The organism is Microbacterium sp. Se5.02b, from assembly GCF_019464375.1.
In the GTDB taxonomy this organism is placed as follows: domain Bacteria; phylum Actinomycetota; class Actinomycetes; order Actinomycetales; family Microbacteriaceae; genus Microbacterium.
Genome location: NZ_CP080491.1, coordinates 2,738,235 through 2,853,577, shown reverse-complemented (window position 1 = coordinate 2,853,577; position 115,343 = coordinate 2,738,235). Strand labels below are relative to the sequence as shown.

General features: G+C 69.6%; 96 protein-coding genes, 1 tRNA gene and 10 pseudogenes (2 of these 107 cut by a window edge). 66 read left to right on the top strand and 41 right to left on the bottom strand.

The window, feature by feature from the left end; translation table 11 throughout:
- Positions 1-21 carry the beginning of a TetR/AcrR family transcriptional regulator gene (locus K1X59_RS14045; RefSeq protein ID WP_183150530.1) on the bottom strand. Its footprint begins 627 nt before the window's first position, so the window shows 21 of its 648 coding nt (coding positions 1-21); its start codon is at positions 19-21; its stop codon lies beyond the left edge, outside the window.
- Between the two features lie 108 nt (positions 22-129).
- Between K1X59_RS14045 and K1X59_RS14040 the strand changes: the two genes are divergently transcribed.
- Positions 130-936, top strand: a complete 807-nt coding sequence (locus K1X59_RS14040) for a sugar phosphate isomerase/epimerase (RefSeq protein WP_183150529.1) — start codon at positions 130-132, stop codon at positions 934-936.
- Complete coding sequence (locus tag K1X59_RS14035; RefSeq protein ID WP_183150528.1) at positions 936-2,075, top strand: Gfo/Idh/MocA family protein; 1,140 nt, start codon at positions 936-938, stop codon at positions 2,073-2,075. The genes K1X59_RS14040 and K1X59_RS14035 overlap by 1 nt, the downstream gene beginning before the upstream one ends.
- A gap of 31 nt (positions 2,076-2,106) precedes the next feature.
- Here K1X59_RS14035 and K1X59_RS14030 read toward each other — a convergent pair.
- Positions 2,107-3,299: pseudogene (locus K1X59_RS14030) on the bottom strand (ROK family protein).
- A gap of 114 nt (positions 3,300-3,413) precedes the next feature.
- On the opposite strand from K1X59_RS14030, the gene K1X59_RS14025 reads away from it, so the two are divergent.
- The 9 genes from K1X59_RS14025 (at position 3,414) to K1X59_RS13990 (ending at position 11,766) form a co-directional block, all read left to right on the top strand.
- Positions 3,414-4,523, top strand: a complete 1,110-nt coding sequence (locus K1X59_RS14025; protein WP_183150527.1) for a Gfo/Idh/MocA family protein — start codon at positions 3,414-3,416, stop codon at positions 4,521-4,523.
- Complete coding sequence (locus K1X59_RS22505; RefSeq protein ID WP_309491583.1) at positions 4,520-5,356, top strand: ATP-binding cassette domain-containing protein; 837 nt, start codon at positions 4,520-4,522, stop codon at positions 5,354-5,356. Before K1X59_RS14025 ends, K1X59_RS22505 begins: the two co-directional genes overlap by 4 nt.
- Positions 5,344-6,045 carry an ATP-binding cassette domain-containing protein gene (locus K1X59_RS22500; protein WP_309491582.1) on the top strand — a complete coding sequence of 234 codons (702 nt, stop codon included), beginning with the start codon at positions 5,344-5,346 and terminating at the stop codon, positions 6,043-6,045. Before K1X59_RS22505 ends, K1X59_RS22500 begins: the two co-directional genes overlap by 13 nt.
- Positions 6,042-7,166, top strand: coding sequence for an ABC transporter permease (locus K1X59_RS14015; protein WP_183150526.1), 1,125 nt, complete (start codon positions 6,042-6,044; stop codon positions 7,164-7,166). The genes K1X59_RS22500 and K1X59_RS14015 overlap by 4 nt, the downstream gene beginning before the upstream one ends.
- Positions 7,163-8,266, top strand: coding sequence for an ABC transporter permease (locus K1X59_RS14010; protein ID WP_244632041.1), 1,104 nt, complete (start codon positions 7,163-7,165; stop codon positions 8,264-8,266). The genes K1X59_RS14015 and K1X59_RS14010 overlap by 4 nt, the downstream gene beginning before the upstream one ends.
- A 14-nt stretch (positions 8,267-8,280) precedes the next feature.
- Positions 8,281-9,477 (top strand): substrate-binding domain-containing protein, encoded by a 1,197-nt coding sequence (locus tag K1X59_RS14005; protein ID WP_396652548.1) that lies wholly within the window; start codon positions 8,281-8,283, stop codon positions 9,475-9,477.
- A 76-nt stretch (positions 9,478-9,553) separates the two neighbouring features.
- Positions 9,554-10,405, top strand: coding sequence for a sugar phosphate isomerase/epimerase (locus K1X59_RS14000; RefSeq protein WP_183150524.1), 852 nt, complete (start codon positions 9,554-9,556; stop codon positions 10,403-10,405).
- 42 nt (positions 10,406-10,447) lie between these two features.
- Entirely contained in the window at positions 10,448-11,455 is a 1,008-nt protein-coding gene (locus K1X59_RS13995) for a sugar phosphate isomerase/epimerase (protein WP_183150523.1), read from the top strand.
- Positions 11,456-11,475: 20 nt separating this feature from the next.
- Positions 11,476-11,766, top strand: a complete 291-nt coding sequence (locus tag K1X59_RS13990) for a Dabb family protein (RefSeq protein WP_183150522.1) — start codon at positions 11,476-11,478, stop codon at positions 11,764-11,766.
- Positions 11,767-11,793: 27 nt separating this feature from the next.
- Here the strand turns inward: K1X59_RS13990 and K1X59_RS13985 are convergent, their stop codons facing one another.
- A complete protein-coding gene (locus K1X59_RS13985) occupies positions 11,794-12,762 on the bottom strand; it encodes an NYN domain-containing protein (RefSeq protein WP_220173510.1) in 969 nt (322 codons plus the stop codon).
- Between the two features lie 2 nt (positions 12,763-12,764).
- Positions 12,765-13,751 (bottom strand): Gfo/Idh/MocA family protein, encoded by a 987-nt coding sequence (locus K1X59_RS13980; RefSeq protein ID WP_183150521.1) that lies wholly within the window; start codon positions 13,749-13,751, stop codon positions 12,765-12,767.
- A 165-nt stretch (positions 13,752-13,916) separates the two neighbouring features.
- On the opposite strand from K1X59_RS13980, the gene K1X59_RS13975 reads away from it, so the two are divergent.
- The 8 genes and pseudogenes from K1X59_RS13975 to K1X59_RS13940 all read left to right on the top strand — a co-directional run bounded on the left by K1X59_RS13975 (position 13,917) and on the right by K1X59_RS13940 (position 22,917).
- The gene (locus K1X59_RS13975) at positions 13,917-15,290 is read left to right on the top strand and encodes an LLM class flavin-dependent oxidoreductase (protein ID WP_309491657.1); all 1,374 of its coding nucleotides are present in this window, start codon (positions 13,917-13,919) and stop codon (positions 15,288-15,290) included.
- 119 nt (positions 15,291-15,409) lie between these two features.
- Positions 15,410-17,044, top strand: a complete 1,635-nt coding sequence (locus K1X59_RS13970; protein WP_183150520.1) for a TIGR04028 family ABC transporter substrate-binding protein — start codon at positions 15,410-15,412, stop codon at positions 17,042-17,044.
- Between the two features lie 16 nt (positions 17,045-17,060).
- Positions 17,061-18,041 (top strand): ABC transporter permease, encoded by a 981-nt coding sequence (locus K1X59_RS13965; RefSeq protein WP_220173509.1) that lies wholly within the window; start codon positions 17,061-17,063, stop codon positions 18,039-18,041.
- 109 nt (positions 18,042-18,150) lie between these two features.
- Positions 18,151-18,933, top strand: coding sequence for an ABC transporter permease (locus K1X59_RS13960; RefSeq protein ID WP_258566854.1), 783 nt, complete (start codon positions 18,151-18,153; stop codon positions 18,931-18,933).
- 52 nt (positions 18,934-18,985) lie between these two features.
- Positions 18,986-20,638, top strand: a pseudogene (locus K1X59_RS13955) (dipeptide ABC transporter ATP-binding protein).
- Positions 20,635-21,686, top strand: a pseudogene (locus tag K1X59_RS13950) (putative FMN-dependent luciferase-like monooxygenase). The pseudogenes K1X59_RS13955 and K1X59_RS13950 overlap by 4 nt, the downstream one beginning before the upstream one ends.
- Complete coding sequence (locus K1X59_RS13945) at positions 21,683-22,312, top strand: CMD domain protein (protein WP_183150518.1); 630 nt, start codon at positions 21,683-21,685, stop codon at positions 22,310-22,312. The pseudogene K1X59_RS13950 and the gene K1X59_RS13945 overlap by 4 nt, the downstream one beginning before the upstream one ends.
- On the top strand, positions 22,309-22,917 hold the full coding sequence (locus tag K1X59_RS13940) for an alkylhydroperoxidase domain protein (protein WP_220173508.1): 609 nt from the start codon (positions 22,309-22,311) through the stop codon (positions 22,915-22,917). Before K1X59_RS13945 ends, K1X59_RS13940 begins: the two co-directional genes overlap by 4 nt.
- A 19-nt stretch (positions 22,918-22,936) precedes the next feature.
- Here the strand turns inward: K1X59_RS13940 and K1X59_RS21630 are convergent.
- From K1X59_RS21630 to hrpA, 4 genes and pseudogenes are all read right to left on the bottom strand, one after another.
- Positions 22,937-22,987: pseudogene (locus K1X59_RS21630) on the bottom strand (hypothetical protein); the annotation flags it as partial.
- Positions 22,986-23,828 carry an NADP-dependent oxidoreductase gene (locus K1X59_RS13935; protein WP_258567227.1) on the bottom strand — a complete coding sequence of 281 codons (843 nt, stop codon included), beginning with the start codon at positions 23,826-23,828 and terminating at the stop codon, positions 22,986-22,988. The pseudogene K1X59_RS21630 and the gene K1X59_RS13935, both read right to left, overlap by 2 nt.
- 92 nt (positions 23,829-23,920) lie before the next feature.
- Positions 23,921-25,963, bottom strand: coding sequence for a DUF3418 domain-containing protein (locus K1X59_RS22925; RefSeq protein ID WP_396652591.1), 2,043 nt, complete (start codon positions 25,961-25,963; stop codon positions 23,921-23,923).
- Complete coding sequence (gene hrpA, locus K1X59_RS22920; RefSeq protein WP_396652547.1) at positions 25,918-27,846, bottom strand: ATP-dependent RNA helicase HrpA; 1,929 nt, start codon at positions 27,844-27,846, stop codon at positions 25,918-25,920. Before hrpA ends, K1X59_RS22925 begins: the two co-directional genes overlap by 46 nt.
- A 33-nt stretch (positions 27,847-27,879) precedes the next feature.
- On the opposite strand from hrpA, the gene K1X59_RS13925 reads away from it, so the two are divergent.
- The 9 genes from K1X59_RS13925 (at position 27,880) to K1X59_RS13895 (ending at position 35,592) form a co-directional block, all read left to right on the top strand.
- A complete protein-coding gene (locus K1X59_RS13925) occupies positions 27,880-28,788 on the top strand; it encodes a heparan-alpha-glucosaminide N-acetyltransferase domain-containing protein (protein ID WP_244632036.1) in 909 nt (302 codons plus the stop codon).
- Positions 28,755-29,066, top strand: coding sequence for a hypothetical protein (locus K1X59_RS21625; protein WP_244632035.1), 312 nt, complete (start codon positions 28,755-28,757; stop codon positions 29,064-29,066). Before K1X59_RS13925 ends, K1X59_RS21625 begins: the two co-directional genes overlap by 34 nt.
- Before the next feature lie 61 nt (positions 29,067-29,127).
- Entirely contained in the window at positions 29,128-29,964 is an 837-nt protein-coding gene (locus K1X59_RS13920; protein ID WP_220173507.1) for an aldo/keto reductase, read from the top strand.
- A gap of 76 nt (positions 29,965-30,040) precedes the next feature.
- Positions 30,041-30,610: an FMN reductase gene (msuE, locus tag K1X59_RS13915; protein ID WP_183150517.1), complete on the top strand. Its 570-nt coding sequence runs from the start codon at positions 30,041-30,043 to the stop codon at positions 30,608-30,610.
- A gap of 49 nt (positions 30,611-30,659) precedes the next feature.
- Complete coding sequence (locus tag K1X59_RS13910; protein ID WP_309491581.1) at positions 30,660-32,144, top strand: DUF255 domain-containing protein; 1,485 nt, start codon at positions 30,660-30,662, stop codon at positions 32,142-32,144.
- Entirely contained in the window at positions 32,141-32,461 is a 321-nt protein-coding gene (locus K1X59_RS22495) for a hypothetical protein (RefSeq protein ID WP_309491580.1), read from the top strand. Before K1X59_RS13910 ends, K1X59_RS22495 begins: the two co-directional genes overlap by 4 nt.
- Positions 32,462-32,638: 177 nt before the next feature.
- Positions 32,639-33,706, top strand: a complete 1,068-nt coding sequence (gene hisC, locus K1X59_RS13905) for a histidinol-phosphate transaminase (RefSeq protein ID WP_183150516.1) — start codon at positions 32,639-32,641, stop codon at positions 33,704-33,706.
- Complete coding sequence (locus K1X59_RS13900; protein WP_220173506.1) at positions 33,703-35,106, top strand: amino acid permease; 1,404 nt, start codon at positions 33,703-33,705, stop codon at positions 35,104-35,106. The genes hisC and K1X59_RS13900 overlap by 4 nt, the downstream gene beginning before the upstream one ends.
- 3 nt (positions 35,107-35,109) lie before the next feature.
- Positions 35,110-35,592, top strand: coding sequence for an Lrp/AsnC family transcriptional regulator (locus K1X59_RS13895; protein WP_183150515.1), 483 nt, complete (start codon positions 35,110-35,112; stop codon positions 35,590-35,592).
- A gap of 18 nt (positions 35,593-35,610) precedes the next feature.
- Here the strand turns inward: K1X59_RS13895 and K1X59_RS13890 are convergent, their stop codons facing one another.
- Together K1X59_RS13890 and K1X59_RS21620 are read right to left on the bottom strand one after the other, a co-directional pair.
- Entirely contained in the window at positions 35,611-36,804 is a 1,194-nt protein-coding gene (locus tag K1X59_RS13890; protein ID WP_244632033.1) for a dolichyl-phosphate-mannose--protein mannosyltransferase, read from the bottom strand.
- Complete coding sequence (locus tag K1X59_RS21620) at positions 36,717-37,163, bottom strand: hypothetical protein (RefSeq protein WP_258566853.1); 447 nt, start codon at positions 37,161-37,163, stop codon at positions 36,717-36,719. The genes K1X59_RS13890 and K1X59_RS21620 overlap by 88 nt, the downstream gene beginning before the upstream one ends.
- A 62-nt stretch (positions 37,164-37,225) precedes the next feature.
- On the opposite strand from K1X59_RS21620, the pseudogene rsmI reads away from it, so the two are divergent.
- The 10 genes and pseudogenes from rsmI to K1X59_RS13845 form a co-directional block, all read left to right on the top strand.
- A pseudogene (gene rsmI, locus K1X59_RS13885) lies at positions 37,226-38,037 on the top strand (16S rRNA (cytidine(1402)-2'-O)-methyltransferase); the annotation flags it as partial.
- A gap of 19 nt (positions 38,038-38,056) precedes the next feature.
- Positions 38,057-38,629 (top strand): LacI family DNA-binding transcriptional regulator, encoded by a 573-nt coding sequence (locus K1X59_RS21615; protein WP_258566852.1) that lies wholly within the window; start codon positions 38,057-38,059, stop codon positions 38,627-38,629.
- Positions 38,626-39,162: a LacI family DNA-binding transcriptional regulator gene (locus tag K1X59_RS21610; RefSeq protein ID WP_258566851.1), complete on the top strand. Its 537-nt coding sequence runs from the start codon at positions 38,626-38,628 to the stop codon at positions 39,160-39,162. The genes K1X59_RS21615 and K1X59_RS21610 overlap by 4 nt, the downstream gene beginning before the upstream one ends.
- A gap of 179 nt (positions 39,163-39,341) precedes the next feature.
- A complete protein-coding gene (locus tag K1X59_RS13875) occupies positions 39,342-40,961 on the top strand; it encodes an ABC transporter substrate-binding protein (RefSeq protein WP_244632029.1) in 1,620 nt (539 codons plus the stop codon).
- The gene (locus K1X59_RS13870; RefSeq protein WP_183150513.1) at positions 40,958-41,938 is read left to right on the top strand and encodes an ABC transporter permease; all 981 of its coding nucleotides are present in this window, start codon (positions 40,958-40,960) and stop codon (positions 41,936-41,938) included. Before K1X59_RS13875 ends, K1X59_RS13870 begins: the two co-directional genes overlap by 4 nt.
- Positions 41,935-42,849 (top strand): ABC transporter permease, encoded by a 915-nt coding sequence (locus K1X59_RS13865; protein ID WP_183150512.1) that lies wholly within the window; start codon positions 41,935-41,937, stop codon positions 42,847-42,849. The genes K1X59_RS13870 and K1X59_RS13865 overlap by 4 nt, the downstream gene beginning before the upstream one ends.
- Positions 42,850-42,854: 5 nt before the next feature.
- Complete coding sequence (locus tag K1X59_RS13860) at positions 42,855-44,555, top strand: ABC transporter ATP-binding protein (RefSeq protein WP_183152845.1); 1,701 nt, start codon at positions 42,855-42,857, stop codon at positions 44,553-44,555.
- 42 nt (positions 44,556-44,597) lie between these two features.
- Positions 44,598-45,767 carry a glycoside hydrolase family 1 protein gene (locus K1X59_RS13855; RefSeq protein ID WP_183150511.1) on the top strand — a complete coding sequence of 390 codons (1,170 nt, stop codon included), beginning with the start codon at positions 44,598-44,600 and terminating at the stop codon, positions 45,765-45,767.
- Between the two features lie 40 nt (positions 45,768-45,807).
- Positions 45,808-47,385, top strand: a complete 1,578-nt coding sequence (gene metG / locus K1X59_RS13850; protein ID WP_220173505.1) for a methionine--tRNA ligase — start codon at positions 45,808-45,810, stop codon at positions 47,383-47,385.
- 3 nt (positions 47,386-47,388) lie between these two features.
- Entirely contained in the window at positions 47,389-48,282 is an 894-nt protein-coding gene (locus tag K1X59_RS13845; RefSeq protein WP_220173504.1) for a TatD family hydrolase, read from the top strand.
- Here K1X59_RS13845 and K1X59_RS13840 read toward each other — a convergent pair.
- Complete coding sequence (locus K1X59_RS13840; RefSeq protein ID WP_258566850.1) at positions 48,261-49,547, bottom strand: MFS transporter; 1,287 nt, start codon at positions 49,545-49,547, stop codon at positions 48,261-48,263. The genes K1X59_RS13845 and K1X59_RS13840 overlap by 22 nt on opposite strands.
- Positions 49,548-49,791: 244 nt before the next feature.
- On the opposite strand from K1X59_RS13840, the gene rsmA reads away from it, so the two are divergent.
- The 3 genes and pseudogenes from rsmA to K1X59_RS13825 all read left to right on the top strand — a co-directional run bounded on the left by rsmA (position 49,792) and on the right by K1X59_RS13825 (position 52,676).
- Positions 49,792-50,661: a 16S rRNA (adenine(1518)-N(6)/adenine(1519)-N(6))-dimethyltransferase RsmA gene (gene rsmA, locus K1X59_RS13835; protein WP_183150509.1), complete on the top strand. Its 870-nt coding sequence runs from the start codon at positions 49,792-49,794 to the stop codon at positions 50,659-50,661.
- Between the two features lie 9 nt (positions 50,662-50,670).
- The gene (mgrA, locus tag K1X59_RS13830; protein ID WP_183150508.1) at positions 50,671-51,738 is read left to right on the top strand and encodes an L-glyceraldehyde 3-phosphate reductase; all 1,068 of its coding nucleotides are present in this window, start codon (positions 50,671-50,673) and stop codon (positions 51,736-51,738) included.
- A gap of 7 nt (positions 51,739-51,745) precedes the next feature.
- Positions 51,746-52,676: pseudogene (locus K1X59_RS13825) on the top strand (4-(cytidine 5'-diphospho)-2-C-methyl-D-erythritol kinase).
- Between the two features lie 23 nt (positions 52,677-52,699).
- On the opposite strand, the pseudogene K1X59_RS13820 reads toward K1X59_RS13825, so the two are convergent.
- From K1X59_RS13820 to K1X59_RS13750, 15 genes and pseudogenes are all read right to left on the bottom strand, one after another.
- Positions 52,700-53,160, bottom strand: a pseudogene (locus tag K1X59_RS13820) (Lrp/AsnC family transcriptional regulator).
- A gap of 250 nt (positions 53,161-53,410) precedes the next feature.
- Complete coding sequence (locus K1X59_RS13815) at positions 53,411-55,090, bottom strand: helix-turn-helix domain-containing protein (RefSeq protein ID WP_258567226.1); 1,680 nt, start codon at positions 55,088-55,090, stop codon at positions 53,411-53,413.
- A 113-nt stretch (positions 55,091-55,203) separates the two neighbouring features.
- Complete coding sequence (gene menC / locus K1X59_RS13810) at positions 55,204-56,310, bottom strand: o-succinylbenzoate synthase (protein ID WP_183150507.1); 1,107 nt, start codon at positions 56,308-56,310, stop codon at positions 55,204-55,206.
- Complete coding sequence (locus K1X59_RS13805) at positions 56,307-57,179, bottom strand: GNAT family N-acetyltransferase (protein ID WP_183150506.1); 873 nt, start codon at positions 57,177-57,179, stop codon at positions 56,307-56,309. The genes menC and K1X59_RS13805 overlap by 4 nt, the downstream gene beginning before the upstream one ends.
- Complete coding sequence (locus K1X59_RS13800; protein WP_220173502.1) at positions 57,176-58,291, bottom strand: M20/M25/M40 family metallo-hydrolase; 1,116 nt, start codon at positions 58,289-58,291, stop codon at positions 57,176-57,178. Before K1X59_RS13800 ends, K1X59_RS13805 begins: the two co-directional genes overlap by 4 nt.
- On the bottom strand, positions 58,291-59,667 hold the full coding sequence (locus K1X59_RS13795) for a serine hydrolase (protein ID WP_220173501.1): 1,377 nt from the start codon (positions 59,665-59,667) through the stop codon (positions 58,291-58,293). The genes K1X59_RS13800 and K1X59_RS13795 overlap by 1 nt, the downstream gene beginning before the upstream one ends.
- A 40-nt stretch (positions 59,668-59,707) precedes the next feature.
- Positions 59,708-61,486, bottom strand: a complete 1,779-nt coding sequence (locus tag K1X59_RS13790; protein WP_220173500.1) for a S9 family peptidase — start codon at positions 61,484-61,486, stop codon at positions 59,708-59,710.
- Positions 61,487-61,639: 153 nt separating this feature from the next.
- Positions 61,640-62,683, bottom strand: coding sequence for an ABC transporter ATP-binding protein (locus tag K1X59_RS13785; RefSeq protein ID WP_220173499.1), 1,044 nt, complete (start codon positions 62,681-62,683; stop codon positions 61,640-61,642).
- The gene (locus tag K1X59_RS13780) at positions 62,680-64,617 is read right to left on the bottom strand and encodes a dipeptide/oligopeptide/nickel ABC transporter permease/ATP-binding protein (RefSeq protein WP_183150503.1); all 1,938 of its coding nucleotides are present in this window, start codon (positions 64,615-64,617) and stop codon (positions 62,680-62,682) included. The genes K1X59_RS13785 and K1X59_RS13780 overlap by 4 nt, the downstream gene beginning before the upstream one ends.
- Entirely contained in the window at positions 64,614-65,612 is a 999-nt protein-coding gene (locus K1X59_RS13775) for an ABC transporter permease (protein WP_220173498.1), read from the bottom strand. The genes K1X59_RS13780 and K1X59_RS13775 overlap by 4 nt, the downstream gene beginning before the upstream one ends.
- A 20-nt stretch (positions 65,613-65,632) precedes the next feature.
- Positions 65,633-67,093 carry an ABC transporter substrate-binding protein gene (locus K1X59_RS13770; RefSeq protein WP_202045265.1) on the bottom strand — a complete coding sequence of 487 codons (1,461 nt, stop codon included), beginning with the start codon at positions 67,091-67,093 and terminating at the stop codon, positions 65,633-65,635.
- Positions 67,094-67,226: 133 nt separating this feature from the next.
- On the bottom strand, positions 67,227-68,246 hold the full coding sequence (locus K1X59_RS13765) for a serine hydrolase (protein WP_220173497.1): 1,020 nt from the start codon (positions 68,244-68,246) through the stop codon (positions 67,227-67,229).
- On the bottom strand, positions 68,243-69,631 hold the full coding sequence (locus tag K1X59_RS13760; RefSeq protein WP_183150502.1) for a serine hydrolase: 1,389 nt from the start codon (positions 69,629-69,631) through the stop codon (positions 68,243-68,245). The genes K1X59_RS13765 and K1X59_RS13760 overlap by 4 nt, the downstream gene beginning before the upstream one ends.
- 151 nt (positions 69,632-69,782) lie before the next feature.
- Positions 69,783-71,117 (bottom strand): serine hydrolase, encoded by a 1,335-nt coding sequence (locus tag K1X59_RS13755; protein WP_220173496.1) that lies wholly within the window; start codon positions 71,115-71,117, stop codon positions 69,783-69,785.
- On the bottom strand, positions 71,114-72,595 hold the full coding sequence (locus tag K1X59_RS13750) for an amidohydrolase family protein (RefSeq protein WP_220173495.1): 1,482 nt from the start codon (positions 72,593-72,595) through the stop codon (positions 71,114-71,116). The genes K1X59_RS13755 and K1X59_RS13750 overlap by 4 nt, the downstream gene beginning before the upstream one ends.
- Before the next feature lie 178 nt (positions 72,596-72,773).
- On the opposite strand from K1X59_RS13750, the pseudogene K1X59_RS22915 reads away from it, so the two are divergent.
- From K1X59_RS22915 to K1X59_RS13730, 4 genes and pseudogenes are all read left to right on the top strand, one after another.
- Positions 72,774-73,786 (top strand): annotated as a pseudogene (locus tag K1X59_RS22915) (LacI family DNA-binding transcriptional regulator).
- A gap of 258 nt (positions 73,787-74,044) precedes the next feature.
- Entirely contained in the window at positions 74,045-75,565 is a 1,521-nt protein-coding gene (mmsA, locus tag K1X59_RS13740) for a multiple monosaccharide ABC transporter ATP-binding protein (RefSeq protein ID WP_274601244.1), read from the top strand.
- Entirely contained in the window at positions 75,562-76,935 is a 1,374-nt protein-coding gene (gene mmsB / locus K1X59_RS13735; RefSeq protein WP_183150498.1) for a multiple monosaccharide ABC transporter permease, read from the top strand. Before mmsA ends, mmsB begins: the two co-directional genes overlap by 4 nt.
- Positions 76,936-76,994: 59 nt before the next feature.
- Positions 76,995-78,113 carry a sugar-binding protein gene (locus K1X59_RS13730; RefSeq protein ID WP_183150497.1) on the top strand — a complete coding sequence of 373 codons (1,119 nt, stop codon included), beginning with the start codon at positions 76,995-76,997 and terminating at the stop codon, positions 78,111-78,113.
- A gap of 136 nt (positions 78,114-78,249) precedes the next feature.
- Here K1X59_RS13730 and K1X59_RS13725 read toward each other — a convergent pair whose 3' ends face one another.
- Positions 78,250-79,641: an HNH endonuclease signature motif containing protein gene (locus tag K1X59_RS13725; protein ID WP_220173494.1), complete on the bottom strand. Its 1,392-nt coding sequence runs from the start codon at positions 79,639-79,641 to the stop codon at positions 78,250-78,252.
- A 103-nt stretch (positions 79,642-79,744) separates the two neighbouring features.
- On the opposite strand from K1X59_RS13725, the gene K1X59_RS13720 reads away from it, so the two are divergent.
- On the top strand, positions 79,745-80,464 hold the full coding sequence (locus tag K1X59_RS13720) for an alpha/beta fold hydrolase (protein ID WP_220173493.1): 720 nt from the start codon (positions 79,745-79,747) through the stop codon (positions 80,462-80,464).
- A 20-nt stretch (positions 80,465-80,484) separates the two neighbouring features.
- Here the strand turns inward: K1X59_RS13720 and K1X59_RS13715 are convergent, their stop codons facing one another.
- Positions 80,485-81,393 (bottom strand): spermine synthase, encoded by a 909-nt coding sequence (locus tag K1X59_RS13715; RefSeq protein ID WP_183150494.1) that lies wholly within the window; start codon positions 81,391-81,393, stop codon positions 80,485-80,487.
- A gap of 110 nt (positions 81,394-81,503) precedes the next feature.
- On the opposite strand from K1X59_RS13715, the gene K1X59_RS13710 reads away from it, so the two are divergent.
- The gene (locus K1X59_RS13710) at positions 81,504-83,342 is read left to right on the top strand and encodes an ABC-F family ATP-binding cassette domain-containing protein (protein WP_183150493.1); all 1,839 of its coding nucleotides are present in this window, start codon (positions 81,504-81,506) and stop codon (positions 83,340-83,342) included.
- Here K1X59_RS13710 and K1X59_RS13705 read toward each other — a convergent pair.
- Genes K1X59_RS13705 through K1X59_RS13695 form a run of 3 tightly spaced genes read right to left on the bottom strand, consistent with a single transcriptional unit; the run spans position 83,323 to position 84,785 of the window.
- Positions 83,323-83,949, bottom strand: coding sequence for a dihydrofolate reductase family protein (locus K1X59_RS13705; RefSeq protein WP_183150492.1), 627 nt, complete (start codon positions 83,947-83,949; stop codon positions 83,323-83,325). The genes K1X59_RS13710 and K1X59_RS13705 overlap by 20 nt on opposite strands.
- Positions 83,949-84,443 carry an SRPBCC family protein gene (locus K1X59_RS13700; protein ID WP_183150491.1) on the bottom strand — a complete coding sequence of 165 codons (495 nt, stop codon included), beginning with the start codon at positions 84,441-84,443 and terminating at the stop codon, positions 83,949-83,951. The genes K1X59_RS13705 and K1X59_RS13700 overlap by 1 nt, the downstream gene beginning before the upstream one ends.
- Positions 84,444-84,446: 3 nt before the next feature.
- Entirely contained in the window at positions 84,447-84,785 is a 339-nt protein-coding gene (locus tag K1X59_RS13695; RefSeq protein ID WP_183150490.1) for a helix-turn-helix transcriptional regulator, read from the bottom strand.
- Positions 84,786-84,899: 114 nt separating this feature from the next.
- Between K1X59_RS13695 and K1X59_RS13690 the strand changes: the two genes are divergently transcribed.
- From K1X59_RS13690 to K1X59_RS13675, 4 genes are all read left to right on the top strand, one after another.
- Complete coding sequence (locus K1X59_RS13690) at positions 84,900-86,636, top strand: Na+/H+ antiporter (RefSeq protein WP_183150489.1); 1,737 nt, start codon at positions 84,900-84,902, stop codon at positions 86,634-86,636.
- Between the two features lie 110 nt (positions 86,637-86,746).
- Positions 86,747-87,658 carry a MetQ/NlpA family ABC transporter substrate-binding protein gene (locus tag K1X59_RS13685; RefSeq protein WP_183150488.1) on the top strand — a complete coding sequence of 304 codons (912 nt, stop codon included), beginning with the start codon at positions 86,747-86,749 and terminating at the stop codon, positions 87,656-87,658.
- Between the two features lie 99 nt (positions 87,659-87,757).
- Positions 87,758-88,801 carry a methionine ABC transporter ATP-binding protein gene (locus K1X59_RS13680; RefSeq protein ID WP_183150487.1) on the top strand — a complete coding sequence of 348 codons (1,044 nt, stop codon included), beginning with the start codon at positions 87,758-87,760 and terminating at the stop codon, positions 88,799-88,801.
- The gene (locus K1X59_RS13675; protein ID WP_183150486.1) at positions 88,801-89,460 is read left to right on the top strand and encodes a methionine ABC transporter permease; all 660 of its coding nucleotides are present in this window, start codon (positions 88,801-88,803) and stop codon (positions 89,458-89,460) included. The genes K1X59_RS13680 and K1X59_RS13675 overlap by 1 nt, the downstream gene beginning before the upstream one ends.
- Here the strand turns inward: K1X59_RS13675 and K1X59_RS13670 are convergent.
- The 3 genes and pseudogenes from K1X59_RS13670 to K1X59_RS13660 form a co-directional block, all read right to left on the bottom strand.
- Positions 89,447-90,382 carry a pseudouridine synthase gene (locus tag K1X59_RS13670; protein ID WP_202045255.1) on the bottom strand — a complete coding sequence of 312 codons (936 nt, stop codon included), beginning with the start codon at positions 90,380-90,382 and terminating at the stop codon, positions 89,447-89,449. The genes K1X59_RS13675 and K1X59_RS13670 overlap by 14 nt on opposite strands.
- A 142-nt stretch (positions 90,383-90,524) precedes the next feature.
- A pseudogene (locus tag K1X59_RS13665) lies at positions 90,525-91,018 on the bottom strand (MarR family winged helix-turn-helix transcriptional regulator).
- A 7-nt stretch (positions 91,019-91,025) separates the two neighbouring features.
- Positions 91,026-91,523, bottom strand: coding sequence for a GNAT family N-acetyltransferase (locus K1X59_RS13660; RefSeq protein ID WP_183150483.1), 498 nt, complete (start codon positions 91,521-91,523; stop codon positions 91,026-91,028).
- Between the two features lie 112 nt (positions 91,524-91,635).
- Between K1X59_RS13660 and K1X59_RS13655 the strand changes: the two genes are divergently transcribed.
- The 6 genes from K1X59_RS13655 (at position 91,636) to K1X59_RS13630 (ending at position 97,229) form a co-directional block, all read left to right on the top strand.
- A tRNA-Gln gene (locus K1X59_RS13655) sits at positions 91,636-91,707 on the top strand.
- A gap of 1 nt (position 91,708) precedes the next feature.
- Positions 91,709-93,139, top strand: a complete 1,431-nt coding sequence (glmU, locus tag K1X59_RS13650) for a bifunctional UDP-N-acetylglucosamine diphosphorylase/glucosamine-1-phosphate N-acetyltransferase GlmU (protein ID WP_220173492.1) — start codon at positions 91,709-91,711, stop codon at positions 93,137-93,139.
- Positions 93,140-93,202: 63 nt separating this feature from the next.
- The gene (locus tag K1X59_RS13645; protein WP_183152842.1) at positions 93,203-94,180 is read left to right on the top strand and encodes a ribose-phosphate diphosphokinase; all 978 of its coding nucleotides are present in this window, start codon (positions 93,203-93,205) and stop codon (positions 94,178-94,180) included.
- A gap of 93 nt (positions 94,181-94,273) precedes the next feature.
- Positions 94,274-94,747: an FMN-binding protein gene (locus tag K1X59_RS13640; protein ID WP_183150482.1), complete on the top strand. Its 474-nt coding sequence runs from the start codon at positions 94,274-94,276 to the stop codon at positions 94,745-94,747.
- A 13-nt stretch (positions 94,748-94,760) separates the two neighbouring features.
- Positions 94,761-95,639 (top strand): FAD:protein FMN transferase, encoded by an 879-nt coding sequence (locus tag K1X59_RS13635; RefSeq protein WP_220173491.1) that lies wholly within the window; start codon positions 94,761-94,763, stop codon positions 95,637-95,639.
- Positions 95,640-95,654: 15 nt separating this feature from the next.
- Entirely contained in the window at positions 95,655-97,229 is a 1,575-nt protein-coding gene (locus K1X59_RS13630; protein WP_220173490.1) for a flavodoxin reductase, read from the top strand.
- A gap of 83 nt (positions 97,230-97,312) precedes the next feature.
- Here K1X59_RS13630 and K1X59_RS13625 read toward each other — a convergent pair whose 3' ends face one another.
- From K1X59_RS13625 to K1X59_RS13615, 3 genes are read right to left on the bottom strand one after another with little or no spacing between them, the layout of a single operon-like run.
- Positions 97,313-98,803, bottom strand: a complete 1,491-nt coding sequence (locus K1X59_RS13625) for a cell wall metabolism sensor histidine kinase WalK (protein WP_183150481.1) — start codon at positions 98,801-98,803, stop codon at positions 97,313-97,315.
- A 26-nt stretch (positions 98,804-98,829) separates the two neighbouring features.
- Positions 98,830-99,558, bottom strand: a complete 729-nt coding sequence (locus tag K1X59_RS13620; protein WP_183150480.1) for a response regulator transcription factor — start codon at positions 99,556-99,558, stop codon at positions 98,830-98,832.
- Between the two features lie 4 nt (positions 99,559-99,562).
- Positions 99,563-100,576 carry an acetylxylan esterase gene (locus K1X59_RS13615; RefSeq protein WP_220173489.1) on the bottom strand — a complete coding sequence of 338 codons (1,014 nt, stop codon included), beginning with the start codon at positions 100,574-100,576 and terminating at the stop codon, positions 99,563-99,565.
- 119 nt (positions 100,577-100,695) lie between these two features.
- Here K1X59_RS13615 and K1X59_RS13610 point away from each other — a divergent pair, with 119 nt between their 5' ends.
- Complete coding sequence (locus K1X59_RS13610) at positions 100,696-104,706, top strand: hypothetical protein (RefSeq protein WP_220173488.1); 4,011 nt, start codon at positions 100,696-100,698, stop codon at positions 104,704-104,706.
- Positions 104,707-104,772: 66 nt separating this feature from the next.
- On the opposite strand, the gene K1X59_RS13605 is transcribed toward K1X59_RS13610, so the two are convergent.
- On the bottom strand, positions 104,773-105,933 hold the full coding sequence (locus K1X59_RS13605) for a mandelate racemase/muconate lactonizing enzyme family protein (RefSeq protein ID WP_220173487.1): 1,161 nt from the start codon (positions 105,931-105,933) through the stop codon (positions 104,773-104,775).
- Between the two features lie 85 nt (positions 105,934-106,018).
- On the bottom strand, positions 106,019-106,822 hold the full coding sequence (locus tag K1X59_RS13600; RefSeq protein WP_183150475.1) for an IclR family transcriptional regulator: 804 nt from the start codon (positions 106,820-106,822) through the stop codon (positions 106,019-106,021).
- Positions 106,823-107,157: 335 nt separating this feature from the next.
- Between K1X59_RS13600 and K1X59_RS13595 the strand changes: the two genes are divergently transcribed.
- Genes K1X59_RS13595 through K1X59_RS13585 form a run of 3 tightly spaced genes read left to right on the top strand, consistent with a single transcriptional unit; the run spans position 107,158 to position 110,211 of the window.
- Positions 107,158-107,988, top strand: a complete 831-nt coding sequence (locus K1X59_RS13595; protein WP_231924911.1) for a carbohydrate ABC transporter permease — start codon at positions 107,158-107,160, stop codon at positions 107,986-107,988.
- Positions 107,988-108,845, top strand: coding sequence for a carbohydrate ABC transporter permease (locus tag K1X59_RS13590; RefSeq protein WP_183150474.1), 858 nt, complete (start codon positions 107,988-107,990; stop codon positions 108,843-108,845). The genes K1X59_RS13595 and K1X59_RS13590 overlap by 1 nt, the downstream gene beginning before the upstream one ends.
- Positions 108,846-108,897: 52 nt before the next feature.
- Positions 108,898-110,211 (top strand): ABC transporter substrate-binding protein, encoded by a 1,314-nt coding sequence (locus K1X59_RS13585; RefSeq protein WP_220173486.1) that lies wholly within the window; start codon positions 108,898-108,900, stop codon positions 110,209-110,211.
- A gap of 68 nt (positions 110,212-110,279) precedes the next feature.
- Here K1X59_RS13585 and K1X59_RS13580 read toward each other — a convergent pair whose 3' ends face one another.
- Together K1X59_RS13580 and K1X59_RS13575 are read right to left on the bottom strand one after the other, a co-directional pair.
- Positions 110,280-110,999, bottom strand: a complete 720-nt coding sequence (locus tag K1X59_RS13580; protein ID WP_220173485.1) for an SDR family NAD(P)-dependent oxidoreductase — start codon at positions 110,997-110,999, stop codon at positions 110,280-110,282.
- A complete protein-coding gene (locus tag K1X59_RS13575; RefSeq protein WP_220173484.1) occupies positions 110,996-111,913 on the bottom strand; it encodes a dihydrodipicolinate synthase family protein in 918 nt (305 codons plus the stop codon). The genes K1X59_RS13580 and K1X59_RS13575 overlap by 4 nt, the downstream gene beginning before the upstream one ends.
- A 112-nt stretch (positions 111,914-112,025) precedes the next feature.
- Here K1X59_RS13575 and K1X59_RS13570 point away from each other — a divergent pair, with 112 nt between their 5' ends.
- The 5 genes and pseudogenes from K1X59_RS13570 to K1X59_RS13555 form a co-directional block, all read left to right on the top strand.
- Positions 112,026-112,913, top strand: a complete 888-nt coding sequence (locus K1X59_RS13570; RefSeq protein ID WP_220173483.1) for an SMP-30/gluconolactonase/LRE family protein — start codon at positions 112,026-112,028, stop codon at positions 112,911-112,913.
- A 24-nt stretch (positions 112,914-112,937) separates the two neighbouring features.
- Positions 112,938-113,582: a bifunctional 4-hydroxy-2-oxoglutarate aldolase/2-dehydro-3-deoxy-phosphogluconate aldolase gene (locus tag K1X59_RS13565; protein ID WP_220173482.1), complete on the top strand. Its 645-nt coding sequence runs from the start codon at positions 112,938-112,940 to the stop codon at positions 113,580-113,582.
- A gap of 110 nt (positions 113,583-113,692) precedes the next feature.
- On the top strand, positions 113,693-114,073 hold the full coding sequence (locus tag K1X59_RS22490; RefSeq protein ID WP_309491579.1) for a hypothetical protein: 381 nt from the start codon (positions 113,693-113,695) through the stop codon (positions 114,071-114,073).
- Positions 113,977-114,831: pseudogene (locus K1X59_RS22485) on the top strand (ABC transporter permease); the annotation flags it as partial. The gene K1X59_RS22490 and the pseudogene K1X59_RS22485, both read left to right, overlap by 97 nt.
- 381 nt (positions 114,832-115,212) lie before the next feature.
- Positions 115,213-115,343 carry the start of an ABC transporter ATP-binding protein gene (locus K1X59_RS13555; protein WP_396652590.1) on the top strand. It continues 589 nt past the right edge of the window, so the window shows 131 of its 720 coding nt (coding positions 1-131); its start codon is at positions 115,213-115,215; its stop codon lies beyond the right edge, outside the window.

The following is a 115,343-nucleotide window of genomic DNA, read 5'->3' as shown; positions in this document are numbered from 1 at the left end:
CTCTGGCGTCTCTTCGGGCATGGGGAGAGTCTAGCGAACAAAAACTTCCGCGTGGAGGTATTTGGTGGTAGCGTGCCTCCACGGGACAGGATTCCCGCCACGTCGCCGATGACCGAAGGAGCACGACCGATGACGATTCAGACCTCCCTGCAGCTGTTCACCATCAAGGAGGAGCTGGAGTCCGACCTCGAAGGATCGCTTGCGGCGGTGGCCGCCCGCGGGTTCACGGCCGTCGAGCCCTACGACTTCGTGCGCCGGGCCGAACCTCTCGCCGCCGCGTTGTCGGCTGCGGGACTGCGCGCACCGTCCGGGCATGCCTTCCTGGCGTCGACCTCGTTCGTGAACCCCGACGGCAGCGGCACCACGGTGCCGGTGCCCTCGCCCGCGGAGGTCTTCGCGGCGGCGAAGGTGCTCGGCATGGGAACCGTCATCGACCCGTACACCGCGCCGGCCCGGTGGGAGTCGGTCGCGCAGATCGAGGAGACCGCCCGACTGCTGAACGCGGCAGCCGAGATCGGGGCAGCTCAGGGCGTCCGGGTGGGATACCACAATCACGCGCATGAGCTGGAGGCCGTCTTCGACGGTGTGACCGGCCTCGAGGTCCTCGCGGGCCTCCTCGACGAGCGCGTCGTGCTCGAGGTCGACCTGTACTGGGTGGCCCGTGGCGGCGTCGATCCCGTCGCCCTGCTGGAGCGCCTCGGCAGTCGTGTGATCGCGGTGCATGCCAAGGACGGCACTCTCGACCCCGCGCTCGCCGGCGCGTACCCGCCCGCCGATCAAGTGGCCGCGGGAGAAGGATCCGTCCCGCTGGTCGAGGCGATCGCCGCGGCACCGGCTCTGGAGCTCGCGATCGTGGAGTTCGACCACTACGAGGGCGACCTGTTCGACGCGATCGAGCGCAGCCGCGTCTACCTCGACGAGAAGGTGGCCGGCTGATGGCGATCGGTGCGGGTCCCGTCGGCGTCGGCATCATCGGCGCGGGCAACATCAGCGACCAGTATCTGTCGAACCTCACCACGTTCCCCGACGTCCGCGTCATCGCGGTCGCCGACCTGATCGAGGAGCGTGCCAGGACGCAGGCCGAGAAGTACGGCGTCCCGCGTTCCGGCGGCGTTGACGTCGTCCTCGAGGACCCGGAGATCGACGTGGTCGTGAATCTCACGATCCCGGCCGTGCATGTCGAGGTCTCGGAGGCGATCATCGCGGCAGGCAAGCACGTGTGGACCGAGAAGCCGATCGGGGTGAGCCGCGAGGAGTCGCGCCGACTGCTGGAGAAGGCCGATGCCGCCGGTCTCCGCGTCGGCGTGGCGCCGGACACGGTGCTCGGACCGGGCGTGCAGACGGCGAAGCGGGCTATCGCGAGGGGTGACATCGGTCGTCCCCTCTTCGCCCAGACCACCTTCCAGTGGCAGGGTCCGGAGATCTTCCACCCGAATCCCTCGTTCCTGTACGCGAAGGGTGCGGGGCCGCTGCTGGACATGGGGCCGTACTACGTCTCGGCGCTCGTTCATGTGTTCGGTCCCGTCGCCTCGGTCGCCGCTCTGGGCCTCCAGGGCACGCCCACCCGCCGTGTGCAGGTCGGCGAGCTCGCCGGCCAGGAGTTCCCTGTCGAGATCCCCTCCACGCTCAGCGTGCTGACGGCCTTCGAAGAGGGCGGTCAGGCGCAGAGCCTCTACAGCACGGATTCCCCCATGCTGCGGCAGGGCGTCGTGGAGATCACCGGCACCGAGGGCACGATCGTGATCCCCGATCCGAACACCTTCGGCGGCGCGATCTCGATCACCCGGCCGCTCACGCGTCTGTTCGTCCCGCCGGAGCCGATCCAGCAGGAGATCCTCGACGTGGCGCAGGAGGGTGTGCTCTCCGGGCGTGGGGTGGGACTGCTCGACATGGTCCGTTCGATCGCCGCAGACCGCCCGCACGTGGCCACGGGGGAGTTCGGGTACCACGTGCTCGACACGCTTCTGTCGATCGAGGAGGCCGCCGAGTCGCGCAGCTTCGTCGACGTGCAGAGCAGCCTGGATCAGGTCGGATCGATCGACGCGGACTTCGACCCGTTCGCGGCCACCCTCTGACCGCGGCCGCTCGTGACGGCGGAGGCGCGGATCACCGTGCCTTCGCTGCCACCTGACGGTCGACGTTCGCCGGTGACAGCACCTCGCGCGCGACCATGATCGCCGCTCCGAGGACCGCGGCGCGGTCGCCGGCCTGGGACTGCACGATGGCGAGATGCTGTGTCGCGAGCGGGATCGAGCGGCGATACACGACCTCGCGGACACCGGCCAACAGGTGCTCTCCCGCCCGCGCGATGCTGCCGCCCAGCACGATGATCGACGGGTTCAGCAGGTTGACGACCGTGGCGAGCACCTCGCCCACGTCTCGCCCCGCCTGCCGGGTCGCCTCGATCGCCGCGGCGTTGCCTGCGCGCACGAGGTCGACCACGTCCGATGCGCTGTGGGCTTCGAGTCCCTGTGCACGCAGCGCGACCGCGAGCGCCGAGCCGCTCGCGAGCGCTTCGAGGTCGCGCTCGTCGCCCGGTTCGCGGGCCGATCCGGCCCCGTCGGCACCTGCACGTGGCCCATGTCTCCCGCAGAGCCCTGTGCGCCGCGCTGCAGCTGACCACCGGCGATGATCCCGGCGCCGATGCCGGTGGACACCTTGACGAAGATCAGGTCATCGACATCGGGCCACGTTGTGGCCTGCTCTCCGAGAGCGAGGATGTTGACGTCGTTGTCGACGAGCACGGGCACGTCGAACACCTTCTGCACGTACGCCGGAACGTCGAACCGGTCCCACCCCGGCATGATCGGCGGGTTGGTCGGTCGGCCGGTCGAGTGCTCGACGGGGCCGGGGACGCCGATGCCCACACCGAACAGCGGGAGCTCGTCCGCCGCGATGTGGAGGAGCTCGGCGGCGTCGGCGAGGAGTGTGTCGAGAAGGCTCTCCGGTCCGTCGCCGATGTCGATCGTGCGGGTGCGGGCGTCGAGGATCACCCCGGCGAGGTCGGCGACCGCGACCGTGGCATGGGTCGCGCCGAGGTCGACGGCGAGCACGAGGCCGGCGCGCGGATTGAAGGCGACCCTGGCGGGCGGGCGACCTCCCGTGGACACCGCCTCGCCGGCGGGGCGGAGGAGGCCGACCGCGAGAAGCGCGTCGACGCGGAGCGCGACCGTGGAGCGTGCGAGACCGGTGAGAGCCGCGAGCTCGGCCTTGGTGCGTGCGCGGCCGTCGCGAAGGATCTGGAAGATCTCTCCGCTGCCGGAGGAGATCGCCGGCGCCGGCCTCGGAACGTCAACCATTGCGTCAGTAAACCACAGCACTTCGGCGTCTCGTCGATTGACTTCGGATTCGGAGCCGACAACTTTTGACGAGGGGCTAGCAAAAGTCGAAAGGTCTGTGTCAGAATCGGCGGCATGACAACGGATGTCACTGACACCGGTCTCGGGACGATCCGAGCCGGCATCCTCGGCGGAGGATTCATGGCGCGGGTGCATCGCACCGCGGCCCGCGACGCCGGCGGCGAGCTGCGCGCGGTCGCCACCCGTTCCGCATCGGGAGGACGCGAGGCCGCCGAAGCGCTCGGCGCCGACCGTGCGGAGAACGACGCGGCCGCGCTGCTCGAAGCCGCGGACATCGACGTCGTGCACATCTGCACCCCGAACATCACGCACGCCGACCTCGCCCTGCGCGCGCTGTCGGCGGGCAAGCATGTGATCTGCGAGAAGCCGCTCGCGACGACGGCCCCCGACGCCAGGATCCTCGCGGACGCGGCCGTGGCCCAGGGGCGTGTCGCAGCCGTGCCGTTCATCTACCGCTATCACCCGATGGTGCGTGAGGCCCGCGCACGCATCGCCCGCGGCGAGATCGGCGAGCTCCTCACCCTCGACTGCGCGTACCTGCAGGACTGGATGCTCCTCGAGAGCGACGACGACTGGCGGGTGCGGTCCGACGCAGCCGGCGCCTCACGGGCGTTCGCCGACATCGGATCGCACCTGTGCGACCTCATCGAGTTCGTGATCGGCGAGCGGATCCAGGCGCTGAGCGCGCGCACCCGCCGGGTCTACTCCGAGCGTTCCGGACGTGCCGTGGACACCGAGGACATCGTGGCCGTGCTGGTGGAGACCGTGTCGGGCGCCCTGGGTACGCTGCTCATCTCGCAGATGGCCGCAGGACGCAAGAATGCGCTCACGCTCGAGCTGCACGGCTCGCGGCAGAGTCTGCGGTTCGAGCAGGAACGACCGGAGGAGCTCTGGATCGGCATGCGCGAGGAATCCCGGCTACTGCTGCGCGACCCCGCGACCGCCGATCCCGACTCCGCCCGACTCCAGCGTGTGCCCTCCGGACATGCGATGGGCTACCAGGACGCCTTCAACGGGTTCGTCGGCGACGTGTACGCGGCCATCTCCGGGGCGCACCCCGATGGCCTGCCGACCTTCGCGGACGGCTACCGTTCCGCGGTGCTGACGGAGGCCGTGCTCGCTTCGGCGGCGGACGGCGGACGATGGGTGGAGGTGACGTCATGACGGCGACCACGACGACGCAGCCGGTGCTCGCCGTCGCCGGCATCCGCAAGTCGTTCTTCGGCGTCGAGGTGCTCCACGGCGTCGACTTCGACGTGCACCCCGGCGAGGTGCACGGACTGGTCGGGGAGAACGGCGCGGGCAAGTCGACCCTCATGAAGATCATCGCCGGCGTGCAGCCCGCGGACGAGGGAGTGATCTCGTATCGCGGGGAAGAGGTCCATCACGCGCACCCGCGGCAGGCGATGGACGCCGGCATCGTCACGGTCTTCCAGGAGTTCACCCTCCTGCCGGAGCGCACGGTCGCCCAGAACGTCTATCTCGGCCGTGAACCGCGCCGCCGCGGCTTCGTCGACCAGCGTGCGATGAACACCAGGACCGCGGAACTGCTGGACGACCTCGGCGTCTCGTTCATCGAGCCGCAGGCGCGCGTGGGTTCGCTCACGGTGGCAGAGCAGCAGATCGTCGAGATCGTCAAGGCGCTCTCGTTCGACGCGCGGGTCATCTCGATGGACGAGCCGACCGCCGCGCTCAGCGACCGCGAGGTCGAGCTGCTGTACGCGATCATCCGGCGGCTGACGTCTCGCGGCGTTGCCGTGATCTACGTGTCGCACCGGTTGAAGGAGATCTTCGACCTGTGCGACCGCATCACGATCCTCAAGGACGGCGCGCTCGTGTCGACCGACGACACCAGGGCCCTCACCACGGACGAGCTGGTCCGGCGCATGGTCGGCCGGTCGATCCAGTCGTACTTCCCCGATGCGGTCGGGGGACGACGGTCGGAGCGCCGCGGCTCGAGCTCGAAGGCTGCGGCAACGCCTACGTGGACGACGTGACCCTCGCGCTGCGTGCCGGGGAGATCGTCGGCATCGCGGGGTTGCAGGGCTCCGGTCGCACCGAACTGGTCGAGGGGATCTTCGGCATCCAGGCTTTCACCCGCGGGACGATGCGGATCGACGGGGCACCCGCGCGCATCACGAGCGCCCGCGCGGCCGTGCGGGCAGGACTCGCCCTGGTCTCGGAAGACCGCAAGGCCCAGGGACTCGCACTCGGGCAATCCGTGATGGACAACGCCCTCCTGGTCGTCCGCAGCGTGTTCGCGCGCCGGACCGCCGCATCGCGTCGCGAGGTGCCAGGCGTCCTGAGCTCCCTCGAGGTCAGCTCCCGCGGAGTCGACCAGGAGGTGCGGTTCCTCTCCGGTGGCAATCAACAGAAGGTCGTGCTCGCCAAATGGCTCCTCACCCAGCCGCAGATCGTGCTCTTCGACGAGCCGACGCGCGGCATCGACGTCGGTGCGAAGTACGCGGTCTACCAGCTCATGCGTGACCTGGCCGCGCAGGGCAAGGCCGTGCTGATGGTGTCGAGCGAGCTGCCGGAGGTCATCGGCATGAGCGACCGCATCCTCGTGATGCACGACGGCGAACTCGTCGCCGAGCTCCCCGCGGGGTCGGCTGAGCACGAGATCCTGGGCGCCGCGACGGGCGCCGCGGACACCGGCACGGCAGCGGACGGAGGTGCACGATGAAGCGGCTGAAGATCGACTCGACGGTCATCGTCCTCGGCATCCTCCTCCTCGTGACCATCGTCGGCGCGATCCTCGTCGCGACGGTGGGACGCAACTTCCTGAGTCCAGGCAACATCCGCGACATCCTCACCGGCATGAGCGTGCTCGGACTCGTGGCGATCGGGCAGACGCTCGTGGTCCTCGGCGCATCGCTCGATCTCTCGGTGACCTACGTGATCAGTCTGTCGAGCCTGCTCGCGGCGACCATCATGAACGGCAACGCGGACAACATCCCTGTCGCCGTCGTCGTCACGCTGCTCGTCTGCGCCGGAGTCGGCCTGTTGAACGGCCTCATCGTCACGGTGCTCAAGGTGAACGGCTTCATCGCCACTCTGGGCGTCGGACTCATCCTGCAGGGGATCCTCAACACGAACTTCGAGGGATCGGCGGGCGACGTCCCCTGGGCGTTCCAGCTCATCGGGGCCACCGGCGTGGGTCCGGTACCCGTGTCGACGCTCATCATGATCGTGCTCGCCGTCGTCGTCTGGCTCCTGCTGAACCGCACGCGCACCGGTGCTCACCTGTACGCGGTGGGCGGCGACCCCGAGATCGCGCGGCTGTCGGGCGTCCGCACGCGCATGCCGCTGATCTGGGCGCACGTGCTGTGCTCGGTGTTCGCGGGACTCGCCGGACTCCTCCTCGCCAGCCGGCTCGGGGTCGGCAGCCCGACCGTCGGACAGCAGGGCGGCTACGCGCTGCTCTCGATCGCGGCGGTCGTGCTCGGCGGCACGCTCCTGCTGGGCGGCCGCGGCTCCATCTGGGGCACGATCGGCGGCGTCGCGATCCTCGCCGTCGTCGACAACGTGATGAGCGTCATGCAGGTCAACCCGTTCCTCAAGGACGTCGTTCGCGGCGTGGTGATCGTGGCGGCCGTCGCCGTGTACAGCCGTCGCTCGATCGCCCGGCGTCGACCGCGCTTCGGCGCCGGTGGCACGCGCACCGGTGGCGACGATGCGGCGAAGGCCGCCGATGCCGACATGGCGGACGCCGCGTCGCAACTCGCCGACCCAGGGACCAGCGTCGGCGCGGTCGACGGCGTCGCGCCTGATACCGCTCCCGCGGCGGAAGGAGGGCGCTCATGAACGCGCTGCGCACACTCGTGAGCCCCCGTGGGGCGGTCTTCCTGCTCCTGGTGATCCTGCTCGTCGCCGTCACGATCCTCAACCCGAGCTTCGCGGAGCCCGGCCAGTTCATGCGCTTCATCCAGCGCGTCGCGCCCATCGCGATCGTCGCCATCGGGCAGTACTTCGTGATCATCGCCGGCGAGTTCGATCTCTCGCAGGGATCGCTCATCACGGCGCAGGTCATCGTCGCCGGCAACCTGGTGGGCCAGGACGACGCCCGCACGATTCCCGTGCTGCTCCTGATGGTCGTGTTCGGCGTCGCCGTCGGCCTCGTGAACGGCATCATCACGACACTGCTCAAGGTGCCGTCGTTCATTGTCACGCTCGGCATGATGCTCGCCCTCCTCGGCGGCGTCATGTGGTGGACCGGCGGTGCGGCCACCGGAAACCCGGCAGACAGCTTCCGCGAGATCGGGCGAGGGGGTATCCGTGAGGTGCCGCTGCTCGACTTCATCCCCTGGGCCGTCCTGATCCTGATCGCGTGGCTCGCGCTCGGGATCTGGATCACCAAGCGCCCCCTGGGCAAGACCCTCATGGCGGTGGGCGACAACGCGAGCGCCGTCGACTACGCCGGTGCACGTCGCGCCTGGGTCACCACCCGCGCGTTCATCATCTCGTCGCTGTCGGCCTCACTGTCGGCCGTGCTCCTGGTCGGCTACGCCGGCGTGCACCCCTCGGTCGGTCGCGGCTACGAGTTCACGGCGATCACCGCGGTGGTCCTCGGCGGCGTCGTGCTCGGCGGGGGCCGGGGCTGGATCGTCGGCGCGGTCGCCGGCGCCTTCGCCCTCGAAGCCGTCTTCATGCTGCTGAACATCGCCGGTGTCCCGTCCACGCTCCGCGATGCGGTGCAGGGCGTCATCATCATCGCCGCCGTCGCGTACTCCGCCGTCGCCTTCCGGGCACGGCGGAAGCGCGGCCCGCAGACCCCAGAGCCCATTGCCGCAGAAACCGACAGCACCGACAGCACTGACAGATCCGACAGCACCAACAGATCCGACAGCACCAACAGATCCGACAGATCCACCAGCACCATCCACACAGAAACCAGAGGAGATTAGCAATGCGACGATCAATGAAGATCGCCACCGCGGGGGTGGCTCTCTTCGGCCTCATCGCGCTCGCCGGGTGCACGACCGACCCGTCCGTGGCGCCGGCCGAGTCCGAGAACCCCGACGAGACGGCGGAGACGACCGAGTGGTTCGACCAGGAGCTCTTCGACAAGCAGGACGAGGAACGCGGCGTCGACCCGCAGGGACCGGCTGATGAGCCCTACCTGCAGCACATCAACGCCGAGATGGTCGACACCTCGGAGTTCGCCAGCGAGGGGGCGAAGAAAGCCTGCTTCGCGAACGCCTCGATCTCCAACCCGTGGCGTCAGACGGGCTGGATCACGATGAACGAGCAGTTGAAGGCGCTGCAGGAGGCCGGGGCGATCAGCGAGATGGAGACGCGCGACGCGCAGGACTCCGACGACACGCAGATCGCCGACATCGACTACTTCATCTCCGATGGCGACTGCGATGTCTTCCTCATCTCGCCGAACAGCACGGCGGCCATGACCCCGGCCGTCGACAGGGCGTGCGAGACCGGCAAGCCCGTCATCGTGTTCGACCGCGGCGTCAACACCGACTGCCCTGTCACGTTCATCCACCCGATCGGCGGATTCGCCTGGGGCATCGACACCGCCGAGTTCCTGATCGACAACCTCGAAGAGGGCGACAAGGTCGTGGCGCTCCGCATCCTCCCGGGTGTGGACGTGCTCGAGCACCGCTGGGCCGGCGCGAAGAAGCTGTTCGACGAAGCCGGCATCGACGCCGTGGATCACTTCACGGGCGCCGACCCTGCCGAGATCAAGAGCATCATCAGCGACGAGCTCGCCAAGGGCGACGTCGACGGCATCTGGATGGACGCGGGCGATGGCGCGGTGGCCGCCATCGAGGCGTTCGAGGACGCGGGAGCGGACTACCCCGTGATGACCGGTGAGGACGAGATGAGCTTCCTCCGCAAGTGGAAGGACACGGGGCTCACCGGACTCGCCCCCGTGTACTCGAACTTCCAGTGGCGCACGCCGCTTCTCGCAGCGCAGATGGTCTTCGCCGGCACCGAGGTGCCCAAGGAGTGGGTGCTGCCGCAGAAGCCGATCACGGAACCGGAGCTCGACGACTACCTGGCCGCGAACGAGGGCATGCCGGACGGCCACTACGCGAAGTTCGGCGGGGAGAACCTCCCCGGCTACCCGACCGTGTGGCAGGAACGGCAGATCCCGTAACCCCGATGCTCCCGCCCTTCCGTTCCGCACGCGCGGAGTGGGAGGGTGGGAGCGTCTTCACGATCAAAGGACGATGATGCCCCGCACGATCGCCGTCAACACCTGGGTGTGGACGTCTCCGCTCACGGATGCGACGCTCGAGCCGCTCGCCCGCACGGCCAGGGATCTCGGCTACGACGCGCTGGAGCTGCCACTGGAGAGCATCGGCGACTGGGACGCCGCGCGTGCCCGTGACGTGCTCGACCGACTGGGCCTCGGCGCGATCGTGGTCGGCGCCATGGGGCCCGGGCGCTCGCTTATCGGACGCGTGGGCGATGTCACGGCGACGCAGGAGTATCTGCGTGCCTGTCTCCGCACGGCCGAGGTGCTGGGTGCCACGACGGTCGCCGGTCCCTTCTACAGCCCCACCGGCGTCACCTGGCGGATGGACCGGGAGGAACGGGCCGCGGTCGTCGGAGAGCTGCGCGAGAACCTGGCAGCGCTCGCCGATGACGCGGCGGCCGTGGGGGTGACCCTGGCCGTGGAGCCCCTGAACCGCTACGAGACGAGTGTGCTCAACACGGTCGCGCAGAGCCTCGACGCCCTCGAGCCGTTGCTGGGCGCCGGTGTCGGACTCGCCCTCGACACCTACCACCTCAACATCGAGGAGAAGAGGCCGGCCGATGCGATCCGCGCCGCGGGGTCGGCGATCGCCCACGTGCAGGTGTGCGGCAGCGATCGCGGGGCCGTCGGCGACGACCACACCGACTGGCCCGAGATGCTCCGCGCGCTGGACGACGCCGACTATCACGGCCCGCTCGGCCTGGAGAGCTTCACGGGAGACAACGCCACGATCGCGGTCGCGGCCTCGGTCTGGCGCCCGCTCGCGGCGAGTCAGGACGAGCTCGCGGCCCGGAGCATCGCGGCCCTCCGAGCCCTCGGGGCCTGACCACCGCACCACCCCGCACGAGTCCGAGACGAAGGAGTCCCCATGACGAGCCATCCGGTCACGCTGTTCACCGGTCAATGGGCGGATCTGCCCTTCGAGGAGGTCGCTCGCCTCGCCGCCGCGTGGGGCTACGACGGGCTGGAGGTCGCCGCATCCGGTGATCACCTCGATCTGCGGCGTGCCGACGAAGACGAGAGGTACCTCGCCTCGAGGAAGGAGATCCTCGATCGGCACGGTCTGAAGATCTTCGCGATCTCGAACCATCTCGCCGGTCAGGCCGTGTGCGATGCGCCGATCGACTTCCGCCACCGGGCCATCCTGCGCGAGTACGTGTGGGGCGACGGCGAGGCGGAGGGCGTGCGGCAGCGGGCAGCGGAGGACATGAAGCGTGCGGCGCGCGTCGCCCGCAAGCTCGATATCGACACCGTCGTCGGGTTCACCGGCTCCTCGATCTGGCCGTACCTGGCGATGTTCCCGCCCGTCCCCTCGTCGGTGATCGAGGGCGGGTTCGAGGACTTCGCGCACCGGTGGAACCCGATCCTCGATGTCTTCGATGCCGAGGGGGTGCGGTTCGCGCACGAGGTGCATCCGGGCGAGATCGCCTACGACTACTGGTCGAGCGTGCGCGCCCTCGATGCGATCGATCACCGTGAGGCGTTCGGGTTCAACTGGGATCCCTCGCACATGATGTGGCAGAACATCGACCCCGTCGGCTTCATCGTCGACTTCGCGGACCGGATCTACCACGTGGACTGCAAGGACACCCGGATGCGGCCGCACAACGGACGGGCGGGCGTGCTCGGCTCGCATCTGCCGTGGGGCGACCCTCGCCGCGGCTGGGACTTCGTCTCGACCGGCCACGGCGACGTCCCGTGGGAGGACGCGTTCCGCGCGCTCGACGCGATCGGCTACGACGGCCCGATCTCGATCGAGTGGGAGGACGCCGGGATGGACCGGCTGCACGGCGCCCCGGAAGCGCTGCAGCACGTGCGCTCGCTGCTGTGGGCGAAACCCGAGGCATCCTTCGATGCCGCTTTCAGCAATCAGTGACCACCGGACCAGGAGCCCGCATGATCCAGCACACCGTCGTCTTCCGCCTGCGCCACCCCGCGGGGTCTGCCGAGGAGGCGGAGTTCCTGGCGACCGGGCACGCAGTCCTCACCGCGATTCCGGGGGTCGAGGAGTTCACGATCCGACGCCAGGTGAGCGCGAAGAGCGACCTGACCCACCAGTTCTCCATGCGCTTCGCCGACCAGGAGGCCTACGATGCGTACGACGCGCACCCCGCGCACCGGGCGTTCGTCTCCGAACGGTGGGTGCCCGAGGTCATCGCGTTCCAGGAGTACGACTTCGTCGAGTGAGACCGCGCCGCGGTACGGGATCGGTCGTCAGGCTGCGGGCTCGCGCAGGCGGACGAGCCGCTCGTGCCCCGTCTCCTCGAGCTCGGCGATGTCGTCACGCGACTTGAGGAAGTCGGAGAACGAGCGATAGCCGAGCGCCTTCTCGCTGAACGACGGATCCATGCGGCGCATGTGCGTCTTCACGGCCGAACTGTGCAGCCACTCGTCGGCATCGGCCTTGTCGTGGCCGAGACGCAGCGCACGCTCCAGCAGCTGCGTCGCGACCTCCTGGTCGTCGACCTTGTCCTCGACCCTGGGCTCCTCCGTCTTCGCGGCAGGCCTGGACTTCGCACGCTTCGGGGCGGTCTTGGGCTTCGTCGCGGCCTCGGCGATCGGTGCTGCGGGTTCGACCGGGGGTGCGGCGACGGGGGCGGCGACCACCTTGGTGGGGCGGACGACGCCCGGCAGCGAGTCGTAGGACTCGAACTCATCGCACGCGGCGGCGAGGGACTTGGCGGTCGAGCCGGACACGCCGACGCCGATCACGTACCGACCGAGCCGTTTGCACCGCTGGGCGAGGGGGACGTAGTCGCTGTCGCCCGCCACGATCACGACGTGGGTGAGATCGGGAAGGCGGAACATGTCTTCCACCGCGTCGACGGCGAGTCGGATGTCGGCGCCGTTCTTCGCATACGCGGCGGCGGGGAAGAGCTGGACGAGGTCCACCGCGCGCGCCACGAGCTGCGACCGGTATTCGGCGTTCACGGGCGACGACCAGTCGGCGTAGGCGCGGGTCAGCACCAGCGTGCCGAAGGATGCGGCGTAGTCGATGATCGCGCCGACCTCGATCATCGCGCGGCTCAACCGGTCCGTGACCTCGGGGTCGTTCGGGTTCTCGGTGATCCGCTGACGGTCCTTGCCGTAGGCGTTGCGGCCGTGCACGCGGTCGTACCAGGAGATGACGATGTTGTCGAAGTCGAGGTAGACGGCCACGCGGGCGTCGGTGGTCTCCGCCATGATCAGGCCTCCTCTCGGGGATAGCGGACGCCGATCTGCGCCCTGATCTCATCGAGCGTGCCCATGATCGCCACGCTCTCGGCGATGGGCAGGATGTCGCCCTCGAGGATGCCGTCGCGGACCAGACGCTCCGCCGCGAGCGCCTGATACTGCATACCTCGGCCCTCGACGTCTGACACGTATTCCTCCTGGACCGTGCCGTCGGGGAGCACCACGCGGAATGTGGTCGGGGCGTACCAGACGCGGTCGATGTCGATGCGCGCGGTCGTGCCCATGATGCCGGCGGCGTTGGGTCCGGACGCCCGTGACGACGAGAGGCTCGTCGAGATCGCGCCGCCCTCGTGGACCATGACCGTGGCGACCTCGGAGTCGGCGCCTGTCTCGATGAGTCGGCCGACGGCGCGGATCTCGGTCGGGGCGCCGAGGATGTCCCAGATGAACGAGAGCGGGTAGATGCCGAGGTCGAGCAGCGCGCCGCCTCCCAGCTCCAGGGCGTTGAGCCGGTGCGTCGGGTCGGTGGGGAGCAGCTGCGTGTGATCGGCGCTGACCGCGCGGATCTCGCCGAGAGCACCGGCGGCGATGAGCTCGCGGATGCGGACCATGTGCGGCAGGTACCGCGTCCACATCGCCTCCATGACGAGCAGACCGCGCTCTGCGGCGAGCGCCTGCAGGTCGGCGGCCTCTGCACGGTTCAGCGTGAAGGCCTTCTCGACGAGCACGTGCTTGCCGTGTTCGAGTGCGAGCCGTGCGTTCTCGTGATGCATCGGGTGCGGGGTGGAGACGTAGATGATGTCGACATCGGGATCGGACACGAGCGCTTCGTACGAGGGGTGCGCGTGCGCGATGTCGAAGCGTGCGGCGAAGGCGTCCGCCGACTCCTGGGAGCGTGACCCGACGGCGACGAGGTCGAGCCCCGCCGTGCGCAGATCGGACGCGAACGCACCGGCGATACCGCCGGTCGCAAGGATTCCCCACCGAAGACCAGTCATGCTCTCAGCGTAGGGGGTGTGCCGGGTGTGTCGGTCTGTTACATCCCATGACGCCCGGCTTCGGCGGCATGGCAGCGTCGTCGCGCGCGCTCCTACCGTGTCGGGCATGACCGATCCCCTCATCATCGGTGCGATGGTGCGCACCCTCGGCGCGTACCCCTCCGGCTGGCGGCACCCCGGTGCGCATCGCGACCCTGCCGCCGACGCCGCCATCCTCCGGCACATCGCGCGAGAGGGGAGGGTGCGGGGCTCGACTATCTCTTCTTCGGCGACTGGCTGGCGACGGGGCCCGACCTGGAGTTCCGCGACCCTTATCTCCTCGCCCGCATCGACCCGGTCAGCGCCGTGCTCTTCCTCGCGGGCGTCACCTCGCGGATCGGGCTGATCGCGACCGTGAACACGACCTACGCCGACCCCTACACGACGGCTCGTTCGCTGGCCTCGCTCGACGTGCTGACGCAGGGCCGCGCTGGCGTCAACCTCGTCACGGGAGCCGAGCCGCGCGCCGCGGGCAACCATGGCAGGGACGCGCATGCCGATAACGAGGCGCGTTACGGTCGCGCCGAGGAGTTCGTGGAGGCGTTGCGACGGCTGTGGGACTCGTGGGCCGAGGACGCCTGGGTCGCCGATGCCGATCGAGGGGTGCTGATCGATCCGGAAGGACTCCGCTCCGCCGACCTTCGCGGAGAGCACCTGCGGGTGTCCGGGCCCCTCAACGTCGCCCGACCACCGCAGGGTCGCATCCCGATCGTGCACGCGGGGACGTCGCCGCGGTCGCGCGCGCTCGCGGCGACCGCGGCCGACCTGGCACTCATCGCCGCGCCGACCATCGCCGAGGCGATCGCGACGCGTCGCACGTTGCGTGACATCGCCGTGGAGGCCGGCCGGTCACCGGATGCGCTCAAGGTGATCGCACCGGTCCTGCCCGTGGTCGCCGACACGGATACCGCCGCACATCGCATCGTGGAGCGTCTTCTGGCGCTCGTCCCGCTCGCGGAGGGCCATCAGAGTGCACGGACGGCCTTCCCTCAGAACCGCACGGTGGACGCGCTCGCCGACGCCCTCGAGGTGCCGGCCGACGACCCGTTGCGCACCGCCGCTTTCGACCGGCCGGTGACGCGTGCGGAGGAGGCCCGGCTGGGGGAGCGCGGCGCCGCGCTGATCGAGCGTGTCGCCCGCATCGCGGGACTGCGCATCACCGAGGGAGCCATCGCGGGTGCGGGCATCGTGGGTGCGGGCTCGGCCGGCGAGGCGCTCACGTGGCGACACCTCGTGGCGGCGCACGCCGTGCCCGCCGCGTTCGTGGTCGGCGATGCCGGCACGATCGCCGACCACTTCGAACGCTGGCGCGACGACGAGGCCGCCGACGGCTTCAATGTGCTGTCGGCGTTCCAGCCCTCGCAGTTCGAGGCGTTCACGCGCACGGCCGCTCCGGAGCTGCGTCGTCGCGGACTCCTGCGCGATGAGGGGGACGCGGCGGAGAAGCCGCCAGCGACCCTGCGTGACCGGCTGCGCGTGTCCTCCTATGTCGACGCGTGACGAGAGGTTTCGTCTTGCGACCCGCGGAGTCGTCGGCCTCGCGCCGTCGCATCCCCGCTTCCTACCGTGATCACCATCCCGTCCACCCGAACCACAGCATCCCTCCGAGGAGTCCTCGCATGAATCGCCGTCTCACCCGCGCCGCCGCACTCGCGCTCCCGCTCGTCCTCGCCGGCGGCCTCGCCGCGTGCGCCTCATCGCCCGCCCCGGCGAACGCCCCCGCGGAAGGCGGGGACCCCGTCACGGGCGGCACCCTCACCTATCTCGAGCACCAGGCCTACACGAACCTGTATCCGCCGCAGGCAGGGTTCTACCCGAACGGGGGCATCGTGAACAACATCGCGGCTCGCCTGACGTGGCAGAACCCCGACACGCTCGAGATCGAGCCGTGGGTCGCCTCGGAGTGGACGGTCAACGACGATGCGACCGAGTACACGTTCGACCTGAACCCCGACATCACCTTCTCGGACGGCACCGTGCTCGACGCCGCTGCGGTCGCGAAGAACTTCGACACCTACGGACTTGGCGACGCCGACCGCGGACTCACGGTCTCCGAGGCGATCAACAACTACGCCGGCAGCGAGGTCGTCGACGAGGACACGGTGACGTTCCACTTCAGCGCACCCTCACCCGGATTCCTGCAGGCGACCTCGACGATCAACTCCGGCCTGCTGTCGCCGGAGACCCTCGACGGCACCATCGAGGACTTCGGCGCGGGCAACGCGGCGGAGATCATCGGATCGGGCCCGTTCACCGTGACGGACGAGAAGCTCGGCACCGAGTACACGCTCACCGCCCGCGACGACTACGACTGGGGTCCCGGCACGGTCGACAACGACGGCCGTCCGTACCTCGACGCGGTGCACGTCCTGATCACCCCGGAGGACTCGGTGCGCATCGGTTCGCTGCTCGCGGGGCAGGCGGATTACGTGCGCTATGTGCAGGCGTTCGACGAGGATCGCGTCGAGGGCGCTGGCTTCACCCTCTACGCGCCGCAGACCCGCGGGGTGAACAACTCGATCGCCCTGCGCCCCGAGAACCCGCTGCTCTCCGACATCCGGGTGCGCCAGGCGATCATCGCCGCCGTGAACGCCCAGGAGGTCGTCGACACGCTCTTCACCGAGAACTATCCGGTGGCGACCTCGGTGCTGTCGTCGCAGGCCGTCGGGTACAAGGACGAGTCGGAGCACTATGTCTACGACCCGGACAAGGCCGCGGAACTGCTCGACGAGGCCGGCTGGGAGCCGGGCTCCGACGGCATCCGCGAGAAGGACGGGGAACGGCTCGCCATCACGGTGTACGAGGCCAAGCCGCAGCCCCTGTCGAAGCAGTCGCTCGAGCTCGTCGCGCAGCAGTTGGCGAAGGTCGGTGTCGAGCTCACCGTCAAGCCGGGCGATGCGGGCAGTGCGGCCGAAGACACCCGCGATCCGTTGAAGACCGGCTTCTACCACTCGATGGTCGGTCGTGCTGATCTCGACGTCATCAAGAGCCAGTACTTCACGAAGAACCGCGACGTGCTGATCTCGAAGGACGCGAAGCTCGACGAGCTGCTCCTCGCGGTGGCCTCAGAGCCCGATGCCGACAAGCGGATCGCGGCATCCCAGGCCGTGCAGGACTACATCGCGGAGCAGGCGTACGTGATCCCGCTGTTCGAGGAGCCGCAGGTGTACGGCACCGCGACCTACGTGCACGGTGTCGCCTTCGAGTCGGTGGGGCGCCCCACATTCTCCGGCGTCTGGCTCGCCGAGCACTGATCGGCATGGTGCTTCGATGAGCTTCGTCCTCCGACGAGCCGGGCAGGCCGCGATCGTGCTGATCGCGGCCTTCACGGCCACCTTCTTCCTGCTGCAGCTGCTGCCGGGCGATGCGATCCTGATCAAGTTCTCGGACCCCAGCCTCGGGTTGTCCCCGGATCAGCTCGACAGCATCCGCGCGACCTACGGGGCCGACCTGCCCTGGTGGGAGCAGTACGTGCACGCGGGTCTCGGGTTCCTCGCCGGAGACTTCGGGTTCTCGACGCAGTTCGGCACGCCGGTGCTGACCATGCTCGCCGAAGCCCTGCCGGCGACGCTGCTGCTGGCATCGCTCGGACTCGTGGTCGCGCTGCTGCTCGCGGTCCTGATCGCCGGGCTCTCCTCGCTCGCACCGTTCGCATGGCTGCGCGACGGCCTGCGTCAGGTGCCAGGTCTCTTCGTCGCGGTCCCGGTCTTCTGGCTCGGCATCCTCCTGATCCAGGTGTTCTCGTTCGGGCTCGGCTGGGTGCCGATCGTCGGAGCGGACCCGGTGAGCGGGCTCGTGCTCCCCGTGCTCACGCTCGCGGTGCCGATCTCCGCCCCACTGGCACAGGTGCTGGTCCGCGCGATCGATCAGGTGCAGGCGCAGCCCTTCGTCACGGTGGTCCGTGCCAAGGGCGCTCCGCCGCTGTGGGTGCTGACGCGTTCGGTCGCCCGCAACGCCGCCGTGCCCACCCTCACGATCGCGGGGGTGCTGTTCGGCGAACTGGTCGGCGGGGCGGTCGTGACCGAGACCGTGTTCGGGCGGACGGGCATCGGCCGCCTCACGGAGCAGGCCGTGGCGAACCAGGACATCCCTGTGCTGCAGGGCGTCGTCCTGCTGTCGGCGCTCGGTTTCGTGGTCATCAGCTTCGCGGTCGACCTCGTGACCCCTCTCATCGACCCTCGCCAGCGCAGCGTCGCTCGTACCCCCGCCGCCGTCGGCGGGCGGCTCGCACCTCAGGAGGTGTCCGCATGACCACATCCGTGATCGCCGAGACGGCCGTCGAGGCCGACGGCACACCGGCCTCGACCGCCGCCGGGAGCGTGCCTTCGCCCCGCCGGCGTCGTCGCTTGCGTGGTCGGTCGTGGGGCTGTATCTGGCGTTCGTCGTCGTCGGCGTGGCCGTCCTGTGGGCGATCGTTCCTGGGGTCTTCGCGCCGGGCGACCCGCTCACCGGGGTTCCGGCCGACAAGCTGCTGCCGCCGAGCGCCGCGCACTGGTTCGGGATCGACACGCTCGGTCGTGATCTGTTCGGACGGGTCGTGCACGGCGCCGTGCACTCGCTGTCGGGTGCGCTCATCGCGGTGACGGTCGGGCTGGCGCTCGGCACTCTCATCGGCGCGATCGCCGGCGCCGTCGGCGGTGTGGTCGACGACGTGCTGATGCGCATCGTCGACGTGCTCCTCGCGATCCCGGGGCTGCTGCTGGCGCTCTCGGTGATCATCCTGTTGGGTTTCGGCACCGTGAACGCGGCGATCGCCGTCGGTCTCGGCAGCGTCGCCGCGTTCGCCAGGCTCATGCGTGCCGAGGTCGCGCGCGTGCGCCGCACCGAGTATGTCGAAGCGGCCTTCGGCAGCGGTGCCACCTTCGCCGCGGTCCTCCGTCGGCACGTGCTGCCGAACTCCCTGACGCCGATCCTCGCGCTCGCTGCGTTGCAGTTCGGCAGTGCGATCCTCGCGATCTCCACTCTGGGGTTCCTCGGCTACGGTGCGCCACCGCCCACCCCGGAATGGGGGCTGCTGATCGCCGACGGTCGGAACTACGTCGGCACCGCGTGGTGGCTCACGGCGTTGCCCGGCCTGGTCGTCGTGGTGGTCGTGCTCAGCGCGAACCGCATCAGTCATCGAATCGGAAGGAGCGGGAAGTGAGTGTCGTGAGGTCATCAGCACTGCTCGGTCATCGAATCGGAAGCAGCGGGAAATGAGCAGCACACCTGTCATCTCCGCGACCGACCTGCGGATCTCCTACGGCGACCGGGACGCGCGTCGGGAAGTCGTGCACGGCGTCTCGTTCGAGATCCACGAGGGCGAGACCCTCGCGCTGGTGGGCGAGTCGGGGTCGGGCAAGTCCACGACCGCCCATGCACTGCTCGGTCTCCTCCCGCCGGGAGGAAGGGTCGACGGTGGGACGGTCGTGCTGGGCGATCTCGACATCTCGGGGTGGTCCGACCGCGCGCTGCGGGGCATCCGCGGGCCCGAGATCGGCCTCGTGCCGCAGGATCCGACCACCTCGCTCGACCCCGTGCGCACGATCGGCGCGCAGGTCGAGGAGATCCTTCGCCTGCACGGGCACCGGGACCGTCGGTCGCGGCACGCACGAGCCATCGAGCTGCTCGACCGCGTCGGCATCGACGATCCCGACCTGCGGGCACGCCAGTATCCGCACGAGCTCTCCGGGGGATGCGGCAGCGCGTGCTGATCGCCACCGCCATCGCCCTGCGGCCCCGACTGCTGATCGCGGATGAGCCCACCAGCGCCCTCGACGCCACGGTGCAGCGGAAGGTGCTGGATCTGCTCGACGAGTTGCAGCGCGACGAAGGCACCAGCATCCTGCTCGTGACCCACGACCTCGGGGTCGCCGCCGACCGCGCCGAGCGGCTCGTCGTGCTCAAGGACGGACGGATCGTGGAGGAGGGGCGCAGCGATGCGGTGCTCGCGGCGCCCGCCGACGCGTACACACGGCAGCTGCTCTCGGACGCTCCGGCATTCGCCACCGGTTTCCGGCGTCCGGATGCGCCGCCGTTCCTCCGGGATGCCGCGGCCGTCGCCGCCGAGAACCCGTTCGCCATCGTCGCCGAGGGCCTCGTGAAGGAGTTCCGTGTGGCGGGGCGCGAGCGTTTCCGTGCGGTGGATGACGTGTCGTTCAAGGTCCGCCGTGGCACCACGCACGCGCTCGTGGGGAGTCGGGCTCCGGCAAGACCACCACGGCCCGACTCGTCACGCGGTTCCATCAGCCCGACGCCGGCACCATCGAACTCGACGGCGAGGACGTGACCCAGGCGAAGCGCGACCAGCTGCGGGCACTGCGTCGGCGCGTGCAGCTCGTCTACCAGAACCCCTTCGCGTCACTGGACCCGCGCCAGCAGATCGTCGACATCGTCGCGGAGCCGCTGCGGAACTTCCGGGTCGGGACGCGCATCGAGCGGCGGGAGCGCGCGCACGCACTGCTCGAGCGGGTCTCGCTGCCGATCGACGTCGCACGTCGCACCCCGGTGAGCTCTCGGGCGGTCAGCGGCAGCGGGTCGCGATCGCGAGAGCGCTCGCGATCGACCCGGAGGTCGTGGTCCTCGACGAGGCGGTGTCGGCACTGGATGTGACCGTTCAGGCGCGCATCCTCGAGCTGCTCACCTCGCTGCAGGCCGAGCTCGGACTCACCTACCTGTTCATCTCGCACGACCTGGCCGTGGTGCGGCGGATCAGCCACACGGTCTCGGTCATGCGCCGCGGCCAGATCGTCGAGGAGGGGCAGACGGAAGACCTCTTCCGCGACCCGCAGCACGACTACACCCGGGAGCTGCTGGCCGCAGTGCCCGGAACCAGAGAAGTCTCCGGCACCAGAGAGGTACCCGCATGACCGCACCCACCGTCGCGTTCTTCACCCGACTGCTCGACGACGCCGCCCCTGCCGAGCGGTACGCGTTCGCGACCGCGCAGATCCAGCAGGCCGAGCGGCACGGCATCGGTCGGGCGTGGGTCGCCCAGCACCACTTCCACGCTGCCGAGGGAGGACTGCCGTCACCTCTGGTGTTCCTCGCGAACGTCGCTGCCGTGACCTCCGCCATCCGTCTCGGCACCGGGGTGATCACATTGCCGCTGGAAGACCCGGTGCGGGTGGCCGAAGATGCCGTGGTCGCCGATCTGCTCTCCGGGGTCGCGTCGATCTGGGACTCGGCAGCGGCGGCACGCCTTCGTCGTTCGCGCCGTTCGGGGAGGATGTGCGCGACAAGGGACCGACCTACGACCGCAAGCTGCGGACCCTGCTGGACGGTCTCGCCGGGCGGGACGTCGGTGCGGGCAACTCCCTGTATCCGGATGCCGGGGACCTCGCGGACCGCGTCTGGCAGGCGACGTTCTCGGTACCGGGTGGGCATCGCGCCGGCATCCACGGGCACGGTCTGCTGCTGTCCCGCACACAGCCGCGCAGTGCCGACCGGCTGCAGGCGCCGCTCTCCGCCCTGCAGGATCCGATCATCGACGCCTACCTCGAGGCGCTGCCGGAGGGAGTGGCGCCGCGGATCACCGCCTCGCGCACCGTGTTCGTCGCGGACGACCGTGCCGAGGCGCTGCGCTTCGCCGAGGTCGGTCTGCGCCGCGCGGCCGAGGGCTTCCGCCGTCAGGGCCAGACGATCCCGGGCGACAGCATCGACGAGCTGATCGCCGCACTCGACACGCACCTGGGCACTCCGGAGGAGGTGGCGGATTCCCTCGCCGCCGACACCACCCTCGCCCGCGCGACCGAGGTCGCCTTCCAGGTGCACTCCGTCGACGCCCCGCACGAGCACGTGCTGCGCTCGATCGCACTCTTCGCCGACGAGGTCGCCCCGGCCCTCGGCTACGCGCTCACCCCCACCCCGCACCGCATCAGTACCGACCAGAACCTCACCCTCAAGGAGAACGCATGACCGACGACATCGTGGACCGGATCGCGGAGGTGACGCCGGAGCTGGACGTCCTGCGCCGTCGCCGTCCCGTCACCAGAGAGCAGTTGCAGGCGAGCTTCGACGCCCTCTTCCGTCCGGCGAGCGTGGAGCACGTGTCGCAGGCCGAACGCGAACTCGTCGCCGCTTTCGCCACCGGTCTCGCCGGCGCCGAAGACCCGACCGCGGAGTTCTACGCCGCCCGCGCGCAGGAGGGCGATCCGCAGCGCGCGGCCGTCGTGGTCGCCGAGGCGGCTGTGGCGGCGACCAGGGGGCCGTTCGGCACCTACACCGAGCTGGGGTTGCAGGCCGAGAACGCCGACGGCCCGCGCTACGTCCCGTCCGAGGCCGTCGTCGCCGCCGTGGGCGAGCGCGTGGCCGCCGCCCTCACGCACACGCACCTGCTGGTGTTCCGCCCGCGCGAGGCCTCGGGCACCGACCTCGGGCGCCTGGTCGACGCGGGCTGGTCGACCGACGGCATCGTGACGTTGTCGCAGCTGGTGTCTTTCCTCGCCTTCCAGCAGCGTGTCGTCACCGGGCTCCGCGTGCTCGCCGCCGCAGGGCTGACCACGACCGCCACGCCCGAGATCTCCGAGGAGGAAGCCGCATGACCGCCGAGACCACCGTGCTCCGTCACGACGACGCCCCGCATCCGCACGCGTTCACCCGCGGGGAGGTCGGGTGGGTCCCGCACCTCGCACCGCTCGCCGAGGAGGACCTGACCGAGCGTCACTTCGACGGTCTCGTCGACGCGGCTCGCGCGAAGAACGACTACTTCCGTCTGCTGGCCCGCGACCCCGAGGTGTTGAAAGCGCGCACCCTCGTCGACAAGGACATCTTCTACAACGCCGCGGAGGGGCTGCCCCGCGCCGACCGCGAGTTGGCCGCGACCGCGGCATCCCGTCGCAACGGCTGCGTGTTCTGCGCCTCGGTGCACTCGCGCTTCGCCGCGCACCACAGCAAGCGCACGGACGACGTCGACCTCCTGCTCGACGAGGGGGTGGACGCCGACCTCGGCGAGCGCTGGAACGCCGTCGTCGCGGCATCCGTCGCCCTCACCGACACGCCGAACGCGTTCGGGGAGGACGAGATCGTGCGGCTGCGCGCGGCCGGACTCGACGACCTGGAGATCGCCGACTTCATCCACGGCGCCGCGTTCTTCAACTGGGCGAACCGGCTCATGCTGTCGATCGGACGCCCGGTGGCTCCAGCCTGAACCCCGACGTGACCCTCGGCTACGGCACGAGGATGATCTTGCCCGAGGTGGCGCCGGACTCCATGAGCTCATGGGCCTGCGCCGCTTCGGCGAGGGGGGAGTTCCGGGCCCAGCTCGATCGTGAAGTCGCCGGCGGCGAGCAGCTCGATGGTCTTCGGCAGCGCCTCGGCGCGCCATGCGAGCTCCTCCGCGCTCAGCGGCACCGGCGATCCGCCCGAGAACGCGCGGATGCCGAACGATGCGGCGTCCGGTCCACGCACGATCGTCGCGATCCGGTCGCGGTCGGCGACCAGGGCGAGCGAGGTCTCGATCGCCTCGTCGGTGCCCGCGCCGTCGAGCACGACCGTGACGGGAGATGGAGCGGCCTCGCGGACCCGCTCGAGCAGCCCGTCGCCGTAGGCCACGGGGATCGCGCCGAGCTCGCGCAGCTGGTCGTGGCGGGCCGTGCTGGCGGTGGCGATCACGGTCGCACCCCACGCGACGGCGAACTGCACCGCCGCCTGGCCGACCGCCCCCGAGCCGGCGTGCACGAGCAGGACGTCGCCCTCGGTCACTCCGAGGGAGCGCAGCGCCTGATAGGCCGTGCCGGAGGGGATGCCGATCGCCGCGCCCTCGGCCATCGTGACGGCGTCGGGGAGCTTCTCGAGGTTCTCGGTCGCGATCGCGAGCGCCGAGGCGTAGGTGCCGTGCGCGTCGCGGATCGCCACCCGATCGCCGACCGCGAACCGATCGACGCCCTCGCCGAGCACCTCGACGACACCGGCGCCGTCGAATCCGACAGGGCGCGGTTCCGTGATCGGCGGCGACGGGCGCTTGCCGCTGCGCAGCTTCGCGTCGATGGGGTTCACGCCGGCGGCCTCGATGCGGACGACGACCTCGCCGCGTGCCGCCACGGGGTCGGGGATCTCCATCAGGTGCAGGACAGCGGGGGAGCCGATTTCGGTGTAGACGATCGCGCGAGCCATGCGTTCAGGCTACCCGTGCCGAGGGCCGAAGCGAGGGCTCAGCGACCTGACAGCGCCTTCATGATCCGCTGCGGCGACACGGGCTGTGCGGTGCCGAGACGCTGCGCGAACACGCTGACCCGGTACTCCTCCAGCAGCCAGCGCACCTCGACGAGCGCGGGCGCGGCGTCGCGGGCGAGCGGGATCGTGCCGCCGGCGTCTTCGAACGCCTTCGCCATGCGCTCGTACTCGGTCATGCGCGCGCGGTCCTTGCCAGGCTCGCTCGCGAGCGTCTTCAGCCGGTCGAGCATGCCCTCGAGGTACCGCGGGAAGTGCGCGAGCCGATCGGCGCCGGCGGCCGAGACGAATCCGGGATGCAGCAGACCGCTCAACTGCGTGCGGATGTCGTTGAGAGGTCCGAGGAGCGCCAGAGAGTTCTGCGACTTGATCCCGCGCTCGACGTCGCGGGACTTCGTCAGGATGCGGGCGACCAGCGAGACGCAGGCGAAGAGCTCGTCCACGAGCACCGCCGACACGGCGTCGCGCACCCGCACGAATTCGGCCTCGCTGCGCACGATCCCGTCCGGCACGATGCTCTGGACGACCCGCCGGGACACAGCGGCGCGACAGTCCTCGATCAGCGCAGCGGCTGACGGGTACGACGAAGCCGCGAGCGCCAGCTTCTCCTGGCTCGTCAGGTGCTCCTGAACATACGACGACGGCGAGGGGACGCCCAGCAGCACCAGTCGCAGCACGCCGTCGCGGGTCGCAGCAGCTGCGGCCTCAGGAGTGGACTCGACGCGCACCGCCACGCTCTTGCCCTGGTCGACGATGGCCGGATAGCCGCGCACGACTCCGCCGGCGACCCGCGTGTCGAGCACCTCGGGCAGCTCCCCGAACGTCCACCCCGTCAGCCCGGTCTGTTCGACCGGTGCCGCGGCGACGCGCTCGGCGCCGCGGTTCGGGCCCGGGGCGCCGGAGCGGGGAGGTGCGGTGATCGAGCGCGCGACGTTGCTGCGCGCGCGGTCGGAGAGCTGCGCCTGCAGGGCTCGCAGATCACGTCCGGAGCCGACGACCCTGCCGCGTTCGTCCACCGCGCGGAAGTTCATGCGCAGGTGCGCGGGCACCCGCTCGTCCTCGAAGTCAACGGCGGAGACGAGCTGGTTCGCGAGCGGCTGGATGAGCCGGGCGAGAGCGTCCTTGAGCGTGCGTGGAGGCAGGCCGCCGTGCGACTCCGGACCCTCTTCGGCGAGCTCTGCCCCGAACTTCTCGGCCCAGTCGGCTGCGGGCACCACGTGGCGGCGGATGGCCTTCGGCAGCGCTCGCAGCAGTCCGGTCACGAGTTCGGCGCGCAGGCCGGGGACCTGCCAGTCGAAGCCGCGGTCCTCGAGCTGTGCCAGCAGGGGCAGGGGCACCACCACGCTGACACCGTCGTCGTCGGCGCCCGGCTCGAACCGGTACGCGAGTCCGAGGACCTGATCGCCCTGCGTCCACCGTGTCGGGAACTCGCGCTGATCCGCGCGCTCCTCATCGTCGATCAGGTCGCTCTCACGCATGACGAGCAGCTTCGGCGTCGTCGCCATGGCCTCGCGCCACCAGCTCTCGAACGAGCGCACGTCGAACACGTCGGCGGGGATGCGTTCATCGTAGAAGCGGAACACGGCCTCATCGCCGGCGAGGATGTCGCGGCGGCGCTCGCGTTCTTCGAGCTTCTCGAGGCGTCGGCGCAGCTCGGCGTTGCTGCGCCAGAACGCGCTCACCCTCTTGTCGATGCGCGTCGGATCCCACTCGCCTTCGACGAGCGCGTGCCGCACGAACAGCTCGCGCGAGGCTGGCCGGTCGATGCGGGCGAACTGCACGCGGCGCCGCGGGATGATCTCGAGTCCGAACAGCGTCACCTTCTCGAACGCGACGGCGGCGCCGGCATCCTTCGACCAGTGCGGCTCGGTCACCTGCCGCTTGGCGAGGTCACCGGCCAGCGGTTCCGCCCACGCCGGGTCGATCGCGGCGACGGTTCGGGCGAAGGTGCGCGAGGTCTCCACGATCTCGGCGGCGATCACGGCGCGAGGACTCTTCTTGCGCAGACCGGATCCGGGGAAGATCGAGAACCGGATGCCGCGGGCACCCCGGTACTCCGCGATGCGCCGGCCCTTCTGCTCCTTGGCGGGGAGTGCGCCTTCCCCGCGGGAGCGGTGCGTTCGTCGAGGATGCCGATCTGCGACAGGAGTCCGGCGAGCAGCGAGCGGTGGATGGCGTCGGGGTCGCTCGTCCCGGTGTCGTCGTGGGAGCGATCGGGCGTCTTCACGAGCGTGCGCAGCTGGCGGTGCACATCGAACCACTCCCGCACCCGCACGTAGTTCAGATGCTCGGCGCGGCACAGCCGACGGAACGCGCTGGACCCGAGCTCACGCTGCTGCTCGCGCAGGTGGTTCCAGAGGTTCAGCAGGGTCAGGAAGTCGCTGGTCGGATCGACGAAGCGGGCGTGCAGGCGGTCGGCCTCCTCGCGGCGCTCCTCCGGCCGCTCCCGCACGTCCTGGATCGTCATGCCCGACACGATCGCGAGCACGTCTCGGGTCACGGTGCCGGCGGATCCGGACCGCCCGGCCTCGATCAGCATGCGGGCGAACCGCGGATCGATCGGCATGCGCGAGATGTCGCGGCCGGTGCGGGTGAGGTGCGGGGAGCCGTCACGACGGGAGGGCTCGACGGCTCCGAGCTCGGTGAGCAGGTCGAAGGCCGCTTTGACGCCCCGGGAGTCCGGCGGCGTGAGGAAGGGGAACGCGCTGATGTCGCCGAACCCGAGCGACAGCATCTGCAGGATGACCGACGCCAGCGAGGTGCGCAGGATCTCGGGCTCGGTGAACTCCGGGCGACGGTCGAAGTCCTCTTCCGAGTACAGGCGGATCGCGATGCCGTCGCTGGTGCGCCCCGCGCGACCGGAGCGCTGGTTCGCCGAGGCCTGCGAGATGGCCTCGATCGGCAGTCGCTGCACTTTGGAGCGGTTGCTGTAGCGGGAGATGCGCGCGGTCCCGGTGTCGATCACGTACTTGATGCCGGGGACCGTGAGGCTCGTCTCGGCGACGTTCGTCGCGAGGATGACCCGACGACGGACGCCCGCGACCCTGCTGCGTTCGAAGACCCGGTGCTGGTCGGCGGCGGAGAGGCGACCGAACAGCGGCAGCACCTCGGTGGGGGAGCGGTCGTTCGCGTAGGCGCCGCGCACGGCATCCGCGGCGTCGCGGATCTCGGCCTCGCCGGGCAGGAAGACGAGCACATCACCCGGGGCCTCCCGGTCGAGTTCGCGCAGTGCGGCGACGATCGCCGAGACCTCGTCCTCCGGCTCGGCCGGTGCGCTCTCGTCGTCCGCGTCTTCGACCGGGCCGCGGTAGCGGATCTCGACGGGATACGTGCGCCCCGACACCTCGATGATCGGTGCCGGCGTGCCGTCCGCTGCGGCGAAGTGCTTCGCGAAGCTCTCCGGGTCGATCGTCGCCGAGGTGATGATCATCTTGAGGTCGGGACGTTCCGGCAGGATGCGGGCCAGATACCCCAGCAGGAAGTCGACGTTGAGGGAGCGTTCGTGCGCCTCGTCGATGATGATCGTGTCGTAGCGGGTGAGCAGCCGGTCGCGGTGGATCTCGTTGAGGAGGATGCCGTCGGTCATCAGGGCGATGCGAGTGGCGTCCGAGACCTTGTCGGTGAAGCGCACCTTGTAGCCGACGAGGGTGCCGAGCTCGACGTGCAGTTCTTCCGCGACACGTTCCGCGATGGTCCGGGCGGCCAGTCGGCGGGGCTGCGTGTGCGCGATGCGCTCGCGCCCCAGTTCGAGGGCGATCTTCGGCAGCTGGGTGGTCTTGCCGGAGCCGGTCGCCCCGCGACGATCACGACCTGGTGGTCGCGGATGGCATCGGCGATCTCGCCCCTGGCGGCGCTGACGGGCAGCTCCGGGGGATAGGAGATCACGGGGGAGGACATAGCCCTCCATCGTATGACGGGAATCGCCCCCTACGATCATCTGGTGATCACCGCCCTGGCTCCCGTCCGATGGTTCCGTGAGTTCGGGCGCCCTCCGCGCATCCTCGGCCTCGATGTCGCGAGGGGGTTGGCGATCCTCGGCATGGCCGGAGCGCACATCGGCGAGACGGAGGCCTTCGACCTCGTCGATCCTTCGACGTGGACCGACCTCGTGCACGGGCGGTCCTCGATCCTCTTCGCCCTGCTCGCGGGAGTGTCGATCGCCCTGATGACCGGCCGCAGCGCGCTGCCCGACCCGGGGCGTCTCCCCGGCATCCGGCTGAACCTCGTCGGACGCGGAGCGGTGATCTTCCTGATCGGGCTCGCCCTCGAGATGCTGAACACCCCGATCGCGGTGATCCTCACGCTCTACGGCATCCTCTACATCGCCGTGATCCCGTTCCTGCGGTGGCGTCCGTGGCAGTTGCTGCTCGGGGCTGCCGTGCTCGCGCTGCTCGGACCCGCACTGCTCGCCTTCCTCGGCGCGGTGATGCTGCACCCGTTCGGCGCCGGCATCGGGTTCGTGCTGTACGGGACGTACCCGATCACGGTGTGGATGGCGCTCGTGCTGGGCGGCATGGCTCTGGGGCGGATGCACGTGGAGCGGATCCGCACCGCCGTGATCGCGCTCGGCCTCGGCCTCGTGCTCGCGGTCGCAGGCTACGGACTCGGTGGCATCGGGCAGTCCGCGGGGCTCACGGGGGCTCCGGACGGCAGCTCGTCCTTCGCGGACGGCTCGTTCATCGAGAGCGACGGCGGGGTCCTGTCCGCTCCGAGCGGGTGGGAGGGGTATCCGCAGGCGCTCGCGGCGGCCGACCCGCTGGGCGCCTTGGTCGCCGCGGTGTTCGCGGTCGAACCTCACAGCGGGGGACGGCCGAGGTGCTCGGCTCCGGCGGGTTCGCGCTCGCGGTGATCGCGCTGTGCCTGCTGCTGGCAGGGCCCCTGCGGTGGGTGCTGCTGCCCCTCGGCGCGCTCGGATCCATGCCGCTGACGGCATACAGCGCGCACGTGCTGTCCATCGTCCTGGTCGGCGGGCCGGGCGCGTTCTTCTCGAGCAACGCGGTCTGGGCGGCGACGGCGGTGGGCCTGCTGGTTGTGACGACCCTGTGGTCGATGTTCTTCGGACGCGGACCCTTGGAACGGCTCGTCGGTCGCGGCGCGGCGGCGATGGCGGCGGTTCCGCGGCGCTGAACCGAGGGACTTCTTCCACATCCCCGGCCTCGGCGTCCGACACCGGTCATAGGCTGGAGGAATGAGCATTCCTGCACTCGAACTGAACGACGGCAACTCCATCCCGCAGCTCGGCTACGGCGTCTTCAAGGTGCCGCCGGCAGAGACCGAGCGCGCGGTGAGCGAGGCGCTCGAGATCGGCTACCGCCACATCGACACGGCCGCGATCTACGGCAACGAAGAGGGCGTCGGTGCGGCCATCGCCGCCTCCGGCATCGCGCGCGACGACCTGTTCATCACGACCAAGCTCTGGAACGACCGCCACCACGGCGAGGAGCCGCGCGCAGCGATCGGCGAGAGCCTGGAGAAGCTCGGGCTGGAGAAGGTCGACCTCTACCTGGTGCACTGGCCCACCCCCGCCAAAGACGACTACGTGCACGCGTTCGCGAAGCTCGTCGAGCTGCGCGAGGCCGGGCTCACCCGCAGCATCGGCGTGTCGAACTTCCTGGTGCCGCACCTCGAGCGCACCGTGAAGGAGACCGGTGTCGTGCCGGCGGTGAACCAGATCGAACTGCACCCCGCCTACCAGCAGCGCGACGTGGTCGCGTGGGCCGACGAGCACGGCATCCGGATCGAGGCGTGGGGTCCGCTCGGGCAGGGCAAGTACGACCTGTTCGGCACTCCCGCGGTGGCCGAGGCCGCCGCGGCGCACGGAGTCACCCCCGCGCAGGCCGTACTGCGCTGGCACCTCCAGAAGGGCATCATCGTGTTCCCGAAGTCGGTGCGCGCCGAGCGGCTGCGCGAGAACCTCGACGTGTTCGGCTTCGAGCTCACGGACGCCGAGATCGCGGCGATCGACGCGCTCGACCCGCTGGACGGCTCCGGACGTGTCGGTTCGCATCCTGACGATGTGAACTGAGACCCGGTTCTCCCCGCACATGACGCCCCGTGTCGCATCGCGCGACACGGGGCGTCGTCGTGAGTACCGTCGAGGCATGACAGCTCCGTTCCGCGTCGTGGCCGTGTCGGGTTCCCTGCACGAGCCGAGCAAGACGACGGCCCTCGTCCGGGCGATCACGGCCGCGATCGGCGAACGCGCCGCGGTCGAGTCGCAGCTCATCGAGCTCACGGAGATCGGCCCCGGACTGGCCGGCGCGCTTCGACGCGACCAGCTCGCGCCGGAGGTGGAGGCCCAGCTGCAGGCGATCGAGTCCGCCGACCTCCTGATCGTCGGCAGCCCGGTCTACCGGGCGTCGTTCACGGGCCTGTTCAAGCACCTCTTCGATTTCGTCGGACAGTACGAGCTGGTCGGCAAGCCGGTGCTGCTCGCGGCGACCGGCGGCGGCGAGAAGCACGCGCTGATCATCGAGCATCAGCTGCGTCCGCTGTTCGCGTTCTTCCAGGCGCTCACCCTTCCGCTCGGGGTGTACGCGAGCGACACCGACTTCGACGGCTACGAGATCGCCTCCGACGTGCTGCGCGCCCGCATCGCGCTGGCCGCGGACCGCGCTCTGCCGCTCGTCGGCTACGCGGCATCGCGCCCGATCGACCTGCTGGTCGGCTGACTCGCGTCCTCCCGCGGCGTGGCGTTCCCGCGCGGCGTAGCGTGAGGGTATGACCAACCGGCTCGCCGACACGCTCAGCCCGTACCTGCGGGCGCACGCCGACAACCCCGTCGACTGGTTCCCCTGGGGCGAGGAGGCGTTCGCCGAAGCGCAGCGGCGCGACGTGCCGCTGCTGATCTCGATCGGCTACTCGACGTGCCACTGGTGCCATGTGATGGCACGCGAGTCGTTCGCCGACCCCGCGACGGCGGCGCTGATCAACGACGGTTTCGTGGCGGTGAAGGTCGACCGGGAGGAGCATCCGCAGGTCGACGGCGCCTACATGGCCGCCGCCTCCGCCTTCACGCAGAACCTCGGCTGGCCGCTCACGGTCTTCGCCACTCCGCGAGGGCGCACGTTCTACGCCGGCACGTACTGGCCCCCAGAGGCGCGTGCTCCGATGCCCGCGTTCCGCGAGGTGCTCGCCGCGGTGCGCGAGGCGTGGACGGTGCGACGCGCCCAAGCCGAGGAGTCGGCGGATGCGGTGACGGATGCGCTCGCGAGGGCTGCGGAGTCGGCGCCGTCCGACCTGCCGGACGTCGTCGCGATCGCGACAGCGGCGGAGGCGATCGCGCAGCGCGAGGACCGGCAGTTCGGAGGGTACGGCGGCGCACCGAAGTTCCCCGTCGCGACCACGCTGCGGTTCCTGCAGCATCCGGTCGTGCGAGAGGGCGCTCCGGATGCGGCGGCGTCGGTCGAGCGCGCGCTCGCCGCGATGGCGGGGTCCGCCCTGCGCGACGCCGACGGGGGCTTCTTCCGGTATGCGACGCAGCGCGACTGGACGGTGCCGCACTACGAGCGGATGCTGACCGACAACGCGCAGCTGCTGGATGTCGCACGCGACGCGCAGGACGAGCGAACCGTGCGCGGGATCGCCGCCTTCCTGATCGACGTGCTCCGTCGCGACGGCGGAGGGTTCGGCGCGGCACAGGACTCGGAGTCGATGATCGACGGTGTGCGCAACGAGGGCGGGTACTACCTCCGCACCCTCGCCGACCGCGCGGACCTGGAGTCGCCCGCCGTCGATGGCAAGGTGATCACCGGCTGGAACGGGCTGGCGATCGGCGCCCTGTCCCGGGCGGGGCTGGCATTCGGGGAGCAGCGCTGGATCGATGCCGCGGCTGCTGCCGCCGACCACGTGGTGCGGGTCAACCGGAACTCCGCCGGCGCGCTGGTGCGCACATCGCTCGACGGCCGGGCGTCATCCGCCGTGGCGACCGCGGCCGACCGAGGGCTGTTCGCCGACGGTCTGTTCGCCCTCGCGCTCGCGACCGGCGACGCGATGTGGGCGACCGAGGCGCGGCGCACCCTCGACGAGGTGCTCGATGGTCCCGGCGGCGACGACCCGCTGCTGTCGGCCCAGGGCATCGCGACCTCACCCGATGAGACCGACGGCGACCTGCCATCGGATGCCGCTGCGGTCGCCGGTGCCGCGCTGACCGCGTGGTGGCTGGGCGCGGGGAGAGATACCGGGAGGCCGCGGTCGCGGCCGTGAGTGCGCTCGCCGAGAGGTCGCTGGAGCAGCCCTTCGCCCACGGCACCCTGCTGCGGGTGGCTGCGGGTCTCGCCGTTCCGCCCCGCCAGCTCGTCGTGGTCACCGCCGACCGGCACGGCGCGCTCGCCGCCGCCGCCAGGGGTGCGGATGCCGAGGTCGTCTCCGTGGTCGCCCCCGCACAGGCGCGTGCGCTCGCCGAGGCCGGCTTCGAGCTGTTCGCGGGCAAGGAGGCGACGGCGGAGCGGGCGTACGACTGCCGCGCGTTCGTGTGCCGCCTCCCGGTGCGCGACCCCGCGGAGGTCAGCGTCGCCCGGTGACGGCTGCCCGGGGTGGACGTGCGTGTCCGGTCTGGGCAGTCTGCCCACAGTTTCGGGCGAAGTCGCGGGTCTGTTGCGCGGGTTGCGCAGTATCAGGTGCACCGATTGCCCAGTGCCCGGCATCCGTTCTAGGGTTGCGCGACACCCCACTCCGATCGCAGCAAGGATGCTCTGACGATGCCCCTCCCCACCCGTGCCGGACTCGATGCCGTCCCCGCATACCGGCAGGGGCGCTCCGCCCCCGTCGGTGCCTCGAAGCTCTCGTCGAACGAGTCTCCGCATCCCCCGCTGCCCTCGGTCGCCCAGGCCGTGCGGGATCGCCTGGACGGCATCCATCGGTACCCCGACATGAGCGCGGCTGCTCTGCGTGAGCGGCTGGCCGCGCGCTACGGCGTCGACGCCGCCGAGGTCACCGTCGGCGCCGGCTCGGTCGAGATCGCGTCCCAGCTCATCCACGCGGTCGCCGGAGAAGGCGATGAGGTGGTCTTCGCATGGCGGTCCTTCGAGGCGTATCCCTCGCTCGTCCGCATCGCCGGGGCCACGCCGGTGCCGGTGCCGCTCGACGCCGATCACGGCCACGACCTCGAGGCCATGCTCGCGGCGATCACCCCGCACACGCGCCTGATCTTCGTATGCAACCCGAACAACCCGACCGGGACCGTGGTCGGTGCCGATGAGCTGGAGCGGTTCGTCGCCGCCGTGCCGCACGACGTCCTCGTCGTGGTCGACGAGGCCTACGTGCACTTCGACCGCACCGAGAGCCACGGTGCCGGGATCGAGCTGTTCCGACGTCACCCGCATGTGGCTGTGCTGCACACGTTCTCGAAGGCCTACGGGCTCGCCGGTCTTCGCATCGGCTACGCGATCGCGCCCGTCGAGGTCGCCGAGAATCAGCGCAAGGTCGCCGTGCCGTTCGGGGTGACCGACCTCGCCCAGGCCGCGGCCCTGGCCTCGCTGGATGCGGAGGATGAGCTCGCGACGCGCATCGACGAGGTGGTCGTCCAGCGCGACCGTCTGTACACGGTGCTCACCGCGGCAGGGTGGCCCGCCGTCCGCTCGCAGGCGAACTTCGTCTGGGTCCCCGCGGGCGAGCGCACCGCCGAGCTCGAGAGCGTCCTGCAGGCGGGAGGTGTGATCGCCCGCGCCTTCGCCGGCGAGGGCATCCGCATCTCGTCGGGCTCGACGGTGGACATCGATCGGGTCGCGGCCGCACTCGCGACCCTGCGCGTCGAGGTGGACGCATGACCGGCGATCGTCGGACCGAGGTCCCGCCCACCACGACCACCACCAAGGGCCTGCACCCCGGCCTGACCCGTCGTCAGATCTCGATGATGGGTCTCGGCGGGGCCATCGGCGCCGGCCTGTTCGTCGGCTCGGGGCAGGCGATCAGCATCGCGGGTCCCGCGGTCCTGGTGTCGTACCTGGTCGCGGGCGGCATCGTCGTGCTCGTGATGGCGATGCTCGCCGAGATGGTCGCGGCTCGGCCCAGCTCCGGTGCCTTCAGCTCCTATGCCCAGAAGGCGATGGGACGCAGCGCGGGCAGCGCGGTCGGCTGGCTGTACTGGATCCAGCTGGTCGTGGTGATCGCGGCCGAGGCGACGGGTGCCGGTGCGATCGTGGCGAACTGGACGCCGGGGATCCCCGCCTGGGTGTGGGTGCTGATCTTCGTGGTGGCCCTCACGGCCGTGAACCTGTTCGGGGTGCGCAACTACGGCCGCTTCGAGTTCTGGTTCGCGGCGATCAAGGTCGCGGCGATCATCGCGTTCCTCGTGGTCGGGGTGTGCGCGATCGTCGGGCTCATCCCCGGTGTGCCGGCGACCGGCATCGCGAACCTGGTCGACGACGGTGGCTTCGCGCCCAACGGCATCGCCGGCATCGCGGGCGCCCTTCTCATCGTCGTGTTCGCCTTCGGGGGCACCGAGGTGGTCGCGATCGCCGCCGCCGAGTCGAATGACCCCGCGCACAACATCCGCCGTATCGTGCGCGAGGTGCTCGTGCGCATCCTGGTGTTCTACGTCGGATCGATCTTCGTGATCGTGGCCGTGCTGCCGTGGAACGACCCGGCGGTCAAGGCGGGTCCGTTCTCGGCCGTGCTCGACACCCTGAACGTGCCCGGTGTCGGACTCGTGATGGACCTGATCGTGATCATCGCGCTGCTGTCGGCCATGAACGCCAACATCTACGGCGCCTCGCGCATGGCCTACTCCCTGGGCGAGCGCGGTCTGGCGCCGCTGGCCGCGACGCGCACGAGCCTCAAGGGCGTGCCGTTCGTCGCCGTGCTGGCCTCGGTCGCCTTCGGCTTCGTCACGGTGGGGCTCAACTGGGCGTTCCCCGACGTCGTGCTCCCCGCGCTGCTCAACGTGGTCGGCTCGACACTGCTGGTGATCTGGACCGCGACCGCCGTGTCGCAGATCATCCTGCGCCGTCGCGCCGACCGCACGGGGGAGCAGATGCCGATGCGGATGTGGGGCTTCCCGTGGCTGTCGTGGCTGTGCCTGGTGCTGCTGGCCGCCGTGATCGCGCTCGCGATGATCGACCCGGCCGCCCGGATCCAGCTGCTGCTCACGCTCGGTCTCACGGCCGTGCTCCTGGTCGTCGCCCGCGCGACGAGGGGTGTCGCCCGCCCCGGCGTGACCAGGGAGTAGCGGATGCGGATCGATCGCCTCGACGCGCAGCTCATCCGGCTGCTCACGGAGTCGCCGCAGCTGCCGATCCTGGAGTGCGCGCGGCGGCTGGGCATCGCGCGCGGCACGGCGACCAGCCGTCTCGCGCGTCTGCACGAGGGCGGGGTGATCGAGGCGATCGTGCCCCGCATCGATCCTGCGGGCTTCGGCTACGGTGTCGTCGCGTTCTGCCTGGTCGAGATCGACCAGAAGGTCGGCCACGACGACGTGGCCACCGCGCTCGCCGATGCCGTACCCGAGATCGTCGACATGCACACGGTCACCGGAGCCAGCGACATGCAGCTGCGACTCGTCGCCCGCGACGCCACGCAGCTGCAGGAAGTGCTCGACCGGGTGGCACTCGTCCCCGGTGTCGCGCGCACCGCATCGTCGATCGCGATGCGCACGCACCTCTCAGGACGCGTCCTTCCGCTGGTCGATCACGTCGCTGCCGACGACGTGCCGTAGGGGCCGACCGGCCCGGCCTCACACCCAGCCGGGCATCCAGTTGTGCAGCAGCCAGAAGTCGTACGGCACGCTCATCCCCGTCCACAGCGGCAGGAAGAACGCCGACACCAGCACGACGAAGACGAGGAAGATCGTCACGGTGCGCTCGCCCGACTGCCGACGGTACAGCGGATCCTCGCGTCGCCCGGCGATGATGCGCAGCGTCATGCTCAGCCCGAGCACGAGGAACGGCATCATCACGACCGTGTAGAACTGGAAGATCGTGCGCTCGGGGAACATCAGCCAGGGCAGGTACGTGACCGCCAGCCCGACGAGCGGGAGCGTCAGCTCCGGGCCGATCGGCCGTCGGGCGATCCAGCCGCGGATCAGCCGGTACAGCAGGTAGACGGCCGCCGCGACGCCGGCGTACCAGATGAGCGGGTTGGGTACGGCCGAGATCACCGCGATGCAGTGGTCGGTGCCGCAGTTCGTCGGGTCGGAGTCGACCCAGACCGCGGTCGGCCGGAGCAGGAGGGGCCACTCCCAGGCGGGGCTCGCGTAGGGGTGGCCGCGTGTCAGCCCGACGTGGAAGCCGAGCATGGACTCGTGGTACTTCCACAGCGCGACCAGCGGGTTCGGGTCGCTCTGCCGGTCGTAGCCCCCGGACGTCACCAGCCAGCCGGTCCAGCTGATCAGATACACGGCGAGGGCCGGGAAGACGAACAGGACGAAGGAGACCGGCCCCTGGCGGAATGCCGCAGCGGTCGGCCACAGCACCACCCCCGCGCGGCGTCGGGCGAGGGCATCGGTGACCACGACGTACAGCCCGAAACCCGCCAGCGCGTAGAGGCCGGACCACTTCACGGCCGAGGCGGCGCCGAACGCCGTCCCCGCGGCGATCAGCCACGGCCGACGCCAGAGCACGGGTCCCCAGAACGGATCGGGGGCGTCAGGATCGCGTCTCTCGAGCACCGGGATGGTCCGCTCCCGATCGATGAGCACGAACAGCACGCCCAGCAGGAGGAAGAACGTCAGGATGCCGTCGAGCAGAGCGATCCGGCTCATCACGATGCTCAGGCCGTCGATCGCCAGCAGCGTGCCCGCCACGGTCGCGACCACGATGGAACCGCTCAGGCGACGCGCGATCAGGTACACCAGGAGGACCGATCCGGTACCGAGCACCGCGGTGGCCAGGCGCCAGCCTGCACTGTTGTCGGGCCCGCCGAGCGCCATGCCGAGCGCGATGAGCCACTTGCCCAGCGGGGGTGGACGATGAAGGCGCCCTGCTCGGACAGGGGCAGCGCCTGCAGGGTCACGAACGCCTCGTTGGCGTTCTCGCCCCACGTGCCCTCGTAGCCGAGCGTCCACAACGACCAGGCGTCCTTGACGTAGTAGGTCTCGTCGAACGCGAGTTGATGCGGATGCCCCACGTTCACCAGGCGCAGCACCGCGGCCAGCGCGGTGATGACGAGCGGGGCGAGCCAGCGGACGGCGCGGCCCCAGTCCGGATCGCGCAGCACGCGATCGCGGAGCTGCCCGTAGCGCGTCGACCGCTCCTGAGGAGCGGGCAGCAGGGGCTCGGGCGCGGTCACCGCTCCAGCCTAGACAACCGGCCCTCCCGGTCGGCTGCATCCACCGCGCCTAAGCTGGGCGGGTGATCATCCTCGCCGCCACTCCGATCGGAAATCTCGGCGACGCGTCGCGTCGCCTGGTGGAGGTGCTCGAGAACGCCGAAGTCGTCGTCGCGGAGGACACCCGCACGACGCAGCGCCTATTGAAAGCGCTGCACATCGAGAACCGGCCCCGCCTGATCGCGTTGCACGACCACAACGAGAAACAGAAGGCGGCGGAGCTGGCGGCGCTCGCCGCGGAGACCGACATCGTCGTGATGAGCGACGCCGGGATGCCGACGGTGAGCGACCCCGGCTATGGTCTGGTCGCCGAGGCCGTCGCGCAGGGCGTCACCGTGACCGCGATACCCGGTCCGAGCGCGGTGCTGATGGCGCTCGCGATCTCGGGCCTGCCGACCGACCGCTTCACGTTCGAGGGGTTCCTGCCGCGCAAGCCGGGGAGCGGCGTTCGACGCTCCGGGCGCTCGCGGCGGAACCTCGCACCATGGTCTTCTTCGAGTCGCCGGCCCGCCTCGCGAGCGCGCTCGCCGACATGGGGACGGCCTTCGGCGACGAGCGGCGGATCGCCGTGTGCCGTGAGCTGACGAAGCTGTACGAGGAGGTACGGCGGGGCACGGCCTCCGAGCTCGTGGCCTGGGCCGAGGGCGGCGTGAAGGGCGAGATCGTGGTCGTCGTCGAAGGTGCCGCGCGCCGTGACGCCTCTCCGGAAGACGCCCTCGCCCAGGTGCAGCAGCTCGTCGCCGACGGCATCAGGCTGAAGGATGCCGCGTCCGAGGTCGCGTCCCTCACCGGGCTCTCTTCCCGCGACCTGTATCAGGCGGCCCTCGCCGCCCGCTCCGGGGAGGAGCGCGACCGTGAGCAGAGCGGCGACCGTCTACGACGTGGCGGACCGCGCCGGGGTCTCGATCGCCACGGTCTCGCGCGTGCTGCGCTCGCCGGATGCGGTGCGTCCGGTCACACGGGAGCGTGTGCTCGACGCCGTGACCGCCCTCGGCTATGTGCCCAGCGGCAGCGCCCGCGGTCTCGCGGAACGCCGCACCGGGGTGCTCGGGCTGTACTTTCCCGGGTTCGACGCCGCGGAGGACGCTCCGCCGCTCGACGCGCTGTCCGCCGCTCGGGCCGACGCTCCGCCGTTCGCCGTGGTGCGGGAGGAGACGCAGGCCGAGACGGAGCGCTCCTCGATGCTCTTCCTCGACGAGGTGCTGCGCGGTGCGGAGCTGGAGGCGTGGAAGCAGGGGTTCGTGCTCATGGTCGGTGTCGGGCGCGACGACCCCGACCGTTCCACCGTGCGCGACATGGCCGGTCGTGTCGACGGCCTCATGGTCCTCGCGACCAGCGTTCCGGATGACGTGCTGGCGCGGCTGGCGCGGCGGATCCCCGTCGTGGTCCTCTCTGGCCCCCGCGCGGGGATCACTACGACCACGTGACGGTGAGCAATGCCGAGGCCATGGCGGAGCTCACGCGCCACGTCCTGAGCCAGGTGGGGAAGGGGCGGCTCGCGTTCCTCGCTGGTCCAGCGGATTCGCCCGACGGACTCCAGCGCTGGGAGGGGTTCGCGGCCGCGGTGACGGCGGCCGGCCGGTCCGTCGCCGACGTCGCCGTCCTCCGCGGCGACTTCACGCGCGGGTCCGGGCGCGCGGCGGCGCGGCAGCTCGTCGACTCCGGGGTGCCGACGGCCGTGGTGGCGGCGAACGACCAGATGGCGCTCGGCGTGCTGGACGTGTTCCGTGATGCCGGCATCGGCGTGCCGGACGAAGTGCTCGTCACAGGCTTCGACGGCATCGACGCTGCGGCGCTCGCGCACCCGCCGCTCACCACCGTCCGCCAGCCGATGATCGATCTCGGGCGGGCGGCGGTGCAGGTGCTCGCGCGTCGGCTCGAGCACACCGATGCCGATCCGGTGGTGGCGCGGCTGCCGCTGCAGATCCTCCTCCGCGAGAGCTCCCGACGCCCCTCCTGAGGCGCGGGAGGCATGCCGTCGCTCGGCTGTCAAGGGGTTGCCTTCGCAAAATGTATGCGCTTACACTCGCGGAGGCGGCGTAGACCGTCGTTCATGACAGAGACGACATGAGGTGGCAGATGTCAGGTGGCAGAGCGCCGAGAGGGCGTACGTTCCGACGGTGGCGCCGGGCAGCGGTCGTGGGTCTCACGGCTGCGGCGATCGCGCTGACCGGCTGCAGCATCCAGATCACGTCGCAACCCGATCCCTCGATCGGCGACGACACGATGCTGATCAACGCGGACCACGGCAACCCGTTCTTCACGAAGAACTTCAACCCGTACCTGACCAACACCCGCACCGCGTCGCGGTGGATCTACGAGCCGTTGATCCTGATCAACCCGCTCGACGGTGCGCAGAACCCGTGGCTCGCGTCGGAATGGTCGCAGCCCGACGCCCGCACGATCGAGATGACGATTCGAGACGGCGTGCAGTGGAGCGACGGCGAAGACCTCACCCCGGACGACGTGGCCTTCACGTTCCAGCTGCTCAAGGACAACCCCTCGCTCGACATCAAGGGCGCGTGGCAGCACCTCGACAGCGTCGAGACCGACGGCGACGACGTCATCCTGCACCTCAAGACGGAGGACGCCCCTTCGCTGTCGATCCTCGGCCAGACCATGATCGTGCCGGAGCACCTCTGGTCCGATGTCAAGGACCCCGGCACCTTCCGCAACGAGAACCCGGTCGGCACCGGACCCTTCGTGCTCGGAAACTACAACGACCAGCAGTATTCGATGGACAAGAACCCCGACTACTGGCAGGCCGATTCGATCGAGATCGAGCACATCGTCCTGCCCGCCACGAACTCGCAGCTCGACACCGTGAGCCGCGGCTACGACTGGGCGTATGCGTTCATCTCCGACGTCGAGGGCACCTGGGGCGCGGCGAGTCCGCACAACTCGTGGTGGTTCCCGCCGGGCGGCGTGATCGCGCTGATGCCGAACCTCGAGGTGGCCCCGTTCGACGACGTGAACGTGCGACGCGGCATCGCTCTCTCGCTCGACCGCGAGGAGATCGCCGAGACCGCCTCCGAGGGGTACATGAAGCCGGCAGGGCAGACCGGACTCATCCTCCCTAATCAGGAGCAGTACCTCGACCCGAGCATCCCCGACGGCGGCATGATCACGCAGGATGAGGATGCCGCGCTCGCGGCCTTCGCCGACGCGGGATACACGCTCGACGGCGACCGTCTCGTGGACGCGCAGGGCGAGCAGTTCGAGTTCGCTCTCACGACCGCCAACGGCTTCACCGACTGGACGCGCGCGGCGCAGACCGTGCGCAGTCAGCTCGCCGAGGTCGGGGTGAAGGTCACGCTCAAGCTCCCTCAGCCGGCCGGATACCAGAGCGCGATCAGCAACGGCGACTTCGAGATGGCGATCGGCGGCATGGGCAACGGCGACGTCTACCAGGCGTACAACAACCTGCTCTCCAGTGAGTTCTACGTGCCGTCGGGGGAGGCGACAGCCAACAACTTCGAGCGCTACCGCTCGGACGAGGCCGACGCGCTGCTCGCCGAATACCGCGAGACCGTCGACACGGCTCGCCAGGCCGAGATCGTGCAGGAGCTGCAGGGCATCGTCTACGACGAACTCCCCGTGATCGGCCTCTACTACGGCGGCATCTGGGGGCTGTTCAACGACGCCAAGTTCACCGGATGGCCGAGTGAGGACGACCCGTACATGATCCCGCAGAACTACGACTCCGCGCCGCTGGGCATCTTCACGCGGCTCGAGCGAGTGAAGGAGGACGACAAGTGAAGTACGTGCTCCAGAAGTTCGGCCTGTTCGTGCTCACCCTGTGGGCGGCGGTCACCCTGAACTTCTTCCTCCCGCGCATGATGCCGGGGTCGCCGGCCGACGCCGCGATCGCCAAGCTCTCCCAGAACGGTCCGGTGTCGGATGCCACGCGCGCCGCCATCGAGGCGCAGCTGGGCGTGCCGACGGGGTCGCTGTGGGACCAGTACATCGCCTACCTCGGCCAGGTCGTGCGGCTCGACTTCGGGGTCTCGTACACCTTCTACCCGCAGAGCGTGTCGAGCATGGTCTCCACCGCGCTGCCGTACACGATCGGGCTCGTCGGCATCGTCACGGTCCTCGCGTTCGTGATCGGGACGCTGATCGGGGTCGCGGCCGCCTGGCGCCGAGGCACCTGGCTCGACACGCTCCCCACGCTGACCGGCTCGTTCCTGAGCACGTTCCCCTACTTCTGGACGGCACTGCTGCTGCTGTTCTTCTTCGGCTACGTGCTGCACTGGTTCCCGACCACCGGCGCCTACTCCGCCACGACGACGCCCGGATTCACGTGGGACTTCCTCGGAGACCTCCTGAGCCACGCGTTCCTGCCGGCGCTGACGATCCTGCTCACCTCGCTCGGCGGGTGGATCATCGGCATGCGCAACGCCATGATCAACACCCTCGGCGAGGACTACATCACCTTCGGTGAGGCGAACGGCCTGCACGGCCGCACGATCGCCCTCCGCTACGCCGCGCGCAATGCGATCCTGCCGAACCTCACCGGCTTCGGGCTCACCCTCGGCGGTGTCGTCGGCGGGTCCATCCTCGTCGAGCAGGTGTTCGGATACCCGGGCATCGGATACCTCCTCTTCAACGCCGTGATCGGGCAGGACTACCCGCTCATGCAGGCGCTCTTCCTGATGATCACCGTGAGCGTGCTCATCGCCAACTTCCTCGTGGACATCCTGTATGGGGTGCTGGACCCAAGGACACGCCGATGACCTCCACCATGAACGTCAAGATCCCCGCCGACCGCATCGCGGCGCCCAGTCCGTGGCGCGCCTTCGGGCGGATGGTGAGCACCCTCTGGTCGAACGGCAAGGCCAGGCTCGGCCTGTGCATCCTCGGCTTCTTCGTGCTCGTGGCCGTGTTCGCACCGCTGCTGGCGCCGTACGACCCGAAGGAGAACGGCTTCGAGCGCAACGCCGACGCCTCCTGGGCGCACTGGCTCGGGACGACGGCCGCGGGGGAGGACGTGCTCAGCCAGCTCATCTACGGCGCGCAGGTCAGCCTCCTCGTCGGGTTCGCCGCCGGCATCCTCTCCACGATCGTGGCGGTGCTCATCGGTCTCAGCTGGGGGTACATGCGCGGCTTCGCGGGCGAGGTCATCGGATTCATCGTCAACCTCTTCCTCGTGATCCCCGGGCTGCCGCTCATGATCGTGATCGCCGCCTATCTGCAGAACGGCGGCATCCTGATGATCATCGCGGTGATCGTCGTGACCGGATGGGCGTGGGGAGCGCGCGTGCTCCGCAGTCAGACGCAGTCGCTGCGCGGCAACGACTTCGTCACCTCGGCCCAGTTCTCGGGCGACAGCCGCACCCGCATCGTGTTCCGCGAGATCCTCCCGAACATGACCTCGATCATCGCCGGGACGCTGTTCGGTGCGGCGACGGCCGCCATCCTCGCGGAGGCGGGCCTCGAGTTCCTCGGCCTCGGCGACTCCAGCATCGTCAGCTGGGGCACGATGCTCTACTGGGCGCAGAACTCCAACTCGCTGCTCACCGGGCAGTGGCTGCTGCTGTTCGCCCCCGGTCTCTGCATCGCCCTGCTGGCGCTGAGCCTGACACTGATCAACTTCGGCGTCGACGGCATATCCAATCCGCGCCTGCGAGAAGGGAAGGGGCGATGAGCGCCATGGAGCACGACGAGATCCTGCTCGACGTCCAGGGACTGTCGATCGAATACGCGTCGCCGGGACAGGATCCGGTGCAGGCGGTGCACGACGTGTCGTTCCGTCTGCGCCGCGGGGAGTTCGTCGGACTCGTCGGGGAGTCGGGATCGGGCAAGTCCACGCTCGGCTTCGCGCTCACGCGGCTGCAGAAGCCTCCGGCGCGCATCAGCGGAGGACGCATCCTGTTCGACGGGCGCGACATCCGGGAGCTCGACGCCGAGGAGCTGCGCCGCCAACGCCAGGGCGGCTTCGCCATGGTGCTGCAGTCGGGCATGAACGCCCTCAACCCCGTCCGGACGGTGGGCAACCATTTCCGCGACATCTTCGCCGCGCACGGCCACGTGCCGCGCGAGCAACGCGAGGCTCGTGCTCGCGAACTCGTCGGCAAGGTGGGGCTCGCGCCCGAGGTGCTCGCGCGCTTCCCCGGCGAGCTCTCCGGCGGCATGCGACAGCGCGCCTCGATCGCGCTCGCGCTCTCACTCGAACCTCAGCTCATGGTGTTCGACGAGCCGACAACGGCGCTCGACGTGCTGGTGCAGCACGCCGTCATGGACACGATCAAGGAGCTGCAGAGGTCGGAGCGCTTCACGGCCATCCTCATCAGCCACGACCTCGGCATCGTGCTCGAGGCCACCGACCGTGTGATGGTCATGCACGAAGGTCGCATCGTGGAGGACGCCCCGAGCCGGGACATCCTCGAACGCCCGCAGGACGAGTACACGCGCATGCTGCTGAGCCACTATGCGGACCCGCGGGCGAAGACGCTCTCCATCCCCGGGTTCGTCGACCTGGGCACGCGGCGTCGCGAAGGGCGCTCGAGGGCGGACGTCACCGAGACCGTGCCGACCGTGTCGCCGCGCGATGCCCGTCGGGCGGATGCCGCGATCGTCGTGGACGGGGTGTCGAAGCGCTACCCGGCACCGCGACGCGGTCAGGACGCCGTGACGGCGGTCGACGACGTGTCGTTCCGGCTCGAGCCGGGAGAGGCGCTCGCGCTGGTCGGCGCCTCGGGGTCGGGCAAGTCGACCATCGCGAAGATGCTCACGGGCGTCGAGAAGCCGACCTCGGGCAGCATCCGCTTCGGTGGCACCGATGTCGCCACCCTCAAGCGGCGGGGGCTGCGCGATCTGCGCAAGGACGTGCAGATGGTGTTCCAGGACCCCTATGCGGCGCTGAACCCCCTGCACACCGTGGAGTACGCGCTGACACGTCCGGTCGTGAACTACACGCGACTCCGCGGCGCCGAGGCCAGAGCGCGAGTGCTCGAACTCCTGGAGACCGTGGGTCTCACTCCCGTCGAGCAGTTCGCGGCCAAGCTGCCGCATCAGCTCTCCGGCGGGCAGCGCCAGCGCGTGGTGATCGCCCGCGCGCTCGCCAGCGACCCCCAGGTGCTGATCGCCGACGAGCCGGTGTCGATGCTCGACGTCTCGCTCCGCGCCGGCGTGCTCGCCCTGCTCGAAGACCTGCGCGAGAGGTGGGGCATCAGCATGCTCTACATCACGCATGACCTGCTGAGCGCGCGCCTCGTGACCGAGAACATCCTCGTGCTCAACCGCGGCCGCGTCGTCGAGCGCGGCGAGACCTCGCAGGTCCTGCAGCACCCCGAAGATCCGTACACGGTCGAGCTGCTCGACGCCGTGCCCAACCCCGCACGCGCGCGCTAGACCGCGACGAGAGACCTGCAAGTAAGAGAGAGGAGCGCATCCGTGCTCGCATTCCCCGACGGCTTCCTCTGGGGCGCCGCGACCGCTGCCCACCAGGTGGAGGGCAACAACACCACGAGCAACTGGTGGGCGATGGAACACGCACCGGACTCGCCCATGGTCGAGCCCTCGGGAGACGCCGCCGATCACTTCCACCGGTACCCGGAGGACATGCGGCTGCTCGCCGAGGCCGGACTGAACTCCTATCGGTTCTCGGTGGAGTGGGCGCGGATCGAACCGGAGCGCGGCTTCGTGTCGCTGGCGATGCTCGACCACTACCGTCGCATGATCGACACGGCGCGGGAGAACGGCCTCGACCCGACGGTCACCCTCATGCACTTCACGGTGCCGCAGTGGTTCCAGAGAGACGGTTTCTGGCGTGCCGACGACGCGGTGGATCTGTTCTCGCGTTACGTCGAGACGGTGCTGCCGATCCTCGATGGCGTGCGCTACGTGTGCACGATCAACGAGCCGAACATCGCCGCCATGCTGGCAGGAGGGGAGGACGCCGCCAACCTCGTGGCCTACGGCCTGCCCAACCCCGACCTCGGCGTCGCCGACACGCTGCTGGCGGCCCACCACCGGGCAACGGAGATCCTGCACACCGTCCCCGGCGTCCAGGCGGGGTGGACGATCGCGACCCAGGCCTTCCACTCCACGGGGGAGCCGGGGGCCGACGAGATGCTCGCGGCGTACGGCGATCCGCGCGACCACTGGTATCTGGAGCAGTCGGCCGGAGACGACTTCGTGGGGGTGCAGGCGTACACCCGCACCTTCATCGGTCCGGAGGGGCCGCTTCCGGTGTCGACCGACGTCGAGACCACCCTGACCGGTTGGGAGTTCTTCCCCGAAGCGCTCGAACTCGGGGTGCGCAGCGCGTGGGAGCGCAGCGGCGGGGTGCCGGTGCTCGTCACCGAGAACGGCATCGCCACCGCCGACGACACCCGGCGCATCGCCTACACCCAGGGGGCGCTCGAGGGCCTGCACCGTGCGATCGCGGACGGCATCGACGTGCGGGCATACCAGCACTGGAGCGCGCTCGACAACTACGAATGGGCCAGCGGCTTCGCGCCGACCTTCGGTCTGATCGGCTTCGACCACGAGACGTTCGCGCGGACACCCAAGCCCTCGCTCGCCTGGCTCGGGGAGGTCGCCCGGCGCAACGGGCTGTGACGGCGTAACCACGGGCATGGGGGCACCTAGAATTGTCCCCATGCCCGCAGGCGAATCCTTCTACATCACCACGCCCATCTACTACCCGTCCGACGTGCCTCACATCGGCCACGGGTACACGACGGTGGCCGTCGACACGCTCGCACGGTGGCACCGCCAGGCGGGGGATGACACCTGGATGCTCACGGGCACCGACGAGCACGGTCAGAAGATGCTGCGTGCGGCGGCGGCGAACGGCGTCACCCCGCAGGAGTGGGTCGACAAGCTGGTCAGCGAGAGCTGGTTCCCGCTGCTGACGACGCTCGACGTCGCGAACGACGACTTCATCCGCACCACCCAGGAGCGCCACGAGACGAACGTGCAGACGTTCTTCCAGCGCCTGTACGACCGCGGCTACATCTATGCGGGCGAGTACGAGGCGCTCTACTGTGTGGGCTGCGAGGAGTTCAAGCCCGAGTCGGAGATCGTCGACGGCACCGGTCCGTTCGAGGGGTTGAAGGTCTGCGCCATCCACTCGAAGCCGCTGGAGCTGCTGCAGGAGAAGAACTACTTCTTCAAGCTCAGCGAGTTCCAGGAGCCTCTGCTCGAGCTCTACAAGACCCAGCCCGACTTCGTGCGCCCCGACTCGGCGCGTAACGAGGTCATGTCGTTCGTGAGTCAGGGCCTGAAGGACCTGTCGATCTCGCGTTCGACCTTCGACTGGGGCATCCCGCTGCCGTGGGACGAGTCGCACGTCATCTACGTGTGGGTCGATGCCCTGCTGAACTACGCCACGGCGGTCGGATACGGCTCCGACGAAGAGACGTTCGCGCGCCGGTGGCCCGCGTACCACGTGGTCGGCAAAGACATCCTGCGCTTCCACGCGGTGATCTGGCCCGCGCTGTTGATGGCTGCCGGCCTCGAGGTGCCCAAGGGCGTCTTCGCGCACGGCTGGCTGCTGGTCGGCGGCGAGAAGATGTCGAAGTCGAAGCTCACCGGCATCGCGCCGACCGAGATCACCGACGTCTTCGGCTCCGACGCGTACCGCTTCTACTTCCTCTCCGCGATCGCCTTCGGGCAGGACGGCTCGTTCTCGTGGGAAGACCTGTCGGCGCGCTACCAGGCCGAGCTCGCGAACGGTTTCGGCAATCTGGCGTCGCGCACCACGGCGATGATCGAGAAGTACTTCGAAGGCATCGTGCCGCCTGCGGCGGAGTACGCCGAGAACGACCTCGCGATCCAGAAGATCGTGGCGGATGCCGCGGCGAACGCGGATGCTGCGGTCGCGCAGTTCCGCATCGACGAGGCGATCTCGGCGATCTGGACGATCGTCGACGCGCTCAACGGCTACATCACCGAGAACGAGCCGTGGGCTCTGGCCCGCGACGAGGACCAGCGCGCACGGCTCGGCACCGTGCTGTACACCTGCGCCGAGGGGCTGCGCGCTCTCGCTGTGCTGCTCTCGCCGGTGATGCCGCAGTCGACCGAGATGCTGTGGATCGCACTCGGCGCCGCCGAGACCCTCGGGCGTCTGCAGGATCAGCCGATCCGTGAGGCCGGAACCTGGGGCGTGCTGCGCCCCGGCACCAGCGTCAACGGCCTCGCGCCGCTGTTCCCCCGCGTGGAGTCCACGGCCTGAACGATGTCGGGCACGTACGTACAGCGCCGCGATGGCGACGGGCGCAAGGATCTGAAGTATCCGGCGGCCCCCGAGCCGTTGACGGTTCCGGTGTACGACAACCACGCGCACCTCGAGATCGTCGACGGCGATGAACCGTTGTCGCTGACGGAGCAGCTCGACCGGGCGGCGGCCGTCGGCATCGCCGGCGTCGTGCAGGCATCGGGAGACATCGAGTCGTCGCGGTGGGCGGTCGAGGCCGCGGCATCCGATCCGCGCGTGCTCGCCGCCGTCGCGATCCACCCCAACGACGCTCCGACCTATGCGGAGCAGGGCCGGGTCGGCGGGGTGGGCCTGGACGAGGCGATCGCCGTGATCGACGAGCTCGCGGCGCACCCCCGCACCCGGGCGATCGGCGAGACCGGGCTCGACTTCTTCCGCACCGAGCCCGAGCGCCGGGCGCCGCAGTTCGAATCGTTCGAGGCCCACATCGCGCTCGCGAAGAAGCACGGCATCGCGATGCAGATCCATGATCGCGATGCGCACGATGCGGTGCTCGAGACCCTGACCCGTGTCGGCGCTCCCGACCGCACCGTGTTCCACTGCTTCTCGGGCGATGACGCGATGGCCCGGATCTGCGCGGACGCGGGCTACCACCTGTCGTTCGCCGGCAACGTGACGTTCAAGAACGCGCAGAACCTGCGGGACGCGCTGAAGGTCACCCCGCTCGACCGCATCCTCGTCGAGACGGACGCCCCCTTCCTCACTCCGGTACCGCTGCGGGGCCGCCCGAACGCGCCGTACCTCGTGCCGATCACCGTGCGCTTCATGGCGGCAGAGCTCGGCATCGACGTCGACGAGCTCTGCGCCCAGCTGGCCGACAACACCCTGCGCGTCTACGGCTCGTTCGCCGACTGACGCTCGGGATCCACGTCTTCGGGCCCGGTCTCGGCGACCGGCTTCGCGCTCACGATCTGCGAGATGGGCTTCCACACCAGCAGCAGGGTGATCGCGGCGCCGCCGAACGCGAACCACCACGGGGCCGTGAGTCCCCACAGCTGAGCGATCACTCCGCCCAGCGCCTGGCCGATCACCATGCCGCCGAACACGCCGACCATGTTCACCGAGGCGACGCGGCCCTGCAGCTCGGCGGGGACCAGGCGCTGTCGGACGGTCGTGGAGATCGTGCCCCACACGAACGCGTATGCGCCGAAGACGAACATGATGATGAGGGCGACCCACCCCGTCGTGGTGAGCGCGAACGACAGGTGCATGAGCACCTCGAGCGACAGGACGATGCGCATGAGCGTCGCGAAGGAGACGTGCCGCTCGAGCCAGCCGAAGCTGAGCGTGGCGAGGATGCCGCCGGCTGCGGACGCCGTCGTCAGCGCGCCGTAGCCGACCGCGCCCATGTGCAGATGCTCGGTGGCGTAGAGGACGAGCACGCCCCACGGCGCCGCCCACGTGACGTTGAAGACCAGGATGATGAGCACCAGCATCCGCACCGGTGGGTTGCGCCACAGCCACCGCAGGCCCTCGGCGATGTCGGTGTGCACGGGCGGGTGGGTGTCGGTCTCCCGCGGGGGCACCGGAGTCTTCGCCATGCGTGAGATCAGCACCACGGCGAGGCTCACGCACACGACCTCGAGCAGGAACGGCCATGCCGTGCCAGCGGCGAACAGGAAGGCGCCGAGCGGAGGGCCGGCGAACTGGTTCGCGACCAGGTATCCGGCTTGCAGGCGCGCGTTGCCGGTGCCGAGATCGGCGGGCTTCACGAGCATCGGCAGCAGCGTGCTCCCTGCCGTGTCGACGAACACCTCGGCCGTGCCGTAGAGGAAGGCGACGGCGAGGACGATCCAGATGTTCGCGACGCCGGTGACGAGGAACACGCACAGCGCGGCGAGCACGACGGCGCGCGCGGCGTTCGCGGCCATGACGAGGCGTCGGCGGTCGAAGCGGTCGGCGATCGCGCCGGCGTGCAGCCCGAACAGCAGCCACGGGAGGAACTGCAGGATCGCGCCTGCCGCGACCAGGATCGGCGAGGACGTCATCGATGCGATCAGCAGGGGAGCCGCTGCGAGGGCGACGCCGTCGCCGATGTTGCTGGTCCACGACGACGCGAGGAGCCAGCGGAAATCGCGGCCCATGCGGCGGGGCGCGATCAGTTCACCGAGGGAGGGCACCAGAGAAGGCTACTGAATCGCGGCCCATGCGGCGGGGGCGACGAGTTCACAGAGGGAGGGCACCAGAGAAGGTTGCTGAATTGCGGCCCATGCGGCGGGGGCGACGAGTTCACCGAGGGAGGGCACCAGAGAAGGTCACTGAGTCACTGAGTCACTGAGTCACTGAGTTACTGAGTCACTGAGTTACTGAGTCACTGAGTCACTGAGTCACGGGGACACCGGGAGAGTAGGGGAGAATGGACGGATGACCGTCACCCTGCTCGGCGCCTCCGAGATCCGCCGCCTCGCCGCCGAGCTCGACGTCACCCCGACGAAGAAGCTCGGCCAGAACTTCGTGACCGATGCGAACACGGTCCGCAAGATCGTCCAGGCAGCCGATGTCCGCCCGCACGAACGCGTGGTCGAGGTCGGCCCGGGGCTCGGTTCCCTGACGCTCGCGATCCTCGAGACCGGCGCCTCCGTCACCGCGGTCGAGATCGACCACCGCCTCGCCGCGCGCCTGGCGCAGACCGCCGCAGAGCACGGGGTCGAGGCCGACCGGCTCACGGTCGTCGACGCCGATGCCCTGCGCATCACCGAGCTGCCGGGTGAGCCCACGGTCCTCGTCGCCAACCTGCCGTACAACGTCTCGGTGCCGGTCCTGCTGCACTTCCTCGAGAATTTCGCGTACCTGCAGCGCGGCGTCGTGATGGTCCAGGCCGAGGTCGCCGAACGGCTGGCCGCGAAGCCGGGCTCGAAGATCTACGGCTCGCCCAGCGTGAAGGCCGCCTGGTACGGCGAGTGGAAGTTGTCGGGCACCGTGTCGCGCCAGGTGTTCTGGCCGGTGCCGAACGTCGACAGCCTTCTCGTCGGCTTCGACCGGTCGGAGGGGGAGCGCGGCCCGGAGGACGAGCGGCGTCGCACGTTCCGGATCGTCGACGCCGCGTTCAACCAGCGCCGCAAGATGCTGCGCCAGGCGCTGTCCGGGATCTTCGGCAGCTCCGCCGCGGCATCCGAGGTGTTGATCGCCGCGGGGGTCGCTCCCACCGCTCGCGGCGAAGACCTCACGGTCGACGACTACCAGCGCATCGCGCAGCACGCAACCGCGATCGATGAGGTCGACGTCAGGGGCTAATCTGGCACGGTGACCGAGTCCTCGCGCTTCCGCCCCGATGTCCCCGAGCTGCACCGTCCGTATGCCGCGGACGAGAGCCGCTACCAGCAGTTCGCCTACCGCCAGGTCGGCACCTCCGGTCTGTACCTGCCCCCGATCTCGCTCGGGTTGTGGTGGAACTTCGGCGACAACATCCCGCTCGACAACCAGCGCGCGCTGCTGCGGCACGCCTTCGACCGCGGCATCACCCACTTCGACCTCGCGAACAACTACGGCCCGCCCTACGGGTCTGCCGAGAAGAACTTCGGACGCATCTTCGCCGAGGACCTGCGTCCGTACCGCGACGAGTTGATCATCTCGTCGAAGGCCGGCTGGGACATGTGGCCAGGGCCGTACGGCGACTTCGCGAGCCGCAAGTACATCCTCGCGAGCGCCGAGCAGTCGCTCAGCCGCATGGGCCTCGACTACGTCGACATCTTCTACTCGCACCGCGTCGACCCCGTGACCCCGATCGCCGAGACGGTGGGCGCGCTCGACACGCTCGTCCGCCAGGGCAAGGCCCTCTACGTCGGCATCTCCTCGTACAGCGCCGAGCGCACCGCCGAGGCCGTCGCCGTCGCTAAGGAGCTCGGCACGCCGCTGGTCATCCACCAGCCGGCGTACTCGATCCTCAACCGCTGGATCGAGGACGGGCTGACCGACACCCTCGAGCAGTCGGGCCTCGGCGCCATCGCCTTCACGCCGCTGGCGCAGGGTCTCCTCACCGACAAGTATCTCGGTGACGGCACGGCGGAGCGTGCGCAGAAGCGCGGCTCTCTGCCGGACGGCAAGCTCACAGATGAGGCCGTCGAGTCGCTGCGCGCGCTGAACGAGGTCGCACAGGGGCGCGGCCAGTCGCTGGCACAGCTCGCGCTGCAGTGGACGTTGCGCAGCCCGGTCGTCGCCTCCGCGCTGATCGGCGCCTCGCGACCCGAGCAGCTCGACGAGAACATCGCCGCGGTGAACGGTCCGGCGTTCGCCGCCGAGGAACTGGCCAGGATCGACGAGCTCTCCGGAGCGATCGACGTGAACCTGTGGGCGAAGTCCTCGGAGCTGTGACCGGATCATGAGTCAGGCCGCGTCCACCGAATCCGTGCACGTACGCGCGCCGGGGAAGATCAACGTCTTCCTCGGGGTCGGCGGGCGGCATGAGGACGGCTACCATGCGCTGGCGACCGTGTTCCAGGCTGTCTCGCTCTACGAAGACGTGATCGCGCGTCCCTCCGACGACTTCTCTCTCACGGTCTCCGGATACGAGGACATGGGCGAGGTTCCGCTCGACGACCGCAACCTGGCGATGCGGGCCGCCAAGCTGCTCGCCGCCGCGGTGGAGCACCCCGGGGGCGTCGCGCTCGAGATCCGAAAGAGCGTCCCGGTCGCCGGGGGCATGGGCGGGGGTCTGCGGATGCGGCGGCCGCGCTCGTCGCCTGCGACGCGCTGTGGGGCACCGGCCTGTCGGCGGCACGGCTGCACGACCTCGCCGCACGTCTCGGCGCGGATGTGCCCTTCGCCCTGCACGGCGGGACCGCGGTCGGCACGGGGCGGGGCGATCAGCTCAACCCGGCTTTGGCGCGGGGACGCTTCGACTGGATCCTGGTGCCCAGCGAGCAGGGGCTGTCGACACCCGTGGTGTACGAGCGTCTGGACCTGCTGCGCGACGAGGAGGGGCGCTCGCCGACGACCCGCCGCTGTCGCTCGACGTGCCGATCCCGGTGCTCCAGGCGCTGAGGTCGGGCGACCCCGTGCAGCTCGCCGACACGCTTTTCAACGACCTGCAGGCGGCCGCGCTGTACGAGCGGCCCGATCTCGCCGAGACCATCCGGCAGGGCGTCCTCGCCGGCGCTCTGCAGGGCATCGTGTCAGGCTCGGGGCCCACGGTGGCGCTGCTCTGCCCCGATCCGGAGACCGCACAGCACGTGCAGTCCGCCCTCCGCGAAACAGGGCTCGATCCGCTGCACGTGCACGGTCCCGTTCCCGGGGCGCGCATCATCGGCTGAGACCCGTTCGCCGCCGCTGCGGATCACTCCGCCTGCAGGAGGGCGCTGACCCGATAGGGGATGACCTCCCGGAGGAAGAGACTCGTGGAGGTGCGGAGGATCCCGGGGCACAGGCGCACGACCTCGGCCACCCGGTAGAGGTCGTCGGGGTCTTTCGCGACGACGCGGAGCAGCAGGTCGGTGTCTCCCGCGGGTGCGAAGCACTCCAGAACCTCGGGGATGCGGCTCAGGGCGTCGATCGCCGCGGTGATCTGGTGCTGGTCGAGCTCGACGAGGATCGAGGCCGCGACGCCTCGGCCGAGCGCCTGGGGAGGATGCGGGAGCTGTGCGCGCGCAGGTAGCCGCCCGATTCGAGCCGGTCGAGCCGGGAGTGCACGGTGCCTCGGGCGAGGCCGAGGTCCTGGGCGATCAGCGCGACCGGGCGACGCGGGTCGGTGTCGAGCACACCGAGGATCCTCCGGTCGGTCTCGTCGAGGTTGGCCATATCGATCACCATCACCTTCTGCGCCACGTCGCGATTGATCGGATCGATCAGTCGGAACTCACTCTATGGTCTGAATGACCGGTGTGTGTTGAGATGTGTGTCAGATACGCAGGATGCCGGTCATGAGCGGGCATCACGCGCACTCGGCAGGACGGCCACGAGCAGCCCACGTCGGGTGTCGACGGCGACGGGCCACGAGCCTCAGCCGGCCCCGTCCCCCGGGAGGGACGGGGCAGGCGCTGTCTCTCGTCTACGCGTCTCCCTCTCTGGGGACGAGCAGGCGCAGCTGGACCATGGCGGAGAACCGGGCTTCGGGATCGGTCAGATCGAGTCCGCTGATCTCCGACAGTCGGCGCAGCCGGTAGCGGAACGTGTTCGGGTGCGTGTACACGCGTGCGGCGGCCACCGCCACGTCGCCGAACGCGTCGAGCCACGCCCGCAGCGTCTCGACGAGGTGCGTGCCACGCTCCCGGTCCTGCGCCAGAAGCTGTGCGACGGGTCCCGTCGGCTGATCGCCCCGCGCGCGGACGAGGTCGCCGAGTTCGACCAGCAGCGCCTCCATCTGCACGGCCGTGAAGCGGGCGACCGGCTCGCGTGCCGGTGCCTGGCGGACCACGCGGAGGGCGCGGTCGGCATTGGCGCGGGACGCAGGGATGCTCGAGGCGTCGTCCGCCACCGTGCCGACCCCGATCCGGATGTCGCCTGAGGCGCCGAGCCGGCCGAGGAAGTCGAGAGCCACGCGTGCGGCTCGGCTGTCCGCATCGCTGTGCTCCGCCCCCGCGTCGCCTTCGCCCTGTTCCGGACGGATGCCGACGACCGCGTACGCGACGTTGCCGATCACGGCGACCGCCGAGCGGAGGTAGACGGCGCCGAGATGCACGGCGAAGGCATCGGCGATCCGCTGCCGTTCGGCCACGCCGCGTGCTCCTGCCGATGGCTCGTCGCCGATCTCCTCGGCGGCCGACAGGGCGAGCACGACGCAGCGATGGTCGCTGAGACGCAATCGGGCCGTGGCGTCGGCGGCCCCCGGTCCTCCCTCGAGGATCGTGGCGAGCAGGTCGGCCCGCAGGCGGCGTTCGACATCGGCGCCCGCTCGCAGGCGCAGCATGTGCAGGGCCACCAGGCCTGCGGAGTCCTTCAGGGCCTGCACGCGATCGGGTGAGAGCGGCTCCTGGACCGCGGCCCAGATCGATCCGAGGATCTCGTCGCCGGCCCGCACCGCCAGGGCGACGCGGGGGAACGACGGAAGCCCCTCAGCGTTGTGCACCGGGACGACGTCGATCGGATCCTCGCTGCGGTACAGCTCCTGGAAGACGCCGCGCTCTTCGAGCTGCCGTGCGAAGCGCTCCGGCACCTGGCGTCCGAGCACGGTCTCGATGCGCGCGGGGTCGGCTTCATGCTGCCGGCCGGAGAAGGCGACCACCCTCGAGTTGCGGTCCTCGATGGTGACGGGGGCGTTCAGCAGGGTCGCGATCGCATTGGCCAGCGCGAACAGGTCGCCCGACGGCATGCCGCCGAGCGTCGTCGCGCCCTGATCGCCGACGTCGCCCTCGGCGATCAGCGAACGCAGCATCGCGGCCAACTGCGCCCAGGATGCGCCGCGTGTGAGCGACAGCACGGGGATGCCGGTGGTCGCGGAGGCCTCGCGGACAGGCTGCTCGGCGCGCACCGGCGCCCGCAGCACCAGGGCGGTCGCGTGCTGATCCGCGAGGGTGCGCAGCAGCTCGGCGATCTCCTCCGGGTCGCTCAGCCCCACGCCGAGGACCAGGGCGCCGCGCATCGGCATCGCATCGTCGAGGACGTCGTGGATGACGACCGTCTCGATCTCGGTGTCGTCGTCGACCGCGCCGCTTACCACCTCCAGCAGCGTGTTGCCGAGGTCTTCGATCACCCGGCCGAGGCTGGCCCGGGGCTTCGTCGTCACTGGCATGAGCACGAGGCCCAGGCTAGGCGGCGTGGGGGCGTCGCGGATCTGTGGGGCACGACGAAATCGTAGCGACTCTTCGTCGAGCCCGACAGGTTCGATCGGGTCTCAGTGCGCCCTCAGAGCGCGACCCATTCGGTGCGCACGGTGACGGCGTCCAGAGCATCGGGATCCGGGGCGACCCCGATGCCCGCACCCGTCGGGACCCGGAGCGTGCCGTCCTCCACGACGAAGGGCTCGGTGATGTCGTTCGCGTAGTAGCGCCCAGAGCCTGACGTGTCGCCGGGGAGCGTGAAACCGGGCAGTGCCGCGAGCGCGACGTTCGCCGCGCGGCCGATCCCGGTCTCGAGCATCCCGCCGCACCACACGGGGATGTCGTTCGCCGCGCACACGTCGTGGATGCGACGAGCCTCGAGGTACCCGCCGACCCGACCCGGCTTGATGTTCACGATCGAGCAGGCGCCGAGCGCGATCGCATCCGCGGCGGCGCGGGCCGACACGATCGACTCGTCGAGGCACACGGGGGTGGTGATGGCCTTCGCCAGCTGGGCGTGGCCGAGCAGGTCCTCCTCGTCGAGCGGCTGTTCGATCAGGAGCAGGTCGAACGGGTCGAGCCTGGCGAGATGCCGGGCGTCGCCGCGGTGGTACGCGGTGTTCGCGTCGACCTGCAACAGCACGTCGTCGCCGAAGCGCTCGCGCACCGCACGCACCGGCTCGATGTCCCACCCCGGCTCGATCTTCAGCTTGATGCGCACGTACCCCTCGTCGAGGTAGCCGCCGACCGCATCGAGCAGCTCGGGGATCGAGTCCATGATCCCCACGGAGACCCCGCAGTCGACCCGGTCGCGCACGGCGCCCAGCTCCCGCGAGAGGGGAACGCCGGAGGCCCGCAGCTCGGCGTCGAGCACCGCCAGCTCGACGGCGGACTTCGACATGCGATGTCCCTTGAACTTCGCGAGGGCCGGCGCGACTCCCGCGGCGTCGAGGTCCTGCACCTGCGCGAGGGCAGGCAGCAGGAACCGTGTGATCACGTCGACGCTCGCCGCCACGTACTCGGACGAGTACAGCGGGTCGTTCATCGCCACGCCCTCGCCCCAGCCCTCGGCCTCGTCGGTGACCGCTCGGACCACCAGCGCCTCGCGCACCGTCTGCACCCCGAACGACGTCCGGAACGGCGACACCAACGGCATCTCGATCACGCGCAGCTCGAATCCGGTGAGCTTCATCCCTGTTCTCCTCTGTCGATGGTGTACGCGCCGGAGCGGTCGAAGGAGAGCACGCGCCCTCCGCCCTCCAGCAGGGCTCCGAGCGTGTCGCGCAGCGCCAGTCGCCACGCCGTCGCACGCGCCGGCTCCGTGAGACGCAGGGCCTCGATGTCGCGCGGCAGCGCCACCCGCACGATCCTGGCGTCGGTGCGATGCCGGAGCGGACCGAGGTCGTCGCCCACGCTCAGCAGGGGCTCCGCCGTGACACGCGCGTCGGGGAGGGCGGGCTCGCCGTGACATGCCGCCACGACCAGCGGGTCGCGGACGTACCAGGTCACCAGCATCCGGTCGGTGTCGTCCGCCCCGTTGAGCGCATCGGCCATGTGCCCGTAGAAGTTGCGGTGATACGACGTCGGCGTCGCGGCGAGCTTCACGAGATTGAAATGGGCGTTCCTGCTGATCAGCGGATCGAAGGTCCAGGAGATCTCGTCGAGCCCCTCGGCCAGCGCCCAGGCGCGCTGATGCACCTTCAACGCGAAGCCGACGCTGCGGCCCCGCATCCGTTGCGAGACACCCGCGATATGACTGTGCAGCGCCCGCTGATCGGGGGCCGCGAAGAATCCGAAGCATGCGCCGACGAGCTCGTCGTGCTCGAACGCACCCCCCACGTAGCTCCCCGCCTTGGACAGGGCGCGCAGGGTCTCGACGTTCACGGGCGAGGTCTCGCCCTGCTTGGTCCAGATGCGCTGGAACAGGTCGGCGACCCGCGTGAACTCGTCCACGTCGCCGAGCAGGCGGATCTCCACGCCGGCCGTGGCCGCCGCAGCGCTCGCCGCGTCCGCGGCCTCCTGCGGTGAGGCGCTGTATGCCGCGGCGTCGGTCACGCTCATGCCCTCCCTCCCGGCAGAGCCGCGGAGAGCAGCCCGTGCAGCAGCGCGATGCGCTCGGGGATCATCGCCACGATCACGTGCTCGTCGTCGGCGTGCGCTCCACCGCCGACGGCGCCCAACCCGTCGAGGGTCGGCACGCCGAGACCCGCGGTGAAGTTGCCGTCGGAAGCCCCGCCGACCGCGACGCCCTCGAACGGCGTGAGCCCGGCGGCCTCGGCGATCGCGACCGCCTCGGCGAAAAGTGCGGCGGACGATTCCCGCTCCATCGGCCGACGATTCGCACCGCCCTCCACCCGGATCACGGCGCCGGGGAGCGTGGGGGCGATGGCACGGATCGCCGCGTCGACCCGGTCCTGCTCCGCGATGGTGCGCACCCGCACATCGACGGCGAACTCCGCCCCGGCGGGGACCGTGTTGGTGGTGCTCCCGGCCTTCAGGAGCGTCGGGGTGACGCTCGTGCCCGCGGCGGCGTCGCCCAGGGCGGCGACCGCGAGCAGCAGATGGGCGGCTTCGACGGCGGCATTCACGCCGCGCTCTGGTTCGAGGCCGGCGTGTGCCGCTCGGCCTTCGACGTGCACCCGGTACAGCGACACCCCTTTGCGGGCGATCTTCACAGCACCATGGTCGGCGGCGGCCTCGAGCACCAGCACCGCGGCGCAGCCGAGGGCCTCCTGCTCGATCAGCGCGCGTGAACTCGGCGACCCGAGTTCTTCGTCGCCCGTGATGAGGATGCTGACGCCTGTGCGATCCGGCAGTGCGGCCACCGCGTGCAGGGCCATGACGACGCCCGTCTTCATGTCGAAGCAGCCGGGCCCGCGGAGGATCCCGTCGGAGACGCCGAACGGCAGCCGATCGAGAGAGCCCAGCGGCCACACGGTGTCATGGTGACCGAGCACCAGCACGGCAGGGTCGCCGAACCGCCAGCGCAGGTGCGTCCGCCCCTCGAGGACGATCCGTTCCGGCCCGACGCCCAGCACACGCTCGCCGAGAGCGGCCACGACGTCGGCGCTGCGGGCGACGGCTGCGAGATCGTCCGATGGCGACTCGCACGAGACGAGGGTCTCGATGTCGGCCAGGACCACGTCGAGATCCTGGCCGGCCTGCACGATCATCACGACACCTTCGGCGCGGCGCGGACACCGTGATGCAGGTAGCGCTCGCCGCTGGGCAGTGAGTAGAAGACGACGGCGTTCCAGTTCTGCTCGCCCTCCGGCCGCATGACGAACTCGCCCGTGCGCACCGGCACCAGTGGATGCTCCTGCACGGGGTCGGGGAGGAGAGCGGCGAGCGGGCCGTTCAACGTGGTCCGCATGCGCAGACCGCCGTCCTCTGCGAAGATCTCGGTGCGGACGCCCGAACGGTCGTACACGCCGACGTAGTCGGAGAAGTCGTCCTCGAAGGGCTCCTGCGGTGGGGTGAGCCCGACCGGGAGGTGCACATCGGCGACCTCGGCGAAGATCTCGTCGAAGAGCTCGATGTACAGGTCATGCGTGTTCCCGCCGTTGGTGAGCAGCGTGACAGCGACCTGCTCGTCGGGGAGGATGCGCAGGAACGCCGCCTGTCCGATCGTGTTGCCGTCGTGGCCGTACAGCCGGTGGCCGTCCCAATCGAAGAGGATCCAGCCGACGCCCCACGCGTCGCCGAGCGAGTACGGATCGGGCATGTCGACCTCGCGCTGCTGCATCCGTCGCACGCTCTCCTCGGACAGCACCCGTGTGCCGTCGGCGGCGAGCCCCCGGTCAGGTGCATGCGCGCGAAGGCGAGCACGTCGGCCGTCGTGGAGTTGACGAGTCCGGCAGGGCCCATCGCCCGCGGCAGCATCCATGCCGGCGCGAGGGGGCTCTCCGTCGTCGTCCACGCCCGTGTGTCCGCTGGCCGCGCGGAACATGATCGCCTCCTCGGGGAGGGTGGTCGAGTGCGTGAGCCCCAGCGGGGTCATCAGCAGCTCGCGCATCGCCTGGTCCCAGCTGGTGCCGGTGATCTTCTCGATCACGCGCCCGGCGAGCACGAAGCCCGAGTTGCAGTACGACATCGTGGCACCGAGCGGGTGGTTCTGCGCCACACCGTCGAGCAGGGCGACGTACTTCTCCAGGGTGTCGTCGCCGCGGCCGGTGTCGGTGAAGACGTCGCCGTCGATCCCGCTGGTGTGCGTGAGGAGGTGGCGCATCGTGACGGTGCGGGTGACCTCGGGGTCGGAGGACGAGAACTCCGGGACGTACTCCACGATCGGCGCATCCAGGTCGAGCTTGCCCTCGTCGACCAGTCGCATCACCACGGAGGTCGTCCACACCTTGCTCATCGAGCCGATCTGGAACACGGAGTCGTCGGTGGTCTCGATCCCCGTGCGGGCGTTGAGGATGCCGTGATGCGCATATACCGGCTCTTCGCCCAGGCGGAGGATTCCGAGGGTCGCTCCCGGCACCTTGTGCGCGGCGGCGAGGGCGCTCAGCCGCTGCTGCCAGTGCCGGGCGTCGAGGCGCGCGCGCACGGGCCTGCCTGCGGGGGTGCGTACTGCTCGACCCAGTCGATCACGCGCTGCGAGAAGTCCGCGCGGTGCGAGGGCTTGCCGGAGAGCACGAACAGATGCGAGCCCCGGGATACAGCACCAGGCGCGTGGGCACGTCGCGCTCGCGGAGGGCCGTGAACCACTGCTCCGCCTGGCCGACGGGGCACCGCTCGTCTGCGGCGCCGTGCAGGATCAGAGTCGGCGTCGTGACCCGGTCGACCTGGGTGAAGGGCGACTGCGCCGAGATCCGCTGTTCGTCGCGCCAGGCCAGGCCGCCGTTCTCCTTCTCGGCGAGGAAGTGTCCGTAGTCCGAGGTGCCGCCCATCGAGAAGAGGTCCGTCACCACGCCGCCGGCGACCGCCGCCGCGAACCGGTCGTCGCGCGAGGTGAGGAAGCAGGTCATGAACCCGCCGTAGCTGTAGCCGGTCACGGCCAGCCGTGCCGGGTCGGCGATGCCTTCCGCGACGAGTTCGTCGATCGGCTCCAGGAAGTCGTTCGCGTCGTTCACACCCCAGCCGCCCGACACGGCGGAGAAGAACGCGTCGCCGTAACCGTCGCTGCCGCGCGGGTTGAGGGTGAGGATCGCCCACCCGCGGCGCGCCAGCACCTGGTGATAGGGGTGGATCAGATCCGCCGCGCCGTTCCACGCGTTGTGGGGTCCGCCGTGGATGTCCAGCAGCAGCGGGAGCGGGCCGGCGGCGTCGGGATCGCGGCGCAGCCACCCCGTCACGACTGTGCCGTCGGAGATCGTGAAGCGCCGCTCCTCGGCGGGCACCAGCTCGAACTCCGGCGTCCCGTACGCCGTGAGGGTGCGGTGCGTGCCGTCTGCCAGGTCCACCAGGGCGACATCGCCGAACGAGTCGGACGAGGCGACGACGACCGCGGCCGAGGCCCCGGCCACCGACAGCCCCGAGACGTTGCCGCCGCCGCCGATCAGGGGGACGGCGTCCGACCCGTCGAGGCGGATGCGGTACAGGTGGGAGTACCCGTTGTCGCGCAGGCAGAAGACCAGGGTGTCGTCGTCGGCGAACTGCGGCATGCCGCCCGGGTATCCGGGGCCGCCGGGCATCACGTTGCGGTCGAGCGATCCGGTGAGGTTCCGCACCTCGCCGCCGTCGAGCGGGAACAGCAGCAGGTCGGCGTTGCCGACCTCGGTGTCGGTGCGCCCTGCGGCGATCACCCGGCTCCCATCCGGAGTCCAGCCGACGGCTGCGGCCTGCACGTCGGGGGCGCTGATCCGCACCGGGGCGCTGTTCGGGTCGGTCGACGAGACGACGAAGACCGGGATGCGCATGGTGAGGTCCGCGTCGTCGTCCGGGCTGGACGAGAAGGCGAGCTGCGTGCCGTCGGGCGACCAGAACGGGTCGGTGGCGTGCGCGCGACCGCGGGTCAGCACGGTGACCGCCCCCGACGCGACGTCGAGCACGTGCAGCTGCTGCACGAGCGTGCCGAGGTTTCCCGCGCCGTCGGCCTTGTACCCCAGACGGTCGGTCGCCGCGGGTGCGGAACGCCGGGCGAGGATCGTGTCGGCGCTCTCCCCGGGGAGGGCCGCGGTGTCGACGGGGGCGGCGAAGGCGATGCGCGTGCCGTCGGGGCTCCACACCGGAGTGCCGGCGCCGAGCGGAAGAGTCGTCAGGCCGCGCGGCTCTCCTCCCGTGGCCGGGAGCAGCCAGATCTGCGCCGGACCATCCTGAGCGCGCAGGAAGGCGAGCTGGGCGCCGTCCGGACTCCAGACCGGAGTCGTGTCCGCCGTCCCGTGCGTGAGGGGGCGGCGTCGCCTCCGGAGGCCGGCACCTGCCACAGCGCGCGGGTGTCGCGATCGCCGTCGCGGTCGGTCGTGCGGAGCACGTACGCGACGCGGGAACCGTCGGGCGACAGCGCGGGTTGCTCGGGTGAGCGGAGGGAGAGCAGGTCGTCGACGGTGAGGCGATTCATGAGGGCTCCAATCGGATGGTCAGTTCACTGTGTCCGCAGAGTGCGGGGAGCGTGTTGTGTCGGCGGCCGAAACCAGGAGGGTGCTTTGGGGCGAGGGCACAGTCCCCAGCGCGGCGTGCGGACCGGAGCCCGCGAAGTGGCATGCGGCTCCGACCGTTCCCGTGGGACGCGGCGGCTCCGTGAGGACGCAGATCTGTCGATCGGGCCGCGCGGCGGGGCCGATGGGGCATCGCGGGTGGAAGCGGCATCCGCTCGGCGGGGCATGCGGGTCGGCCGGTTCGACGTCGACGGGCGCGAGCGGGTCGACCGCGAGGAGGTTCCCGTGCCTGGTCGGTGCGGCCTGCAGCAGGTCGCGGGTGTACGGATGCTGCGGGTCGGCGAGCACCTGCTCGGTCGGGCCGACCTCGACGATCCGTCCCAGGTACATCACGGCGATGTGGTCGCTCAGGTAGCGCACGACCGAGAGATTGTGCGAGATGAACAGCATCGTCAGGTCGAGCTCGCCGCGGAGGTCGCGCACGAGGTTGAGCACGGACCCCTGTACCGAGACGTCGAGTGCCGAGGTGATCTCGTCGGCGATCACGACATCGGGCCGGGCGGCGAGGGCTCTCGCGAGGGCGATGCGCTGGCGCTGGCCACCGGAGAGCGCCGCCGGCAGCGACTGTGCTCGATCGGCGTCGAGGCTCACCAGGTTGAGCAGCCGTGCCACCTCGGCCCGACGGGCTCTGGTGCCCCGCAGGTCGCGGGGGAGGGCCTCCGCGATCGATTCCCCGATCGTCATCCGGGGATCGAGGGAGGAGAACGGGTCCTGGAAGACCATCTGGATCGGGCGGCGGCGACGGAACCCGCGGACGTCGGCGCCGTCGAGCGTGATGGCTCCGTCGCTGATCGGTGCGAGGCCGATCGCCGCGCGGGCGAGGGTGGACTTGCCCGATCCGGATTCGCCGACGAGCCCCACGACGGACCCGGAGGGCACGGTGAGGCTCACATCGTCCACGGCGGTGAGACCGGAGCGGTGCGTTCCGTAGCGGACGCTGACACGATCGAAGCGGAGCTCGCTCATCGGGGGACCGTCTCTTCCTCGACCTGCGTCTGCGCCGCGGAAGCGGCGACGCGGTGGTCCATCGGATGCCAGCACGCCACGCGATGCCCGGGTCCGGCGGCGGCGAGTTCCGGGTCGCGCTCGCGGCAGACCGCCGAGGCGAGGGGGCAGCGATCGGCGAACGCGCATCCGGGAGGGAACGCCCCGGGCGCCGGTGGGCGGCCGGGGATCATCTTGAGGGGCGCATTCCGATCCGCGTCGATCTCGGGCACCACCTCGAGGAGCGCCCGTGTGTACGGATGCTGCGCCCCCGTGTGCAGGTCGGCGGCGGGCAGATCCTCGACGATGCGGCCGGCGTACATCACCAGCACGCGCTCGCAGGTCTGCGCCACGACGGCGATGTCGTGGCTGATCAGGAGGATCGCGGCGTCGGTGTCGCGGCGCACACCGGCGAGGAGCTGGAGCACCTGGCGCTGCACGGTGACGTCGAGTGCGGTGGTCGGCTCGTCCGCGATGATCAGACGCGGATGGTTCATGAGCCCCATCGCGATCATCGCCCGCTGCCGCATGCCACCGGAGAACTCGTGCGGGTACTGGTGCGCGCGACGGGCGGCGGCCGGCACCCGCACCGACTGCAGCCGCTGGACCGCGCGGGTCATGGCGTCGCGGCGGCTCATGCCCTGATGCTCCGACGCGGCCTCCGCCAGTTGCGAGCCGATCCTCCTGGTCGGGTTGAACGAGGTCATCGGATCCTGGAAGACCATCGCGAGCGAGGTGCCGAGAAGGCTGCGGATCGCGCGGTCCGGTGAGGTCAGCAGCGAGGTGCCGCAGAAGTCCAGACGAGCGGCGTCGATGTGCCCCGGGCGCTCGATCAGTCGGGCGGCGGCGAGAGCGGTCAGACTCTTGCCGGAGCCCGACTCGCCGACCACGCCGATCGCCTCGCCGCGCGAGATCGTGAACGACACCCCGCGCACCGGCGTGACCCATCCGGCGGGCGTGGGGAAGGAGACGCGCAGGTCGTCGACGAGGAGCACCACGTCGTCGCCGTCGACCTGCGCGGGCTGAGGGGCGTCGACGCGCGTGGGCGACGACGCGACAGCGGGGAGAGCGTGTCGGCGACGAGCCGAACGCCCGCCGAGGGCGGCCGCCGCGGTCTCGCCGAGGAGGTTGAACGCGAGTCCGGCGATCACCACGGCCACCGCGGGGCCCAGGGCCGCCGCGGGGTTGAGGTAGATGCGGTTCAGGCCTTCTCCGAGCAAGCGGCCCCAGTCGTATGCCGGCACCTGCACGCCGAGCCCGAGGAACGACAGGCCCGCGAAGGCGAGCAGAGCGGATCCGGCGGCGACGGTCGCGTTGACGATGAGCGGTTCACCGATGTTCGGCAGGATGTGCCGGATCAGGATGCGGAAGCGGGACACTCCGGCCACCTGCGCGGCGGAGATGAAGTCGCGTCCTGCGATCGCGGCCGAGAGGGTCTGGGTCAGCCGGGCGAACTGCGGCGCCATCGCGAAGCCGATCGCCAGCACCGATCCGGTCGTGCCGACCCCGAAGATCACCGCGAAGAACAGGGCGAGCAGGAGCCCGGGAAAGGCGACCGCGATGTTCACGAAGCCCACGATCGGTCGGCCCGCCCACCGCGGGAGCACGGAGGGCGCCGTGCCCAGCAGGGTTCCTGCGACGACGCCGATGATCACCGCGAGCACCGCGAGCACCACCGAGAGCCGGGTCGCCACCAGGACCCGCGCGAGCACATCGCGCCCGAGCGTGTCGGTGCCCAGCAGATGCGCGGCGCTGGGCCCCTGCGTGATCTCGGCGGGGTTCACCTGCTCGGCCTGAGCGCCCCAGATGAGCGGTGCGAAGATCGCGGCGAGGGCGACCAGCAGGAACAGACTGAGCGCGGTCAGTCCCAGGGGCGATCGGACGATGCCCGACCAGGCGGTGCGTGCCGACATCATGCCTCCCGGATGGTGGATCGAGGGTCGAGGAGCGCGAGGATCACGTCGATCACGAGGTTCACCAGCAGGACCCCGATGCCGTACACGAGCACGATGCCCTGCACGACCGAGTAGTCCTTGGTGAGGATCGACTGGACGATCATCGTGCCGAGGCCCGGCCAGGCGAACACGTTCTCGACCAGCACCGTGCCCGCGACCATGCCCGTCAGCAGGAGGCCGGTGAGGGTGAGCGTCGCCGTCATCGCGTTCGGCAGGGCGTGGCGCGAGTAGATGCGGTGCGGGGCGAGCCTCTTCGCCCTGGCGGTGCGGATGAAGTCCTGGCCGAGGACGGACAGCACCTCGACGCGGATGATGCGCGAGAACACCGCGATGGGTCCGACGGCGAGGGCGACCACGGGGAGCACCAGCGCGAACGGCGCCGTGTTGCCGGCGACCGGGAACCAGCCCAGCGAGACCGCGAACACGTAGACGAGGCCGACGGCGAGGAGGAACTCGGGGATGGCAGCGAGGATCACGGAGCCGGCGGCGAACGCGAGCTCGAGTCCTCGGCGCCGGCCGCCGCGGGTGGCCACCGCCATCGTGACGCCGAGGGGGACGGAGACCAGGAGCACCAGCAGCACCGCGAGGAGGGCGAGCTGCAACGTCGCCGGGAGTCGGGTGGAGATGATCTCGGACACGGGTTGGCTGGTGATCATCGACGACCCCATGTCGCCCGTGAACAGGCCGCCGATGTAGTGGAAGTACTGCACGAGGAGCGGTTGGTCCAGGCCCAGCGCCGCGCGTTTGGCTTCGACGAGTTCGGCGGGGGCGTTCAGCCCGAGAGCCGCTCGCACCGGGTCTCCCGGCACCAGGTGGATCATGAGGAAGGCAGCCGTGACCAGCACCCACACCGAGAGCACGAACTGCCCTCCGCGACGGACCAGGAAGGACACCCAGGGGTTGTCCGACCGTGCGGATCTGATCAGTATCGCCTGTGTGGCGGTGGTGCTGGCCATCGGCTGACTCCGGCTCTCTGCTACTCGAACATCCGGATCGACGTCGGGTCGATCCCGTCGCTCTCGGTGAAGGTCGACTTCTGCGCGAAGGTCGAGCGCACGATGTTCGCGTACGGGACGACGCTCGTGGTCTCGAACAGCGCCACCTCGGCGGCCGACCACTCGTCGCATCCCTCGGTGCCCGGCTTCTGCGACGCCGCGGTGACGGCTGCCGTGTAGTCGGCGTTGTCGATCGAGGCGAAGTTGGTGCCGTTCGGCGGGGTGGGACCCGAGTAGAACGGCACGAGCATGCTCGGCAGGTTGACCGTGAGGGGCGCGGCGGAGATGTCCCAGTCGCCGGTGGAGAAGAGCACCTCGCTCAAGGTGGGGGAGTCGACGGCGGTGACCGTGATGTCGACGCCGAGGTCCTTCCATGCGGACTGTGCGAGTTCGGCGGCGGCGTTGCCCGCGTCGCCGAGCTGCGAGGAGTAGATCATCCGGAGGGTGAGCGTCTCGCCGTCCTTGCTGCGTACCCCGTCGGAGCCTGCCGACCAGCCGGCGTCGTCGAGGGCGGCCGCCGCGGCGTCGGCGTCGAACTCCGGCAGGTGGCCCGACACGGTGTCGGCACGGCACGGGTTCGGCGACACGGTGACCAGGCCGGTCGGCACCGTGGCCTTGCCGCTGCCGATGACCTGACGCATCTGCTCGAGGTCGACGGCCTGCATGAGCGCGTCGCGCACGGCCTGGTCGGCGGTGGCCCGGCCTGCGGCCTGGTTGAACGTGAACGATCCGCCCGGCGTCTGGAGGTCGGTGTGGTACAGCCCGGCGCTCTCCATGCGCGCGCTGTCCGGACCGATCACGAGCGCGGCGTTGACCTCGCCGGAGAGCAGCAGGTTCGCGGCGGTGGTCTCGTTGGGGACCACCCGGAACACGACGGTGTCCGGCAGGCCCTTCTGCGTCGCATCCCAGTCGCCGGGACCCCAGGTGAAGTCATCGCGGCGCGTGAGGGTGTACTGGCTGTTCGGCACGATCTCGGTCATCGTGAACATGCCCGTCGATCCTTCGCCCTTGGCGAGGGCGTCCGGGTCGTCGATCACGGTGCCGCACACGATCGACACGCTGCCGACGTTCTCGAGCAGGAACGAGTCGGGGCGTCCGCTCGTGACCGTGACGGTGCCGGCGGTGTCGTCGCCGACGGCGGTGGTCCCCGGCTGCACCTGCAGGCCGATCAGGGGCGAGCCGTTGGCGGGGTCCCCGATGTGCGTGATGTTCGCGGCGACGTCGGTGGCGGTCAGCGGCGTGCCGTCGTCGCAGGTGATGCCGTCGCGCAGGGTGAAGGTCGCCGTGGTGGTGTCGGCCTCCCACGATTCGGCGAGGCCGGAGACGATCGAGCCGTCCTCCGTCGTCTCGACCAGGCGCCCGTAGACGAAGCGGTCGATGGAGCGGGCGACCGACATCACGGTGATGAACGGGTCGAGGCTGCCCGGGTCGGTCGAGATCACCGAGGTGAAGGTCTTGCCGTCCGCGAGGACACCCTCGGCGCTGTCACCGCCTCCGGGGGAGCGCTCGCGGCGCAGGATGTCAGGGCGAGGGCCGTGACGGCGAGCAGGGCGACCAGCGGGGTACGAGAACGCATCAGAAGCCTCCAGCAGTGTCTGTGATGGTGCAGTGTCTGGGATGGTGCAGTGTCTGGGATGAGTGATCTACAGCGATGGGGTGCGAGCGACGGGGAAGGGGGTCAGTGTGCGCGCAGGTGCTCGACCGCGGCGAACCCCGCCCGGCCGATCGAGGCGTCGACCAGGGGCTGTCGGTCGGCGAGAGGGTCGCGCGCGTGAACACGGCGACCGCGTACTGGCGGCCGTCGGGGTAGGTGACGACGCCCGCCTCGTTGCGCCAGGTCGGGAGCGTGCCGGTCTTGGCGGCGATGCGCACTCCGTTCGGGAACCCCGAGGTGAGCCGGTGCGGCCAGATCTGCTGGGCCATGATGTCCCTGGCCTGGCGGCACGCGTCGGCGGGAGCCGCGGTGTCGGTCCACAGGGCGTTCAGCAGCGTCGTGACGTCGCGCGGGGTGGAGTGCGAGGTGCGGACGGGGTGCACCGCGTCGAGCGCCAGGATCTGCTCCGGGGTCGCACTGCCGAGCAGCTCGTCCAGGTCGCTGTCCGGCGTGCCGCCGAGGTCGGCGACCACGGAGGCGAACAGGTCTTCACAGCATCCGATCAGGCGGGTGCCGTCGAGCCCCAGGTCGTCGATCACGCGGTTCACGGCGTCGGCGCCGAGCCGGTGGTAGAGCACGTCCGTGGCGGCGTTGTCGCTCATCGTCATCATGTTCAGGGCCAGGTCGCGCCAGCTGGCCTCGACGTCGTCAGCGAATCCGGCCGTTCCGACGCCGCCGATGCGGTAGCGCGCCGTCACGGTCGTGCGACCGGTCGGGTCGAGCTCACCGGCGGCGACGGCCCGGACGTAGGCGGTGAGCACCAGGATCTTGAACACCGAGGCCAGGACCACCGGTTCGTCTGCGCCGTGCGTCACCTCGGCGGCGTCGGTGGCGCCGGCGGCGCCGATCTTCCGCGCATGGAGGAATCCGGCGGCTCCCGCATCCGTGAAGATGTCGGCGATCTCCGCGGTCGCCGGAGCAGCCGCGGTGATTCCGCTCATGCGTCGATCCGCCGATCCGCGCGGCCCGTGTGCAGGTAGAGCGCGCGTCCGCTGCCGTCATCGCCGACGAAGGCGTGCGGCATGCGCATCCCGTGCTCGGCCTTGCGGGGGAGCAGGGTGTCGCCGGACCAGCCGACGAGCTCGACGGGCTCGGGGGCAGGGCCGAGTTCGGCGAAGATGCCCTTCATGGTGCGGTCGAGCCACACCCGTCCGTCGTCGTCCACGCGTACGGTCGAGTCCGAGACGGACGACGAGTACGTGCCGAGCACCCGCTCGAGGTCGATGGCGACGGGCGCCTCCGGAACAGTCGGCAGCGCGGGCACCGTGATGCCGGCGAGCGCCGCGAGCACCTTCGACACGATCGCGTGATAAGCGTCGACGGTCTGCCCGCCGTTCGTCAGCACGGCGACGGCGACGCCGGCGCCCGGCACCATCCGCAGGAACGCGTTCTGCCCGATCGTGCCGCCGTCGTGCCCGATCACCGTCCCGCCCTCCCAGTCGAAGATCTCCCAGCCGAGGCCCCAGGCGTCGCCCATCAGCCCGAGTTCGGGAAGCTCGACCTGCCGCTCCTGCATCGCCGCGACGCTCTCCGCGGAGAGCACGCGGGTGCCGTCGGCGGCGGTACCGCCGTCGAGGTGCATGCGTGCGTACGTCACGAGGTCGCGTGCGGTCATGGCGAGCATCGATCCGGCGGGTGCGTTCGAGCGCACCAGGCTCCACACCGGCGCCGCGACCGGCTCGTCGCTGCCGTCCGCGGGGATGTGCCCGAGCGCCGCGCGGAACATGATCGCCTCCGCTGCGGTGGTCGCCACGTGGGTGAGGCCGAGCGGTGCGATCAGGTGCGTGCGCAGCGCCTGGTCGTACGGCAGATCGCGCAGCACCTCGACGATGCGACCCAGGACGACGAACGCCGCGTTGTTGTAGGAGAAGCGCTCTCCGGGGGCGAAGAGCTGCGGGGCGTCGGCGATCGTCGCCAGATACTTCTCCACCGCGTCGTCGCCCACACCCGTGTCGTTGAAGAGGTCGCCCTCGAAGCCGCCGACGTGGCTGAGGAGCTGTCGGGTCGTGATCGCGCTCGCCGCGGCATCGTCGCCGATCGCGAAGGCGGGGAGCGTGTCGCGCACCGGGGCGTCGAGGTCGAGCCGCCCCTCGTCGACCAGCTGCATGATCAGCGTCGCCGTCCAGGTCTTGGTGATCGAGCCGATCTGGAAGACCGAGTCCTCATCGGCCTCGACGCCGGTGTTGCGGTTCAGGATGCCGGTGGCGGCGGTGAAGATCTCGCCACCGGACAGGATCGCGACGGATGCCGCGGGGATGTGCGCGTCGGCGAGCAACGTGGGCAGGTTCTCCTGCACCCAGCTGCCGATTTCGTTCAGGTCGGACACGTGCGCTCCTCTTCGTCGAAATGGTTCGTCCCGCTTGCCGTCGATCGGGGTGACGGCGATGGGCCGAGACTATTCGGGTGTTTCGCGGGGGCGTTGGTCGGCCCGGACGAGACTTGGCTCGACGTTGGTCGTGTCGGACGAAGCGCGGTCTTCAGCGTCGTCTGACCGCACGCAGACCCAGGTGGAGCAGTTCGGGGCCGCCCTCCGCGGTGTCGAGGAGGAGGCGCCCGACGGGCTGGTCCGTGTCCGTGACGAGCGCACCGTCCGACCGCACGCGCAGACGCACGGGCGGACGCGGCGGGATGCCGAGTGCGGCGATGTCCTCCCGCAGCACCATGTCGAACTCCAGGGCGTCGCCGACGCGCGTGACGTCGTAGTGCCACTGGCCGGCGTCGTAGCGGCCGACGACCTCGTCGAGCCTCTCCAGCGGGCGCAGGTCGACCTGCTCCGCGGACCGAGAGATGCCGCGAAGACGTTCGAAGCACCAGTCGATCACCTTCCCGCCGAGTGCCTTGCCGCTGCCGCTGTTCGTCAGCACCGTGATCGCGAGGTCCTCGTCGGGCGCGAGCACGAACTCGCTCAGCTGCGTGTCGGCGATGTTCCCGCCGTGCATGACGACCCTGGCCGATCCGTGGCGCGAGAGCAGCCACGGGAACCCGATCGCGTCGACGGGAGGTCCCGCGGTCAACTGGGGTTGCTGCATCAGCCGTCGTGTGGCCGTGGTGACCGGGGCGGCGCCCGCGCTCTCGCCGCGCATCTGGAACCGTGCGTACGTCAGCTGGTCGCGCACCGACGACACGATGCCGCCCTCCGGTCCGATGTCGCGGGTCAACGGCCAGGAGGAGAACGTCGTCATCGCGCCGTCCTCGCCGGGGACATGCCCGACCGCATGCGGTCGGCCGATCACGTCCCAGGGGAAGAAGAACGTCTCCGTCATCCCGAGCGGGTCGAGGATCACGCGCTGAACCGCCCGCTCGAACGGCGCACCCGTCACCACCTCGATGATGCGGCCGAGCAGCCGGATACCGGCATTGCTGTACGACGCGATCGTGCCGGGAGCGAAGAACTGCGGGAGGTCCGAGTACCCCGCGATGTTGCGGGCGAGCGCGTCGTCGTCCCAGCCCGGCTGTTCGTCGGCGTCGCCGAGGAAGCCGCCGGAATGGGTGAGGAGGTGTCGCACCCGCAGCGCGGCGAGGGCATCCGCATCGGCCAGGCGGAAGTCAGGGAGCACGTCGACGACGCGGGTCTCGAGGTCGAGCTCGCCCTGCTCGATCAGGTGCATCGCGACGGTCCCGGTGAAGGTCTTCGACGTGGATCCGATCTGGAACAGCGTCCGCTCGGTCACCCGTGCACCGGTGTCGAGGGCGCCGACCCCGGTCGCGGCGACGAGGTCGTGGTCGCCGTCGACCACGCCGACCACGGCGCCGGGCACACCGAGCTCTGCGGCCGTCGCGTCCAGGAACTCCTGCAGCTCGTCGTTCGTCATGCGTCTCCTCTCACCGCGCGCCCCGGCAGGGCGTCGGTCACGATCTCTCCCGCGTGCACGACCGCTGTGCCGTGCACGTACAGCTGGCGGATGCCTCGCGATGGCCTGGTCGGGTCGGCGTAGGTCGCACGGTCGGTCAGCGTGGCGGGGTCGATGACCACGACGTCCGCGTCGGCGCCGATCCCGAGGTGGCCCTTGGCGCGCATCCCCGAAGACACCTCGTCGAGAACACGCGCCGGCAGGTGCGAGCAGCGACGGAACGCTTCGAGCCAGGTCCACGTGCCGCTCTCGAGCACCATCAGACGCAGGGACTTCGCGAAGGTGCCTGCGGTGCGGGGGTGGGTGTGGCCCCCGGCGGGGAGCGGCCAGTCGCGCTGCTCGTACACCGTCCGTCCGTCGCCCGCCCAGGAGATCGGCATCGCGTCGCTCGCGACGATCGCGTCGGGGTAGGCGAGCGCGCGGTGCAGGTGCGCGCGATCGAAGGGATCGGCCTCATCGAGGAACGTGACGATGCAGGTCGCGCCGGGGTCGGTCGCACGCACCTCGCGCAGACGGGCCTCGTCGGCGATGCGCTCTCCGGTGTCTACCAGCACGAGGGAGCGCGGCGTGATGCCGAGTCCTGCGAGTTTCTCCGGGGCCAGGAAGAACGCACCGATCGCGGTGCTGCCCGCGCCGTAGGGATAGGCCTCGACGGTCACCCTCGACCCGGCGGCACGGCTGCGGTCGAGCAGTGCCAGCACGCGGTCCACGTGCCGCAGCGACGTGCTGTTGACGTGGCAGTGGTGCATCGCGGCGCCGGTCTCGGCCGCGGCTCTGACCAGCTCCTCCGAGCCGTCGATGGGCGTGCGGGGGTCTGCCTCGATCAGTTCGCGCACATGCGTGAAGGTCGGGGCGTGCGCGGCGGCGGCGAGCCGCGCGAGGTCCAGGTACTCGTCGGGATCGGAGCGCGGCGCGTACCCCATCAGCACGCCGATCCCGAGGGCGCCGGCGCCGAGCTCGTCCTCGAGCAGGCCGAGCCAGTGGCGGCGCTCCGCAGGGGAGGAGGACCGCTGCCAGTCGGGCTTTGCGAGCAGGTCCATCGAGGCGGTGAAGTCGGCGACGGGAACGCGGTCCAGGTGCGCGTAGGCCCTGGCCTGCGACCAGGATGCCGAGAAGCCGTAGTTCACCGGCCGACCGTCGGCCGCCGCGCGCGCCATGGCCTCGGCGATGGGCATGAGCCCGGCTTCGAGGTCGAGTGCCGTGGTGACGCCGTCCATCGCCTGGAGCCGCTGTCCCGCGATCGAGTGCACGTGGCTGTGGAGGTCGATGAACCCCGGTCCGACGATCAGACCGGAGGCGTCGACGATGTCGGCGCCTCCCGGTGCATCGAGATCGTCGCCGATCGCGGCGATCCGTCCATCGGCGATCAGGAGGTCGGCGACCCGGTCGGTCGCGGTCTTCGGGTCGATGACGCGCCCGCCGCGCAGCAGAGTGTCCACGCCGCCACGATGCCATGCAGGGGCCGGGTGGTCCGGTGCCGCTCGACGAAAGCCGGGGTGATTCCGGTGCGAGCGCACAACCCTTCCGGCGCCCTCCGCGCGCCCGAGACGTGCATGCGCGCGCCCGCGAGACATAATGAAGTGACGATGTGACCGTGCACAAGCGAGGAGGCACGTGATGGCCACTGCTTCCGAGCGTGCGCGGATGCCGAGCATCCGCGATGTCGCGCGACTCGCGGGGGTCTCGCACCAGACGGTGTCTCGCGTGCTCAACGACCATCCGAGCATCCGCCCGGAGACCAAGGCGAAGGTCCTCGACGCGATCTCGGTCCTCGACTATCGGCCGAACCTCGCCGCGCGCGCCCTGGTCACCAGCAAGTCCAACATGCTCGGCATCCTCTCCGCCACGATCGGGGAGTTCGGTCCCACGTCGTCGATCGCCGGGATCGAGGATGCGGCCCGCGAGGAGGGCTACTCGGTCTCGACGCTGAACCTCGCCGACACGACGCCCGAGGCGATCGGCACCGCGGTCCGGCAGCTCGCGGGGAGCAGGTCGACGGCATCGTCGTGCTCGCTCCGCAGGTGCGGGTGTTCCATGTCCTCCGGGGCATGAACGTCGACATGCCGTTCGTGACGCTGCAGACCGCGTCGGGCTCGGACGGGGTGAGCCTGTCGGCCGACCAGGTGGCGGGGGCCAGGGCGGCGACGGAGCACCTGATCTCCCTCGGCCACACCGACATCCTGCATCTGGCGGGCCCGCAGGACTGGATCGAGGCGGAGTCGCGCATGCGCGGGTACCTCGACGGTCTGCGGGAGGCCGATCTGCCGACGTTCCCGCCGATCCGCGGCGACTGGACGGCGGACTTCGGCTACTTCGCGGGCAAGGAGCTCTCGCTGCGACGCGACTTCACCGCGGTGTTCGCGGCGAACGACCTCATGGCGATCGGCCTGATGCACGGCTTCCGTGATTCGGGAGTGCGGGTGCCGCATGACGTGAGCGTGATCGGCTTCGACGACATCCCGGTGGCGGCCCACGTGGCGCCGACGCTCAGCACCGTGCATCAGGACTTCCCCGAGTTGGGGCGCCGTGCGGTGCGCATCCTGCTCGCCCAGATCCGCGGCGAGGATGCGCCGGAGTTCGGCCCGCTTCAGACCCTGCTGCGGGCGCGCGAATCCGCCGCGATGCGCTGAGGCGTCCTCGCGCCTCGGCGACCGGTCGAGGGTGTCGAATCCTTTCGATCCTTGCTGTTGCCTGGAGGCCCGGGATCACGCGGATCCCGGCCGTGTCACGGTAGGGATTCGAAATGCCGGCGCCGACTTGACAGAGGTCGCCTCGAAGACGACGATGTACCAATGTGAACGGTCACATCGAAGGTGACCGCACGTCGCGAGGAAAGATCCGTGAGCACTACAGCAACGTTGCCGACCGTGTCAGGCCCGATCCTGGAGATGCGCAGCATCACCAAGGAGTTCCCGGGTGTCAAGGCGCTCGCCGACGTCTCCATCACCGTCCGGGCCGGCGAGATCCACGCGATCTGCGGCGAGAACGGCGCCGGGAAGTCGACCCTCATGAAGGTCCTCTCCGGGGTGTACCCGTACGGGACCTACGAGGGGGAGATCCTGCTCTACGGCGAGGAGCAGCGCTTCAAGGACATCGTCGCCAGCGAGCAGGCGGGTATCGCGATCATCCACCAGGAGCTCGCCCTGATCCCCGAGCTCTCCGTGACGGAGAACATCTTCCTCGGCAACGAGATCCAGCGTGGCGGACGCATCGACTGGCAGGCCCAGAAGGAACGCACGATCGAGCTGCTGGCCCGTGTCGGGCTGAACGAAGACCCCGACGCGCAGATCAAGACCCTCGGGGTCGGCAAGCAGCAGTTGATCGAGATCGCCAAGGCGCTCAACAAAGACGTCAAGCTGCTGATCCTCGACGAGCCGACCGCGGCGCTGAACGAGAACGACTCGCAGCACCTGCTCGACCTGATCCTCGGCCTCAAGGCCAAGGGCATCGCATCGATCATGATCAGCCACAAGCTCAACGAGATCGAGCAGATCGCCGACGAGATCACGATCATCCGCGACGGACGCACGGTCGAGACGCTCGACATCTCGCGCGGTGAGATCAACGAAGACCGCATCATCCGCGGCATGGTCGGTCGCTCGCTCGAGAGCCGGTACCCCGACCGCACGCCCGAGATCGGCGACGTGTTCTTCGAGGTCAAGGACTGGTGGGTGCAGCATCCGACCGTCGCGGAGCGCATGGTCGTCAAGGGCTCGAGCATCGACGTCCGTCGCGGCGAGGTCGTCGGCATCGCCGGGCTCATGGGCGCGGGGCGCACCGAGTTCGCGATGAGCATCTTCGGCCGGTCGTACGGCACGTTCCTGTCGGGCACGATGATCAAGGACGGTCAGGAGATCGCTCTCCACGACGTGTCGGCGGCCATCAAGCACGGGCTCGCCTACGTGAGCGAAGACCGCAAGGTGCTCGGGCTCAATCTGCTCGACACCATCAAGCGGTCGATCGTCGCCGCGAAGCTCTCGAAGATCGCGAGGCGCGGCGTGGTCGACGCCCGCGAGGAGTTCTCGGTGGCCGAGCGCTATCGCAAGGCGCTGCGCATCAAGACGCCCTCGGTCGAGGAGGGCGTCGGCAAGCTGTCCGGCGGAAACCAGCAGAAGGTCGTGCTGGCGAAGTGGATGTTCACCGACCCCGACCTGCTGATCCTCGATGAGCCGACGCGCGGCATCGACGTGGGCGCCAAGTACGAGATCTACGCGATCATCAACGAGCTCGCGGCGCAGGGCAAGGGCGTCATCGTCATCTCCAGCGAGCTCCCCGAGCTCCTGGGCATCTCCGACCGCATCTACACCGTCTTCGAAGGTCGGGTCACCGACTGCATCCCGGCCGACCAGGCGACGCCCGAGGACCTCATGCGCAGCATGACCTCCACGAACCAGAAAGCATCCGCATGACCACCGACACCACCGCAACGAAGCGCGGCTTCCACTTCAAGGACATCACGAAGATGTTCGGGGGCGGCCAGTCGACCCTCCGCCAGTTCGGCATCCTCGGCAGCCTCGTCGTGATCCTGGTCGTCTTCCAGGTCCTCACCTGGATCGTCAAGGGCACCGGCCTGACGCTCTCGTCCGGCAACCTGATCAACGTCGTCAACCAGTACTCGTACATCCTGATCCTCGCGATCGGCATGGTGATGGTCATCATCATGGGTCACATCGACCTCTCGGTCGGCTCGGTCGCCGCGTTCACAGGCATCGTGGTGGCGAAGGCGATGGCCGACTGGAACCTCCCCTGGCCGCTCGGCGTGCTCCTCGGCCTCGGGGTCGGTGTTCTCGTCGGAGCCTGGCAGGGGTTCTGGGTCGCCTATGTCGGGGTTCCCGCGTTCATCGTGACACTCGCAGGCATGCTGTTCTTCCGCGGCGCGAACCAGTGGGTCGGAGACTCGCAGTCGGTCCCCGTGCCCGAGGGCTTCAAGGTGATCGGCGCGGGGTATCTGCCTGAGCTGTCGTTCATCCCCGTGCCCTTCAACGTGCTCACCATGGTCCTCGCGCTCGTCGGAGCCCTGTGGATCGTGTTCTGGGAGATCCGCACCCGCCGCATCCAGCGCAAGATGGGCGCGGACATGGCGCCGCTGTGGGTGAGCGTCACCAAGGTCGTGCTCATCTCCGCCGTCATCCTCATCGCGGGATGGCTCTTCGCGACGGGCCGTGAGGGCACCAGCTTCCCGATCTCGGGCGTCATCCTGCTCGCCCTCGTGATCCTGTACTCCTTCATCACGAACAACACCGTGTTCGGCCGCCACATCTACGCGGTCGGCGGCAACCGGCAGGCTGCGCGCCTGTCGGGCGTGAAGGACCGCTGGGTCGACTTCTTCGTGATGATGAACATGTCGGTCCTCGCCTCGCTCGCCGGCATGATCTACGTCGCCAGGGCCACGGCATCGGGGCCGCAGGACGGCAACGGGTGGGAGCTCGACGCGATCGCCTCGGTGTTCATCGGCGGCGCCGCCGTCTCCGGCGGCATCGGAACCGTGATCGGGTCGATCATCGGTGGTCTCGTGATGGCGTTCCTCAACAACGGCCTCGCGCTGCTGGGCGCGGGCGCCGACGTGGTCTCGATGATCAAGGGTCTCGTGCTGCTGTTCGCCGTCGGCGTCGACGTGTGGAACAAGCAGCAGGGGCGCCCGTCGATCATCGGCTTCCTGACGCGCCGGTTCGGAAGCAAGCAGGATCCGGCGACCGACACGTTCGATCCGACCAAGGCGAACTACCCCACCAGTCAGAAGTACGAAGCCCCCGCCGTCGAAGAGACGCGCGGAAAGTAGGGGTCGACTCGCGTGCCGCACGCGTGACGAGACCTTCACACACCAGAGAAAGAGATCACATGAAGAAGATTCTTCTGTCGGCGACAGCGCTTGTCGTCGCGGGCGCCTTCGCCCTCACCGGCTGCTCTTCGGAGCGCGGCGGTGACACCGGATCCGGAGCGGGGGAGGAGACCGCCAAGGGCTTCGCCGCCGATGCCACGATCGGTGTCGCCCTTCCCGACAAGACCTCGGAGAACTGGGTCCTCGCCGGTCAGCTGTTCACGGATGGTCTCGAGAAGGCCGGCTTCAAGGCCGACGTGCAGTACGCGCCGGCCAGCAACACGGTCGCCGAGCAGCAGAACCAGATCCAGGCGATGGTCACCGGTGGAGCCAAGGTCATCATCATCGGCGCGAAGGACGGCAAGCAGCTCGCGACCCAGGTCGAAGCCGCCCATGACGCCGGTGTCGCCGTCATCGCCTACGACCGTCTGATCGAGAACACGAAGGCGGTGGACTACTACGTCGCGTTCGACAACTTCGAGGTCGGAAAGCTCCAGGGGCAGGCGCTGCTCGACGGGCTCGCCGAGCGTGCAGGACATGAGGCTCCGTACAACATCGAGCTGTTCTCCGGTTCGCCGGACGACGCGAACTCGGCCGTGTTCTTCAACGGCGCCATGGAGGTGTTGCAGCCGAAGATCGACGACGGCACGCTCAAGGTCGTCTCCGGTCAGACCGAGATCTCGCAGACCGCGACCGAGGGGTGGAAGCCCGAGAACGCACAGCGCCGCATGGACTCGATCCTCACGTCGACGTACGGCTCGGAGGCGCTCGACGGCGTCCTCTCCCCGAACGACACGCTCGCTCGCGCGATCATCACGTCGGTGCAGGGCGCGGGCAAGGATGTCCCGGTCGTCACGGGTCAGGACTCCGAGGTCGAGTCGGTCAAGTCGATCATGGAGGGCATCCAGTACTCCACGATCAACAAGGACACCACGCTGCTCGTGGAGCAGGCCATCAAGATGGTCGGCCAGCTGCAGAAGGGTGAAGAGGTCGACGTCAACGACACCGAGCAGTACGACAACGGCGTCAAGGTCGTTCCCTCCTACCTGCTGCCTCCGGTCATCGTCACCAAGGAGAACGCGGCCGAGGCCTACGCCAACGTCCCGAGCCTCCTCGAGATCGTGAAGTCGTACGAGTAAGCGGCCACGCCGCAGTCGTCCTCACGGACATGCGAACCGTCCGGGCCTTCGGGTCCGGGCGGTTCGTCGTCTCTCGGCAGGGCGGTTCGTCGCGACCCACGGACGGCGCACCGCGCACCGGGGAACGGCCCTGGTCTCAGAACGGCGTCAGCGCCGGTTCCACGCTCGCCGGGGCCGCGGTGAACGTCACCGTGTTCTGCGGTGGCGGCCGGTCGATGTAGGTGCGCCCGGTCGGACCCGTCCACTCCAGCACTCCGCCGGGGCGCTGGTCGACGTGCCAGGGGGAGTGGTGCTTGAGCATGTGATGTCGGCGGCAGAAGGCGGAGAGGTTCGTGTCCGACGTCGCCCCACCGGTCGAGGCGGCGTGATTGTGATCGAGGTCGCATTTCCGCGCCGCGATCCCGCACCCCGGGAACCGGCAGCGCTGATCCCGCGCGCGCAGATGTCGCCGCAGCTGCTCGCTCGGACGGTAACGGTCGACCGCGAGCAGCGCGCCGGAGATCGGATGCGTCAGCACCCGATCCCACCCGACAGCAGAACCGGCGAGTGTGCGGGCGGTCAGCGCGTCGATCGGCACCGTGCCGTCGAGCTCGGCCGGGGGTGTCGATGCCGAGGAACCCGCTGCCGAGGAACCCGCTGCCGAGGAACCCGATGCCGAGGTGTCGTCGTCCATCAACGTCAGCACCGGCACCGTGACCTCGACCCTGGCGCGGATCTCGCCCAGCAGGCTCTCCGTGGTCTCGTGACCCGCGGGCGCGCCGGTGAGCGCGAGGTCGACCAGGAGATCTGCGCGGAGCTGATCCACCGTGCGTCCATCGACGGGTCCACCGTCGTCCGTGCCGGAAACACCATCCGTGGCGGCATCCCTCGACGCTCGGGTGCTCTCCTCCTGCACCGCATGCGCCATCTGCGACAACCGGTCGAACATGCCGTGCAGCAGCACCGCGGGACCTCGCGCCCCGAGTTCGGCCATCCCGTCGTCGAGATCCTTCACCCACACGCGCCGCAACTCACGGGCATCGCGATGGCGCTCGGTGATGCTGCGCTCCTGGAACCGTTCCGCGATGCGCCGCGCCATCCGCCGCAGCCTGTTGGGCGACTCGTGCACGGCGAGCTCGACCACCTCGGCGGCGTAGGCGGCACGGTCGGTGTCGTCGTCGAGATGTGCTCCCGCCTCGACGATCACCCGCGCGTGCGCGGCGGTGATCCTCCCCTCGCCCTGTGCCTGCCACACGGTGGGGAACCGCTCCACCAGCCAGGAGGCCTCCGCCATCCGGCGCTCGATCGTGCGGTCGCTCACATGCTGCGCCGCACCGATCTCGGCCGCCACCGTGCGGATCGCCATGTCGCCGTGATCGGGATGCGCCGCCGCACGCGCGATGTCGACGGCGAGGCGCCCCGCCATCGCGAGCATGCCGTCGCGGGCCGCGTGCATGCTGCTCAGCGTCGCCTCCGCGGCCTCCAACGACGCGACCAGATCGGCGAGCATCGCCAGCTGGGCGTCGGTCGCGTCGAGCAGTGCGGTCATGACGACAGTCCATCACAGGCCACCGACATTCGAAGAAAGCTTCGAGGAGATCTCCGCTGCGAGATCGTCACGAAACGGTAACGACCGTGATTGACTGAACCGGATGCTCCTCCACGCACTCGATATCGGCGAAGGCCCCCGCACGGCCGTCCTGCTCCACGGCCTCATGGGTTCGAGCGAGAGCTGGTGGCGCGTCGTCCCGCGCCTCGTGGACCGCGGTCGTCGGGTGATCGCGCTCGACCTCCCCGGTCATGGCCTCTCGCCCCGGGATCCGGAGCTCACGATCGAGCGGGCGGCGTCGGCCGTCGTGGACACGGTGCGCGTTCTGGCTCCCGGCGGGCCGGTCGACGCCATCGGCCACTCGTACGGGGCCACGGTGCTGGCTGCGGCCGCGGAGCAGCTGCGCCCCGACCTCGCGGTCTATGTCGACGCCGCGCTCGTCCTCGCCGGGGGCGCCGACAGACACGCGCTCACGGCCGCGTACGCGCAGGATCGGCTCCTGCGGATGTCGCCGGACGGACTCAGAGCGACCCGACCGTTCTCCTCGGAGAGGGATGCCGAGGTGGAGGCACGTGCGGCCGCGCGCTTCGACCCGGCGACCTCGGCATCCGTCTCCTGCGGTCCAGACCAGGCGTGGGAGGCGGTGCCGGGGTCGATCGTGATCCGCGCCGATCCGAGCGCCTGGGTCACCGATCAGGATGCGCGTCGGTTCGAGCAGGGCGGGGTCGAGGTGCGCAGCGTCCCCGGCGCCGCACACACGATCTGGTACAGCCACTTCGACGAGTTCACCGCGTCGCTCCCCGAGATGTTCGGCGGGCGCTGACTCCGCCGCCCCGCGAAGTTCTAGTCCCAGAGCGGGTCGTCGGGGTCGGGGGAGTCCGTGCCGTCGGCGTCGGTCATGATGCGTGCTCCGGCGAACCATGACGTCAGACCGTCGGCGTGGAGCATGTGCGGTCTCGGTGTGCCGAGAAGGTCGGGGGTCGTCACGACGTCCAGCGGGTCATCGCTCGCGAAGATCACGACGTTGCCGAGCGGACCCTCGTCATCGTCCGGTTCCGCGTCGAGGACGACGGCGACGTGGGTGAAGACGGAGTTCAGGGTGGCCGCCTGTCGCCGCGAGTACTCGAACGGATGCCCGTCGAGCAGATTCACGGCCACGACTCCGTCTGCGGCGGCGCGTGCGGCGACCCGGCGGTAGAACTCCTGGCTGGCCACACGGTGTCGGATGACGGCGGCATCCCAGAGATCGACGACGGTGAAGCGCGCATCCACCCACTCGGTGTCGACCGCGGTGCGCCCGACCGCCGCGGCGCCGAGCGTGGGGGTCGGGGATGCCGGCATCGACGACAGGGACCCGTCTGGAAGCTCCGCATCGGCGACCGCTCGCGCATCGCCGAAGATGACTCGCAGATCGGCGGTGGCAGGCAGGGGCAGCGCGGCGATCACCGCTTCGTACAGAGCAGGCTCGAACTCGACCACGAGCTGCGGCGATCCGGTTCGCGTGGCCTCGACGTAGCGTGCCAGCGTGAGCGCTCCGGCTCCCAGATGCACCGTGAAAAGCGGAGCGCCGGGCTCGGCCGCAGCATCGATCGCCCTGGCGATGTGCCGGATGTAGGCGTAGTCGAGTGCGGTGGGATCGGTCATCGAGACGACCGACTGCGGGATTCCGTCGACGCTGAGTTCGTAGCGACCGGGTCGCTTCCGCGACTGCACCAGCTTCGCCTCGCGGCCGTCGAGCATGAGCGAGAACATCCGGCGATTCCTTGGCACCCGTCGATCTTAGGTCGGGCAGTGCCGGTCGGAGTCCGCCTGCCGCGGAACCGGCCGTCGCGCCCGTCATCCCCGACTACCCTTGAGGGAACATGGCACATCTTCTGGGGGCTGAAGCCCTGCACCTCGAATATCCGACCAGAGTCGTCTTCGACTCCGTGACCCTGGGAATCGAGGAGGGTGACCGCATCGGCATCGTCGGCCGCAACGGCGACGGCAAGTCCAGCCTCCTCGGGATGCTCGCCGGCATCAAAGAGCCCAACTCCGGCCGCGTCACGGTGCGGGGCGGCACGCGCATCGGAGTCCTCGACCAGGCAGACACCCTTCCCGACGACCTGACGATCAGCGCCGCCGTCGTCGGCGACACCCCGGAGTACGAGTGGGCGGGAGACGCGCGCATCCGCGACGTGATCGACGGACTCCTCACCGATCTGCCGTGGGATGCCGAGATCGGCTCGCTCAGCGGTGGCCAGCGGCGACGCGTCTCCCTCGCCAAGCTGCTCACCGGCGACTGGGACGTCATCGCCCTCGACGAGCCGACGAACCACCTCGACGTCGAGGCGATCACGTGGCTCGCCGCGCACCTCAAGAAGCGCTGGTCGCCGAACTCGGGCGCCCTCATGGTCGTCACCCACGACCGGTGGTTCCTCGACGAGATCTGCACTGAGACGTGGGAGGTGCACGACCGCATCGTCGAGCCCTTCGAGGGCGGCTACGCGGCGTACATCCTGCAGCGCGTCGAACGCGATCGGATGGCCGCCGCCACCGAGGCGAAGCGTCAGAACCTCGCCAAGAAGGAGCTCGCGTGGCTCCGGCGCGGCGCGCCGGCGCGCACGGCCAAGCCCAAGTTCCGCATCGACGCGGCGAACGAGCTCATCGCCGACGTGCCGGAGATCCGCGACACGGTGTCGCTGCAGTCCCTCGCCGTCTCGCGCCTCGGCAAGGACGTGGTGGATCTGCTCGACGTCGGAGTGACCTACCCCACCGCGGACGGAGGCGAGAAGGTCGTCCTCAAGGACGTCGAATGGCGCATCGCGCCGGGGGAGCGCACGGGCATCCTTGGGGTGAACGGCGCAGGCAAGTCCACGCTGCTCGGGCTCATCGCCGGCACCGTGGAACCGACAGTGGGGCGTGTCAAGCGCGGCACGACCGTGAACGTGAAGACCCTGACGCAGCGTCTCGACGAGCTCGACCAGTACTGGAAGGACCCGGTGCGGGTGGTCATCTCCGGCCTGCGCACCTCGTACACCCTCGGCGCCGGCTCCAAGGCGCAGGACCTCACGCCAGGGCAGCTGCTCGAACGCCTCGGCTTCTCGTCGGCGCAGCTGTCGACGCCGGTCAAAGACCTCTCGGGTGGGCAGCAGCGCCGTCTGCAGCTGCTCCTCGTCCTTCTGGAACAGCCGAACGTGCTGATCCTCGACGAGCCCACGAACGACATGGACACCGACATGTTGGCCGCGATCGAGGACCTGCTCGACTCCTGGTCGGGCACGCTGCTGGTGGTCAGCCATGACCGCTACTTCCTGGAGCGGGTCACCGACCAGCAGTACGCGATCCTTCCCGGTCCGGACGGCGCTGGCCACCTGCGCCACCTTCCCGGCGGGGTGGACGAGTACCTGCGCCTGCGGGAGCGGCAGGACGCCGCGACCCCGAAGCAGACCGCGACCGCTGCGGCGACGGCGACATCGAGCGCGGCCGCCAAGGGCCTGGACGGTGCCGCCCTGCGCGCGGCGCAGAAAGAGGTGTCGGCCCTCGAGCGACGCATCCAGAAGCTCACCCAGCAGGTCAACGCCGCCAAGAGCGCCCTCGCCGATCACGACCAGTCGGACTATGAAGGACTGGGCGAGCGGATGAAGAAGATCGGCGAGCAGCAGGCCGAGATCGAAGAGCTGGAGCTGCGCTGGTTCGAACTCACCGAGGAGATCGGCTGACCCGGTAGCGAAGGTGCGTGGTGCTCGGCGAAGGCTCCGCTTCTCGCAGCTCGAGGACCACCCGCTTCGGGTCCACACCGTCGAAGAGGCGGATGCCGCGGCCGAACAGCACCGGCGAGAGCGCCACGTGGAACTCATCCACCAGGCCGGCGTTGAGACACTGCACGATCGTCGCGGCGCCGCCCGCGATACGCACGTCCCGTGGTCCGGCAGCTGCGCGCGCACGTTCGAGTGCCGCCTCGATGCCGTCGTTCACGAAATGGAACGTCGTCCCTCCCCGGCGCTCCCACGGCGCACGCTCCTCGTGCGTCACGACGAAGACCGGGGTGTGGAACGGCGGATCGTCCGGCCACGCGTGCTCGCCGGCGTCGAACATACGCTTGCCCATCACGCTCGCGCCGGTGCGCTCGAAGGTCTCGCGCACGATGTCGTTGTCGCGGCCCTCCTCGCCGCCGTCGCCGAGCTTCAGGTTCTCGCGGAAGTGCCTCTGACGGAAGACCCACTTCTGCAGCTCCATCCACTGCTGTCCCATCAGCTCTTCCGGGGAGTCGGGGGCGATGTAGCCGTCCAGCGACATCGAGACGCTGAAGAACACGGTGCCGGCCATCAGTCGAGTCCTCCATCCCGCACGAGCTCGCCGACGTACCCGGCCAGACTCGCCAGCGTCTGTCGACCGCCCTCGATCGCCCCGTGCTTCTCGACCGCCGCATCGCGCAGCGCCGGGGTCGCGAAGACGGTGAGCATCTCGATCCGGGTCCTCTCCCCGTCTGCCGTGAAGGTGAGGACCGACTCGAACGCATCGGGGTCGTCGCGATGCTCGCCGTGCCGAAGGGCGATCCGCGACGGCGGCTCGATCGCGGTCCACACGATCCACTCGGGGTAGTCGGTGCCGTCGGGCCCGTGCATCACGAACACCCATTCGCCGCCGACGCGGAACTCGAACGATCGCGTGCTGGTGGTGAACCCGGTGGGGCCCCACCAATGCGAGAGGTGCCGCACTTCGGTGAAGGCCTCGAACACCAGCTCCCGTGGCGCGTCGATCACTCTCGAGACCACGATCTCCCGCTCGGCCGTCGGGGCCATCCGTCCTGTCGTCTGCATCCGCTAGTCCTGCCTCTCGTTCTTGAGTTCCTGCACATATGCGTCCAGTCGGTCGAAGCTCTCGCTCCAGAACCGCTCGAATCCGCCCGACCACTCGTGCACCGCTCGCAGGCCGCGGGCGTCCAGGGCGTAGAGGCGCTGCTTGCCCGCTCGGCGGTCCCGGACCAGGCCCACTTCTCGGAGCACGCGAAGGTGCTTCGACGTGCCCGGCTGGGACATGCCCAAGTCCTCCGACAGCGCTGTCGCGGCTCGTTCGCCGTCGCGCAGCAGGGTCAGGATCTGCCGACGCCGAGGCTCGGCGATCGCATTGAACACATCCGAGGTCGTCGCTGCTCGTGCCATGAGAGCAACATATACCCATATGGGAAAGTGTGTCCAGCGGCAACCGGGCCGACGCCGCAGAGGAGATCCGCCGCCGGAGGAATATCCTTCTCTCACCGCTGTTGGGAGGTAGGAATGGAAGGCCTCGAAGTAACAGTCCTGCTCGGACTCACGATTCTCGTCGGAACCCTGATCGCCCCGCGCGTGCGTCTCGCGCTGCCCCTCGTCCTGGTCATCTTCGGTCTGCTGCTCGGCTTCGTCCCGCAGCTGCGCGAGGTGCAGCTGCCGCCGGAGACGGTGCTGCTGCTGTTCCTCCCCGTGATGCTCTTCTGGGAGAGCCTGACCACGTCGCTGCGATCGATCCGCCGCGACTTCCGCTACATCCTCCCGATGAGCACGGTGCTCGTGGTCGCCTCGGCGTTCGCGGTCGCCGGCATCGGCGTGCTCTTCGGGATGCCGTGGGAGATCGCCCTCATCCTCGGCGCAGCCGTCGCGCCACCGGATGCCACCGCCGTCGCGGCGCTCGGACGACTGCTGCCGCGGCGTATGTTCATGAAGCTCAAGGCCGAGAGCCTCACCAACGACGGCACGGCCCTGGTGCTGTATGCCATCGCGGTGTCGCTCGCGCTCGGCGGTCAGATCACCCCGCTGTCGGTCACGCTCGATGTGCTGATCTCGTACGTCGGCGGTATCGCGGCGGGTGTGGTGATCGCGGGACTCGGCTACCTGCTGCTGCGCCGCACGTCCTCGACCATCGTGATCAACGTCGCTCTGCTGCTGATCCCGTTCACCGCCTTCCTCGCCGCCGAGATGGTGCACGCCTCAGGTGTTCTGGCCGTCGTGGTCGCCGGGCTCATCGTCGCGTACGTGTCGCCGCGGGTCACGACGGCCTCGTCCCGACGACAGGCCGATGCGGCGTGGCCGTTCGGGGTCTTCCTGCTCAACGGCGCGCTGTTCGTGCTGATCGGCCTCGAAGTGCAGTACGTCGCGCACGAGATCTCGGCCGCGGCGATCGGACGACTCGTGCTCATCACGCTCGCCGTGTGGGTGACGCTGCTGGTCGTGCGATACGTGTTCCAGCTGCTGAACGTGATCTTCCAGCGGCAGTCCGGTCCACGGCCGGCACCCGGATCCCGCGCCCGCGCGAGGGCGGTCTCCACGATCGCGGGGATGCGCGGTGCGGTGTCGCTGGCGATCGCGCTGTCCGTGCCGGTCAGCATCACGGAGGGTGGCGCCATCAACGGACGCGATGAGATCGTGTTCGTCACCGCCGGCGTCATCCTGCTGAGCCTCCTGGTGCAGGGCCCCCTGCTGCCGGCCGCCGTGCGGTGGGCGAGGTTCCCCGTCGACCACGTGGAGGACGAGGAGTACGAACTCGCCGAGCGCGCGATCTCCGGAGCGGCCCTCGCCGCCCTCGACGACCTCGCCGCCGAGCACGGGATCGGGCAGGAGGTCCGCGACCGCGTGCGTTCCGAGGGGTATCAGATGCTGGAGTTCGCGAACGCGCGCACACTCGCGCGGGAGCAGGCTCTGGTCGACGCGGAGGCCGAGGCCTTGGACGACATGCTCGGCGAGCCCGACCCGTACGGCATCGGCGGCGGAGGAGCCCCGCAGACCACGGACGAGGACGCCACCGACGGCACGGTGCTGCAGATCATCGCGACATCGACCGACGTCGATCTGGCCCAGCGCTCGCCGCTGATCCGTCACGAGGAGCACACGCGCCTCAAGCTCGCCCTCATCGACCGCAAGCGCGAAGTGCTGCTGGGACTGCGCGGCGCCGGGACGGTCGACGACATCGTCGTCCGGCGCATCTCCGCCCGACTCGACCTCGAGCAGGTACGCCTGCAGGGGATCGAGGAGTACGACTGAACCTCGTCGTGGCGCCCCGTCCTGGCTGTGACGCCGTGTGACACACGATTCCGCGTGCGCGGCACGGCCTGTCTAACGTATTCGAGTCCCCCAAGAGAGGAACTCCTTCCATGTCACGCCGTACCACCTCCATCATCGCCGCGCTCGCCGTGGTCCCGCTCTTCGTCGCGCTCGCAGGCTGCGCCACGGGAACCTCCGACACCGGCTCAGGGAGCGAGGGGTCGTCCGAGAACGAGGTCGTCAAGGTCGGCGTCGTCGGCAAGGGCGACGAGCAGTGGCCGGCCTTCGTCGAGGCCGCCGCCGACGAGGGCATCACGGTCGAACTGGTCGACTTCGGCTCGTACGAGCAGCCGAACCCGGCTCTCACCGAGGGCGAGATCGACCTCAACCAGTTCCAGCACATCGTGTACCTGGCCGAGTACAACAACGCCTCCGGTTCCGACCTCACCCCGATCGGATCGACCGCGATCTACCCGCTCGGGCTGTACTCGAAGAAGTACGACGACGTCGACAGCATCCCGAAGGGCGAGACCGTCGCCGTCCCGGATGACGCCTCCAACCAGGCTCGCGCACTGAACGTGCTGCAGCAGGCAGGGCTCGTCGAGCTCAAGAGCGGCGGCACCCCGTACTCCGACCTCGCCGACGTCGACACCGACAAGTCCAAGGTCCAGGTCAAGGCGCTCGAGGCCGCGCTCATCCCGACGTCGCTGCCCGACGTCGCCGCAGCGATCATCAACAACGACTTCGTGCAGGACGCAGGACTCACGTTCGAAGACGCGATCGCGCAGGACGACCCCGAGGACCCCAGCGCGCTGCCGTACGTGAACATCTTCGCCGCCCGCGCGGAAGACGCCGACAACGAGACGTACCTCAAGCTCGTCGAGATCTTCCAGACGAACGAGGCCGTCCAGAAGGGCCTGCTCGAGTCGTCGGGCGGCACCGCCGTCGCACTGCAGACGCCGGTCGAGGATCTGGTCGCATCGCTCGAGAAGGTCCAGGCGGACGCCGAAGCCAGCAAGTAGCGGGCGAGGGGAACTCCACCCCCCGCCCGATGAGGGAGAATCGGGTGGCGCGACACGCGTCACCCGATTCTTCGTTCCCGAAGCAGACCGGAGCAGCACATGCCGATCGTCACCCTGACGAACGTCTCCAAGACCTATCCCTCCCGCACCCGTGGCGAGTCCGAGATCGTCGCCGTGGATGACGTCACCCTCTCGATCGAGAAGGGCGACGTCTTCGGCATCATCGGGTACTCCGGTGCGGGCAAGTCCACGCTCGTGCGGCTGATCAACGCGCTCGAACCCGCGACGAGCGGCACGATCACCGTCGACGGGGTCGACATCACCGCCCTCAAGGAGCGCGATCTGCGCCGGGTCCGCGGGGGCATCGGCATGATCTTCCAGCAGTTCAACCTGTTCTCGTCGCGGACGGTCAAGGCGAACATCGCGTACCCGCTCACCCTCGCCGGGTGGTCGAAGCCCGATATCGAGGCGCGCGTGACGGAGCTGTTGTCGTTCGTCGGGCTCTCCGACAAGGCGAAGGCCTACCCGGAGCAGCTCTCCGGTGGCCAGAAGCAGCGCGTCGGCATCGCCCGCGCGCTCGCCACCAAGCCCGCGATCCTCCTCGCCGATGAGGCCACGAGCGCACTCGACCCGCAGACGACGCACGAGGTACTCGACCTGCTGGGGCGCGTCAACCGGGAGCAGGGCGTCACGATCGTGGTGATCACGCACGAGATGGACGTCATCCAGACCATCGCCACCAGAGTGGCCGTGATGGAGAACGGTCGAGTGATCGAGAACGGCGAGGTGTTCGACGTGTTCTCCGCGCCGCAGAATCCCGCGTCCCAGCGGTTCGTCGGCACGGTCGTGAAGGGTGTGCCGTCGCCTTCGGAGCTCGCGGTGCTGCGGGAGCGGCATCGCGGTCGCCTCGTGACGTTCTCGTTCCGCGACGGCGACTCCTCGCAGGCGCAGGTGTTCCTCGACCTCGCCGCCGCCGGCCTCGACTTCGAACTCGTGTTCGGTGGCATCAACGACATCCGCGGCCGGGCCTTCGGGCACCTGACGTTGGCGATCCGCGGCGACGCCGCCGCGATCGACCGCGCACTCGCGGGTATCGGCGAGCGGGTCGAAGTCACCGAGATCGCCGGAGAGGAGGCGCGCTGATGGACCGCCTGAACGAACTGTGGCCCGAGCTGTGGGCGGCCGCCCTCGAAACGCTGTACATGACGACGTTCGCCCTCCTGCTCGGCGGCGTGCTCGGGCTGGCGATCGGCGTCATCCTCTATGTCACGCGACCCGGTGGTCTCGTCGAGAACAAGACTGTCGCGCTCATCGCCAACCTGGGGGTGAACTTCTTCCGTCCGATCCCGTTCGTGCTGTTCGTGGCCGTCGCCCAGCCGTTCGCGCGGGCCGTGGTCGGCGTGGGCATCGGCACGACGGCCGGCGCCTTCATCATCGCCCTGGCTGCCGCGTTCGCGATCGGCCGTATCGTCGAGCAGCACCTGGTCTCGGTGTCTCCTGGGGTGATCGAGGCGGCGCGCGCGATGGGCGCCGGCCCCTGGCGCATCCTGTTCACGGTCGCGATCCCGGAGTCGCTCGGACCGTTGATCCTCGGCTACACGTTCATCGTGGTCGCGCTGATCGACATGACGGCGATGGCGGGTCTGATCGGCGGCGGCGGTCTCGGTGCGTTCGCGCAGATCTATGGCTTCCGTCAGTTCGAACCGGTCGTCATGTGGACGGCGATCGTGCTGATCGTGGTCTTCGTGCACCTCGTGCAGATCCTCGGGACGCGGCTCGCCCGCAAGGTCATGCGTCGCTGAGGGGCGCTCCGGCGCCCGGTGCCTCCTGCAGGGTGCGCCGCGTGGTGAACACCCGGTCCGCGCCGGTGAGCGGGTCGACGAAGCGCAGCTCTCTCGCGAGCAGCTGGAGCGGGCGGTCGAAGTCGTCCGGCAGATCGTCGAGCAGGTCAGGGTAGAAGCGGTCGTTCAGGATGCCGATGCCGAGGGCGGCGAGGTGCACGCGCAGTTGATGCATCTTGCCGCTGTGCGGTCGCAGCAGGGTGTGCACCACGTTGTCGTCGGAGCCGATCAGGTCGATGAGCGTCTCGGCGTTCGGCTCCCTGGCGTCGTCGACCTGTACGCGCACCTGACTGCGCGGCTTCTCGATGTGGTTCCGGTAAACGACCGGGAACGAGGGGAGCGGGCCGGCGGGGAGGGCCGACACCGCCTCGTACACCTTCTGCACCTGGCGGTTCTCGAACAGGAGCTGGTATGCGCCCCGGGTCGCCGGGCGCGACGAGAACATGAGCAGCCCGGCCGTCGCCCTGTCGAGGCGGTGGATCGGCGCGAGGTCGGGGTTGTCGAGGAGATTTCGCAGGCGGATCAGCGCCGAGTTCTGCAGGAACTTGCCCCCTGGCGTCGTCGGCAGGAAGTGCGGCTTGTCGACCACCACGAGATGGTCGTCCTGGTGCAGGATCTCGAGCTCGAACGGGATGCGGGTCTCGACCGCGGGCTCGCGGTAGTACCAGACGAACTCCACGCTGCCCAGCGGGGCGTCGCGGGGAACGGCCGATCCGTCGGCGGTCACGATCTCGCCGCGGTCGAAGCGCTCGAGCAGTCGCTCCGGGTCGAGATGGAAGAAGCGCTCGACCATGTACGCGGCCACCGTCGGCCACACGCCTCGCAACGGCACGTGCAGTCGTGTCGCTCCGACGCCGTCGCGCACGGGGAGGGGAGAGGGCATGCCCATCGGTCGGCCTCCGGGGGAACGGCGTCGCTGGTCGCGAACGGGATCCTTCCACCCTAAGCGACCGGCGTGCCGGCCCCGGTCCTATGCCCCGGTTCCCGAGTCGGCTCGCTGAGACCGGAGCGCTGACGGGCTGAGATCAGGAGTCGAAGCTCAGGCTCAGCTTGCGCAGCAGCCCGGCCAGGCGGTCTCTGTCGGAGCGCGAGAGGGCCTGCAGCAGATCGGCTTCGACATCGACGAGGCGCGTGATCGCCGCATCCACACGGATGCGCCCGTCGTCGGTGAGGATCACCAGCACGCTGCGACCGTCGCCGGGGTCGGCCTCGCGGCGCACGAAGCGTCGACCGACGAGCCGGTCGATCCGGTTCGTCATCGTGCCACTCGACACGAGCGTCTGCTGCAGCAGCTGCTTGGGGAGAGCTGGAACGGAGCGCCCGCACGTCGCAGCGCCGACAGCACGTCCCACTCCCAATGCTCCAGGTCGCTGCGGCGGAACACATCGCGACGGGCGCGATCGAGGTGCCGGGAGAGCCGGTCCATCCGCGACAGCACCTCGAGGGGAGAGAAGTCGAGGTCAGGACGCTGCGTGTTCCACGCGCCGACGATCCGGTCGACCTCATCCACCTCGCTCATCCGCCCATTATCGCGTGCGCGGGTGCGGTGCGCGGGATGCCGCCGCCAGCTCGAGCGTCATGAACGTGCTGTACGGGTCGGGGAGGTAGCTGCCGAACGGGCCGCACTCCCGGAATCCGGCCGCCGTGTACATCGCGCGGGCCGGCACGAAGAACTCGGCACTGCCGGTCTCGAGGGAGACCCGCGCGATGCCACGAGCCTCCGCGTCGGCGAGGAGGAAGGCCAGCATCGACCGCCCGAGTCCTCGGCCGCGCAGCGCCGGGTCGGTGCGCATCGACTTGATCTCCTCGTGGCCTTCGGCGACGGTCGCGAGGGCTCCGGTGGCGACGGGGCGGCCGTCGACGAAGCCGGCGAACAGTCGCACGCCCGGCCTGAGCAGACGCTCGAACACCAGTGCGTGACGACTCTCGGCGGGCGCCGTGTGCTCCAGTTCGGCATGATGGGCGACCAGGAACTCTGTCAGGGCGGGGGACGCGCTCTCCACCTTCTCGATCACGATGCTCATGGAGGCCAGCATCCCAGATCCGTGTTTCCGGCCGGTGACGGATCGGGTGTCAGCAGAACACGGGCCGGGACATGGCAGACTTGACCCCGCGGTGCTCTCACGGGCGGCGCGGTCCGCCGTGGTGTAATGGCAGCACGACAGCCTTTGGAGCTGTGAGGTCTAGGTTCGAGTCCTGGCGGCGGAGCATGACTGGGAACAATCTCGCCATCGTCGTCCTCGCCGCAGGTCAGGGAACGCGCATGAAGTCGCGCTTGCCCAAGGTGCTGCACCCGATCGGCGGACGCCCGCTGGTCGGGCATGTGCTCACCACGGCCGCGCGCCTGCAGGCGGCGCACATCGAGGTGGTCGTGCGTCATGAGCGCGACCAGGTCGTCGCCGCGCTCTCGAAGGACTACCCGGATGCGGTGTTCATCGACCAGGACGACGTACCGGGCACCGGTCGTGCCGTGCAGGTCGCGATCGACGCCCTCCCCGACGACTTCGACGGCGATGTGCTCGTGCTCTCCGGAGACTGCCCGCTGGCCGACGTCGAGACCCTGTCCGGATTCCTGGCCGAGCATCGCGCATCCGGTGCGCCGGCCACGCTGATGACGGCCCTGGTGGACGACCCGACCGGCTATGGACGCGTCGTGCGTGACGCCGACGGCGGGGTCGACCGCATCGTGGAGCAGAAGGACGCGAGTGCCGAAGAGGCCGCCGTCCGCGAGATCAACGCCGGGATGTACGTGTTCCGCGCCGCGACCCTTCGCACGTATCTGCCTCGTGTCGGCGTCGACAACGCGCAGGGGGAGATGTACCTCACCGACGTCCCCGGGCTGCTGCGCCGCGACGGCGACCGCGTCGCCGCCTCCGTCGTCTCCGACGTCTCGGTCACCTTCGGCGTCAACGACCGAGCGCAGCTGGCCGAGGTGGGGCGCCTGCTCAACCAGCGCATCGTGCGTCGGTGGCAGCTCGAGGGCGTCACGATCGTCGACCCGGCGACCACCTGGATCGACGACGATGCGAAGCTGTCGCCCGACGTCACGATCCTCCCGAACACGCAGATCCTGCGCGCCACGGTCATCGCCCCCGGCGCCGTCGTCGGCCCCGACACGACGCTCGTCGACTGCGAGGTCGGCGAAGACGCGATCGTCCGCCGCACGGATGCGACCCTCGCGGTGATCGGCGCGGAGGCCACGGTCGGTCCGTTCTCGTTCCTGCGGCCGGGCACCGTCCTCGGCGCGAAGGGCAAGATCGGCGCCTATGTCGAGACCAAGAACGCCGAGATCGGTGAAGGCAGCAAGGTGCCGCATCTCTCGTATGTGGGCGACGCGACGATCGGCCGGGGCGTGAACCTCGGCGCGAGCACCATCACCGCCAACTACGACGACGTGAACAAGCACCGCACCGAGATCGGCGACGAGGTGCACACCGGCTCGCACACGGTGCTCGTGGCGCCCGTTAGGCTTGGGGCAGGCGCGAAGACCGGCGCCGGCGCGGTCGTCCGCAAGGATGTCCCGGCCGGAGCCCTGGCCATGACCGTCGCACCCCAGCGCAATGTCGAGGGCTGGGTCGAGAAGAACAGAGCAGGAACGGGTGCGGCGGACGCCGCTGCTCGGGAGAATTCGGCGGAATAGGCGGAGCATGGCCCGGAAGAAGAAGACGGTCGATCTGGATCGCGACAACGGGGTCGCCCCGGCATCATCGCGAAGACCAAGAAGCGGCTCGTCGTCGCGGGCGGACGCTCGCACCCCGCGCTGACCGCGGCCGTCGCCGAGGCGCTCGGCACCGAGATCGCTCCGGTCGAGCACCGCACCTTCGCCTCCGGCGAGATCTACGCCCGCTTCGAGGTGTCGATCCGCGGCGTCGATCTCTTCCTCATCCAGACCTTCGGCGAGCCGGTCAACGAGTGGCTCATGGAGACGCTCATCATGATCGATGCCGCCAAGCGCGCATCGGCCAAGCGGATCACCGTGGTCGCGCCCTACTATCCGTATTCGCGTCAGGACAAGAAGGGCCGCGGGCGTGAGCCGATCAGCGCTCGTCTGGTCGCCGACCTGCTCAAGACCGCCGGCGCCGATCGCGTCATGAGCGTCGACCTGCACGCTGCGCAGATCCAGGGGTTCTTCGACGGCCCCGTCGACCACCTCTTCGCGAAGCCGGTCCTGCTGGACTACTTCGAGCGGACCCTCTCGCCGGCGGATCGCGAGATCCTCACCGTCGTCTCGCCCGACATGGGTCGCGTGCGCGTCGCCGACACCTGGTCGGACAGCCTCGGCGCGCCGCTCGCCATCATCCACAAGCGTCGTGACCCGAAGGTCGCCAACCAGGTCTCGGTGCACGAGATCGTGGGTGCTGTCGACGGCCGCACCTGTCTTCTCGTCGACGACATGATCGACACGGGCGGCACGATCGTCAAGGCGGCCCAGGCGCTCAAGGCGAACGGTGCCCACCGGGTGATCGTCGCGGCGACCCACGCGATCTTCAGCGACCCGGCGTCCGATCGACTTCAGGACTCGTCGATCGATGAGGTCGTCATCACCGACACGATTCCACTGACCGAATCGCGCCGGTGGGACAAGCTCACCATTCTCCCCATTGCCCCGTTGCTCGCTCGTGCGATCCACGAGGTGTTCGAAGACGGTTCGGTCACGAGCATGTTCGGTGGCGACGCGTAACTCATCGTCTCGGCACAGCCCGCGCATAGCCGCGGTGCATACGGTCGAATGCATCGGCGAACGCGTCGACAGACACCGCACCGGGAGGCCAGCATGATCCGCACGACTGTACCGACCTCTGTCCGCAAGGGTTCCGCTCTTCTCGGGATCGCCGGCATGCTCGTGCTCGCCGGCTGCTCCGGCGCGGCCGATACCGGAGACTCGTCGAATGGGACGGACGAGGCGGCGGGCACCGGTTCCGCCTCCGCCCCCAGCGGCGCGACCGGAGGAGACTACGCCGACGGCACCTACACGGCCGACGGTTCGTACCAGACCCCGGAGACGGTCGAGCAGATCTCCGTCACGCTGACCCTCGCCGACGGTGTGGTCACCGACGTCGAGGTCACGGGTGACCCGCAGGCCCCCGAGACCGAGCAGTACCAGGGCCAGTTCATCGACGGCATCGCCGCCGAGGTCGAGGGCGTGGCGCTCGACGATCTGAACGTCAGTCGTGTCGCAGGATCGTCTCTCACGAGCGGTGGGTTCAACGACGCGGTCGAGTCGATCAAGGAGCAGGCGGCCGCATAGGCGCCTGACGCCCATGGCGAGCTGGCGCTTCGAGGCGATCGGAACGCACTGGGACATCGAGTCGACCGTCGCGTTGACGGAGGCGGATCGCACGGCCGTGAGCGCCGAGGTGGAGCGGTTCGACCGGGAGTGGTCCCGGTTCCGTCCCGACTCCGAGGTCACACGTCTCGGCACGGAAGGAGGCGCCTTCGCGTCGACCGATGCCGGACCGATGCTCGACGCCTACCGTGCGCTCTCCGCAGCGACCGACGGCGCGGTCAATCCCCTCGTGGCCGTGAGCCTCGCAGCGATCGGCTACGACGCCGAGTACTCGCTCGTGCCGGGGGAGCCCGTGCGCGCCCCCTCGGACTGGGAGCAGCGGGTGGCGTGGACGCGTTCCGAGGTCGCGGTCACGGCACCGGCGCTCCTCGACGTCGGGGCGCTCGGAAAGGGGCGCCTCGTCGACCTGGTCCTGAGCACTCTGTCGCACGTGCCGGGAGATCTCGTGGTCGACGCGGGCGGCGACATCAGGGTGCGCGGCGCGGGAGTGCGCATCGGGCTCGAGCATCCCTACGATCCGCAGAAGGCGATCGGGGTGGTCGGGGTGCGTGACGGCGCGCTGTGCGCATCGGCCGTGAACCGTCGTGCGTGGGGGAGCGGGCTGCACCATGTGCTCGATGCGCGCACAGGGGTCCCGGTGCAGACCTGGGCCGCGACCTGGGCGCTGGCGCCCGACGCGATGACCGCCGATGCCGTCGCGACGGCGCTCTTCTTCCCCGGAGGCCCCGAGATCGCTGCGGACTGGGGCGTGCACTGGGTGCGCATGAGCACCGACGGCCGGGTGCAGCGCTCGCCAGGCGGCCCCGCCGAGCTGTTCCTCTCCGGAAAGACGGGCCCCTCGGCCCCGAACTAGGAAAGACTGGACGACGTGATCACCTCTTTCGCCGCCGCGCGCCAGCGGGTCCTCGCGGTACTGGGCTCGCTGTCGATGTACCGACTCGTGCTGTTCGCGCTCATCGCTCTGGCCGTGATCGCCTTGGTGCTGTCGCTGCTCGGCGTCATCGTCTCGCCCACCCCGCTCGAACTCGTCGCCTCGTTCGGGGTGCTCGCGGTCGTCATCTCGGCTGTGGACGCCGGCGCACAGCGGATCCTGCGTCTTCCATGGCGTATCGAATCGTCGCTCGTCACCGCGCTCATCCTGCTGTTCGTCCTTCGTCCGGGGCTCGAACTCGGCGCCCTCCTCGGTCTCGCGCTCGCGGGGGCCGTGGCGAGCGTGTCGAAGTACCTGATCGCCTGGCGAGGCCGCCACATCTTCAACCCCGCGGCGTTCGGTGCCGCCGTCGTATCGATCCTCGGGGCCTTCGGCGCCTTCGAGTGGCTCGGCACCTCCTCGTCGTGGTGGGTCGGTACCCCTGTGCTCACGATCCCCGTGGCCGTCCTCGGGCTGGCGGTGCTGTGGCGCACCGAGAAGGTGCGCGTCGTGCTGGTGTTCCTCGTGGTCGCTGTCGCGACCTCCGTGGTGCGGCAGGCGGTCCAGGCCGCCCAGTTCGACATCGGGTTCGACATGCTGACGGCCCTGCAGTTCGCCGTGTTGCAGTCGCCGTTCCTGTTCCTCGGCGCCTTCATGCTCTCCGAGCCGCTCACTCTCCCGCCGCGTCGCCGCCAGCAGCTCGTGGTGGCCGTCGTGGTGGGGGTGCTCGCCGGATGGCCGATCGCCGTCGCCGGCCTGTTCACCCTCGGCCAGGAACGGGCGCTCCTGATCGGCAACCTCGTCGCGTTCGCCTTCGCCCTGCGCGGGTCGGTGCGTCTCGTGCTCGAGCGCAGGGAGTTCGTGACCCCGACGGCACAGGAGCTGACCTTCCGGGCGAAGGGGCATGTGCGCTTCCTGCCCGGTCAGTACCTCGAGCTCGATGTTCCGCATCACCGGCCCGATGCGCGCGGCACCCGCCGGGAGTTCAGCATCGTGTCGGCTCCGGCCGATCTGCCGACCCTGCGCATCGCGTACAAGAACGGCGACCAGAAGCACCCGTCCAGCTACAAGCGCGCTCTCGCGGCCGCGGAGCCGGGCGCGACCTTCGCCGTCACCGGAACGTGGGGCGACTTCATCCTGCCGCGGGGCGATCACCCGGTGCTGATGGTCGCAGCGGGCATCGGCGTGACGCCTTTCGTGTCGCAGCTGCGGCAGCTGCAGGCGACGGGGCAGCAGCGCGACGTGGTGCTCGTGTACGTCGCGTCCGACGCCTCCGAACTGGCGTTCCGCGACGAGCTCGCCGCGACCGGTGTGCGCACGGTGGTGTTCACCCGTGACGAACCGGCGGACCTTCCCGCGCACTGGACCTGGGGGCAGGGCGCCCGCCTCGACGCGGAGACGCTCGAGCGTGCCGTGGCAGACATCACCACGCGTCATGCGTTCATCTCCGGGCCTCCGCGACTGATCGCCGACCTCGCGCCCGCACTGCAGAAGGCCCGCACCCTCACGACCGACGCCTTCGCCGGCTACTGACCCCGCCCCGCCCGGCCCCACCCCGGCCTCGGGCACACGTCGGGAGTTCGGATGCCCGTCGGGAAGGCCGCGGCGTCGCGGCGTCAGGCGTCGGGATCCACGCGCTCCGCCGGGGTGACCGGCACGCGCACGGTGAAGGTCGTGTCGCCGGGCTCGCTCGTCACGGAGATGAACCCGTGGTGGCCCTCGACGATGGCCTTCGCGATCGCGAGTCCCAGTCCGGTGCCACCGGTCTGGCGGGCCCGAGAGGAGTCGCCTCGCGCGAAGCGGGCGAACAGCTCGTCGCGGATGCCGGGGTCGATGCCGGGGCCGTCGTCGTGAACGCGCAGCACCGCCTCACCGGCCTCCCGCGCGACGCTCAGAGTGATCGACGTGCCGGCCGGGGTGTGCGTCCGGGCATTCGCGAGCAGATTCGTCACGACCTGGTGCATCCGGCCCGCGTCGCCCACGATCGTGACGGGTTCGTCGGGCACCTCGATGTTCCAGTGATGGTCGGGGGCGGTCGGACGGGCGTCCGAGACGCTCTCGAGGGCCAACTGCGTGAGGTCGACCGTGCCGTAGACGAGCTCCTGCCCCTCGTCGAGCCGGGCGAGCAGCAGAAGATCCTCGACGAGGCGGGTCATCCGCAGCGACTGCGCCTGGATGCGCTCCAGCGACGACGTGGTGCCTTCGATGACCTCGGTCTGCTCCTCGGTGCTCTGCTGCCGGAGTGCGCGCAGCGACAGCTCGGAGTAACCGCGGATCGACGCGAGCGGTGTCCTGAGCTCGTGGCTCGCGTCGGCGACGAAGCGGCGCATCCGCTCCTCGTTCTTCTGCCGCGAGGCCAGCGAAGTGTTCACGTGATCGAGCAGCTTGTTCAATGCCGCACCCACGAGGCCGGTCTCGGTGCGGGGGTCGGCTTCAGAAGCCGGTACCCGCTCGGTGATACTGACCTCTCCGCGGTCGAGCTGCTGATTCGCGACTCTGGTGGCCGTCACCGCCACTGCTCTGAGCGGACGCAGGCTCACCCTGATGGTGATCGCCGTGGTCAGAGCCAGCAGGATCAGGCCGCCGATCGTGGCGAGGGCGATCACGGTGAGCAGCTGCGCGAGCTGGTTCTGGATCTCGTCGCGGGGGAGCCCCGTCACGACGGTCACTCCGTTGGCCGCCGGAACCGCCATCATCCGGTAGGAGCCGAGGTCGGACAGGGAGACCGTGGCGACGGATGCGTCGTTGAGCGCGACCGCGATCTCGGCGATCTGCGTGCCGTCGAGGCTCTTGAGCGAACCGTTCAGCTCGTCCTCCGACGTGTTCGTCACGACGGCCCCGCTGAAGCCGGTGACCGGACTCGAGACGACGAAGACCAGACCCACCGGAGGTGAATACGGGCCGGTGAGGATGTTCTGAGCGGTGGCCGACGACGGCGCGAAGCCCTCGGTCAGGCGGGCGAGCTGGTGCGCGTAGGTGTTCAGCTTCTGGTCGAGCTGATCCTCCATCGTCTTCCCGAGCGTCGCACTGGTGATGATGGCGACGATGATGAGGATCAGCGAGACGAACCCGATCACGGCGGTCATCAGCCGTGTCTGCAGGCTCATCGGCCGTCTCATCATCGTCGCTGAACTCACTGCGGGGCCTTGATCATGTAGCCGACGCCGCGCACGGTGTGCAGCAGCGGGGCGCGCCCTGCGTCGATCTTCTTGCGGAGGTACGAGATGTACAGCTCGACGACCGAGGACTTGCCGCCGAAGTCGTAGCTCCACACGCGGTCGAGGATCTGCGCCTTCGACAGCACCCGGCGCTCGTTGCGCATGAGATAGCGCAACAGCTCGAACTCGGTGGCGGTGAGCTCGATCTCGGTGCCGTCTCGCATCACCTCGTGACTGTCTTCGTTGAGGGTCAGGTCGGCGACGCGGAGGATCGACTGCCCGTCGTCCGCGGTGGCGTGGCCGGTGCGGCGGATGATCGCTCGCAGGCGGGCGATGACCTCCTCCAGGCTGAAGGGCTTGGTGACGTAGTCGTCGCCGCCCGCCGTGAGCCCGGCGACGCGGTCTCCCACGGCGTCCTTCGCGGTGAGGAACAGCACCGGGACCAGGTTGCCCGATTCGCGGAGACGCTTGAGCACCGACATCCCGTCGAGGTCGGGCATCATGATGTCGAGCACGAGCGCGTCGGGTTCGAAATCGCGAGCGACCTGCAGCGCCTCCATCCCCGAGGAGGCGGTGCGCACCTCCCACCCCTCCATGCGCAGGGCCATCGCGAGAAGGTCGGTGAGCATCTGCTCGTCGTCGACGGCGAGGATGCGCAGGGGGGAGCCGTCGGGACGGCGCAGGTCGGGCAGGTCGCTGGTCATGCGCCTATTCTGCGGAATCTCCTATGTGATTTCTATGGAGATCGCTATGCGTTGTCTGAGAGCCGTTCATCGGGGAGCGCGAGGAAGTCGGTGCCGGCCTGAAGCGCGAGGCGATCGGACAATTCGCCGATCGGTCCTGCGAGGTGTCCGCAGGCGCGCACGCCGAGTCGGCGGGGGCCGGGCAGTGCGTGGTAGACGGCGAACTGCCCCCGGGGTCGACGGCGGGGTCGAGCAGGGCGGCGCTCACGTGCACCGGGATGCGCAGGCGACGCGCCGCGGTCGCTGCGTCGAAGTAGTCGAGGACGGGGCGCGCCTCGGGGTGATCGCGCAGGTGCTCGCGAACGGCCTCCCCGCTCCCGGTGCAGCGCCGCGACAGCCGCACATCGTGATTCCCGAAGCTCGGCACGTCCAACGCGGCTCTGCGGAAGCGATCATCCCAGGGCAGCGCCATCGCTCCGATCCCGCCACCGAAGCTCCCGCCGCTGAAGTCCAGCGCTCCGGTCACCGCGGGCGCCATGTCGAGGAGGACGGTGGCGGCACGCCAGACATCGGCGGCGCTGAAACGATGCGAGTAGGTGTCGCGGTGCGCGATGCCCGCCAGCACGTGTTCGTCCGGCAGTGCGGGGAAGCGGCTGTCGGCGACCGCGTGCGTGCCGGGTGCGACGGGGAAGATCGCCGCGGTGTCCGCGGGCACGCGGTCGGGGTCGGGGGCGGTGCGTCCGCCGTATCCGTGCCCGACCACGAGCCCTCGACGCGTCTCGGCGATCCGGTGTGGAACCATGGCGTACGCGGCGGCCTGCTCCTCGGCGGAGGAATGGAATCGGATCTCGGCGACACGGTGCGTCGGCGTCGGCGGGAGGTCCTGCGTGAACTCCCATGCGACCGGACCGACGCCGAATTCGAGGAACGTCTCGCGCCAGAAGTCGTCGAAGTCGTCGGGCTCCGCTGGCGGCTCGAGCGGCGCCATGAGCGTGCTCAGCGAGTACTCCGTCATCTCCTCGGGAGAATCCTCCGTCACCGCATGCGTCCTCTCGTGGTGCTCAGCGCGTTCGACGTTACCCGTGCGGGCAGCACGAGGTGCACCGCCTGAGGCATCATCCATTGACATGATCGCATACCAATTGCATTATGTGGATCATGGATTCAATTGCTGGCGATGAAGCCCAAGATAATCCCGCACTGTGGAGCCGGCGCTCCGTGCTGCGGATGCTGGTGATCGCCGGGGTGCTCCCGCCGGTGCTCGGGTCGCAGACAGGTAACGCGTCAGCGGCCGTCGCGCAGCTCACCACGACGGGAGGCGTCTACGCCGACGCGCTCCGCCGACTGGACAAGCCGAACCTCGTCTTCACGCAGGTCGCGCAGCTCGTGGGCCAGAGCCATCGGATGACGTTCTTCCACGCCACCTGGGACGGCGGGACGACCATCGTGCGCGACCTCGAGGTCGCGCACGCCGGTGGATGGCTTCCCGTCACCGACCCCTCGCATCGCTTCGACGAGCAGTGGCTCGTTCTGGAGGGCACGCTGCCCACCGGCAGCGCGCCGGAACTCTATGGACCGCTGTCCCCGAGTTGGCTCGGCTTCACGTCGTACCAGGTGCTCGGCCCGCAGGTGATCGAACTGACGACGAGTACGGACGACTTCGACCTCGTGGTGCGCTGGCGGCTCGACGGACCCAACCCCGAGGCCCACCACGTGGTGACGGCCAAGATCGCCGGCGACTACATCGTCGGTTATCAGAGCCAGGACACCAGGTCGCTCGACGACCTGGATGAAGTGCTGTGCGGGTCGTATCAGCACGCCCTCTCCGTGCTCGACGGCTCGGCGCCGCTGGGGGCGTGGGAGCTCTTCGCGCCGATGGCGCTCACGCAGTACGCGGTGGGCAGCGTCGCCATCACATCCGGCGTCTACCTCCCCGCAGAGGTGGCGGAGTTCGTGCACGAGCGGCAGTTGATGTCGGACAGGCAGCCGTACGGCATGAGCCTGCGCAACGACAGCCTCGACATCGTGCCCAGCATCTACTCGCCGCAGCCGGGCCTGCGCACCGCCATGGCCGTCGGCGAGCAGCGCGGCTTCGCGTTCGGGCTCGCCGCGCGCGCAGACACCCTGTACGGCACGTACACGCACCTGTGTCGGCACGAGTACGGGCTGACCGCGTATCGGCAGAACGTGTACGACCGATCGTTGACGGATGCCGTGCACGCGATGGCGGCGCTGATCGCCGTCGAGCCGGACGGCGACGACGCCGTCGACTACATCCCCTCGCACTCCGGATGGTGGAGCCGCGCCAAGGGGTTCGTCGACGTGGAGAACGAGGATGCCGTCCGTACCGCGGCGAGCGGCGTCGTCCTCGCCGCGCACTACCTGACCGGGACCGCCGACAGCACGTTGTACGAACGTCGAGCGCGGCCCCTCGTCGAGTACCAGGTCTCCCGGAAGGGCATCGGGCACTCGCCGGTGATCGGGAGCCCGGTCTACAACGACACGACGCAGTACCGCATCGGGCGGATACCCACCGACGCGGTGAACCTCGCCGCGCTCTCCCAGCTCACGCACGGCCGCAACGCCGGCATCCAGCGACTCGCCGTCCAGGCGACCAAGGCGGGCGTCGTCGGTCAGAGCAGGGCGCCGTTCTCGAACGCCCTGGCGACCTACCGCATCACCGGCGACCCCGCCTATCTGACCGAGGCCACGCTGATCGCGCGTCGATACTCGCAGGAGCAGATCCTGACCCCGTACCGGAGCAACGGCCAGCCTCCCGGCGGATTCGCCTACAGCTTCTCCCGCTACTGGGTGGACCTGCTGGAGATGTTCGAGGTGACAGGGGAGGACGAATTCCTCGACGGCGCCTACCGGGAGGTCCAGCGCTTCATCACGCAGACGGCGGTGCGCCCCGTTCCCGGCGGCACGGTCACGGTCCCCGTCGGGCACGTCATCACACAGCAGTACGACTGGGAGACACGCTCCTCGCTGCCGTCGTACCCGAACACGAGCGTCCCCACGGAGACGGTCCCCGCCTGGTACGTCTCGCCCTCCGGGTTGACGTTCGAGGCGCTGTCGTCGTTCAAGCTCGGTGTCAGCACACTCACGAACCCCGGCGGCGGCTATGTGTTCAACCCGTGCTGGGCGGGAGCGCTGCTGCGGCTCGCGCATCACACGGGAGACGGGTTGCTGGCCGACATCGCCCACAACATGGTGATCGGCCGGTTCACCACCTACCCCGGCTACTACGGTCGCCAGTTCCAGGTCGCGCACATGAAGCCCGATTTCGCGACCAGCGGCCCCGTCGGCATCACCGGGTACTACTTCCATCACGCACCGGCCCAGCTCGGGCTCGCGATGGACTACCTGATCAGCGAGAGCTTCTACCGCAGCGGCGGCGCCATCGAATTCCCCCATGTGTTCGAGGCCGACTTCGCGTACTTCAAGTTCTTCGCCTACGGCCACGCCCCCGGCACGTTCTTCGGCGAGGACGGTGTGTGGCCCTACTTCCCCGAAGGGCTCCTCTCCCTGGACAATCCGCTGGTCAACTGGATCGGCGGTGTCGGCAACGACGCCCTCTACGTCAGCCTCACCAATTCGGCTGGAGCCGCGCAGCAGGTGACCGTCGATCTCTCCAGCGAGCTGACCGGCCTGCCACGCAGCTCCTCGACCGCGGTGGAGATCGTGGCCGCGAACGGCTCGCGATCCACCACGGCAGCCGTCAGCGGGCGGATCACGGTCTCCGTGCCGGCCAGAGGACTCCTCGCCCTCGTGGTGCGGAACGTGGCGGTGCAGAGGCCGGGGCTCCCGCACGACGACGTCGTCGACCACGGGCGCGACAGCTTCCACGAGATCGACACCGACACCGCCACCGAGTACGGCGTCGCGCGGGGGATGCTGCTCGTGCGGCCGGGCGGCGACGGGTACGACGCCTACGTGCAGATCGACACCGAGCAGCAGGCCACCCTGTCGTACCGCATTGGCGGAGGCGCATTGAAGCAGGCGCCGCAGAAGGTGTACCCGTACGAGTGGACGATCCCCGTCGACGACCTCACGAAGCAGTTCCGGTACACGATCACCACCGGGGGGACGACGACCTCGGAGGTCACTCTGCGACTGCCGTCGCGGATCAGCGGGGAGAACCCCGGCGTGACCGGAGACGTCGTCGCCCAGGCGACCGGAACCGCGAGCGATCGCGTCCCGCTGATCATCGAGGTGCGCAACGCGACGGATGATCCGATCACCGGCGACATCGCGATGACCCTGCCGACCGGGTGGCAGCTCGATGGCGCCGTGCCGGCGATCGCGGTGCCGGCACACGACACGGCCAGGGTCGAGGCAGCGGTCATCATCGCCGCGGCAGCGCCCGTCGGCGAGGTCGAGGTCGCCGCGAAGCTGTCGATGCCGGGAGAGGACCCCGTGACCCTGCGTCCGGCGACGATCGAGGTGATCGACCGCCGTCGGCTGGTGTCGCTCACGTCCGATGTCGAGATCGTCAGCGGACCCGGCGCCGTCGCGAAGCTGACCGCGCTCGTCATCAACACCGGCGTCGCTCCGTTGCAAGCCACGCTCGCACTGTACGGCCTCACCGGATGGAGTGTCGGGCAGCAGAGCGCGACCATCACCGTGCCGCCGAGGTCGGACCTGACGCACACCTGGACCGTCACGGCCGGCTCGGGGGTCGCGCCAGGCTCGTCGACGCGGTTCGAGGCACGGCTCGATCAGACGCTGCGCCGCGGCGTGCTGGTGCGGGTGGCAGACGAGGGCGTGATCGCGCACACGCAGTCTCCGTGGCCCGGCTACCTGGAATCCGGCAACTGGTACCCCAGCGGACTGTCCGGATGGAACGGCACCCGGACGCGCTACAGCGACTCCGACTCGGTCGGCAGCACCGTGACGTGGAACGTGGACCTGTCGCAGGCCGGGCTGTACCGGGTCTCGGTCTGGTATCCGACGAACTCGACCACGACCACCTCGGCGGCGTACGTCGTCGAGCATAAGAACGGCAGCTCCGAGGTGATCGTCGATCAGACGCAGGGCGCCGCGGCGTGGCGCTCGCTGGGCTCGTTCCGGTACGACGCCGACGCCGTCGGCACCGTGCGGCTCGAAGTCCGCAACACCAGCATCCACCGTGTCAGCGCTGCGCAGTTCGTGCGCATCGGGGACTGAACGACGAAAGGGTGGGCCGGCCGGATCGCTCCGGCCGGCCCACCCTTTCGCGGCGCTCCCGCAGGGTCAGTGCCGCACGTACTCCGCGATGGCCGCTTCGTCGACCGTGACGCCGAGCCCCGGACCGGTCGGCACGACGAAGCCGCCGTCCGCACGGACCTCGAGCGGTGTGGTGAGGAGGCGGTTCGCGACGGGCAGCGTGAACGGCTGGTATTCGAAGGCGAGCAGCGATGCAGCGCTCGCGGCGACGTGCACGCCGGCGGCCATCGCGATACCGAAGGCGGCGGAGTGGTGCGGAGCGACCGGGACGTGGAACGCGTCGGCGACCGCGGAGATCGCGAGACCCTCGGTGATGCCCGTGCGGCCGATGTCGGGCTGCGTCAGACCGACGGCGCGGCGGGTGAGCCAGTCCGTGAACTCGAAGCGACTGCGCATGGCCTCGCCCACCGCGACCGGGGTCGCGAGCGCGGCGGCGAGGTCGCGGTGACCCTCGACGTCTTCCGGCGCCAGCGGTGCCTCGAAGAACCACGCCCTCCGGTCGTCCAGCTCGCGGCCGAGGGCACGTGCCTCGCCGAGCCGGTAGGTCCAATGCGCGTCGAGCGCGACCTCGAGATCGGGATGCACGGCGCGGATCGCGTCATAGGTCGCGAGATCGGTGCGGATGTCGATGCCGAGGTGCAGCTTGATGCGCCGCACGCCGCCCTCGACGAGCTCTGCGGCCTTCTCCGCGCGCTCGACGTCGTCGGCCCCGCGGATCCCGGAGACATAGGTTGGCAGGACCTCGTGAAAGCGGCCGCCGGCGAGCTCCGAGACCGACAGGCCGGTCGCATGGCCCCACAGATCCCAGAGGGCGATGTCCACCGCGGCCATCGCGTCGGCCTGGTGTCCGGTGAGGTGTCCGCGTTCCCGCATCGACTCCGACATCCGGTGCCAGAGCGTGCGCACCGAGCGCGGGTCCTCGCCGAGGATCAGCGGAGTCAGCAGATTGTCGACGATGGCCGCTGCGACGACCGGCGCGACGGGTGCCAGTGCCTCGCCCCAGCCGACCAGTCCCTCATCGGTCTCGATCTTCACGAGCAGGGTCTCGTAGCCCGGGGAGTACAGGCTCCGCCACGGTGGGCGGATCACGTAGCCGCGGTGCTCGACGGCGGTGTCGCCCGCATACGAGTTGTTCGCATCCTCCTTCGAGAGGTAGAGCGGGAAGGTCTGGACGCGCGTGATTCTCATGGGGTCTCCGAAGACAGGGATGGTCGAGCGGCCGACGGCGGGGCGCCGCGGTCGGGGGAACGGGAGCCGCACGCAGCGGCAGAGCTCAGAGCGCCGCGAACGCCGATGCGGTGCGCGAAGGGCTGTAGCCGAGGGCGACCGAGATCTCGTCGGCGGCTTCGATCAGCTGCAGGGCGAGCTCCTGGTGCGGGGCGTGCAGATCCAGCACCGACAGGGGGCCGCTCGCCGAGATGCCCGCCACGATCTCGCCCGCACGGTTGCGGATCGGCGCGGCGATGCAGGCGCGGCCGAAGGCGAGCTCCTCGATCTCGGTCGCGTAGCCACGGCTGCGGGTCTCGTCGAGGGCGGTCTGCATGGCCTCGCGGTCGACGATGGTGTGCGGGGTGAAGCGCTGAGGCGTCTGCGTGAAGTACTCGTCCACCTGCGCGTCGGTCATGCCGGAGAGAAGGGCCTTGCCCAGGCCCGTCGCGTGCAGGGGGCCCGTGCGCCCTGCCATGTCGAACGACTTCGGCGCGAGGGCGCCCTCGAAGTTGCACAGGTACATGAAGGTGAAGCCGCTGAGCTCGGCCACGTTCACGCCGATCTCGATCCGGCGCGCGAGGTTCTGCGCGATCTGCCGGGACGCGCGGAAGAGAGGGGAGCCGTTGAGGGCGATGGTGCCGAGGGAGACGGCCGCGGGGCCGAGGCGGTAGAGCCCGGTGCGATTGTCCTGCACCACGAACTTCATGCGGTCGAGGGCCGACATCATGCGGGAGACCGTGGACTGCCCGAGGCCGGTGAGCGTGCAGAGCTCCGAGACCCGCAGCTCGCCGGACTCCTCCGTGAAGCAGGCGAGCAAGGACATCGCCCGTTCGACGGTCTGGGTGCCGCCCACCGATTCCGACGCCATGGTGACTCCTCCTCCTCACATGCGTCGCACCTGCGACGCCGGCGGCCTCCGCCGCTGCCAGTCATCCTACGGAGAGAAATGACTTCGAGCAACACAAATGTGGGTGTCTTATGCATGTTGTGGATTTCTCATCCGCATTGTGGTTGACTTGCCGCACGTCGACGTCGACCACTGTGACGACGACGCGCAGGGCCCCACGGGGTCGTCTCTACGGGAAAGTGACTGCAATGCAACAAGCCATACTCGAGCGGCCAGCGGAGAGTGAGCAGAAGGCCGTCGAGCCACGCTCCGGGCGACGTTCCACGCTGGGCGCGAAGGATCGCACCTTCGGTTTCATGATCGCACTTCCCGCGGTCCTCCTGTTCCTCGTGATCGCGATCTTCCCCCTCGTGTCGAGCATCTTCACGAGCCTCTTCGACCAATCGCTCCTGCGCCCCGAACGCACGTTCGTCGGTCTCGACAACTACGCGGCCGTCTGGGAGGAGTTCTTCGCCCGGCTCGGCACGACCCTCGTGTTCGCCTCGCTCTCCACCGTCTTCCCCCTCGTGCTCGGTGTGGCGCTCGCCCTGCTGCTGAACGCCCGCATGCGCGGACGGAACATCCTCCGCGGCGCGCTCATGCTGCCGTGGCTTCTCCCCGGCGTGGTCGTCTCCTTCCTCTGGGCATGGATCTTCAACGACAGCTACGGCGTCGTGAACCATGTGCTCTCGGTCTTCGGCCTCCCGGAGGTCAGCATGCTGGGCACGCCGACCGGCGCGATGGCCGCCGTGGTCATCGCCAAGACCTGGCACTCCTTCCCGTGGATCATGGTCGTCGCCCTCGCGGTGCTCCAGACGCTGCCGAGCGAGCAGATCGAGGCCGCCACGATCGACGGTGCGACGCGTGCGCAGCGGTTCCGCCACATCTCGCTGCCGCACATCGCCGGGCCGGTCACCCTCGTCGCCGTGCTCGAGTTCATCTACAACTTCGGCAACTTCGACACCATCTTCGTGATGACCGGCGGCGGGCCGGGCAACTCCACCACGACGCTCGCGGTCAGCCTCTACGACCTCGCCTTCGGCAGCTACGAGCTCGGCAAGGCCTCCGCCATGGGCACGCTCTGGCTCGTCCTGCTCGCGATCATCACGACCGGGTACCTGTTCCTCAACCGACGGCTGGAGAAGTGATGCGCCGTAGTCGCGATGTGGGGGAGTCGATCATCCGCCCCCACCTGTCCATTCCGGGGCGGGTCCTGCTCCTGCTGTTGGCTCTGTTCGGTCTGCTGCCGGTGTACTGGCTCACGGCCACCGCATTCACGAAGAAGGAGGACGTCTTCTCGCTGGACCGTCCGTTCTTCCCGGTCGATCCGACGATCGAGAACTTCGTCGGCTTCTTCCAGAACGATCTGCTGCTGAAGAACCTGATGAACAGCATCATCGTCTCCACCGGCACCGCTCTGCTCGCGGTCCTGGTCGGCGGTCTCATGGCGTACTCCCTGTCGAAGTTCCGGTACCGGGGCCGCAACGCCGTCATGTTCATGTTCCTCATCGGTCAGCTGATCCCCGGCGCCCTGCTTCTCATCTCGCTGTACCTGATGCTGAGCTCGGCCGGACTGCTGTACACCTACACGGCGCTGATCATCTCGTTCACCACGTTCACGCTGCCGCTCGCCGTGTTCCTGCTGAAGGGCATCATCGACGCCCTTCCCGACGACATCATCGAGGCCGCGAAGGTCGACGGGCTCTCGCGCACCGGCACCATGTTCCGCATCGTGTTCCCGCTCGTGGTCCCCGGGCTCATCACCGCCGGCATGTTCGCCTTCATGCGCGGGTGGAGCGATCTCCTGTTCGCTCTGACGCTCGCCGGCCCGGACAAGCAGACGCTCCCGGCCGGACTGACCCAGGCCTTCATCCGCGAGGGGACCGCCGACTGGCCCGCCCTCATGGCCGCGTCCCTGATCACCTCGCTCCCGCTCGTCCTCATCTTCATCCTCCTGCAGCGCTACTTCGTCTCCGGCCTCGCCGCCGGTGCCGTCAAGGGGTAGCCCTGCGTCGCCTGAACAGCTCTACCCCCATCACCTCGAAGGAGCAGTCTCCATGACCATCTCGAACTCACAGCTGAGCCGCCGAGCCTTCCTCGGAGGCGGCACCGTGCTCGCCGCGTTCGGCGCGCTCGCGCTCGCCGGGTGTGCGACGCCCGCCGCACCCGGCGCCGGTGCCGGTGCCGCCGCGAACGCCGCGACGAAGGCCGAGACGATCAACTTCTACGGCAACTCGCTGGGCGAGGAAGCCCTGAAGTCGGCCTGGCAGGGAATCCTCGACGGATTCTCGAAGAAGGAGGGCGTCACCGTCGCCCCGGTCATCTACCCCTACGATCAGGCTGCCACCCAGCTCGCCCTGACCGGCCGCTCGGGCAACCTCATGGGCGTCGGGCAGTCGGGCGGATGGCAGGTGCTCACGCCGATGAACGTGCTCGCCGATCTCAGCGACCTCGCGAAGGGCCTCGGCATCCCGCAGGGCGTGCTCGACTCGTACACGATGGACGGCAAGCTGCTGGTCCTCCCGCTGACGGCCGCCGGCATCGGCATCATCACCAACGGAGAGATCGCGAAGAGCGTCGGCATCACCTCGGGCATGACCGTGGAGCAGTTCGCCACCGCACTCGAGAAGATCAAGAAGCAGGACTCCTCGCTCATCCCGTACGCTGCGGTCACGAAGAACCCCGACCTGAAGGACGCCGTGCCGTGGATGTGGGGCTTCGGCAGCGATGTGGTCACCGACGACCTGAAGTGCACGCTCGGTGACGCGGAGAGCGTCGAGGCGGTCACCTGGTACAAGTCGTTGCAGGACGCCGGCCTGACGCAGACGAACGTGGCGCGCAGCGACGCCCGCATCCTGTTCGCCAGCGGCCGTGCCGCCCTGTACGACGATGCTCCGCTCGCCTCGACCTTCGTCAAGACCAACGGCGCGGCCCAGAACATCATCGACAACATCGGAGCGATCGCGCGCCCGACCGCCGGCGGGAAGGACTCCTTCAACCGGGCATGGGGCAGCGGCGTCTTCGCGACCGCGGGCGAGGGCGAGCTCACGAGCCGAGACTTCATCCTCTACGCGGCCACGAACGTCGAAGCGGCGACGGCTCTGTACGAGAACTCGGCGGTCGCTCCTGCCGCCAAGACCGTCGCCGACAAGATCCCCGCCCTGGCGGCCGACACCTTCCAGGCGGCGTTCCGCACCGAGGTGTCGGAGCACGCTCGTGGCGCCGCGTGGGATCGTGTGGCCGTGACCGCGCAGATCGACGCCGCCATCGGCGCCGGGGTCGCGACGATCCTCGCCGGTCAGGTCGACGCGCAGTCCGGACTCAACGCGCTGAAGAAGGAAGTTCAGGGGCTGCTCGATTCCAACGCCTGAGCGGCGGAAGACACGAAGAAGGCCGCGTCCCGGATGGAGACGCGGCCTTCTTCGTGGGAGGCGGCGGATCAGAGCCAGCGATCCCGAAGGGTCGGTTTCAGCCAGGCAGCGGGGGAGGAGATCGACAGTCCGCCGTCGACGGGGATCGACGTGCCGGTCACGAACGACGCGGCATCGGACGCCAGGAACGCGACGACGGATGCCACCTCCTCCGGGCGGCCGATCCGTCCGAGCGGGTAGCCCTCGCTCTCGCCCGTGTCGGCGGCGGAGATGCTCCCCGGCTGCACGGCGTTGACGCGGATGCCCTGCGGGCCGTAGTCGAGCGCGAGTTGGCGGATGAGGCCGTCCACACCCGCCTTGGCCGCGGCATAGGCGGGCAGGGCGGGTGCGGCGAGCGATGAGTTGACCGAGGTGACCGCGACGATCGAGGACCCGCGAGAGAGCCGGGGGAGGGCCGCCCGTGCCACGAAGAACGCCGAATCGAGCGTCGCGCCCAAGGCTCCGCGCCAGTCGTCGTCGCTCGTCGCATCGGCGCGGGCGATCGGCATGCGCCCTGCCGCGAGCACGACGACGTCGAGCCGACCGAGTGCGTCCGCGGCATCCGCGACGACGCGGTCCGCGGTCTCCGGTCGGCTGCAGTCGCCGATGAGGTAGTTCACGAAGACCGGATCGTCCGGGTCTTCGAGTCCGACACCCACCACGGCGTCTCCACCGTCGACGAAGGCGCGGGCTATCGCGAGGCCGATGTCGGAGCTGCCGCCGATCAGCAGCACGCCGCGGCGGGTCACACGCGCACCGTTGCGGGGATCGGCGGCAGCGACAGCTCGTCGATCACGAGCTTGACGGATGCTCGGCTGCCGGCGTCGAGACGCGAGGCGGGGTATCGGACGGTCGCGTGGTCGATGACGCCGCGCGCGACGAGGACCTCCTTGTGCACCGCCCATGCGATGCCGCCCTGCAGACCGATCAGCACGAGAGGGAGCATACGACGGAACTCCGCCCTGGCCTCGTCGACCCGCCCGTCCAGGAACAGCGCGAGCACCGGCCCGAGCAGATCGGGGAACTCGCACGCCGGCATCGTGCCGACGGCTCCCCTCGCGTACTCCTCGAGGCAGAACTGGGCGTTCTGTCCGCCGAGGACCGCGAAGTCCGGATCGTCGATCGCCGAGACCACGGCGCCGACCTTGGGCGCAGTCGGGGGCGCCTCGACCTTGACCGAGTCGACGCCGTCGAGGCGGGCGAGCTCGGCGATGAGGCCGGGGGCCATGGCGACGCCCGTGACGCCCGGGGCGTCCTGGACCATCACCGAGAGCGAGGTCGCGGCGGCCACCTCGCCGTAGAAGTCGACGAGGGTCCCGGCGGGTGGTTTCACCATGAACGGCGGGAGGACCATCAGCGCATCGGCGCCGCCCTCTTCGGCGAGGAGCGACTGCTCGATCGAGGTGGCCGTCGAGGTGCCGTTGACGCCCGCGATCACCGGGACCCGGCCGTCGACCACGCCGACGACGTCGTCGAGGATCACGCGACGTTCCTCCGTGGTCAGGGCGAAGCCCTCGCTGGCCATGCCGAAGACCGCGACGCCGTCGACGCCGGATGCGAGCTGGAACTCGACCAGTCGGCGCAGGCTCTCGCGGTCGAGGCGGCCCGACTCGTCGAACGGAGTGGCCAGGATCGGCATCAAGCCGTGGAGTGTCGGAGCCATCAGCGGAGTCCCTGCTTCTTCATCGTGTGCCCACATTTCTCGCAAGTGATATGCATATTGTGAGATAGTCTGCCACATAACGGTTACGAGCTACCAGCTAAGGAAGTCCCTGATGTCGCACCCGACGACCGCGCGAACCGTCGAGATCCTCTCCGACGCCCGATACGTCCAGGCCGAGTCGCCGCGATGGGACGGCCGCGACGGCAGCCTCGCCTGGATCGACATGGCTACAGGATCCCTCCACCGCGGCCGACTCGTCGACGGACGGGTCGTGCCGGACACCGCGGTCGCCGTCGGCGCGCAGATCGGCGCCCCGATCCCGCTCGCGCAACCCGGGGAGGGATGGGTCGTCGGTGTGGACCGTCGGGTGGTGCACGTGAGCGACGACGGCATCGTCTCACCGCTGACGAGCGACATCGCCGCTCCCGGCGACTACATGAACGATGGCGGCGGCGATCCCTTCGGCCGGTTCTGGGTGGGCAGCCAGTCGATGCCCCGAGACCCGCACTGCACGCTCTGGAGCATCGAGCCCGACGGCACCGCGGTCGCACGTCTGGGCGGGGTGACGGTGTCGAACGGACTCGCCTTCGACCGCACGGGGTCGACCCTGTACTACATCGACACGCTCCCGAACCGCAGCATCGAGGCGTTCGACGTGGCCGGCGACGGCTCGCTCTCGAACCGACGCACGGTGTGCCGCGTCGACGGCGGCAACCCCGACGGCATGACGGTCGACCTCGACGGCATGCTCTGGGTCGCGGTCTGGGACGCTGCCGAAGTGCGCCGGTACTCGCCGGAGGGGGAGCTTCTCGAGACCGTCGTGCTCCCCGCCAAGCGCCCGACCGCGGTCGCGCTCGTCGACACGATGCTCGTGATCACGACCGCGAGCATCGGGCTCGCAGACGCCGGCGAAGCGGATGGGGCACTGCTGGGGGTCCGGGTCGACGTCGGCGGCGCGCTCCGACGTGGCCGTGGGGCGGTGCGGCCCCGAGCCCCGTGACGACTCGGCCCTGGGCGTGGCGCGATGAGCACCGTGGACAACGCGCAGCTCAGGGAGCGGCTGAGCGCCGGCAGGATCGTCGCCATTCTCCGGGGGACCGATGTCGACGCCACGGTCGCGGCGGCGCTGACGCTCATCGGCGAGGGCATCCTGACGCTCGAGATCGCGCTCACGCTGAGTGATGCCGAAGAGGCGATCGCCCAGGTGACGCGGGATGCTCCTCCCGAGGCGCTGATCGGTGCAGGCACGGTGCTGGACGAGGCCGATGTGGAGCGGGCGGTCACCGCCGGCGCGCAGTTCCTGGTGACGCCCACGCTCAGCCCCTCGGTCGAGTACGCGGTCGCGCAGGGGATCGGCGTCCTCCCCGGCGTCTACACCCCGACCGAGGTCCAGCGAGGGCACGATGCCGGCAGCGCCGCGGTCAAGCTGTTCCCGGCGTCCGCGCTCGGCCCCGGGTTCGTCCGCGCCATCCGCGATCCCTTCCCCGACGCGCGGATCATCCCCGTCGGAGGGGTGAGCGTCGACACCGTGAGCGCGTACTTCGCTGCCGGCGCATTCGGCGTCGGTGTGGGCGGACCCCTCGTCGGCGACGCGGCCACTCCCGGCGGCGATCTCGACGCGCTCGCCGTCCGCGCCCGGCTGTTCGCGCAGGCTGTGCGCAAGGTCTGAGGCGGCTGCGCCGCAACCCATAGGCTTCTCATCACTGCGCCCTCGATCTCGCATATGCGCAGTTCCTAACGTCGATCTCACCCCGCGATGGCCGCGGCGGAAGGAGAGAGATGTACGGAAGATACCTGCGGCGCGAACTCGCCGGCCGCAAGAAGCAGACGGTGATCGTCGCGATCGGACTGGCGGTGGCGATCGCGCTCGTGATCGTCGTGAACGCGTTGACGACGGGCGTGCGCGACGCGCAGACGCAGGCGCTGGAATCGGTGTACGGTGTCGGCACCGATCTCACCGTGACGGGCGCGGCCACCGAGCCTGGCCAGGGTGAAGGGCCGCGCTTCGAGTTCGACGCCGATGCGGGGAGACCGACGGCGAGACGACCACGCTCGCGCAGTCGATGCTCCGGCCCGACTTCCTCCGAAGCACCCTCGACTCCTCGGTGCTCGACACAGTCGCCGCCACCGACGGCGTCGCCGCCGCCTCAGCAGCCTTGAGCCTCACCAACTCCACGTTCTCCGGAGAGATGCCCAGCGGCGGATTCGCGCAGCAGGGCGACGGACAGCCGGCAGCCCCGGAAGACGGGCAGGCTCCGCCCGACGGCGGACAGGGCGGCGGAGGCTCCTTCGGAGTGGACTCGTTCTCCGTTCTGGGGATCGACCCGACGACCACCGCGATCGGGCCGCTCGCCTCGACCGAGGTGACGGAGGGACGCGGGTTCGACGCGGATGACAGCGATGCCCTGGTCGCCCTCCTCGACAGCACCTACGCCGCGACGAACGAGATCGCCGTGGGAGATGTCGTCGATGTGGGCGGATCGGATGTCGAAGTCGTCGGGCTCCTCGCATCCACCTCGGACAGCGCCGACACCGCGGCGAACGTCTACGTGCCGCTGCGCACGGCGCAGACGCTCGCCGGGCTCGGTGACGTCATCTCCACTGTCTATGTGCAGGCCGATTCCGTCGCCACGATCGACGCGGTGAGCGCCTCGCTCGCTGCGGAGCTGCCGGACGCGACCGTCACCTCGCAGTCCGACCTCGCGTCGACCGTCTCGGGCTCCCTCTCGAGCGCGAGTGCTCTGATCACGAACCTCGGAACGTGGCTGTCGATCATCGTGCTCGCCGTCGCCGTGCTGCTGTCCGTGCTGCTCACGCTGTCCGGCGTCGGACGCCGCACCAGGGAGTTCGGCACGCTCAAGGCGATCGGCTGGTCGAACGGCCGGGTCGTGCGTCAGGTGGCCGGAGAGTCGATGGTGCAGGGACTCATCGGCGGAGCCGCGGGTCTCGTGCTGGGCATCGCGGGCATCGTGCTGATCAACGTCCTCCGACCCACGGTCGCGGCGAGCGTCGGGGGTCAGGAACTGGCGCCAGGCGGCATGGGCGCAGGGCCGACCGGTGGCGGGGGATGCTCCAGACTCCGGCGGCCGACATCGTGCTCCAGGCGCCGTTCACCCCTGGGTGCTGGTGTCGGCCGTGTGCCTCGCCGTGCTGGGCGGTCTCATCGCCGGGGCATTCGGCGGCTGGCGCGCCGCACGTCTCAGCCCCGCAGAAGCCCTGCGATCGATCGCGTGAGTGCCACGCAGCCCGCTGAAGCCCGACAGAACACGAATCCTCACCACAAGGAGAAGAACATGATCATGGCAGACCTCGAGCAGACGGAGCCGCGCATCGCGGAAGAGCAGGCGCTCTATCGCCTCACGGCCGTCACCAGGACGTACGCCCAGAAGGATCGCATCGTGAAGGCGCTGACGGGCGTCGATCTGGACAT

Excerpts from the sequence above, each read along its gene's own strand:
- K1X59_RS13610 (WP_220173488.1), top strand. The coding sequence starts at position 100,696 with ATGGATTCAATTGCTGGCGATGAAGCCCAAGATAATCCCGCACTGTGG.
- K1X59_RS13765 (WP_220173497.1), bottom strand. The coding sequence starts at position 68,246 with ATGAGCGGAATCACCGCGGCTGCTCCGGCGACCGCGGAGATCGCCGAC.
- K1X59_RS13715 (WP_183150494.1), bottom strand. The coding sequence starts at position 81,393 with ATGTTCTCGCTCATGCTCGACGGCCGCGAGGCGAAGCTGGTGCAGTCG.
- K1X59_RS14035 (WP_183150528.1), top strand. The coding sequence starts at position 936 with ATGGCGATCGGTGCGGGTCCCGTCGGCGTCGGCATCATCGGCGCGGGC.
- K1X59_RS13595 (WP_231924911.1), top strand. The coding sequence starts at position 107,158 with ATGATCGCACTTCCCGCGGTCCTCCTGTTCCTCGTGATCGCGATCTTC.
- K1X59_RS13755 (WP_220173496.1), bottom strand. The coding sequence starts at position 71,117 with ATGACGAACGACGAGCTGCAGGAGTTCCTGGACGCGACGGCCGCAGAG.
- rsmA (WP_183150509.1), top strand. The coding sequence starts at position 49,792 with ATGACCGTCACCCTGCTCGGCGCCTCCGAGATCCGCCGCCTCGCCGCC.
- K1X59_RS13675 (WP_183150486.1), top strand. The coding sequence starts at position 88,801 with ATGGACCGCCTGAACGAACTGTGGCCCGAGCTGTGGGCGGCCGCCCTC.
- K1X59_RS13585 (WP_220173486.1), top strand. The coding sequence starts at position 108,898 with ATGACCATCTCGAACTCACAGCTGAGCCGCCGAGCCTTCCTCGGAGGC.
- K1X59_RS14015 (WP_183150526.1), top strand. The coding sequence starts at position 6,042 with ATGAAGCGGCTGAAGATCGACTCGACGGTCATCGTCCTCGGCATCCTC.
- K1X59_RS13625 (WP_183150481.1), bottom strand. The coding sequence starts at position 98,803 with ATGAGCCTGCAGACACGGCTGATGACCGCCGTGATCGGGTTCGTCTCG.
- K1X59_RS13980 (WP_183150521.1), bottom strand. The coding sequence starts at position 13,751 with ATGACTGGTCTTCGGTGGGGAATCCTTGCGACCGGCGGTATCGCCGGT.
- K1X59_RS13575 (WP_220173484.1), bottom strand. The coding sequence starts at position 111,913 with ATGGCTCCGACACTCCACGGCTTGATGCCGATCCTGGCCACTCCGTTC.
- K1X59_RS13940 (WP_220173508.1), top strand. The coding sequence starts at position 22,309 with ATGACCGCCGAGACCACCGTGCTCCGTCACGACGACGCCCCGCATCCG.
- K1X59_RS13965 (WP_220173509.1), top strand. The coding sequence starts at position 17,061 with ATGAGCTTCGTCCTCCGACGAGCCGGGCAGGCCGCGATCGTGCTGATC.
- K1X59_RS13935 (WP_258567227.1), bottom strand. The coding sequence starts at position 23,828 with ATGGAGATCCCCGACCCCGTGGCGGCACGCGGCGAGGTCGTCGTCCGC.
- K1X59_RS13730 (WP_183150497.1), top strand. The coding sequence starts at position 76,995 with ATGAAGAAGATTCTTCTGTCGGCGACAGCGCTTGTCGTCGCGGGCGCC.
- K1X59_RS13780 (WP_183150503.1), bottom strand. The coding sequence starts at position 64,617 with ATGATGTCGGCACGCACCGCCTGGTCGGGCATCGTCCGATCGCCCCTG.
- K1X59_RS13920 (WP_220173507.1), top strand. The coding sequence starts at position 29,128 with ATGAGCATTCCTGCACTCGAACTGAACGACGGCAACTCCATCCCGCAG.
- K1X59_RS22505 (WP_309491583.1), top strand. The coding sequence starts at position 4,520 with ATGACGGCGACCACGACGACGCAGCCGGTGCTCGCCGTCGCCGGCATC.
- K1X59_RS13845 (WP_220173504.1), top strand. The coding sequence starts at position 47,389 with ATGTCGGGCACGTACGTACAGCGCCGCGATGGCGACGGGCGCAAGGAT.
- K1X59_RS13670 (WP_202045255.1), bottom strand. The coding sequence starts at position 90,382 with ATGCCCTCTCCCCTCCCCGTGCGCGACGGCGTCGGAGCGACACGACTG.
- K1X59_RS13600 (WP_183150475.1), bottom strand. The coding sequence starts at position 106,822 with ATGGCGTCGGAATCGGTGGGCGGCACCCAGACCGTCGAACGGGCGATG.
- K1X59_RS14025 (WP_183150527.1), top strand. The coding sequence starts at position 3,414 with ATGACAACGGATGTCACTGACACCGGTCTCGGGACGATCCGAGCCGGC.
- K1X59_RS13570 (WP_220173483.1), top strand. The coding sequence starts at position 112,026 with ATGTCGCACCCGACGACCGCGCGAACCGTCGAGATCCTCTCCGACGCC.
- K1X59_RS13725 (WP_220173494.1), bottom strand. The coding sequence starts at position 79,641 with ATGACCGCACTGCTCGACGCGACCGACGCCCAGCTGGCGATGCTCGCC.
- K1X59_RS13990 (WP_183150522.1), top strand. The coding sequence starts at position 11,476 with ATGATCCAGCACACCGTCGTCTTCCGCCTGCGCCACCCCGCGGGGTCT.
- K1X59_RS13690 (WP_183150489.1), top strand. The coding sequence starts at position 84,900 with ATGGAAGGCCTCGAAGTAACAGTCCTGCTCGGACTCACGATTCTCGTC.
- K1X59_RS13710 (WP_183150493.1), top strand. The coding sequence starts at position 81,504 with ATGGCACATCTTCTGGGGGCTGAAGCCCTGCACCTCGAATATCCGACC.
- K1X59_RS13640 (WP_183150482.1), top strand. The coding sequence starts at position 94,274 with ATGATCCGCACGACTGTACCGACCTCTGTCCGCAAGGGTTCCGCTCTT.
- K1X59_RS22490 (WP_309491579.1), top strand. The coding sequence starts at position 113,693 with ATGTACGGAAGATACCTGCGGCGCGAACTCGCCGGCCGCAAGAAGCAG.
- K1X59_RS13910 (WP_309491581.1), top strand. The coding sequence starts at position 30,660 with ATGACCAACCGGCTCGCCGACACGCTCAGCCCGTACCTGCGGGCGCAC.
- mmsA (WP_274601244.1), top strand. The coding sequence starts at position 74,045 with ATGCGCAGCATCACCAAGGAGTTCCCGGGTGTCAAGGCGCTCGCCGAC.
- K1X59_RS13970 (WP_183150520.1), top strand. The coding sequence starts at position 15,410 with ATGAATCGCCGTCTCACCCGCGCCGCCGCACTCGCGCTCCCGCTCGTC.
- K1X59_RS13890 (WP_244632033.1), bottom strand. The coding sequence starts at position 36,804 with ATGGCGCTCGGCGGGCCCGACAACAGTGCAGGCTGGCGCCTGGCCACC.
- K1X59_RS14000 (WP_183150524.1), top strand. The coding sequence starts at position 9,554 with ATGCCCCGCACGATCGCCGTCAACACCTGGGTGTGGACGTCTCCGCTC.
- K1X59_RS13590 (WP_183150474.1), top strand. The coding sequence starts at position 107,988 with ATGCGCCGTAGTCGCGATGTGGGGGAGTCGATCATCCGCCCCCACCTG.
- hisC (WP_183150516.1), top strand. The coding sequence starts at position 32,639 with ATGCCCCTCCCCACCCGTGCCGGACTCGATGCCGTCCCCGCATACCGG.
- K1X59_RS13660 (WP_183150483.1), bottom strand. The coding sequence starts at position 91,523 with ATGAGCATCGTGATCGAGAAGGTGGAGAGCGCGTCCCCCGCCCTGACA.
- K1X59_RS13895 (WP_183150515.1), top strand. The coding sequence starts at position 35,110 with ATGCGGATCGATCGCCTCGACGCGCAGCTCATCCGGCTGCTCACGGAG.
- K1X59_RS14010 (WP_244632041.1), top strand. The coding sequence starts at position 7,163 with ATGAACGCGCTGCGCACACTCGTGAGCCCCCGTGGGGCGGTCTTCCTG.
- glmU (WP_220173492.1), top strand. The coding sequence starts at position 91,709 with ATGACTGGGAACAATCTCGCCATCGTCGTCCTCGCCGCAGGTCAGGGA.
- K1X59_RS13785 (WP_220173499.1), bottom strand. The coding sequence starts at position 62,683 with ATGAGCGAGCTCCGCTTCGATCGTGTCAGCGTCCGCTACGGAACGCAC.
- menC (WP_183150507.1), bottom strand. The coding sequence starts at position 56,310 with ATGAAGCTCACCGGATTCGAGCTGCGCGTGATCGAGATGCCGTTGGTG.
- K1X59_RS13720 (WP_220173493.1), top strand. The coding sequence starts at position 79,745 with ATGCTCCTCCACGCACTCGATATCGGCGAAGGCCCCCGCACGGCCGTC.
- K1X59_RS13565 (WP_220173482.1), top strand. The coding sequence starts at position 112,938 with ATGAGCACCGTGGACAACGCGCAGCTCAGGGAGCGGCTGAGCGCCGGC.
- K1X59_RS13800 (WP_220173502.1), bottom strand. The coding sequence starts at position 58,291 with ATGATCGTGCAGGCCGGCCAGGATCTCGACGTGGTCCTGGCCGACATC.
- K1X59_RS13685 (WP_183150488.1), top strand. The coding sequence starts at position 86,747 with ATGTCACGCCGTACCACCTCCATCATCGCCGCGCTCGCCGTGGTCCCG.
- mmsB (WP_183150498.1), top strand. The coding sequence starts at position 75,562 with ATGACCACCGACACCACCGCAACGAAGCGCGGCTTCCACTTCAAGGAC.
- K1X59_RS13620 (WP_183150480.1), bottom strand. The coding sequence starts at position 99,558 with ATGACCAGCGACCTGCCCGACCTGCGCCGTCCCGACGGCTCCCCCCTG.
- K1X59_RS13695 (WP_183150490.1), bottom strand. The coding sequence starts at position 84,785 with ATGGCACGAGCAGCGACGACCTCGGATGTGTTCAATGCGATCGCCGAG.
- K1X59_RS13705 (WP_183150492.1), bottom strand. The coding sequence starts at position 83,949 with ATGGCCGGCACCGTGTTCTTCAGCGTCTCGATGTCGCTGGACGGCTAC.
- K1X59_RS13900 (WP_220173506.1), top strand. The coding sequence starts at position 33,703 with ATGACCGGCGATCGTCGGACCGAGGTCCCGCCCACCACGACCACCACC.
- K1X59_RS13775 (WP_220173498.1), bottom strand. The coding sequence starts at position 65,612 with ATGGCCAGCACCACCGCCACACAGGCGATACTGATCAGATCCGCACGG.
- K1X59_RS13700 (WP_183150491.1), bottom strand. The coding sequence starts at position 84,443 with ATGCAGACGACAGGACGGATGGCCCCGACGGCCGAGCGGGAGATCGTG.
- K1X59_RS13605 (WP_220173487.1), bottom strand. The coding sequence starts at position 105,933 with ATGAGAATCACGCGCGTCCAGACCTTCCCGCTCTACCTCTCGAAGGAG.
- K1X59_RS13635 (WP_220173491.1), top strand. The coding sequence starts at position 94,761 with ATGGCGAGCTGGCGCTTCGAGGCGATCGGAACGCACTGGGACATCGAG.
- K1X59_RS13865 (WP_183150512.1), top strand. The coding sequence starts at position 41,935 with ATGACCTCCACCATGAACGTCAAGATCCCCGCCGACCGCATCGCGGCG.
- metG (WP_220173505.1), top strand. The coding sequence starts at position 45,808 with ATGCCCGCAGGCGAATCCTTCTACATCACCACGCCCATCTACTACCCG.
- K1X59_RS13995 (WP_183150523.1), top strand. The coding sequence starts at position 10,448 with ATGACGAGCCATCCGGTCACGCTGTTCACCGGTCAATGGGCGGATCTG.
- K1X59_RS13815 (WP_258567226.1), bottom strand. The coding sequence starts at position 55,090 with ATGCCAGTGACGACGAAGCCCCGGGCCAGCCTCGGCCGGGTGATCGAA.
- K1X59_RS13985 (WP_220173510.1), bottom strand. The coding sequence starts at position 12,762 with ATGGCGGAGACCACCGACGCCCGCGTGGCCGTCTACCTCGACTTCGAC.
- K1X59_RS13860 (WP_183152845.1), top strand. The coding sequence starts at position 42,855 with ATGGAGCACGACGAGATCCTGCTCGACGTCCAGGGACTGTCGATCGAA.
- K1X59_RS14040 (WP_183150529.1), top strand. The coding sequence starts at position 130 with ATGACGATTCAGACCTCCCTGCAGCTGTTCACCATCAAGGAGGAGCTG.
- K1X59_RS14005 (WP_396652548.1), top strand. The coding sequence starts at position 8,281 with ATGAAGATCGCCACCGCGGGGGTGGCTCTCTTCGGCCTCATCGCGCTC.
- K1X59_RS13680 (WP_183150487.1), top strand. The coding sequence starts at position 87,758 with ATGCCGATCGTCACCCTGACGAACGTCTCCAAGACCTATCCCTCCCGC.
- hrpA (WP_396652547.1), bottom strand. The coding sequence starts at position 27,846 with ATGGAGGGCTATGTCCTCCCCCGTGATCTCCTATCCCCCGGAGCTGCC.
- K1X59_RS13945 (WP_183150518.1), top strand. The coding sequence starts at position 21,683 with ATGACCGACGACATCGTGGACCGGATCGCGGAGGTGACGCCGGAGCTG.
- K1X59_RS13805 (WP_183150506.1), bottom strand. The coding sequence starts at position 57,179 with ATGAGCGTGACCGACGCCGCGGCATACAGCGCCTCACCGCAGGAGGCC.
- msuE (WP_183150517.1), top strand. The coding sequence starts at position 30,041 with ATGACAGCTCCGTTCCGCGTCGTGGCCGTGTCGGGTTCCCTGCACGAG.